The organism is Amycolatopsis thermoflava N1165 (genome assembly GCF_000473265.1).
GTDB classification, from domain to species: domain Bacteria; phylum Actinomycetota; class Actinomycetes; order Mycobacteriales; family Pseudonocardiaceae; genus Amycolatopsis_E; species Amycolatopsis_E thermoflava.
In genome coordinates this window covers 1070772-1183075 of record NZ_KI421511.1, presented here as the reverse complement: position 1 = coordinate 1183075, position 112304 = coordinate 1070772, and the positions used below count along the sequence as shown (strand labels likewise).

At 72.0% G+C, this 112304-nt stretch carries 107 protein-coding genes and 1 pseudogene (1 of these 108 only partly in view); 49 read left to right on the top strand and 59 right to left on the bottom strand.

Going from position 1 to position 112304, the window contains the following annotated elements; genetic code table 11:
- Positions 1–193 precede the first annotated feature (193 nt).
- Complete coding sequence (locus tag AMYTH_RS44115) at positions 194–1864, top strand: hydrogenase maturation protein (RefSeq protein WP_037322321.1); 1671 nt, start codon at positions 194–196, stop codon at positions 1862–1864.
- Positions 1865–1900: 36 nt separating this feature from the next.
- Here the strand turns inward: AMYTH_RS44115 and AMYTH_RS44110 are convergent, their stop codons facing one another.
- Positions 1901–2512, bottom strand: coding sequence for a 3,4-dihydroxy-2-butanone-4-phosphate synthase (locus AMYTH_RS44110; RefSeq protein ID WP_051362566.1), 612 nt, complete (start codon positions 2510–2512; stop codon positions 1901–1903).
- Positions 2509–3024 carry a flavin reductase family protein gene (locus AMYTH_RS0105805; RefSeq protein ID WP_051362565.1) on the bottom strand — a complete coding sequence of 172 codons (516 nt, stop codon included), beginning with the start codon at positions 3022–3024 and terminating at the stop codon, positions 2509–2511. The genes AMYTH_RS44110 and AMYTH_RS0105805 overlap by 4 nt, the downstream gene beginning before the upstream one ends.
- 197 nt (positions 3025–3221) lie before the next feature.
- Between AMYTH_RS0105805 and AMYTH_RS0105800 the strand changes: the two genes are divergently transcribed.
- From AMYTH_RS0105800 to AMYTH_RS0105775, 6 genes are read left to right on the top strand one after another with little or no spacing between them, the layout of a single operon-like run.
- A complete protein-coding gene (locus AMYTH_RS0105800) occupies positions 3222–4145 on the top strand; it encodes an alpha/beta fold hydrolase (RefSeq protein ID WP_027929495.1) in 924 nt (307 codons plus the stop codon).
- Positions 4142–4864: a Crp/Fnr family transcriptional regulator gene (locus tag AMYTH_RS0105795; protein WP_027929494.1), complete on the top strand. Its 723-nt coding sequence runs from the start codon at positions 4142–4144 to the stop codon at positions 4862–4864. Before AMYTH_RS0105800 ends, AMYTH_RS0105795 begins: the two co-directional genes overlap by 4 nt.
- On the top strand, positions 4861–5835 hold the full coding sequence (locus tag AMYTH_RS0105790; RefSeq protein WP_228684592.1) for an alpha/beta hydrolase: 975 nt from the start codon (positions 4861–4863) through the stop codon (positions 5833–5835). Before AMYTH_RS0105795 ends, AMYTH_RS0105790 begins: the two co-directional genes overlap by 4 nt.
- Positions 5828–7057 carry a CaiB/BaiF CoA transferase family protein gene (locus tag AMYTH_RS0105785; RefSeq protein ID WP_063630385.1) on the top strand — a complete coding sequence of 410 codons (1230 nt, stop codon included), beginning with the start codon at positions 5828–5830 and terminating at the stop codon, positions 7055–7057. Before AMYTH_RS0105790 ends, AMYTH_RS0105785 begins: the two co-directional genes overlap by 8 nt.
- 2 nt (positions 7058–7059) lie before the next feature.
- The gene (locus AMYTH_RS0105780; protein ID WP_027929491.1) at positions 7060–7713 is read left to right on the top strand and encodes an enoyl-CoA hydratase/isomerase family protein; all 654 of its coding nucleotides are present in this window, start codon (positions 7060–7062) and stop codon (positions 7711–7713) included.
- Positions 7714–7724: 11 nt separating this feature from the next.
- Complete coding sequence (locus AMYTH_RS0105775) at positions 7725–8528, top strand: SDR family oxidoreductase (protein ID WP_027929490.1); 804 nt, start codon at positions 7725–7727, stop codon at positions 8526–8528.
- 65 nt (positions 8529–8593) lie between these two features.
- Here the strand turns inward: AMYTH_RS0105775 and AMYTH_RS0105770 are convergent, their stop codons facing one another.
- The 14 genes from AMYTH_RS0105770 to AMYTH_RS0105705 form a co-directional block, all read right to left on the bottom strand.
- Entirely contained in the window at positions 8594–9388 is a 795-nt protein-coding gene (locus tag AMYTH_RS0105770; RefSeq protein WP_027929489.1) for an MBL fold metallo-hydrolase, read from the bottom strand.
- Between the two features lie 22 nt (positions 9389–9410).
- Positions 9411–11027 carry a long-chain-fatty-acid--CoA ligase gene (locus AMYTH_RS0105765; RefSeq protein WP_027929488.1) on the bottom strand — a complete coding sequence of 539 codons (1617 nt, stop codon included), beginning with the start codon at positions 11025–11027 and terminating at the stop codon, positions 9411–9413.
- A gap of 14 nt (positions 11028–11041) precedes the next feature.
- Complete coding sequence (locus AMYTH_RS0105760; RefSeq protein WP_027929487.1) at positions 11042–12019, bottom strand: NADPH:quinone reductase; 978 nt, start codon at positions 12017–12019, stop codon at positions 11042–11044.
- 19 nt (positions 12020–12038) lie between these two features.
- Positions 12039–13001 carry an NAD-dependent epimerase/dehydratase family protein gene (locus tag AMYTH_RS0105755; RefSeq protein WP_027929486.1) on the bottom strand — a complete coding sequence of 321 codons (963 nt, stop codon included), beginning with the start codon at positions 12999–13001 and terminating at the stop codon, positions 12039–12041.
- Positions 13002–13011: 10 nt separating this feature from the next.
- Positions 13012–13824 carry an SDR family NAD(P)-dependent oxidoreductase gene (locus tag AMYTH_RS0105750; protein ID WP_027929485.1) on the bottom strand — a complete coding sequence of 271 codons (813 nt, stop codon included), beginning with the start codon at positions 13822–13824 and terminating at the stop codon, positions 13012–13014.
- A 2-nt stretch (positions 13825–13826) separates the two neighbouring features.
- Positions 13827–15155, bottom strand: a complete 1329-nt coding sequence (locus AMYTH_RS44105) for an MFS transporter (RefSeq protein WP_228684590.1) — start codon at positions 15153–15155, stop codon at positions 13827–13829.
- 23 nt (positions 15156–15178) lie between these two features.
- Positions 15179–16372, bottom strand: coding sequence for an LLM class flavin-dependent oxidoreductase (locus AMYTH_RS0105740; protein ID WP_027929484.1), 1194 nt, complete (start codon positions 16370–16372; stop codon positions 15179–15181).
- A gap of 30 nt (positions 16373–16402) precedes the next feature.
- Entirely contained in the window at positions 16403–17194 is a 792-nt protein-coding gene (locus AMYTH_RS0105735) for an alpha/beta fold hydrolase (RefSeq protein WP_027929483.1), read from the bottom strand.
- Positions 17195–17295: 101 nt separating this feature from the next.
- On the bottom strand, positions 17296–18540 hold the full coding sequence (locus AMYTH_RS0105730) for an acyl-CoA dehydrogenase family protein (RefSeq protein WP_027929482.1): 1245 nt from the start codon (positions 18538–18540) through the stop codon (positions 17296–17298).
- Positions 18540–19544, bottom strand: a complete 1005-nt coding sequence (locus AMYTH_RS0105725) for a phosphotransferase family protein (RefSeq protein ID WP_027929481.1) — start codon at positions 19542–19544, stop codon at positions 18540–18542. The genes AMYTH_RS0105730 and AMYTH_RS0105725 overlap by 1 nt, the downstream gene beginning before the upstream one ends.
- Positions 19541–20314 carry an SDR family NAD(P)-dependent oxidoreductase gene (locus tag AMYTH_RS0105720; RefSeq protein WP_027929480.1) on the bottom strand — a complete coding sequence of 258 codons (774 nt, stop codon included), beginning with the start codon at positions 20312–20314 and terminating at the stop codon, positions 19541–19543. The genes AMYTH_RS0105725 and AMYTH_RS0105720 overlap by 4 nt, the downstream gene beginning before the upstream one ends.
- The gene (locus AMYTH_RS0105715; RefSeq protein WP_410468313.1) at positions 20311–21075 is read right to left on the bottom strand and encodes an SDR family oxidoreductase; all 765 of its coding nucleotides are present in this window, start codon (positions 21073–21075) and stop codon (positions 20311–20313) included. Before AMYTH_RS0105715 ends, AMYTH_RS0105720 begins: the two co-directional genes overlap by 4 nt.
- Complete coding sequence (locus tag AMYTH_RS44100) at positions 21072–21356, bottom strand: hypothetical protein (RefSeq protein ID WP_167344571.1); 285 nt, start codon at positions 21354–21356, stop codon at positions 21072–21074. The genes AMYTH_RS0105715 and AMYTH_RS44100 overlap by 4 nt, the downstream gene beginning before the upstream one ends.
- Positions 21357–22081: 725 nt before the next feature.
- A complete protein-coding gene (locus AMYTH_RS0105705) occupies positions 22082–22603 on the bottom strand; it encodes a MarR family winged helix-turn-helix transcriptional regulator (protein WP_228684588.1) in 522 nt (173 codons plus the stop codon).
- A 78-nt stretch (positions 22604–22681) separates the two neighbouring features.
- Here AMYTH_RS0105705 and AMYTH_RS0105700 point away from each other — a divergent pair, with 78 nt between their 5' ends.
- From AMYTH_RS0105700 to AMYTH_RS0105660, 9 genes are read left to right on the top strand one after another with little or no spacing between them, the layout of a single operon-like run.
- Entirely contained in the window at positions 22682–23170 is a 489-nt protein-coding gene (locus tag AMYTH_RS0105700) for a flavin reductase family protein (RefSeq protein ID WP_027929477.1), read from the top strand.
- A 35-nt stretch (positions 23171–23205) separates the two neighbouring features.
- Positions 23206–24492: an MFS transporter gene (locus tag AMYTH_RS0105695; protein WP_027929476.1), complete on the top strand. Its 1287-nt coding sequence runs from the start codon at positions 23206–23208 to the stop codon at positions 24490–24492.
- A complete protein-coding gene (locus AMYTH_RS0105690; RefSeq protein WP_027929475.1) occupies positions 24489–25484 on the top strand; it encodes an Ldh family oxidoreductase in 996 nt (331 codons plus the stop codon). The genes AMYTH_RS0105695 and AMYTH_RS0105690 overlap by 4 nt, the downstream gene beginning before the upstream one ends.
- Positions 25474–25932 carry a PaaI family thioesterase gene (locus tag AMYTH_RS0105685; RefSeq protein WP_037322317.1) on the top strand — a complete coding sequence of 153 codons (459 nt, stop codon included), beginning with the start codon at positions 25474–25476 and terminating at the stop codon, positions 25930–25932. Before AMYTH_RS0105690 ends, AMYTH_RS0105685 begins: the two co-directional genes overlap by 11 nt.
- 8 nt (positions 25933–25940) lie before the next feature.
- Positions 25941–26963, top strand: coding sequence for an LLM class flavin-dependent oxidoreductase (locus tag AMYTH_RS0105680; protein WP_027929473.1), 1023 nt, complete (start codon positions 25941–25943; stop codon positions 26961–26963).
- Complete coding sequence (locus tag AMYTH_RS0105675) at positions 26960–28582, top strand: AMP-binding protein (RefSeq protein WP_027929472.1); 1623 nt, start codon at positions 26960–26962, stop codon at positions 28580–28582. Before AMYTH_RS0105680 ends, AMYTH_RS0105675 begins: the two co-directional genes overlap by 4 nt.
- Complete coding sequence (locus tag AMYTH_RS0105670) at positions 28575–29504, top strand: beta/alpha barrel domain-containing protein (RefSeq protein WP_037322314.1); 930 nt, start codon at positions 28575–28577, stop codon at positions 29502–29504. The genes AMYTH_RS0105675 and AMYTH_RS0105670 overlap by 8 nt, the downstream gene beginning before the upstream one ends.
- 13 nt (positions 29505–29517) lie before the next feature.
- The gene (gene tcuA / locus AMYTH_RS0105665) at positions 29518–30963 is read left to right on the top strand and encodes an FAD-dependent tricarballylate dehydrogenase TcuA (protein WP_027929470.1); all 1446 of its coding nucleotides are present in this window, start codon (positions 29518–29520) and stop codon (positions 30961–30963) included.
- Complete coding sequence (locus AMYTH_RS0105660) at positions 30953–31567, top strand: NIPSNAP family protein (RefSeq protein WP_027929469.1); 615 nt, start codon at positions 30953–30955, stop codon at positions 31565–31567. Before tcuA ends, AMYTH_RS0105660 begins: the two co-directional genes overlap by 11 nt.
- Positions 31568–31583: 16 nt before the next feature.
- Here AMYTH_RS0105660 and AMYTH_RS0105655 read toward each other — a convergent pair whose 3' ends face one another.
- A complete protein-coding gene (locus tag AMYTH_RS0105655) occupies positions 31584–32531 on the bottom strand; it encodes an MBL fold metallo-hydrolase (RefSeq protein ID WP_027929468.1) in 948 nt (315 codons plus the stop codon).
- Between the two features lie 96 nt (positions 32532–32627).
- Between AMYTH_RS0105655 and AMYTH_RS0105650 the strand changes: the two genes are divergently transcribed.
- A complete protein-coding gene (locus AMYTH_RS0105650) occupies positions 32628–33521 on the top strand; it encodes an AraC family transcriptional regulator (RefSeq protein WP_027929467.1) in 894 nt (297 codons plus the stop codon).
- On the opposite strand, the gene AMYTH_RS48655 is transcribed toward AMYTH_RS0105650, so the two are convergent.
- The 6 genes from AMYTH_RS48655 to AMYTH_RS0105620 are packed head-to-tail and all read right to left on the bottom strand — an operon-like array spanning position 33491 to position 39667.
- On the bottom strand, positions 33491–33652 hold the full coding sequence (locus AMYTH_RS48655; RefSeq protein ID WP_157360541.1) for a hypothetical protein: 162 nt from the start codon (positions 33650–33652) through the stop codon (positions 33491–33493). The genes AMYTH_RS0105650 and AMYTH_RS48655 overlap by 31 nt on opposite strands.
- Positions 33653–33655: 3 nt before the next feature.
- Positions 33656–34798 carry a glycoside hydrolase family 88 protein gene (locus AMYTH_RS44095; RefSeq protein WP_051362563.1) on the bottom strand — a complete coding sequence of 381 codons (1143 nt, stop codon included), beginning with the start codon at positions 34796–34798 and terminating at the stop codon, positions 33656–33658.
- On the bottom strand, positions 34795–36012 hold the full coding sequence (locus AMYTH_RS44090; RefSeq protein WP_051362562.1) for a CaiB/BaiF CoA transferase family protein: 1218 nt from the start codon (positions 36010–36012) through the stop codon (positions 34795–34797). The genes AMYTH_RS44095 and AMYTH_RS44090 overlap by 4 nt, the downstream gene beginning before the upstream one ends.
- Complete coding sequence (locus AMYTH_RS0105630) at positions 36009–37151, bottom strand: acyl-CoA dehydrogenase family protein (RefSeq protein WP_037322312.1); 1143 nt, start codon at positions 37149–37151, stop codon at positions 36009–36011. The genes AMYTH_RS44090 and AMYTH_RS0105630 overlap by 4 nt, the downstream gene beginning before the upstream one ends.
- A 3-nt stretch (positions 37152–37154) precedes the next feature.
- Positions 37155–38324 (bottom strand): CaiB/BaiF CoA transferase family protein, encoded by a 1170-nt coding sequence (locus AMYTH_RS44085; protein WP_084022526.1) that lies wholly within the window; start codon positions 38322–38324, stop codon positions 37155–37157.
- Entirely contained in the window at positions 38321–39667 is a 1347-nt protein-coding gene (locus tag AMYTH_RS0105620; protein WP_228684586.1) for an MFS transporter, read from the bottom strand. Before AMYTH_RS0105620 ends, AMYTH_RS44085 begins: the two co-directional genes overlap by 4 nt.
- A 222-nt stretch (positions 39668–39889) precedes the next feature.
- Here AMYTH_RS0105620 and AMYTH_RS0105615 point away from each other — a divergent pair, with 222 nt between their 5' ends.
- Positions 39890–41065, top strand: a complete 1176-nt coding sequence (locus AMYTH_RS0105615) for a PucR family transcriptional regulator (RefSeq protein ID WP_027929464.1) — start codon at positions 39890–39892, stop codon at positions 41063–41065.
- A gap of 11 nt (positions 41066–41076) precedes the next feature.
- Here AMYTH_RS0105615 and AMYTH_RS0105610 read toward each other — a convergent pair whose 3' ends face one another.
- On the bottom strand, positions 41077–43446 hold the full coding sequence (locus tag AMYTH_RS0105610) for a bifunctional salicylyl-CoA 5-hydroxylase/oxidoreductase (protein ID WP_027929463.1): 2370 nt from the start codon (positions 43444–43446) through the stop codon (positions 41077–41079).
- Between the two features lie 10 nt (positions 43447–43456).
- Entirely contained in the window at positions 43457–45088 is a 1632-nt protein-coding gene (locus tag AMYTH_RS0105605; protein WP_027929462.1) for an AMP-binding protein, read from the bottom strand.
- Between the two features lie 74 nt (positions 45089–45162).
- Here AMYTH_RS0105605 and AMYTH_RS0105600 point away from each other — a divergent pair, with 74 nt between their 5' ends.
- Positions 45163–45996, top strand: coding sequence for a PaaX family transcriptional regulator (locus AMYTH_RS0105600; RefSeq protein ID WP_027929461.1), 834 nt, complete (start codon positions 45163–45165; stop codon positions 45994–45996).
- Between the two features lie 5 nt (positions 45997–46001).
- On the opposite strand, the gene AMYTH_RS0105595 is transcribed toward AMYTH_RS0105600, so the two are convergent.
- From AMYTH_RS0105595 to AMYTH_RS0105580, 4 genes are read right to left on the bottom strand one after another with little or no spacing between them, the layout of a single operon-like run.
- On the bottom strand, positions 46002–46394 hold the full coding sequence (locus AMYTH_RS0105595) for a RidA family protein (protein ID WP_017982595.1): 393 nt from the start codon (positions 46392–46394) through the stop codon (positions 46002–46004).
- A complete protein-coding gene (locus AMYTH_RS0105590; protein ID WP_027929460.1) occupies positions 46391–47137 on the bottom strand; it encodes an SDR family NAD(P)-dependent oxidoreductase in 747 nt (248 codons plus the stop codon). The genes AMYTH_RS0105595 and AMYTH_RS0105590 overlap by 4 nt, the downstream gene beginning before the upstream one ends.
- The gene (locus tag AMYTH_RS0105585; protein WP_027929459.1) at positions 47134–47964 is read right to left on the bottom strand and encodes an enoyl-CoA hydratase family protein; all 831 of its coding nucleotides are present in this window, start codon (positions 47962–47964) and stop codon (positions 47134–47136) included. Before AMYTH_RS0105585 ends, AMYTH_RS0105590 begins: the two co-directional genes overlap by 4 nt.
- Complete coding sequence (locus tag AMYTH_RS0105580) at positions 47961–49109, bottom strand: acyl-CoA dehydrogenase family protein (protein ID WP_027929458.1); 1149 nt, start codon at positions 49107–49109, stop codon at positions 47961–47963. Before AMYTH_RS0105580 ends, AMYTH_RS0105585 begins: the two co-directional genes overlap by 4 nt.
- Positions 49110–49226: 117 nt before the next feature.
- Between AMYTH_RS0105580 and AMYTH_RS0105575 the strand changes: the two genes are divergently transcribed.
- Positions 49227–50228, top strand: a complete 1002-nt coding sequence (locus AMYTH_RS0105575) for an RNA polymerase subunit sigma-70 (RefSeq protein ID WP_027929457.1) — start codon at positions 49227–49229, stop codon at positions 50226–50228.
- On the opposite strand, the gene AMYTH_RS0105570 is transcribed toward AMYTH_RS0105575, so the two are convergent.
- The 7 genes from AMYTH_RS0105570 to AMYTH_RS0105540 all read right to left on the bottom strand — a co-directional run bounded on the left by AMYTH_RS0105570 (position 50229) and on the right by AMYTH_RS0105540 (position 57904).
- On the bottom strand, positions 50229–50810 hold the full coding sequence (locus tag AMYTH_RS0105570) for a dihydrofolate reductase family protein (RefSeq protein ID WP_027929456.1): 582 nt from the start codon (positions 50808–50810) through the stop codon (positions 50229–50231).
- A 78-nt stretch (positions 50811–50888) separates the two neighbouring features.
- On the bottom strand, positions 50889–51296 hold the full coding sequence (locus AMYTH_RS0105565; RefSeq protein ID WP_027929455.1) for an aconitase X swivel domain-containing protein: 408 nt from the start codon (positions 51294–51296) through the stop codon (positions 50889–50891).
- Positions 51293–52570: an aconitase X gene (locus AMYTH_RS0105560; RefSeq protein ID WP_027929454.1), complete on the bottom strand. Its 1278-nt coding sequence runs from the start codon at positions 52568–52570 to the stop codon at positions 51293–51295. The genes AMYTH_RS0105565 and AMYTH_RS0105560 overlap by 4 nt, the downstream gene beginning before the upstream one ends.
- The gene (locus tag AMYTH_RS0105555; RefSeq protein WP_027929453.1) at positions 52567–53904 is read right to left on the bottom strand and encodes an MFS transporter; all 1338 of its coding nucleotides are present in this window, start codon (positions 53902–53904) and stop codon (positions 52567–52569) included. Before AMYTH_RS0105555 ends, AMYTH_RS0105560 begins: the two co-directional genes overlap by 4 nt.
- Before the next feature lie 23 nt (positions 53905–53927).
- Positions 53928–55574 (bottom strand): dihydroxy-acid dehydratase, encoded by a 1647-nt coding sequence (gene ilvD, locus AMYTH_RS0105550; protein ID WP_084022525.1) that lies wholly within the window; start codon positions 55572–55574, stop codon positions 53928–53930.
- A gap of 14 nt (positions 55575–55588) precedes the next feature.
- A complete protein-coding gene (locus tag AMYTH_RS0105545; protein WP_027929451.1) occupies positions 55589–56878 on the bottom strand; it encodes an FAD-dependent oxidoreductase in 1290 nt (429 codons plus the stop codon).
- A gap of 81 nt (positions 56879–56959) precedes the next feature.
- Complete coding sequence (locus AMYTH_RS0105540) at positions 56960–57904, bottom strand: LysR family transcriptional regulator (protein ID WP_027929450.1); 945 nt, start codon at positions 57902–57904, stop codon at positions 56960–56962.
- A 107-nt stretch (positions 57905–58011) separates the two neighbouring features.
- On the opposite strand from AMYTH_RS0105540, the gene AMYTH_RS0105535 reads away from it, so the two are divergent.
- Entirely contained in the window at positions 58012–58833 is an 822-nt protein-coding gene (locus AMYTH_RS0105535; RefSeq protein WP_027929449.1) for a helix-turn-helix domain-containing protein, read from the top strand.
- A 68-nt stretch (positions 58834–58901) separates the two neighbouring features.
- A complete protein-coding gene (locus tag AMYTH_RS0105530) occupies positions 58902–59483 on the top strand; it encodes a dihydrofolate reductase family protein (protein ID WP_027929448.1) in 582 nt (193 codons plus the stop codon).
- A gap of 7 nt (positions 59484–59490) precedes the next feature.
- Here AMYTH_RS0105530 and AMYTH_RS0105525 read toward each other — a convergent pair whose 3' ends face one another.
- The 6 genes from AMYTH_RS0105525 to AMYTH_RS0105500 all read right to left on the bottom strand — a co-directional run bounded on the left by AMYTH_RS0105525 (position 59491) and on the right by AMYTH_RS0105500 (position 66636).
- Positions 59491–60477, bottom strand: coding sequence for an L-threonylcarbamoyladenylate synthase (locus tag AMYTH_RS0105525; RefSeq protein WP_027929447.1), 987 nt, complete (start codon positions 60475–60477; stop codon positions 59491–59493).
- 161 nt (positions 60478–60638) lie between these two features.
- Positions 60639–61640, bottom strand: coding sequence for a lipoyl synthase (lipA, locus tag AMYTH_RS0105520; protein ID WP_027929446.1), 1002 nt, complete (start codon positions 61638–61640; stop codon positions 60639–60641).
- Between the two features lie 68 nt (positions 61641–61708).
- Entirely contained in the window at positions 61709–63106 is a 1398-nt protein-coding gene (gene lpdA / locus AMYTH_RS0105515; RefSeq protein WP_027929445.1) for a dihydrolipoyl dehydrogenase, read from the bottom strand.
- 10 nt (positions 63107–63116) lie between these two features.
- Complete coding sequence (locus tag AMYTH_RS0105510) at positions 63117–64622, bottom strand: 2-oxo acid dehydrogenase subunit E2 (RefSeq protein WP_027929444.1); 1506 nt, start codon at positions 64620–64622, stop codon at positions 63117–63119.
- A 2-nt stretch (positions 64623–64624) separates the two neighbouring features.
- Positions 64625–65656, bottom strand: coding sequence for an alpha-ketoacid dehydrogenase subunit beta (locus AMYTH_RS0105505; RefSeq protein WP_027929443.1), 1032 nt, complete (start codon positions 65654–65656; stop codon positions 64625–64627).
- Between the two features lie 14 nt (positions 65657–65670).
- Complete coding sequence (locus tag AMYTH_RS0105500; RefSeq protein WP_027929442.1) at positions 65671–66636, bottom strand: thiamine pyrophosphate-dependent dehydrogenase E1 component subunit alpha; 966 nt, start codon at positions 66634–66636, stop codon at positions 65671–65673.
- Positions 66637–66823: 187 nt separating this feature from the next.
- Here AMYTH_RS0105500 and AMYTH_RS0105495 point away from each other — a divergent pair, with 187 nt between their 5' ends.
- Positions 66824–68014, top strand: coding sequence for a helix-turn-helix domain-containing protein (locus AMYTH_RS0105495; RefSeq protein WP_027929441.1), 1191 nt, complete (start codon positions 66824–66826; stop codon positions 68012–68014).
- 59 nt (positions 68015–68073) lie between these two features.
- Here AMYTH_RS0105495 and AMYTH_RS0105490 read toward each other — a convergent pair whose 3' ends face one another.
- From AMYTH_RS0105490 to AMYTH_RS0105475, 4 genes are all read right to left on the bottom strand, one after another.
- Positions 68074–69684 carry a DUF11 domain-containing protein gene (locus AMYTH_RS0105490; RefSeq protein WP_027929440.1) on the bottom strand — a complete coding sequence of 537 codons (1611 nt, stop codon included), beginning with the start codon at positions 69682–69684 and terminating at the stop codon, positions 68074–68076.
- Positions 69685–69811: 127 nt separating this feature from the next.
- Positions 69812–70294, bottom strand: coding sequence for a hypothetical protein (locus AMYTH_RS0105485; RefSeq protein ID WP_027929439.1), 483 nt, complete (start codon positions 70292–70294; stop codon positions 69812–69814).
- Positions 70291–72615: a molybdopterin oxidoreductase family protein gene (locus tag AMYTH_RS0105480; RefSeq protein WP_027929438.1), complete on the bottom strand. Its 2325-nt coding sequence runs from the start codon at positions 72613–72615 to the stop codon at positions 70291–70293. Before AMYTH_RS0105480 ends, AMYTH_RS0105485 begins: the two co-directional genes overlap by 4 nt.
- A 55-nt stretch (positions 72616–72670) precedes the next feature.
- Complete coding sequence (locus tag AMYTH_RS0105475; RefSeq protein ID WP_027929437.1) at positions 72671–73138, bottom strand: MarR family winged helix-turn-helix transcriptional regulator; 468 nt, start codon at positions 73136–73138, stop codon at positions 72671–72673.
- Between the two features lie 113 nt (positions 73139–73251).
- Here AMYTH_RS0105475 and AMYTH_RS0105470 point away from each other — a divergent pair, with 113 nt between their 5' ends.
- The 13 genes from AMYTH_RS0105470 (at position 73252) to AMYTH_RS0105410 (ending at position 86842) form a co-directional block, all read left to right on the top strand.
- Positions 73252–74322, top strand: a complete 1071-nt coding sequence (locus AMYTH_RS0105470; protein ID WP_027929436.1) for a 2,3-butanediol dehydrogenase — start codon at positions 73252–73254, stop codon at positions 74320–74322.
- A 93-nt stretch (positions 74323–74415) separates the two neighbouring features.
- On the top strand, positions 74416–75933 hold the full coding sequence (locus tag AMYTH_RS0105465; protein ID WP_027929435.1) for a DHA2 family efflux MFS transporter permease subunit: 1518 nt from the start codon (positions 74416–74418) through the stop codon (positions 75931–75933).
- Positions 75934–76201: 268 nt separating this feature from the next.
- Positions 76202–76495, top strand: coding sequence for an MSMEG_0570 family nitrogen starvation response protein (locus AMYTH_RS0105460; protein ID WP_084022524.1), 294 nt, complete (start codon positions 76202–76204; stop codon positions 76493–76495).
- Entirely contained in the window at positions 76492–77814 is a 1323-nt protein-coding gene (locus AMYTH_RS0105455; protein ID WP_027929433.1) for an MSMEG_0569 family flavin-dependent oxidoreductase, read from the top strand. Before AMYTH_RS0105460 ends, AMYTH_RS0105455 begins: the two co-directional genes overlap by 4 nt.
- A complete protein-coding gene (locus AMYTH_RS0105450; RefSeq protein WP_027929432.1) occupies positions 77814–78632 on the top strand; it encodes an amidohydrolase family protein in 819 nt (272 codons plus the stop codon). The genes AMYTH_RS0105455 and AMYTH_RS0105450 overlap by 1 nt, the downstream gene beginning before the upstream one ends.
- Positions 78633–78673: 41 nt before the next feature.
- Positions 78674–79186 carry an MSMEG_0572/Sll0783 family nitrogen starvation response protein gene (locus tag AMYTH_RS0105445; RefSeq protein WP_017982569.1) on the top strand — a complete coding sequence of 171 codons (513 nt, stop codon included), beginning with the start codon at positions 78674–78676 and terminating at the stop codon, positions 79184–79186.
- A gap of 31 nt (positions 79187–79217) precedes the next feature.
- A complete protein-coding gene (locus AMYTH_RS0105440) occupies positions 79218–80279 on the top strand; it encodes an MSMEG_0568 family radical SAM protein (protein WP_228684584.1) in 1062 nt (353 codons plus the stop codon).
- Positions 80280–80283: 4 nt separating this feature from the next.
- On the top strand, positions 80284–81651 hold the full coding sequence (locus AMYTH_RS0105435) for an MSMEG_0567/sll0787 family protein (RefSeq protein ID WP_027929430.1): 1368 nt from the start codon (positions 80284–80286) through the stop codon (positions 81649–81651).
- Complete coding sequence (locus tag AMYTH_RS0105430) at positions 81648–82508, top strand: carbon-nitrogen hydrolase family protein (RefSeq protein WP_027929429.1); 861 nt, start codon at positions 81648–81650, stop codon at positions 82506–82508. The genes AMYTH_RS0105435 and AMYTH_RS0105430 overlap by 4 nt, the downstream gene beginning before the upstream one ends.
- A 4-nt stretch (positions 82509–82512) precedes the next feature.
- Positions 82513–83346, top strand: coding sequence for a carbon-nitrogen hydrolase family protein (locus tag AMYTH_RS0105425; protein ID WP_027929428.1), 834 nt, complete (start codon positions 82513–82515; stop codon positions 83344–83346).
- Positions 83343–84404, top strand: coding sequence for an MSMEG_0565 family glycosyltransferase (locus tag AMYTH_RS0105420; protein ID WP_027929427.1), 1062 nt, complete (start codon positions 83343–83345; stop codon positions 84402–84404). Before AMYTH_RS0105425 ends, AMYTH_RS0105420 begins: the two co-directional genes overlap by 4 nt.
- Positions 84405–84445: 41 nt before the next feature.
- Positions 84446–86155: an NAD(P)/FAD-dependent oxidoreductase gene (locus AMYTH_RS0105415; protein ID WP_027929426.1), complete on the top strand. Its 1710-nt coding sequence runs from the start codon at positions 84446–84448 to the stop codon at positions 86153–86155.
- Positions 86156–86410: 255 nt separating this feature from the next.
- A complete protein-coding gene (locus AMYTH_RS0105410; RefSeq protein ID WP_027929425.1) occupies positions 86411–86842 on the top strand; it encodes an ATP-binding protein in 432 nt (143 codons plus the stop codon).
- 238 nt (positions 86843–87080) lie between these two features.
- On the opposite strand, the gene AMYTH_RS0105405 is transcribed toward AMYTH_RS0105410, so the two are convergent.
- The gene (locus AMYTH_RS0105405) at positions 87081–87737 is read right to left on the bottom strand and encodes a FadR/GntR family transcriptional regulator (RefSeq protein WP_037322305.1); all 657 of its coding nucleotides are present in this window, start codon (positions 87735–87737) and stop codon (positions 87081–87083) included.
- Positions 87738–87870: 133 nt separating this feature from the next.
- Here AMYTH_RS0105405 and AMYTH_RS0105400 point away from each other — a divergent pair, with 133 nt between their 5' ends.
- Genes AMYTH_RS0105400 through AMYTH_RS46915 form a run of 4 tightly spaced genes read left to right on the top strand, consistent with a single transcriptional unit; the run spans position 87871 to position 91207 of the window.
- A complete protein-coding gene (locus tag AMYTH_RS0105400) occupies positions 87871–88755 on the top strand; it encodes a fumarylacetoacetate hydrolase family protein (protein WP_027929423.1) in 885 nt (294 codons plus the stop codon).
- An 11-nt stretch (positions 88756–88766) separates the two neighbouring features.
- Positions 88767–89528 carry an alpha/beta fold hydrolase gene (locus tag AMYTH_RS0105395; RefSeq protein ID WP_027929422.1) on the top strand — a complete coding sequence of 254 codons (762 nt, stop codon included), beginning with the start codon at positions 88767–88769 and terminating at the stop codon, positions 89526–89528.
- A gap of 29 nt (positions 89529–89557) precedes the next feature.
- The gene (locus AMYTH_RS0105390; protein ID WP_051362561.1) at positions 89558–90796 is read left to right on the top strand and encodes a metal-dependent hydrolase family protein; all 1239 of its coding nucleotides are present in this window, start codon (positions 89558–89560) and stop codon (positions 90794–90796) included.
- A gap of 60 nt (positions 90797–90856) precedes the next feature.
- Positions 90857–91207, top strand: coding sequence for a DUF1636 family protein (locus AMYTH_RS46915; protein WP_051362560.1), 351 nt, complete (start codon positions 90857–90859; stop codon positions 91205–91207).
- A 24-nt stretch (positions 91208–91231) separates the two neighbouring features.
- Here AMYTH_RS46915 and AMYTH_RS0105380 read toward each other — a convergent pair whose 3' ends face one another.
- A complete protein-coding gene (locus tag AMYTH_RS0105380) occupies positions 91232–92086 on the bottom strand; it encodes a LysR family transcriptional regulator (protein WP_027929420.1) in 855 nt (284 codons plus the stop codon).
- 70 nt (positions 92087–92156) lie between these two features.
- On the opposite strand from AMYTH_RS0105380, the gene AMYTH_RS0105375 reads away from it, so the two are divergent.
- Positions 92157–92474: a hypothetical protein gene (locus AMYTH_RS0105375; RefSeq protein WP_027929419.1), complete on the top strand. Its 318-nt coding sequence runs from the start codon at positions 92157–92159 to the stop codon at positions 92472–92474.
- Positions 92475–92654: 180 nt separating this feature from the next.
- On the opposite strand, the gene AMYTH_RS44075 is transcribed toward AMYTH_RS0105375, so the two are convergent.
- The 6 genes from AMYTH_RS44075 to AMYTH_RS0105345 all read right to left on the bottom strand — a co-directional run bounded on the left by AMYTH_RS44075 (position 92655) and on the right by AMYTH_RS0105345 (position 100434).
- Positions 92655–94040: an MFS transporter gene (locus AMYTH_RS44075; protein WP_037322303.1), complete on the bottom strand. Its 1386-nt coding sequence runs from the start codon at positions 94038–94040 to the stop codon at positions 92655–92657.
- A gap of 108 nt (positions 94041–94148) precedes the next feature.
- Positions 94149–94949, bottom strand: coding sequence for an enoyl-CoA hydratase/isomerase family protein (locus AMYTH_RS0105365; RefSeq protein WP_027929418.1), 801 nt, complete (start codon positions 94947–94949; stop codon positions 94149–94151).
- Complete coding sequence (locus AMYTH_RS0105360) at positions 94942–96114, bottom strand: CaiB/BaiF CoA transferase family protein (RefSeq protein WP_027929417.1); 1173 nt, start codon at positions 96112–96114, stop codon at positions 94942–94944. Before AMYTH_RS0105360 ends, AMYTH_RS0105365 begins: the two co-directional genes overlap by 8 nt.
- A gap of 175 nt (positions 96115–96289) precedes the next feature.
- A complete protein-coding gene (locus AMYTH_RS0105355) occupies positions 96290–97300 on the bottom strand; it encodes a LacI family DNA-binding transcriptional regulator (protein WP_027929416.1) in 1011 nt (336 codons plus the stop codon).
- Between the two features lie 387 nt (positions 97301–97687).
- The gene (locus AMYTH_RS0105350) at positions 97688–99154 is read right to left on the bottom strand and encodes a M81 family metallopeptidase (RefSeq protein WP_027929415.1); all 1467 of its coding nucleotides are present in this window, start codon (positions 99152–99154) and stop codon (positions 97688–97690) included.
- Positions 99151–100434 carry an MFS transporter gene (locus tag AMYTH_RS0105345; protein ID WP_051362559.1) on the bottom strand — a complete coding sequence of 428 codons (1284 nt, stop codon included), beginning with the start codon at positions 100432–100434 and terminating at the stop codon, positions 99151–99153. Before AMYTH_RS0105345 ends, AMYTH_RS0105350 begins: the two co-directional genes overlap by 4 nt.
- 97 nt (positions 100435–100531) lie before the next feature.
- Between AMYTH_RS0105345 and AMYTH_RS0105340 the strand changes: the two genes are divergently transcribed.
- A complete protein-coding gene (locus tag AMYTH_RS0105340; RefSeq protein WP_037323411.1) occupies positions 100532–101545 on the top strand; it encodes an Lrp/AsnC family transcriptional regulator in 1014 nt (337 codons plus the stop codon).
- Here AMYTH_RS0105340 and AMYTH_RS0105335 read toward each other — a convergent pair.
- The 3 genes from AMYTH_RS0105335 to AMYTH_RS0105325 are packed head-to-tail and all read right to left on the bottom strand — an operon-like array spanning position 101532 to position 105929.
- Positions 101532–102839 carry an MFS transporter gene (locus AMYTH_RS0105335; protein WP_027929412.1) on the bottom strand — a complete coding sequence of 436 codons (1308 nt, stop codon included), beginning with the start codon at positions 102837–102839 and terminating at the stop codon, positions 101532–101534. The genes AMYTH_RS0105340 and AMYTH_RS0105335 overlap by 14 nt on opposite strands.
- A 32-nt stretch (positions 102840–102871) precedes the next feature.
- Entirely contained in the window at positions 102872–104536 is a 1665-nt protein-coding gene (gene ilvD / locus AMYTH_RS0105330; protein WP_027929411.1) for a dihydroxy-acid dehydratase, read from the bottom strand.
- Positions 104537–104549: 13 nt separating this feature from the next.
- A complete protein-coding gene (locus tag AMYTH_RS0105325; protein WP_228684582.1) occupies positions 104550–105929 on the bottom strand; it encodes an FAD-dependent oxidoreductase in 1380 nt (459 codons plus the stop codon).
- 52 nt (positions 105930–105981) lie between these two features.
- Here AMYTH_RS0105325 and AMYTH_RS0105320 point away from each other — a divergent pair, with 52 nt between their 5' ends.
- The 4 genes and pseudogenes from AMYTH_RS0105320 (at position 105982) to AMYTH_RS50170 (ending at position 107457) form a co-directional block, all read left to right on the top strand.
- Entirely contained in the window at positions 105982–106620 is a 639-nt protein-coding gene (locus tag AMYTH_RS0105320; RefSeq protein WP_027929409.1) for a GntR family transcriptional regulator, read from the top strand.
- Positions 106621–106727: 107 nt separating this feature from the next.
- Positions 106728–106871: pseudogene (locus AMYTH_RS51165) on the top strand (DeoR family transcriptional regulator); the annotation flags it as partial.
- Between the two features lie 139 nt (positions 106872–107010).
- Positions 107011–107136, top strand: a complete 126-nt coding sequence (locus AMYTH_RS50810) for a hypothetical protein (RefSeq protein ID WP_267283878.1) — start codon at positions 107011–107013, stop codon at positions 107134–107136.
- On the top strand, positions 107137–107457 hold the full coding sequence (locus AMYTH_RS50170) for a hypothetical protein (RefSeq protein ID WP_027929408.1): 321 nt from the start codon (positions 107137–107139) through the stop codon (positions 107455–107457). It abuts the gene before it with no gap.
- Positions 107458–107931: 474 nt separating this feature from the next.
- Here AMYTH_RS50170 and AMYTH_RS0105300 read toward each other — a convergent pair whose 3' ends face one another.
- A complete protein-coding gene (locus tag AMYTH_RS0105300; protein ID WP_027929407.1) occupies positions 107932–108657 on the bottom strand; it encodes an SDR family oxidoreductase in 726 nt (241 codons plus the stop codon).
- A 79-nt stretch (positions 108658–108736) separates the two neighbouring features.
- On the opposite strand from AMYTH_RS0105300, the gene AMYTH_RS0105295 reads away from it, so the two are divergent.
- The 3 genes from AMYTH_RS0105295 (at position 108737) to AMYTH_RS0105285 (ending at position 110811) form a co-directional block, all read left to right on the top strand.
- Positions 108737–109309 carry a TetR/AcrR family transcriptional regulator gene (locus AMYTH_RS0105295; RefSeq protein WP_027929406.1) on the top strand — a complete coding sequence of 191 codons (573 nt, stop codon included), beginning with the start codon at positions 108737–108739 and terminating at the stop codon, positions 109307–109309.
- Positions 109310–109367: 58 nt separating this feature from the next.
- Entirely contained in the window at positions 109368–109976 is a 609-nt protein-coding gene (locus AMYTH_RS0105290) for a TetR/AcrR family transcriptional regulator (RefSeq protein ID WP_027929405.1), read from the top strand.
- 73 nt (positions 109977–110049) lie between these two features.
- A complete protein-coding gene (locus AMYTH_RS0105285; protein ID WP_027929404.1) occupies positions 110050–110811 on the top strand; it encodes an alpha/beta fold hydrolase in 762 nt (253 codons plus the stop codon).
- Here AMYTH_RS0105285 and AMYTH_RS0105280 read toward each other — a convergent pair.
- Positions 110808–112304: the 3' portion of an FAD-dependent monooxygenase gene (locus AMYTH_RS0105280; RefSeq protein ID WP_027929403.1), read on the bottom strand. It continues 18 nt past the right edge of the window; only the last 1497 of its 1515 coding nucleotides appear in the window; its start codon lies off the right edge, out of view; its stop codon occupies positions 110808–110810. The two genes, AMYTH_RS0105285 and AMYTH_RS0105280, sit on opposite strands and share 4 nt — an antisense overlap.

Sequence of the window (112304 nt, the reverse complement as noted above, 5' to 3'; positions counted from 1 at the left end):
GTGACCAGCGAGTTCGCCGACAGCTGCGCCCGAAGGTCCCGACCGCCCGGAGATCACCACCTAATGCAGTAACGCGGGGTGGCGATCTTGGCGACAGGAATTGCGCCGGTCAGCCGAACGCGTGTTCCCCGGTCGGCCGTACCGCGCCGCGGATCCGGCAGGTACCGTCGGGCGATTGACGAGCGGAGGCCCGGTGCGAATTCTCCTTCTGTGCTCGGCCTTCAACGGCCTGAGCCAGCGAGCGTGGACCACGCTCCGGGCCCGCGGTCACCACGTCACCGTGCACGTGGTGCACGACCCGGACACCATCCCCGGCGCGGCCGCGGCCGCCGAGCCGGACCTCATCGTCTGCCCGTTCCTGCGCCGGCGGGTGCCCGACGCGGTGTGGCGCGCCTACCGCACGATCATCATCCACCCCGGTCCCCCCGGCGACCGGGGCCCGTCGTCGCTGGACTGGGCGATCATGGACGGGGAGCGCCAGTGGGGCGTCACGGCCCTGCAGGCGACCGGGGACCTGGACGCCGGCCCGGTCTGGGGATCGCGGTCCTTCCCCATGCCCGCCGAGCCGCCACGCAAGAGCACCCTCTACAACGCCGAGGTCGCCGACGCCGCCGTGGACCTGATCGCCGAGGTGGTGACCAAGGCCGGCGACCCGGGGTTCGCGCCGCAGGACCACGACCAGGCCGGGCGGTCGCGGCCGCCCGTGCGCCAGCCGGACCGCGGTTTCTCCTGGGACGACGAGACCGGGCACGTCCTGCGCCGCATCCGCGCCGCGGACGGCCGCCCCGGCGTGCACACCACGCTGGCCGGCGTGCCGGTCGCGGTGTTCGACGCCCACCCCGGCACGGCCACGCCCGGCGAACCGGGGACGATCGCGGCGCGGCGCCACGGGGCGGTGCTCGTCCGCACCGGCGACGGCGCGGTGTGGGTGGGGCACGCCCGGCGCCTGTCTCCCGGCCCGCCGGTGAAACTGCCCGCCGCCACGGTTCTCGGGCGCGTCCTCGCGGGGGTGCCCGAGGTGCTGGAACCGTTGGCGGCCGAGCAGCCGCCGGGCCCGCGGGAGATCGCCTACCGGCGGCTGGACGACGTGGGCCTGCTGCGGTTCGACTTCTACAACGGCGCGATGTCCACCGCGCAGTGCCGACGGCTCACCGCGGCCGTGCGGTACGCCGCCGCCCAGGACACCCGGGTCCTGGTGCTGGCCGGCGGCGAGGTGTTCGCCAACGGCATCCACCTCGGCCTGATCGAGGCGCACCCGAACCCGGCGGCGGAGGCGTGGCGCAACATCACCGCGATCAACGACCTGTGCCGGGAGATCATCACCTGCACCGGGCAGGTCGTGGTGTCCGCGCTCGCCGGGGGCGCCGGCGCGGGTGGCGTGATGCTGGCGCTCGGCGCCGACGTCGTCCTCGCCCGGGACGGGATCGTGCTCAACCCGCATTACGAGACGATGGGCCTCTACGGCTCGGAGTACTGGACGTATGTGCTGCCGCGCCGGGTCGGCGAGGCGCAGTCGCGGCTGCTGACCAGCCGGTGCGAGCCGGTCAGCGCGGGCGAGGCGGCCGCGCTCGGCATGGTCGACGAGGTCCTGCCGGCCGACCGGGAACGCTTCCCCGGCGCGGTGCTGGAGCGCGCCGCCGAACTGGCCGCCGGGTCGGATGCGCTCCTGCAGCGCAAGCGCGCCGACCGGGAGGCCGACGAGCAGCGCCGGCCACTGGAGACCTACCGGGTGCGGGAACTCGCGGAGATGAGCCACGACATCTTCGAGGACCGGCACGGCTTCGCCGCGGCCAGACGCGCCTTCCTCCACCCGGCGGCCCCCGCACCGGCGGCCCGCCGCCCGGCGCTGCTCAGCGGCGGATGACTCGCCGGCCTCCCGGATACGCGGCGAAGCCGCTGGTCACGTCCGCAGCGACGCGGTGGCCAGCACGTCCGCGCCGCGGAGCGGGCCGGCGGCGTGGACGACGGCCAGGCCGGTGCGGGCGGCGAACTCGCGGGCTTCCCGCGGACCGGCGAGCAGGACGGGGTCACTGGAGCTGACGAGCGCGCAGCTCGCGACGACAGGGCGCAGTCCGGCTCGCGAGGCCAGCGCGAGGGCCGCGGGGAGCGTGCCGCCGGTCGGGTCCGCGGCAGCCCGCACGGGGATGACGTGCCCCGGGCGGGTGAAGTCGCGGGGCGTGCTCGTGGGCGCGGCCAGCAGGCTGATCGTGCGGGCCCGGTCGGCCGCGGAGATACCCGTCGTCGTCCCGTGCGCGGCGTCCACGGCGACGCAGTCGCGTTCCGGGGCGCCCCGGCTGCCGGGCGGGTACATCACGGGCAGGTCGAGCCGGTCGGCGTCGTCGTCGCTGAGCGCCACGCGGAGGAAGCCCGCGCCGTGGCGAACGAGGAAGGCCACCGCGTGGGCGGTGGCACGCTCGGCAGCGAGCACCAGCTCGGCACGCGGTCCGGGACCGCCGGCGGTGACCACGACGATCGGGCGGCCGAGCGCCAGCGCGCGCAGGGCGGTGCTCATCGGGTCTCCAGCGCGCGCACCGCGCTCAGGTGGAAGATCAGCGGGCCGAACCTGTCGTCGGTGCGCGCGCCCAGCACCTCGAACAGGACGATGTCGTGATCCCCGGCGGGCACGGTCCGGTGGACCCGGCAGTCCAGCCACAGCGGGGCGCCGGCGAGGAACACCGCACCCTCGGGCGACGCCTCCCAGGTGGCGTCGGCGAAACGGTCGACGCCGCGGGCGGCGAGGGCGGCGCTGAGCTCGGCGTGCTCGCCACCGAGCACGCTGATGCCGACCCGTCCGGCGGCGGCCAGCCGCGGCCACGTGGTGGAGCCGCGTCCGACGCAGACCGACACCAGGGCGGGTTCCAGCGACACCGAGGTGAACGAGCTGGCGGCCATGCCCACGGGCCCCTCTCGCCCGAGCGCGCACAGTGCGGTGACGCCGCTCGGGAACCGGGCGAACGCGTTCCGCAGCGCGCGCCTGCGCTCGGCCTGGTCCACGGACAACGGGGGAAGGAAGAGTGTTCTCACGTCAACTCCTCGAGCCGGGTCACAGCATGCTCTCCGCACGACGCGGCCCTGTCTGTGACCCACGTCCGGGCACCGGACCCGCGGTTGACGGACGCAAGTCACAGACACGATCGTCCTTCCTGGAAAGGATCGGTCGGGTCGCGGACCGAGACACGGCAGGAGGGCATCAAGGTGGATGCAACGACGCAGGAGAAGCCATGAACGCGGGCCGTTCCGTCGACACCGATGACGGTGTCCGGCTGCACGTGACCGACACCGGGAACGGCGTTCCGGTGCTCTTCCTCCACGAGTACGCGGGCGACCACCGGAGCTGGTCGCGGCAGGTGGCCGATCTCCAGGACGGCCACCGGTGCATCACCTACGCGGCGCGCGGCTACCCGCCCTCCGACGTCCCGGGAAGCCCGTCGGCCTACTCGTGGCAACGGGCCGTCGACGACGCCCTGACGGTGCTCGACGCGCTGGAGGTCGAGGCCGCCCACGTGGTGGGACTGTCCATGGGCGGCTACACCGCCGTCCAGCTCGCGCTGCGCCACCCCGGGCGGGTGCGCTCGGTCATGGCGGTCAGCGTCGGGTCCGGCTCCGACCCAGCCACCCGGCCGGCCTACCTCGCGGAGACCAGGATCGTCGCGGAGCAGCTCCGGTCGCGGGGAGCCGGGTTCGTCGGACGCAAGTTCGCCGAAGGCCCCAGCCGGGTGCAGCTCAAGCACCACAACGAGCCCGCGTGGCACGAGTTCGTCGAACAGTTCGCCGAACATTCCGTGGAAGGGCTGGCGCTCACCGTCCTCGAGATCCAGGGCCGCCGGCCGTCCCTGCACGACCTGGCCGGCGAGTTCCGGCGTTTCCCGGTCCCCCTCCTGGTCGTCAACGGTGACGAGGACGAGGCGTGCCTGTCCACCGGCTTGATGCTGAAGCGGACCGCGCCCGCGTGCGGCATGCTGGTGCTGCCCAACAGCGGGCACGTCCCCAACCTGGAGAACCCGCAGCAGTTCAACGACATCGCCCGCGGCTTCTTCCGGTCGGTCGACTCGGGCCGGTGGCCCCAACGGGACCCGCGGTCGCGCCTCACCTCGCAGTTCGGACTCGACCAGCTCGAGTCCGGGGAGCCGGTGAGAGTGGAATGAACCGCGACTGCGCACCGATCCCGCCCGCGGCGCTCCAGGCGTGGTCGAAGAGCTTCCTGGCCGGACAGGATCCGGAGATCCGCGACGCCCTCCTCTCGGACAGCCGCGTGGTGACCTACTCGGCGGGCACCGTCATCTGCCGCGGGAACTCCGACTACCGGGTGACACTCGTCCACAAGGGACGGATTCGCGCGAAGGTGACGTCCTGGGACGGGCGGGAGGTCACCACGCGGTACGCGACGGCCGGGCACTTCACCGCCCTGCCCGCGATGCTCACCGACGGCGCGCCGTCGTCGCTGGAAGCGGTGACGATGTGCGAGGTCTCGGTGCTGAACCCGAGCACCTTCCGCCGCCTCATGCGGACCCGGGCCGAACTCGCCTACCAGGTCGCCGTGTACCTGGCGGAGTCCACCTACGAAACCGTGGCCTACCTCGAGGACAACCTGTTCAATTCCGTCCAGCAGCGGCTGAGCCGGCACCTGCTCGAGATGGCCACCCCCACCGTGAACGGGCTGCTGGTGCAGACGGACCAAACCGATCTCGCGCACACCATCGGATCGGTGCGCGAGGTCGTCGCCCGCGCGCTCAAGAAGCTGGACGACATCGGGGCGATCCGCCGTTACCGGCGGCAGATCTGGATCGAGGACCCGGCGCTGCTGAGGTCGTTCGCGTCGACGGACCTGCGGGGCCGTCGCCTGCCCGAAGTGAGGGACAGTTGAGCCAGTACCGGATGGACGAGGAGCTGGTGCAGTCGATCGCCGCCCTGCCCGCGGTCGACCGCACCGACGTCGCGGAAGCCCGCCGGATCGTGTCGAGCCGGTACGCCGGGACCGGCTCGGTCGAGGGCGTGAGTGTGCACGAATGCTCCTGCACCGCCGCGGACGGGCACGTCATCGCGCTCCGCGTGTACCGGCCGTCCCGCCGCACGAGCAGTGGCGCGATCTACCACGTCCACGGCGGCGGATTCATCCTGGGTGATCCGGACATGAGTCACCTCCGGAACGCCGAACTCGCACGGGAAACCGGTGCGGTCGTCGTCGCCGTGGCCTACCGGCTGGCCCCGGAGTGGCCCTTCCCGACACCGTTGGACGATGTCTACAGTGGACTGCTCTGGCTGCGCGAACACACCGGCGAGCTGGGGATCGATCCCTCCCAGATCGTCCTGCACGGGGTGAGCGCGGGCGGCGCGCTCGCGGCCGCGGCCGCCCTGCTGGCCCGCGACCGGAACGGGCCACCGGTCCGCTTCCAGTTCCTCAAATCACCGGCGCTGGACGACCGGCTCCGGACGGCGAGCAGCAGGCGGTTCACCGACACGCCCGCGCTCACCCGCCGGGACGCCGAGCTTAGCTGGTCCGCCTACCTCGGCCGAGCGGCCGGCGCGGTGTCGCCCTACGCCGCGCCCGCCCGCGCCACGGACCTGACGAACCTGCCCCCGGCGTACGTCTCCGTCGCCGAGTTCGATCCGTTGCGCGACGAAGGAATCGACTTCGCGCGATCACTGCTGGCGGCCGGGGTGCCCGTCGAACTGCACCTGTTCCCCGGCACCTACCACGGCTCCGGGGCGGTACGGGAAGCGGCGGTGAGCCGGCGCGAGCTGTCCGAGGAGGTAGCGGTGCTGCGCACGGTCCTGGAACGGCCTGGACAACCAGCCGCACCGCGAGACGACGAGGGGAACCGGGCACATGTCTGAGGCGAGCGTGACGACGGGGCAGCACTTCCTCAGCGGCGTGCGGGTCCTCGACATCACCGGCGCACTGGCCGGCCCGTACTGCACCACCATCCTGTCCGACCTCGGCGCCGAGGTCATCAAGGTCGAGCCCGTGGACGGGGACTCGCTCCGGCGGCGTCTGGTCGGGCCGGAACAGCGCCCGCTGCCGTTCGACCTGATCCACCGCGACAAGCGCAGCTTCGCCGTCGACATCAAGACCGAGCGCGGGCAGAACCTGGTCCGGGCTCTGGCGCGCCGGTCGGACGTGCTGGTGGAGAACTTCCGGGTCGGCGCGCTCGCGCGGCAGGGACTGTCCTACGAGGACCTGAAGGACGACTGCCCGGACCTCGTGTACTGCTCGATCTCCGGCTTCGGCCAGTACGGGCCGATGCGGAGCGCGAAAGGCATCGACCTCGTCGCCCAGGCCTACGGCGGTCTCCTCAGCGTCACCGGAAGCACGAGTGGGGAGCTGGCGAAAGCGGGCTACCCCATCGGCGACCTCGGCACCGGAATGTGGGGCGCCATCGGCGTGCTGGCGGCGCTGCACCGCGTCCGCGCGGGGCTCGGCGGCTCCCACATCGACGTGTCCCTCGCGGACACGATCGCCGGATGGTCGTTGTGGGAGGTCGCCGATTTCGCCGGGACGGGCGAGCCACCGGGCCCACTGGGCACCGCGCACCGGCTCACCGCCCCGTACGAGGCGTTCACCTGCGGCGACGACGCGATGCTCGTGATCGGCGTGACCGAGCGCTCGTGGCGTGACTTCTGCGCGGTACTCGACCTCGATCTCTCCGGCGACGAGCGCTTCCACGGCGAGTACAACCGCTTCGTCCACCGCGAGCAGCTCGCCGGGCTGCTCCAGGCCCGGTTCCGGACGGCGCCGAGGGACCACTGGATCGAGCGGCTCCGCGAAGCGGGCGTCCCGTGCGGACCGGTCCACACGGTCCCCGAGATGCTGGACGATGCCCAGTACGCGGCCCGCGAGATGTTCCCCAGCGACGTCGAGCGGTTCGGGCACCGCCGCGTGGTGAACACGCCGCTCATCGCCGACGGCGCACCCCGCGCGCGGCGGAGAGCACCCGGGATCGGGCAGGACACGGTCGACCTGCTGACCGAGCTGGGCATCGGCGACCACGAGGTCCGGGCCCTCGTGCGAGACGGCGTGGTCGCCGCGGCGCCTGCCCCGGACGCGCAGGCCGGCTGAGGATGAGCGGTTCGACGCGTCTGGACATCGTGGACCGGGTCGCCCGGCTCACGATCAGCAGGCCCGAGAAGCGGAACGCGATGTCCGGCGACATGTGGCAGGCACTGCTCCGGCATGTCAAGACGATCGGAGAGACACCCGGAATCGTCGCCGTCGTGCTGCGGGGCTCCGGAGGGAGTTTCTCCGCGGGCGGGGACCTTGCCGAGTTGAGCTCGTCCGATCCGGACCACGTCGCTGCCTACCGGCAGCTGGCCGAGACCGCTGTCCTGGCGCTGACGGAGCTCGCAGCACCGAAGATCGCGGAGATCGACGGACCGTGTTTCGGCGCGGGCTGCAGCCTCGCGCTCGCCTGCGACGTCCGGATCTGTTCGCCCGCGGCGCACTTCCGGATACCCGCGCTCGGTCACGGCCTGACCTACGAGCCGGTTTTCGTGCGCCGCCTCGTGCAGGCGGTGGGCGCCGGCCCGGCGGGACTGCTGCTCTACGGCGGGGAACGCTGGAACGCCGACCAGGCCGCCGCCTACGGCCTGGTCGACAAGTGCGCGCCGGACCCGGCGGCCGCGGTCGGGCAGATCCTGACCTGGCTGCGCGGCGCGAATGTCGAAGACATCGTCTCGACGGCGATGTCCATCAGGACCGCCACGCGGTCCCGGTAGGGAAGGTCACCATGGATCTGCAGTTGAAGGGCGCCCGGGCGGTCGTCACGGGAGGATCCCGCGGGCTCGGGCTGGCCATCGCGCGCGGGCTCCTCGCCGAAGGTGCCCGGGTGGCGCTCGTCGCCAGGGACGCGCAGCGGCTCGGCGCCGCCGCGGACGGCCTCCGCTCCGGCGCGGCGGGAGCCGAGGTCCTCGCCGTCCCGGCGGACACCACCGACGACTCCTCGGTCCGGGCCATGGCCGAGCAGGTCGTGACCGCGTGGGACGGTGTCGACGTGCTGGTGAACGCCGCCGCCCAGCCGTCCTTCGCCTCCGCTCCCCCGCCGCTGGCCGATCTCAGCGACGGCGAGGTGCTGACGGACTTCGACACCAAGGTCCTCGGGTACCTCCGGTGCGCCCGCGCCCTCGCGCCGCACATGGCCCGGCAGGGGTGGGGACGGATCGTGAACATCTCCGGTCTGAACACCCGCCGCACCGGGTCCGTCTCCGGGACGATCCGCAACGTGGCGGTCGCCGCCCTCACCGCGAACCTCGCCGACGAGCTCGGCCCGCACGGTGTCGGGGTCACGGTCGTGCACCCGGGCCTGGTGGAGACCGAACGCACCCCACGGCTCGTGGCCGACCGGGCGGCGGCCGGCGGGCTCACCGAGGAACAGGTCCGCGCCCAGCTGGCCGCGACGACGAGCCTCCGACGTCTCGTCACCGCGGAGGAGGTCGCGGACGTGGTCGTGTTCCTGTGCTCGCCCAGGGCCGCCGCCGTGACGGGAGACGCGGTGTCCGTGGCGGGCGGCAACCGCGGCGCGGTGCACTACTAGACCGAGATCACGGCTGAGCTGCCGGCTGGTGGTGCCGCCCATGGCCGTGGGCGGCACCACCAGTACTACGCCCAGGAGAACCGGCGCAGTCCGTCGGCCGTGATCAGGCGGCCGAAGGACAGCTCCGGGAAGTGCGCGGGCGCGAACGGGTCGCCCGAAGCGGCCAGCTCGTCGGCGATCCGTTCGCGGATGGCGTTGGCCGCGGCCCGGTCCACGTCGAACATCCCTTCCCATTCCGGGTCGGTGAGCTCCCCGACCGTGTGCACCACGTCGCCGAGCAGGAGCGCGCGCTCGCCGGCGTCGCTCACGACGAAGACGGTCGAGCCCGGGGTGTGCCCCGGCGCCGGCCGCGCGAGCAGACCGGGCACCAGCTCGGTCTCCTCGTCGAACATCTCCAGCCGCCCCTCGATCGGGGCCAGGGTTTCCTGCAGCACGGGATCGGCCGTGGGTGCGGTCATGAAGTACGCCCAGTCCGCCTCGTGCACCCGGAACGTCGCGCGCGGGAACGTCACTTCACCGCGGACCGTGGCCCAGCCGACGTGATCCGGGTGCAGGTGCGTGAAGATCACGTCGGTGACGTCGTCGAGCGCGACCCCGGCGCGGCGCAGGTTCGCCGGCAGCCAGCCCGTCACGAACCCTTCGTGCACGAAGTCGTCACCCGCTCCGGCGTCGACCAGGATCGTCCGGTCCCCCAGCCGCACGAGGAACGCCCCGATGTCCATGTGGATCCGGCCGTGCTCGTCCAGCGGCTGGTGCGCACAGTCCCACCGCGCGTCCCGCCGGTGGGTCACGGTGTTCCCGATGGGCAACCGGGCGGTGCCGTCGAGGATCGGGACGATGTCGAGGTTTCCTACCTTCATCAGTTCCTTCCAGTCACTTCGGTCAGCCGCGGACGCGCAGGGCCTCCCCCGACCATTCCTGTTCGCGCAGTTCGTACTTCTGCACCTTCCCGGTGGAGGTCTTGGGCAGTCCGGCGACGATCTCGACCTCGCGCGGCGCCTTGTAGCGGGCGATGAGCGACCGCACGTGCGCGATCAGCTCGCTCTCCGAAGGGTTCCTCCCCGGCCGCGGCACCACGAACGCCTTGGGCCGCTCGCCCCACCGCTGATCCGGGACGCCGATCACGGCGACCTCGAGGACGTCTGGGTGCGCGGCGATGGCGTGCTCGACCTCGATGGTCGAGATGTTCTCGCCGCCGGAGATGATCACGTCCTTGGCCCGGTCCCGCAGCTCCACGTAGCCGTCCGGATGCATCACCCCGAGGTCCCCGGAGTGGAACCAGCCACCGGCGAACGCCCGTTCCGTGCCCTCGGGATCGTTGAAGTAGCCCTGCATCACGTTGTTGCCGCGCATGACGATCTCACCCATGGTCCGCCCGTCCCGGGGAACGTCGCGCAAGCGCTCGTCCACCACGCGGATCTCGTCCGCTTGCAGCATCCCGACACCCTGCCGGGCTCGCAGTTTCGCCCGGTCCTCCGACGCCAGGTCGTCCCACGCCCGCTGGTACTCGTTCACCGCGTACGGGCCGTAGGTTTCGGTCAAGCCGTACACGTGCACGATCCGGAAGCCCATCCGCTCCATCTGCAGGATCGTGGTGGGGCTCGGCGGCGCTCCCGCCGTGGTGACGACGAGCCGGTGGTCGAGCTGGTGGGCCGACTCGGCCCGCATGATCGTGGTGACGACCGTGGGCGCCCCGTTGAGGTGGGTGACCCGGTGGCGGTCGATGAGCTCCCACACCCGGTCCCCGCGCACCTCGCGCAGGCAGATCTGGGTCCCGCCCGCCGCGACCAGCGCCCACGTCGTGCACCAGCCGTTGCAGTGGAACATCGGCAGCGTCCACAGGTAGACGCTGTCCGCGTCGTGTCCGGAGTGGAAGATCTCGCCGAACGAGTTCAGGTACGCGCCGCGGTGGGTGTAGACCACGCCCTTGGGCCGTCCCGTGGTGCCCGAGGTGTAGTTGATGGAGATCGCCGCTCGCTCGTCGTCGACCGCCCACACCAGCTCTCCTCCATCGCCGGCGGCGCCGGCGAGGAGGTCGGCGAACGCGACCGCGCCGGGGACCTCGACGGTCGCCCCGGGGCCGAGCGGGTCGGCCGCCACGGCGATCGTCCGCACCGTGTCCAGCGACCCGGCGATCGGCGCGATCGTGGCCGCGTACTCGGCGTCGACGACGAGCACGGTCGCGCCGGAGTGATCGAGGATGTAGCGGACCTCCTCGGGCGCCAGCCGGGTGTTGATCGCGACCAGCACCGCACCGGCCAGCGGCACGGCGAAGTGGGCGGCCAGCATCTCCGGCACGTTGGGCATCAGGTAGGCGACGCGGTCGCCCGGCCGCACCCCGGCGGCGCGCAGCATCCGCGCCCGCTGCTCCACGCGCGCAGCGAACTCCCGGTAGGTCCAGGCCTCGTCGCCGTGCACGACGGCGACCTTGCCGGCGTGGACGTTCGCCGACCGCCGCAGGAACGACAGCGGCGTCAGCTGGGTGATCCCGGTGTTCATCCGTGTGCTCCCCTTCAGTGCTCGCCCACGCGCAGGACGACTTTCCCCGTCGGCGCCTGCTCGGCCACCTCGTGCGCCCGCACCACCTCGTCCAGGCCGTGCGGCAGCACCGGCAGAGCGGACAGCGCGCCGTGCGCGAGCGCGTCGGAAGTCCACCGGATCGCGGCGGCCAGCCGCTCCGGGGACACCCCGTAGAGCAACACGAACTCCAGCGTCGTGTTCGCCTTCATGAACTCGCCCACGGGCAGGGACAGCTCCCCCTCCGCGGCGTAGACGGCGATGGCGCCGGGGGCGCCGAGCACGGCCATGTCCAGCTTCAGGTTCGCCCCGAGCGCGACCTCGACGATGCGGTCGACGGGCCCGGCGAAGTCACGGATGCGCCTGGCCGCGTCCGCGTCGGTGTAGCGGACGACGAAGTCGGCTCCGGCCTTTTCCGCCAGTGCGCGCTTCTCGTCGGAGCTCGCCGTGGCCACCACCCGCGCGCCGGCGTGCTTGGCCAGCTCGATGGCGAAATGCCCCACCGCGCCCGCTCCCCCGGCGACGAGGACCGTGCGCCCCGCCAGCGCCGCGGGATTCCCGCCCAGGCAGTGCGCGGCGGTCAGCGCCGGAACCCCGAGGCACGCCCCGAGGTCGTCGGATGCGCCGTCGGGCAACGGCACCGCCCGCTCCGCGGGGACGACCGCGAACTCGGCCGCCGTCCCGTAGCGGTTGTGGAACGCCGCCAGGTACAGCCACACCCGCTCCCCCACTTGGAGGCCGGTGACGCCGTCGCCCACCGCGTCCACGACACCGGCGCCGTCGTGGTGCGGCACCTGGAACCAGTCGGGGGTCCGCCCCGCGAATCCCGCCCTGGTCTTCCAGTCGGTGGGGTTGACACCCGAGGTGGCGATCCGGACCCGGACCTGGCCGGGACCGGGCTCGGGCACCTCGATCTCGACGACTTCGAGCACCTCGGCGGCGCGACCAGGACGGCGGTAGACCGCTGCTCTCATGCCCGCACCGCCTGTTCGCTCACGCGAGCCGGGTTCGAACGAGCTCGTAGTAGTGCCGGATCGCACGGTCCGGGTCGTAGCGGGGTTGCCATCCAAACTCCTCTTCCATCCGGGTTCCGTCCAGCGCCATGTAGTAGCTGTCCGGCATCTGCATGGGATTCAGCCCGGGCCCCACGTCGAGCGCCGCGCCGGGGATGACGCGGCGGATCGCGTCCGCGAAGTCGTGCATCGACACCGCAGGCCCACCGGCCACGTTGTAGGCCTGGTGGCGCAGCGGCCCGGGCGCCAGCGCGACACACGCGATGGCGTCGGCGACGTCGAGGACGTAGACGAGGCCGTCCCGCTCGTCCCCGCCCTGCTCGATCGTGAACCCGCGGCCCGAGGCCGGCAGCTCGACCATCGAGCTGTAGGTGTTGATCGGGCCGGCGTGCCGTTGCAGCCTGCCCGGACCGAAGATCGTGGCGAACCGCAGGCTGACGCACTCCACGTCGGAGTTGCGCCCGTACCACGCCACCACGTTCTCCGCGGCCGCCTTCGTGATCCCGTACATGCCGGTCGGCCGCAGCTCATCGTCTTCGCGCACGGACTCGTAGGTGGGAAACCCGCGCTTGCCCGTCGCGGGCGCGTACACCGCCTTCGAGCTGGTGTAGACGACGCGGCGCGCACCCGCCGCCACCGCGGCGGCGCACACCGTGGCAGTGCCGCCGACGTTCACCGCGATCGCGGTGTGCGGATCCCGTTCGCAGTCGACGAAAGCCGCGAGATGGATGACGCAGTCGGGCCGCAGCCGCAGGGCGGCGCCGGTGAAGCCCTCCGCGTCGCGGATGTCGCCGACGACGAGCTCGACCCGGTCCGCCACGTCCTCGATCAGCGACGTGTCGTCCCGGCTTTCGAACACGGCCACCTCGTGGCCGCGGCCCAGCAGCTCCCGGACCACCCAGGCGCCGTTGACGCCCAGCCCGCCCGTCACCAGGACACGCATGCCGACTCCTTCACTGTGCGGCCAGGCGCCGGAACGACGGGACCATGGGCGCGTAGGCGGACATGCCGCCGTCCACGACGAGCACCTGCCCGTTGATGAACGACGACTCCGGTGAGGCCAGGAACAGGGCGGCCATCGCGACGTCGTCCGGCCTGCCCAGTCGCGGCGTCGCGACGTGATCCAGCAGCACCTCGGTCTGCGCCGCGGAGAACATCTTCTCGGTCGCGGGCGAGACGATGTGGCCAGGCGCCAGGACGTTGCACCGGATTCCCTGCTTGCCGTACTCGACGGCCAGCGACTTCGACAGCCCGATCACGCCGGCCTTCGCGGTCGCGTAGGCCGGGCGGCCTTCGAGGGAAAGCCAGGCGGCCAGGGAAGAAGCGTTGGTGATGCTGCCCCCTCCCGCGCGGACCATGTGCGGCAGGACGTGTTTGGCGGTCAGGACGCAGCCCAGCAGGTCCACGCGCAGCTGCCCCAGCCACACCGACAGGTCGGCCTCGGCGACGAAGACGTCCTCGGCCACCAGACTCCGTTCGGAGGCGTAGTTCTGGAGCACGTCCACCCCGCCGAAGCGCTCCACCGCGAACTCGACGGCACCGGCGACCTGGTCCTCGTCCGAGACGTCCGCGGCGAACGGCTCGGCGACACCACCCTCCTCCCGGATCCGGTCCACCGTCACCGACGCCTTGGACTTGTCCACGTCCACGACGAGGACCTTCGCGCCTTCCCGGGCGAACACCTCCGCCGTCGCCGCTCCGATACCCGAACCCGCACCCGTCACCAGCGCTGACTTGCCCGTCAGCCGCCCCGCGGCAGACCCCATGCTCAACTCCTCCCGCGCGCCCGGCGATCCACCGACGCGATCACGACGACCAAGGTGACGACGCCCGCCGCGACCATGTACCAGGCCGGCGACGTCTTGTTCCCCGAAAGCTCGATCAGCAGGGTCGCCACGAACGGCGCGGTACCGGCGAAGATCGCCGAACCGAAGCCGTAGGCGATCCCGAACCCGGACGCCCTGACCTTCGTCGGGAACAGCTCCGCGAACAGCGCCGGGATGGCGCCGCCGAACGCGGCGACCGGGACCCACAGGACGAGCTGTCCCACCAGCGCCGGGCCGAACCCCGTCAGGCCGATGATGAGCAGACTCGGGTAGGGCAGGACCACCGCCAGTACGCACGCGAAGACCAGGACCGGCTTCCTGCCGTAGGTGTCCGAGAGGCGCCCGAACGCGACCACCAGGAAGATCCCGACGGTGGTGGCGATGATGACCGTGGTCAGCGCCTGCACCGCGGACAGTCCCACGACGCTGCGGATGTAGGTGAGCGCGAACACCTGGACCGTGGACGAGGCGATGTTGAAGCCGACGCAGATCCCGATCACGATCAGGAACGCCCGCCAGTGCTGGGTGAACAACGTGCGCAGTGGGCTGCGTTCCTGGGCGTTGCCCGCCTTGATCTCCTCGAACTCCGGCGACTCCGCGATGCGGTAGCGCAGGTAGAGGCCGATGACCAGCAGCGGGAACCCCAGCAGGAACGGGATCCGCCAGCCCCAGCTGTCGAGCTCGCCCGGGGACAGCGACACCGTCATGATCAGGACCACGACGGCGCCGAGCACGCTGCCGAGCGTCGAGGAGAAGAAGGCGAAGGACCCGTACAGCCCACGCCGGTGCGGGGGCGCGTGCTCGACGAGGAAGCTGGCCGACGTCCCGAACTCCCCGCCCACCGACAACCCCTGGAGCAGCCGCGCGACGCACAGGAGCACCGGTGCGACGATCCCCGCCTGCGGATACGTCGGCATGACGCCGATGAGCACGGTGGTCACGCCCATGATCAGCACCGCGATCGCCAGGGACACCTTGCGCCCGCGCCGGTCCGCGAGCCGCCCGAACACGACGGCGCCCACCGGCCGCATGACGAAGCCGACCGCGAACAACGCCAACGTGGACAGGATCGCGGCGAGCGGCTCACCCGAGGGGAAGAACAGCTTCGAGATGACCGGTGTCAGTGACGCGAAAATCGCGAAATCGTAGAACTCGAGAGCGTTTCCCGAGCCGGCGGCGACGATCGACCGGCGCGCGACAGGAGCGCGCCGCGGCGTTCCCGTTCCCGGGGAAACCCGGTCTTCCGAATCCAGTGGGGATGGTTGGGACATCGTTGTCCTCCGATAGGCAGCAGTTACCCTACATTCGACTGAACGGCGAGTCCGCCCGTCACGCGGTCGACCAAGGGCGCGACACCCTCGGCGAAGTTGGCGATCCCCCGGACCGTGTCCTCGTGCCCGAGGTGACCGGCCTGGCCCATGAGCAGCAGGTGCCCGAACCCGCCCACGTGCTCGTAGAAGCGCTCGATCTGCCCGGCGACGGTGGCGGCGCTGCCGGCGAACACGATTCCGCGTTCGATGAGCTCGGCGAGCGACATCGCGGTCACGTCGGGGATCGGCGAGGACGCCGGGGAACCGGGCGTCGACGTCAGCGGCCCGCGCAGGCCCACGGCCCGGACGTGGTAGGGCAGGTATCCCGGCGGGTAGGCGAACTGCTTGGCCACCTTGTTGCTGTGCAGGTACCAGAGCAGTTTCCGGGCCCCTTCGAAGCCCTCCTCGTCGGTCCGTCCGGTGTAGACCAGCGCCGCGTAACCGAACATCTCGTCGCCGGGCACGGGCTTGCCCGTCGCGGCGCAGTGGTCGCGGTAGGCCTGGAACACCGCCCTGGTCCCGTCGAGTCCCGACAGGAAGGTGCCGACCCGGTAGCCGTGGTCGGCGATCCTCGGCACGCTGGCCGGGTTCACCGCGGTGACCCACACGGGCGGGGCGGGCTGTTGGTGGGGCCTCGGCCAGATGTTCACCTGGCGGTGGTGGAAGAACTCGCCCTCCCAGTTGAACGGTCCGTCGTGGGTGGACCACGCCCGCGTGATGAGCTCGACCGCCTCCCACATGCGCTCGGACATCCGCACCGGCCGGGAATTGGTGGCAGCGACCTCGTACTGCACGCCCCGCACGAATCCGACCTCGAGACGGCCGTGGCTGAGCAGGTCCAGCAGGGCCATTTCCTCGGCGATGCGCACGGGGTCGGTGCGGTTCGCGACGGGGTTGCCCAGAATCAGGATCCGCGCGTTGGTGGTGAGCCGCGCGAGTGCGCCGGCGATCACGGGAGCGGCGGAGTTCATGCACGTCGCGGTGGAATGGTGTTCGTTGACCATCACGTTCAGCCCGCATTCGTCCGCGACCTGCCACTCGCGGAGGTAGCGGTCCCACAGGTCCGCCGCGCGAGCGGGGTCGATGACGCCGTTGGGCAGGGTGACCCGCACCGATTCATAGGTCTCGGGGTCCGGCAGATACGGGTAGGCCGCCTCGCTGAAATGCCAGTACTGCACGGGGAACGCTCCCTTTCTGGTTGGTGGGGGTCAGGCGGCGGAGATCAGCTCGGCGATCTCCGCCGGGCATTCCACCTGTGCGCGGTGCCCGGCCCGGTCGAGGCACTCGAAACGTGCGCCGGGGATCCGCGCGGCCAGCCCGCGTCCGTAGCCGGGCGCGACGATGCCGTCCTGCCCGCCCCAGATCACCAGGGACGGCACGCGGATCCGCCACAGCCAGTGGCGCAGCCGCGGGTTGTGCAGGTAGGGCTCCCAGCCGTACAACGCGAGAGCCTCTTCGTTGCGCGCCACCTCGAGGACGTCCTCGTCCCGCGCGTGCGCGAGGTCGCCCAGCGCGAAGCTCGTGTCCGCGTAGAGGCGCTTGTCCAGCTCGGGCCGCGGCGTGGCGAAGAGGTCGGCGATCTCCCGGTCGAGCGGCCCGCCGAGCTTGACCCCCACCGAGTCGACGAGCACGAGACGAGAGATTCGCGCGCAGCTCCGCACCGCCATCTCCATGGCGACCCAGCCGCCGAACTGGAGACCGACGACGGTGACGTCGGTCAGCCCGGACCGGTCGAGCCAGTCGAGGTAGAGGTAGGCGAGGTCGTCGACGGAGGTGCACCAGTCCGGCCGGGGCGAACGGCCGAAGCCCGGGTGGCTCGGCGCGACCACGGAGTAGTCCTTCGCGAGCGCCGCCACGAACGCGGCGTTCTCCTCGGCCCGCTCGGCGCCGGGCAGGACCAGGGCGACCCGGCTGCCGTTGCCCGCGCGGCGAGCGTCGAGGTGCACGCCGGCTCCGAACTCGACGCCGGCTTCGGCGCTGACAAGATCGAGCGTCTGCACAATGCCTCCCAACAATGCCCTCAACAGGGCCTGGTGATTGCAGCCTGCCGCCCGGCGGCGGCGAAGACTGTGACCTGGGTCCGGAACTTCCGCCGGGGTCCCTACCGCTGCGCCGGCTCCGGTCGCCGGGCCGCGGCGGCCCTGCGCAGTTCGCGGCGGGCGAGGGCGTCCTTGTGGACCTCGTCCGGACCGTCGACGAACCGGAGCATGCGGGCGAGGGCGTAGCCGTAGGCGAGCGGGAAGTCCTGCGACAACCCACCCCCGCCGTGCAGCTGGATCGCCTTGTCGAGCACCCACTGGACGGTCACCGGGGTCGCGATCTTGATCGCCTGGATCTCGGTGTGCGCGGCCTTGTTGCCCCGCGTGTCCATCAGCCAGGCCGCCTTGAGGGTGAGCAGGCGCAGCTGCTCGATCCGGACGCGGGACTCGGCGATCCAGTCGCGGACGACGCCCTGGCCGGACAACGGCTTGCCGAACGCGACGCGCTCCTCCGCCCTGGCGCACATCAGTTCGAGCGCGCGTTCGGCCACCCCGATGGCGCGCATGCAGTGGTGGATGCGGCCAGGGCCGAGCCGGGCTTGCGCGATCGCGAAGCCGTCGCCTTCGCCGCCGACGAGGTTCGTGGCGGGCACGCGGACGTCGTCGAACCGCAGTTCGGCGTGTCCGCCGTGTTCGTGGTCGTCGTAGCCCAGGACGCGCATCGCCCGTGTCACGCGGACGCCGGGCGTGTCCCGCGGAACGAGGATCATGGACTGCCGGCGGTGCCGCTCGGCGTGCGGATCGGTCTTGCCCATGACGACGAAGATCGCGGCGTTCGGGTTCATCGCCCCGGTGATCCACCACTTGCGCCCGTTGATCACGTAGTGGTCGCCGTCGCGCTCGATGCGGGTGGCGATGTTGGTGGCGTCGGAAGACGCGACATCGGGTTCGGTCATCGCGAACGACGACCGGATCCGTCCGGACAGCAGCGGTTCCAGCCACTGGCGTTTCTGAGCGTCGGTGCCGAACTGCGACAGCAGCTCCATGTTGCCGGTGTCCGGTGCGGCGCAGTTGAGCGCGGCGGGCGCCAGGTGCGGGCTCCGACCGGTGATCTCGGCCAGCGGCGCGTACTGCTGGTTGGTGAGACCGGCGCCGTCCGCCCCCGGGAGGAACAGGTTCCACAGCCCGCGCTCGCGCGCCTCCGCCCGCAGTTCGGACAGCACGGGCGCGGAGTCCCACGCCCATGGATCGTCCAGCTCGGACAGTTGCCGTTCGAACACCGGCTCCGCCGGGTGCACGTGCGTCTCCATGAACTCCAGGAGCCGCCCGCGCAGGTCCTCGGTGCGATCGTCGTAGGCGAAGTGCATCAGCCGTCCTCCTTCAGGGCAGCCAGCCCGATGTCCAGCAGGGGCTCGGTCAGCGCGCCGATCCCGTCGAACCCGGCACCCACGGTCTGCCCGTGCAGGTGCCTGTGGCGGATCCCCTCGACGATCGCCGCCAGCTTGTAGCAGGCGAGCCCGAGGTGGAAGCCGAAGTGCGCGGGGTCGCGGCCGCTGCGCGAGCGGTACCGGCTGCGCACCTCGTCCTCGGTGAGATGTCCCGGCGCCGACGCGGCGTCGGTGACGAGGTGCCCGCCGGGGAGCCGGCTCAGTTTCTGGTAGGCGATCAGCAGCGCGAGGTCGGTCAGTGGATCGCCGAGGGTGGCCATCTCCCAGTCGATCACGGCCGTCAGGCGATCGGCGGAGTCGACGAGCACGTTGTCGAGGCGGTAGTCGCCGTGCACGATGCCGGGCCGGGACTGGGCCGGGACGTTCGACGCCAGCCGGGAGCGCAGTTCCTCGGCCGCCGGCAGGTCGCCGCTGCCGGCTGCCGCCAGTTGCGCGCTCCAGCGCCGCACCTGCCGGTCCAGGAACCCCTCGGCGCGACCGAAGTCCGCCAGCCCCACCTCGGCCGGGTCGACGTCGTGCAGTGCCACCAGCGTGTCGACGAGGCGAAGCGAGATCCGGCGGACCCGGTCCGGCCCGAGCCGCGCCAGCTGCGCCGCCCTCCGGAACGGGGTCCCGTCGACCTTCTCCATGAGGTAGAAGGGCGCTCCGATCACCGAGTCGTCCGTGCACAGCGCGTACATCGCGGGCACCGGCACGCCGGTGCCCGCCAGCGCGGCCATGACCCGGTACTCGCGCGCCACGTCGTGCGCCGTGGCGAGCACGGGCCCGACCGGCGGTCTGCGCAGCACCCAGACACGCTCGCCGTCACCGACCTCGTAGGTCAGGTTCGACCGGCCGCCCGCGATGAGGCGCGCCGACAGCGTCCGCTCGGCCACGAGCCACTCGGCCAGCCGTGTCAGATCCAGGCCCGGAAGGTGGCTCACCGGGCCGCCTGTTCCAGGTGCCGCTGCAGCTTGTTCATCCCGCCGAGCCAGCGGTCGGTGTCGGCGGCGCGGTGCCGGTAGTGGTCCGCCGCTTCGGGGTGCGGGAGGATCAGGAAACGGTCGTCGTGCAGCGCCTGCCACGTCACCTCGGCCACGTCCTCGGGAGTCACCGCGCCGCCGGCCAGCACCGACCGCATCGGCCCGCTGGCGGCGAGCATGCCGGTGCGCACCCCCTGGGGACAGATCGCCTGGACCACGATCCCGCGGTGCCGGTAGGTCGCGGACAGCCATTCGGCGAAGGCGACCACGGCGTGTTTGCTCACCGAGTAGGTCGCGGTGCCGAGCGCGGTCAGCAGCCCCGCGGCGGACGCGGTCACCACGAACCGCCCGCGACCGCGCTCCAGCCACTCGGGGACCAGCAGCCGGGCGGCGCGGACGTGAGCCATCGTGTTGACCTCCCAGCTCGCCGCCCAAGCCGCTTCGCTGGCGTCCAGCCCGTAGCCGCGGACGACGCCGGCGTTGGCGAACCAGGCGTCGACCTGGCCCAGGTGATCGCGCGCGGCCGAGACGAGGGCCACGGCCCCGGCCACGGACGCGGCGTCGCCGGGCACGGCGAGCGCGCCGATCTCCGCGGCCGCCGCCTCCGTCGCGACGGGATCCAGGTCGTTCACCACGACGCGCGCGCCCCCGGCGGCCAGCCGCGCGGCCAGCGCCTTGCCGATCCCGCCCGCGGCGCCGGTGACGACGACGCCCTCACCCGCGACCGTCATGCGGTCACCCCGGCCAGGGTCACGCCGCCGTCGACGACGAGCAGGTGGCCGGTGAGCAACGACGCGTCCGCGGACAGCAGGAACGCGACGGCCCCGCCGATGTCGTCCGGCTCGCCCAGGCGCTTGAGCGGGTAGGCCGCGGCCAGCTGCTCCTCCCGGCCCTCGTACAGGGCCGCGGCGAACTTCGTCTTCACCACCGCGGGCGCGACCGCGTTCACCCGGATCCGCGGGCCCAGCTCGACGGCCAGCAACCTGGTCATCGCGACGAGCATGGCCTTGCTGGCGCCGTAGAAGCCGACGCCCGGCGCCGGGGAGATCGCCGAGTGGGACGCGACGTTCACGACCGCTCCGCCGTGCTCGCCCATCCACGCGCGGTGCGCGTGCTGGACCCAGGACAACGCGGCGATGCAGTTGACCTCGACGACCTTGCGGGCCACTGCGAGGTCGAGCTCGACCATCGGCCCGTACCACGGGTTGACGCCGGCGTTGTTCACCAGCATGTCGAGGCTGCCGAACCGTTCCACGGCCTGACCGACCGTCTCCGCCTGGTGCGCGGTGTCGTCGGCCTTACCGGCCACGGCGAGCGCCACCTCCGGGCCCCCGAGGCGAGCGACGGCCTCCTCCAGCGCCTCCTTCTTGCGCGCGGTGATCACCACCCGCGCTCCGTCCGCGACCAGTCGTTCGGCGATGGCGAACCCGATGCCGCGGCTGGCCCCGGTGACGATCGCGGTCCTGCCGTCGAACTTCCCCGGCACGGTCACCGCCCCCACTCGACGTGCGCCCGGACCCGGCCACCGTCGGCGCTGACCCAGCCCTGGCGTGCGGCGTGGTCGAGCATGCGGGTGAACCCGTCGTGCCAGTCCTGATCGCGATCACCAGCGGCGGAGCGCAACCAGGAGACGTCGAGCCAGACGTGATCGCCGGCGACCTCGCCCGCGCCGGCGGCACCCAGTGCCCGCGACAGGAGCCCCCACCGAGGCGACTCCGCCGCGGCGCGGACCGACAGCGCGCTCAGATCCTCGGCCCTGCACACCTGTGGCACCGCTGGTCCACCGTCGGGTACGTACACCACCATCTCCGCTCACCCTCGCCGTTCCGGTCCAGTTCCGTGAGCAGGAGTCTGGTGTCCCACCGGGCCGGTGACTGTGACCTGGATCCGTGAGTTGGCGCAGGACAAACCGGACGGGACGGCGTGGTTTCCGCTCCGGCCGGAATGGAGATCCCGGACGGTAGGCTCACCGATCGTGTGACAGAGCGTCGAGCGGTGGAGCTGGGTGGCCGGCATCCCGCGGCTCCGCAGATCAAACTCGCCAGCAGCCACCCCGGCGTGCCGGACAGCCCGATGTCCTCCGCGAAGTCCAGCACCCCCTCAGCGGAGCGATCGCGACGTTCGCCCTGGCAGTCGCCGTCGGCGGCGGCTCGATCAGCTACCTCGGCGCCGAAGCCTGCGATCCGGTCGAGCTGACGAACCCGTTCTACGGGCGGCCGGTCCGGCTGGCCGGCTGGGACGTCCTGTCCCCCGGCCTGGGCGTCGTCGCCGATCTGAGCGCCGGATGGTCGCCGTGATCGGCTGCTGAGCCCGCACGCCGTCGTGCGTGGCCGAGCGATGCCGGGGGAACCGCCGAGCGCGACAAGCACTCACGATGCTTGGATCGCCGGCCGGCTCCGCCCGTTCGTCGGCGCGATGCGCTTCCGCGTCATTCCCTGGCAGCGCCCGCCTGCCGGCCGGCGCCGGACCTTGCCGCGTCGCACGTAGCTGCGCTGTGCTCACTTCTCGGCGCGTTCCATGTCCTTCAGTTCGCCCTCGACGACGACCGCCGCTTTGCGGAGCTGCCGGTCGGCGGCGACGATGTCCTCCCGGCCGAGCACGGAGTTCAGCGTCTCGCTGATCTTGAGCACCTCCGTGCCCATCTCCTCCAGCGCGGCGCGGCCGGCGTCGGTGACCGCGAGCGACAGGGCGCGCTCGCTCTCCGGGTGGGCGCTGCGCGCGACGAACCCGCGGTTCTCCAACTGCGAGACGATCCTGGTCATCGTCTGCGGCCGCGCGTAACAACGCCGGGCCAGCTGGGCGAGGGTCAGGTTCGGGCGGTTGGCCAGGATCCGCAGCGCCGAATAGCTCGACAGCGTCATGTTCCACGGCCGCAGCCGGGCGTTGCCGATCCGGGTCACGGCGCGCTCGAACCGGAACGCCGCGTCGATCAGCGACGAGGCCTCGTCCATGTCGGTCACGGCCCGGGCGGGCGCGCGACCGTCGTCGAACGGGTCGATGTAGGGCAGCTGACCGGTCACCCCTGCAGCGTAGTGGTCGAGCGCGAACAAGGCGTAAGCATGCTTGCGTTCGTCTACGCACGCTTATATGGTCTAAGCATGCTTACATTCCCGATCGACCCGGCGCGGCTCCGGTCCGTCCTGGGTCACTTCCCCAGCGGCGTCGCGGCGATCACCGCGCTGGACGGCGACGGGCGCCCGGTGGGCATGGCGGTCTCGTCCTTCACCTCGGTCTCGCTGTCCCCGCCACTGGTGGCGTTCCTGCCCGCCAAGACCTCCTCGACGTTCCCCCGCATCGCCGAGCGCGGCACGTTCTGCGTCAACGTGCTCGCCGCCGATCAGGAGGACGTGTGCCGCGCGCTCGCCACTCCCGGCGGGGACAAGTTCGCCGGCCTGTCGTGGCGGCCCGGAGCGCACGGCGATCCCGTGCTCGACGGCGTCGCCGCCTGGATCGCCTGCACCATCCAGTCCGTCCACGACGCGGGCGACCACCACATCGTGCTCGGCCGTGTCGACGACCTCGCCGCGGACACCGCCGCGGCGCCACTGTTGTTCTTCCGCAGCCGCTACCACCACCTCGCGGCCTGACACCCCGCACACCCACCTCAACGGAGAGGCTTGTCATGACCACACCTGCGACGGTCAGGCGCACCACACTCGCGGCGTCGGTCGGGAACACGGTGGAGACCTACGACTACGCGGTCTACGGCTTCCTCGCCACCGTGCTGGCCACCGTCTTCTTCCCGGCCGCGAGCCCCGGCACGGCGCTGCTGTCGTCGTTCGCCGTGTTCGGCTCGGCCTTCCTCGCCCGGCCCGCCGGCGCACTGGTCTTCGGGCCGCTGGCCGACCGGCTGGGCAGACGCCCCGCGCTGGTGGCGTCGCTGCTGCTGATGGCCGTGGCCAGCACGCTCATCGGGGTCCTGCCCACCACCGCGGTCGTCGGGATCGCCGCGCCGATCCTGCTGGTGCTGCTGCGGTTCGCGCAGGGCCTCGCCGCGGGCGGCGAGTTCACCACCGCGATCATCTACGTCGCCGAGTTCGCCCCGCCGCACCGCCGCGGCGCGTTGTCCAGCCGGGTGCAGGTCGGCAGCCTCGCGGGTTTCCTGCTGGGCGCGGTCGTCGTGCTGTCGCTGAGCACCGCGCTCAGCCGCGAGCAGATGCTCGAGTGGGGCTGGCGGGTCCCGTTCCTCCTGGCTCTGCCCATCGGCGTCATCGGGCTCTACCTGCGCAGCCGCTTCGGCGAAACACCGGAATTCCTGGCCACGCGCGGCCGGCCGGCCACAGCGCCGTCCTCCCGCCAGTGGTCCCGGGTCTTCCTGCTCATCGGCGTGTCCGTGCTGCACATCGTCGGGATCTACATGGTCTACACCTACGTGCAGAGCTACCTGATCCAGCTGCGCCTGTCCCCCGCCACGGCGACCGCGGTGATCGCGTTCGCGTTGCTCGCCGGCGTGTTCCTGGTGGCCGCGGGCGGCCGGGCCGCGGACCGGCTGGGCAAGTCCCGCGCGCTGCTCGTGGCCTCGGTCGCCGTGCTGGTGGTGACCTATCCCCTGTTCGCCGTCCTCGCCACCGCACCGCCGCTGTGGCTGGCCGTGCTCTGCACGCTGCTGCTGTCGGCGGGACCGGCGTTCTACTCCGGCGCCGCACCGATCGCCTACGTGCAGCTCGTCCCGGTGCGGATGCGCGGCAGCGTCGTCGGCCTCACCTACAACGTCGCGGTCGCCGTCCTGGGCGGCTCGGCGGTCTTCATCTGCCAGGCCCTGGTCGAGCTGACCGGTGACCGGCGCTCCCCCGCCTACCTGCTGCTGGCCGCGGCGGCGGTCAGCGCGATCGCCGCACTCGCACTGGCCCGTTCACACGAGCCGGAGCCCGCCCCCATCGCCGAACTCGCCACGGAGGCCGGTTCATGACCACCCTGTCCCTGTCCGAGGCCCGCACCCTCGTGACCGCTGTGATGACCCGCGCCCGGCACTCCCCCGCCGACGCCGGGATCATCGCCGACCACCTGCTCGACTGCGAGCTGCGTGGGCTGGCCTTCGGCGGCCTGGCCCGCGCACTGTCCATCGTGGAGCGCATCAGGGCCACCCCGGCGCCGCCGCGGCCCATGCGGGTGGTGGCCGAGACGCCGGTGTCGGCCACTGTGGACGCCGGCGACCAGGTGGGCTACCTCGCCGGGATGCGCGCCGTCGAACTCGCGATGGACAAAGCGCGAGCCCACGGCATCGCCGTCGTCGGCGCCCGCAACACCTGGTACACCGGCATGTTCTCCTACTACCTCGAAAAGGCCGCCGACGCCGGGTTCGCCGGCATGATCGCGGGCAGCGGGCCCGCCGTGGTCGCCCCGCACGGCGGCACCGAGGGCCGCTTCGGCACCAACCCGATCGCGTTCGGGTTCCCCGCCGAACCGAGCCCGGTCATCTGGGACATCGGCACCTCCGCCGTCATGCACGGCGAGGTGGTGCTCAAGGCCCGGCTCGGGGAGAAACTCGACCCCGGCCAGGCCTACGACTCCGGTGGCCTGCCCACCCTCGACCCGCAAGCGGCGCTGGCGGGTGCGCTGGGCGTGTGGGGCGGGCACAAGGGCTCCGGCCTGGCGCTGGTCGTCCAGCTGCTTGGCATGATGACCGGCGCGGCCGCCGCACCGCCCGGGATCTCGGACTGCGGGTTCTTCGTCCTGCTCATCGACCCCGGTTCCCTCACCGACGCCGCCGGCTACCGCCGCCGGGTCACCGAGTACGCCGCCTCGATCAGGGCGACCAGGCCCGTCACGGGCGGCGACCCGGTCCGGGTGCCCTTCGACCGGTCCGTGGCCCGCCGCGCCGAAACACTGCGGCGCGGCGCGATCGACGTGCCCGGCACCGTGGTCGCCGCCCTGCGAAGGGAGGCCGGGCATGCCGGATGACCCCGACGCCTTCGCGATCTCCCCGTCGGCCTCCGGCCGCCTGCTGTGCGGCGGCTGCGCCGCCGAGGACCGGTGCCGACTGGGCATCGACGCCGTCGACGCGACCCGCTTCGACGTCGTCTGCCCCGCGCACTGGCAGGGCGGGCCGGGAGTGGCGCACGGCGGCTGGACGGCCGCGGTGTTCGACGAAGTGCTCAACCTGGCCGCCCTGTCCACCGAGCCCCGCCTGGTGACCAAGTCCCTGACCGTGTCCTACCTGCGTCCAGTCCCGGTCGAGCGCCCACTGCTGGTCACCGCGCAGATCGACCACCACGCCGGCCGGGACTGGACGGTCTCGGCGCGGATGTCCCTCGCCGGGACACCGCTGGCCACCGCGCACGCCGAACTGCGCACCCGCCGCCCCGATCACTACGCCCGCCACGAAGCGTGGCTGGCCTCGCACAACTAGGAGGAACGATGGTGGAATTCTTCACCGGGCTGCAGCCCCTCGAAACCGGCGAAACCGACCCGGACCGGATGCTCGCCCGGGTCCGCGAGCTGGACCGCTCCGCGGTCGTCGACCGCGTCCTCGTCGGCTACTCCTCGACCTGGCCGCACAACCACGCCACCGCGCCGTTCGCCCTCGCCGCCAGCGAGAAGTTCGCGCCGATCGTCGCGCACCGGCCCGGGGTCATGCCGCCGGTGGCCGCCGCCCGCTACTTCGCCACGCTCGACGTGCTGGCCCGCGGCCGGCTCGCGATCAACGTCGTCGTCGGCGGGTCGGACAAGGACCTCCGGCGCGAATCCGACGCCCTGCCCAAGAGCGAGCGCTACCGCCGCGCCACCGAGTACCTCGACGTGGTGCGCCGCACCTGGACCTCCGCCGAGCCGTTCGACCACCACGGCGAGTACTACACGGCCGAGGCGGTGAAGATCCTGACCAAACCCGTGCAGGGGCAGGTCCCGATCTTCATGGGCGGCGAGAGCGACGACGCCGTCGAGTTCGGCGCCCGCCACGCCGACCTGTACATGCTGTGGGGCGAACCGTTCGCGGGCACCAAGGAACGCATCGACCGGGTCCGGGAGGCGGCCGCGCGCCACGACCGCGACATGCGGTTCTCGCTGAGCCTGCGGTTGTTCCTCGGCGACACCGACGACGACGCCTGGGCCCTGGCCCGCTCCGTGGAACGACAGATCGCCGAGGCGTCCGGCAAGTTCCTGCGCTCGTCCTCGGCCGACACCTCGGTGGGCCGCCAGCGGGCGCTCGCGCTGACCGAGGAGGAACTGCACGACGACTGCTTCTGGACCGGGCTGACGAAACTGCTGGGTGGTTTCGCCAACTCGCAGGCGCTGGTCGGCACCGAGGAGCGCATCCTGAACACCTTGGGCACCTACCGCGACCTCGGCATCGGCGCGTTCCTCGTGACGACGGGCGCCGAGGCGAGCTGGGACCCGGCCCTGGAGGACTTCCTGGCCCGGGCCAAGAAGGAGCTGGCATGACCGGAACACTCGCGCGCGGCAGCTCGGCGGAACTGGCCGACACCACGGTCGGCGCGCTCGTCGCCGAGCGCGCCCGGGCCCATCCCGGCCGGACCGCGCTGGTGTGCGGGGACACCGAGCTGACCTACGCCGAGCTGGACGAGACGGTGACGAGGGTGGCCCGCGGTCTGGTCGCGCTCGGCGCCGCGCCGGGCGAGTCGGTCGGCATTCTCCTGCCCAACCGCGCCGAGTACGTGCTCACGTGGCTGGGCGCGGCACGCGCCGGACTGGTCGAGGTCCCGGTCAACACCGCCTACAAGGGACAGTTCCTGGACCACGCGCTGCGCGGCACGGACGTGCGGATCCTGGTCACCGAGGCGGCTCTGCTCGAACTGGTCGCCGACCTGCCGGAACCGCCCGGCACGCTGGACACCGTCGTCCTGGTCGACGCCGCCGCGCCGCGCCGCGTGCCGCCCGGGGTGCGGGTGCTGACCTGGAGCGACCTGCTCGACGGTGGTGATCCGGCCGTCCCGCTCCCCCGCGTCGGCCCGGCCGATCCGGTGGCCATCATGCTGACCTCCGGCACCACCGGGCGCAGCAAGGGTGTCGTGATGCCGCACCGGATGCAGGTGGTGGCCGGGCGGGAGTGCGCCGAGCAGATGGGCACCACGCCGGACGAGCGCCTTTACACCTGCCTGCCGCTGTTCCACGGCGCCGCGCAGGTGAACATCACCATGCACGGCCTGCACGCCGGGGCGACGGTGGTGATCGGGCGGCGGTTCAGCGCGAGCCGGTTCTGGGAGGAGCTGCGCGCGCACCGGATCACCCAGTTCAACGCGCTCGGCTCGATCCTGCCGATGCTGCTCGCGCAGCCACCGTCGCCGCGGGACCGCGACCACGAGGCGCGCAAGGTCTTCGCCGCGCCCGCGCCGCCGCAGGTGCTGCACCCGTTCGAGGAGCGGTTCGGGGTGCACGTGGTGGAGGGCTACGGGCTGACCGAAATCAAGAACGTCCTCTACAACCCGTTGCGGGAGCGCAAGGTCGGCTCGATCGGGCTGCCGACCGCGTCGTCCGTCGTGGAGGTGCACGACGAGACCGGCCGGCCCGCCGCGCCCGGCCAGGCCGGGGAGATCGTGTACCGGCCGCGCGAGCCGCACGTGATGTTCTCCGGCTACCACCGCGATCCGGAAGCGACGCTCGCGACGATGCGGGACCTGTGGTGGCACACCGGCGACCTCGGCTACCGCGACGAGGAGGGCTACTTCTACTTCATCGACCGCAAGAAGGACGCGTTGCGCCGCCGCGGGGAGAACATTTCCTCGCACGAGGTCGAGTCGGTGCTGCTCGCCTTCCCCGGCGTGGTCGCCGCGGCCGCGGTCGGCACCCCCTCCGAGCTGGGCGAGGACGAGGTGCTGGCGGTGGTGCAGCCGGAGCCGGGGCAACGCCTGGACCTGGCCGGGTTGTTCGCGCACTGCGACCGGTCCATGCCGCACTTCATGGTGCCCCGCTACTACCGGGTGGTCGACCGGCTGCCGGTCACCCCGACCGGCAAGGTGCGCAAGGCCGACCTGCGCGACCACGGCCACCGCGACGCCTGGGACGCCCACGCCGCCGGGCTGACCCCCACCCGCCATGCCTGAGCCCGGCGTGCTCATCCGCGAGATCTCACCGCGGCTGACCTTCCAGGACCACCTCGTGCCCACGGACGTGAAGATCGAGCTGGTGCGGCGGCTGACCGAGGCCGGGGTGCGCGCGTTCGAGCTGTCCTCCTTCGTGCGGCCGGATCTCGTCCCCGGTCTCGCCGACGCCGGCGAGGTGTTCGCGCAGGCACGCCGGAGCGGGCTCACACTCGGCTGCTGCGTGGGCAACACGCGCGGCCTGGCCCGCGCGATCGAGGCCGGCGCGGACAGCGCGGCGTTCCTGCTGTCGGCCGACGAGGAGTTCGCCCGCGCCAACACCGGACGCTCCACTTCGGACTCGCTGGCCGAGCTGGAGCGGATGGCCGCCTTCGCCGACGGCCACGACATCGAGCTCGCCACCTACGTCATCTTCGCCTGGGGCGGCCCGACCGGGCCCGCGCGCGGCGCGGACGACCTCGGCCTGCTGGCCCGGCGGCTGCTCGACATCGGGGTGGACCGGTGGATCCTCGCCGACTCCGCCGGTTACGCGGCGCCGCCGCAGATCCGCGAGGTCGTCTCCGCCGCGCTCGCGCATGTGCCGGCCGACAACCTGACGGTGCAGATCCACGACGACCGCGGGATGGGCCTGGCCGCCCTGCTCCCGCTGGTCGAACTCGGCGTCCGCCGCATCGACACCGCGCTCGCAGGCAGCGGCGGGCATCCCGCGGTCCCCGGCGGCCGCGGCGGCGGGCTGTGCACGGAGGACGCGGTCCAGCTGCTCGAACTGTCCGGTGTGACCACCGGGATCGACCTGCCGCGGCTGATCGGCACGGCCAACTGGCTGGTCGGCGAGATCGGCGTGCGCGGCCGCGGTTTCGTCCGGCACACCGGCGCGGTGCCGCGTGCCGGTGAGTCCGCCGCACCACTCTCCTTCACCTGGTGACCGAGGAGGACCAGTGACGAATGTCGTTGTCGCCGGAGCCGGCCTGTCCGGGCTGTCCGCCGCGATCGCCGCGCGCGAGGCCGGCGCGCGGGTCGTGCTGCTGGAGAAGGGCGGCCGCCAGGACGTCGGCGGGAACGCCGCCTTCTCCGGAGGGCTGTTCCTGTTCCGCTACGACGGCCCGGACGACCTCACATCCATCACGACGGACGTCGAGCCCGGGCTGGAACACGACCGGATCGAGGCCCCGCCCTACACCGCCGAGGCCTACACCGCCGAACTCATGGCGATGAGCGGTGGCCGCGCGGACCCGGCGCTGGTCGGCGCGCTCGCGCAGCGGTCCCTGGACACCGTGCGCTGGCTGGCCGGCCGGGGCGTGCGGTTCGTGTTCAACCGGACGCTCGGCGCGCAGGTGCGCGACGGCGTGCTGCACGTGCCACCCGGGCAGGTCCTGACCTGCGCCGGTGCGGGGATGTCCCGCGGGTTCGCCGTGATCGAGCCGCTGCTGCGGCACGCCGAGCACATCGGCGTCGAGATCCGCTGGTCCACGCCGCTCGCCGGCCTCGTCCGGGAGAACGGCCGGGTGACGGGCGCGGTGACCGGCGCGGGTGTGGTGCCCGGTGCCGTGGTGGTCGCCACCGGCGGGTTCCAGGCCTCCCCCGAGCTCCGCCTGCGCCACCTGGGGCCGGACTGGGCGACCACGCGGCTACGCGGCACCCGGCTGGCCACCGGGGACGGGATCACCGCCGCGATCCAAGCGGGTGCGACGCCCGCGGGTGACTGGTCGCGCTGTCATTCGGCCGCGGTCGACCCGTCCCAGCCCTCACCCGGCAGTAGCGCCGCGCCGCCACCGTTCCCGCTGCACGGGTTCTGGCTCGGCGTGCTCGTCAACACCGACGGCGAACGGTTCGTCGACGAGGGGCCCGGACCGTGGGTGCGGAACTACTCGAAGATGGGTGCGGCGATCAGGCGGCAGCCCGGGAGCGAGGCGTTCGAGATCTTCGACCAGCGGACCGCGGCGCGGGTGGCCGACGAGTTCGCCGGGGCGGCCGTGCCGGTCACCGCGCCCACCCTGCCCGCCCTCGCCGAGCGCATCGCGGTGCCCCCCGACCGGCTGGCACGCACCGTCGAGGAGTTCAACCGCGCCTGCCGCGACGGGCGCACCGTTGGTCTCGCCCCGCGCAAATCCCAGTGGGCCACGCCGCTGGACACACCACCGTTCGTCGCCTACCACGCCGTCACCGGCCTGACCTTCACCTTCGGCGGGGTGGGCATCGACCCGGACGGGCGGGCGCTCGACGCCGGCGGCGCACCGGTGCCCGGGCTGTACGCGGCCGGTGAAGCCACCGGGGGGTTGTTCTCCGGCGACTACCCGGGCGGGGCGGCCCTGATGCGCGCCGCGGTCTTCGGCCGGGCGGCCGGGCACACCGCGGCGACGGAGAGGATCGACGATGCTGTATGAGCTGACCGAGCTGGCGCTCGAACTCCGCGCGGTGCCGGAGGCGCTGCCGGCGCTGGAGTCCTACACCACGGACAGCGCCGCGGGCGGGACGCTGCTGGGCTGCTGGGAGACCGAGCACGGCGTCATCGTCGGCCGGTTGCTGCTGCTGCGGGAGTTCGCCGACGCCGGGGCCCTCGCCGCCGAACGGCAGCGGATCCTCACCAGCTCCGACCCGTTCGGCATCGGCGAGCACCTGGAATCGTTCCGCGTCTGCAGCTATGCGCCGTTCCCGTTCCTGCCGCCCGTGCGGACCGGACAGTTCGGCGGCGTCTACGAGTTCCGCACCTACCGGCTCAAGGTCGGCGGCCTCGGCCCCACGATGGCAGGCTGGGAGGCGGCCCTGCCCGAGCGGTCGAAGCTCTACCCGCTCACCACGGCGATGTACGCCCTCGACGGCGCACCCCGCATCACCCACATCTGGCCGTTCCCCAGCCTCGACGAGCGGCTGGCCATCCGCCGCGAGTCCTACGAACGCGGGATCTGGCCACCGGAGAACGGCCCGGAGAACATCGCCCACGCCACGTCGACCGTCGCGATCCCCGTGCCGTTCTCCCCGCTGCGGTGACGCCACTCCGATGTGGTCACCGGCGCACGTCGGCTGGTGGGCGGTCCGCCTCGTCGGCGCCGATCCAACGGTCGATGCGGAACCGGTTGCCGTCGCGCTTCACCTCGGCCGCTCCGGCGCCCGCGAAGTGCGCGGGGATCACGATCTCCACCTCGTCCGCGGCTTGTTCGAGCAGGCGCCTGCGGGTCGCGGCCGCCTGCTCGCGGTCCTCGCAGAAGCAACTGTTGCAGGTCGGCTCCAGAATCTGCACGGGGCTGTGCAGGATGTCGCCGACGAAGACGGCCTTGTCGCCGCCGGAACGCACGCGCAGCACGGAGGATCCCGGGGTGTGCCCGGGCGCCGGTTCCAGGGTGAGGTTGCCGTCCACCCGGTAGCTGTCCTCCCACAGCGTGGCGCGGCCGAGCACCGGCGCGATGCTGTCGGCGTAGACGAGGAGACTTCCCTTCCGCCGCAGGCGTTCGTAGTCGTCTCGGGGCGCCGGGCGGCGTCCGGCGTTCTCGGGCGCGAAGTAGCGCGCGTCGACGGCCGGGATGAGGTAGGTCGCGTTCGGGAACGTCGCCTCCCAGCCTCGGGCGCCGCCGAGGGTGTTCCAGCCGACATGGTCGTAGTGGATGTGGGTGTTGACGACGACGTCCACGTCGTCCGGCCGGACGCCGGCGGCGGCGAGGCGGTCGAGGAAATCGGTGTCGAGGTGGTCGAACAGCGGGATCTGCGGCCGGTCGCGGCCGTTGCCCACCCCGGTGTCCACGAGCACGGTCTTTCCCTCGCTGCGCAGGACCCAGGTCTGCACCGCGCCGCGGTAGGCGCCGGTGTCCGGGTTCCAGTGATCGGGCGCCAGCCAGGACTCGTTGTCCCGCCAGATCTCCGGGGCGCTGTCGGGGATGATGAAGCGGGCCGGTGCGATCTCGCCGGTCCATTCGGGCACTTTCGTCACTTCGACCGCGCCGATGGTGAAATCAGCCATGAGCCCAGGCTAGGCACCGCGGGTGAGCCAGTGAATGATCGATCGGCGCAGTTGCATACGCGTCCGGCCCAGTGCGTGAGCGATAGAGTCGACGGTGTGGATCTGCTCAGCGACATCATCGGGGTGATGCGCACCGGACGGCCCGCGGCGAACCGGATGCGGGTGGGTCTCCCGTGGTCGTACCGGTTCGCGCCGTACGAGGGCGCGGGTTTCCACGTACTCGTGCGCGGGTCCGGCTGGCTGCTGATGCAGGGCCGCGACCCGGTTCAGCTCGGCCCCGGGGACGTCGTGCTCCTGCCCGCCGGTGACGGGCACGTGCTGTCCGGCTCGCGCGACGGGGCCGGCGCCGTGCCGTTCGAACACGCCGTGGCGGATCCGTCGGGCAGCGTCGAGTTCCTCTGCGGCAAGTACCGGCTGGACCGGCGGCACACCCACCCGCTGCTGGCCGCGCTTCCGGACCTCGTGCACCTGCCCGCGCGCGTCGGCGACCACAGCCACCTGCGCGGGGCGCTGGACCTCCTGGCCGCCGAGACGACCACCCGGCGTCCGGGGCGGGACGCCGCGCTGGCCGGCCTGCTCGATCTCCTGCTCGTCTACCTGATCCGCGCCTGGTTCGACGATCACGGCCACCTCGGCTGGCCGCGGGCGCTCCGCGATCCCGCCATCACCACGGTCCTCGAAGCGATGCACCGCACCCCCGGCAGGCCGTGGCGGATCGAGGACCTGGCCGCGGAGGCGGGCCTGTCCCGCACCACGCTCACCCGGAAGTTCACGGATCTGGTCGGGCAGGCCCCGATGACCTACCTGACGCACTGGCGGATGACGCTCGCGGCCCGGCTGCTGCGGGAAACCGACCTGGGGCTGGCGTCCATCGCGCAGCGCGTCGGGTATGCCTCGCCGTTCGCGTTCTCGCACGCGTTCAAGCGTGAATTCGGGGTCGCACCAGGGCATTACCGCGCTTACTCGTCCAGTTCGCCGGGGAGCGGGTAGCCCGCGGCGCACCCGGCCCGCGATGCCCGCGGCGAGGTCACCACCCCGGTGCGGGTGTTCCCGGCCACCCGCACCGTGATCTCCCGGCCGTCGTCCATCCCCTCGATCAGCACCACCAGAACCTCGGCCATGGCTCAGACCGCCAGGGGGTCGAGGTCCCCGTCGAGCACGGCGAGGGCTTCGGTGAAGTAGTAGTCGCCCCAGACCAGCTCGTCCGCCGTGGCCAGTCCCAGGAGCTTGTTGTAACAGCCGGTGGTCAGCACGGCGATCTCCCCGGGCAGGCCGGGTACCGGACGCAGGTACCCGGTGACCAGCGCGTCGACCGTGCGACGCGCCAGGTCCCGGTACTTCCGGCCGCCCCTCAGCAGCGCGGCGAGCTTGAGCAGCGCGGCCGCCGCGATGGCGGTCGCCGAGGTGTCCTTGAAGGTGTGCGGGACGGCCGGGTCGTCGAAGTCCCAGAAGGTGACCAGGTCCTCCGGCACATGCGCCGCCCACCAGTCGGCGACGGTCACCGCGGTGTCGAGGAATTCCGGGTGCCCCGGCAACCAGTGCGCCGACATCGTGAACGCGAGCATGGCCCACGCCTGGGCGCGCGCCCAGGTGCTCGACGGCGAGTGGCCCTTGTGGCTGTACCGCCGCACGAGCTGCCCGGTCACCGGATCGACCGTGCCGGACTGGCACACCGAACCGTCGTCGCGCACGCAGATCTCGATGTGCCGTCGGGCGTGCGCGACCGCAGCGTCGCGCATCCGGTGGTCACCGGTGCGGTCGGCGACCGCGGAGAGCAACGCCGACACGGCACCGACCGCGTCGATGCTGGTCTCGGCGTCCCCGACGCTGTGCGCCTCCTCGGCTGCCGTGCCCAGGGGCATGATTCCCGCGGCGGGATTGAACGAGCCGGCCAGCCCCCGCGCTCCCCGCTCGGCGCGTTCCCACGCGGCCCCGTCGCCGAGCAGGTGACCGCCGAGCGCGGCACCGTAGTGGAACAGGAAGCCGCGGAAGATGGTCGGCGAGTGCTCCCGCCCGTCGAGACGGGCCGAGTACGCGCGGGCGGCTTCCCGGTGGCGGCCGCCCCGGCGGGCGGCCAGCCAGAGCTGGCCGACGAAGTGCCCGCCGGTCCAGTCCCCGTCCGGGGTGGTCGTCCACTCCCCCGTGCGGACGTCGGCGTGGTGCGGCAACCCGGGCAGGCCGGCGTCGACCGTCTGGTCCACCCGTGCCTGCATGCGGGCGCGGGCGGCCGCGAACGTTGCGGCCTCGGTGTGCGATCCGGCGGTCATCGGTGAACCTCCTCGTGCTCGACGTGGCCGGGGCGGACGGCGCCCTGGCTCGCGAGTTCCGCGATCCGGTCCGGCCGGTATCCGAGTTCGCCCAGGACTTCCGCGGTGTGCTCCCCCAGCCGCGGGACCGCCCGGCGCACGTCCGCGCGGCTCCGGGACAGGCGCACCGGGAAGCCCACGACGCGAGCCCGGTCCTGGCCCGGGACCTCGACGTCGACCAGGAGCTCGTTGACGGCGAGCTGCGGGTGCCGCAGCGCCTCGGCGAGCGTGAGCTGCGGGGCGCACAGCAGGTCGGCCGCCTCGAAGCGCTCCAGTGCCTCCGCCGTGCTGAGCCGGGCGACGACCGGGGCGATGATCTGATTGGCGATGTCCTTGTTCCTCGCCTGCAGCTCGGTCGTGGCGAGGTCGGCACGCAGGCTGAGGTCCGGGATGTCCAGGGCATCGCAGATCAGCCGGACCGCGTTGTCCCGGAACAGGCCGAGGACGGTGACCACGCCGTCAGTCGTGGGGAAGGTGCCGCCGTACCACTGGGTGACCCAGTTCAGCGTGTGCGCGTACATCGTGTGCGCCGCCGCTTCGAGCATCTGCATCGCCACGGCCGTGTCGAGCAGGTTCACGCTCACCTCCTGCCCGAGCCCGCTGCGCTCCCGCTCCAGCAGAGCGGCGAGGATGCCCTGCACCAGCCCCATGCCCGAGGCGTAGTCCACCTGGGCGGTGGGGTTGAGGTAGGACGCCAGTTCCCGGTTCCCCACCGCCCTGGCGAGGCCGCTCACGGTCTGGGCCAGCATGTCCTGCCCCGGTTTGTGCGCCAGGGGCCCGGTGGCGCCGAACCCGGATGCGCTGCCGTAGACCAGCCGCGGGTACCGCGGCGCCAGGTCCGCATAGGACAGTCCGAGCCGGCGGATCGCGTGCGGCCGGTAGTTGTGCACCAGCACGTCCGCCTCGGCGAGGAGCCGGTGCAGGACGTCCATCCCGCCGGGCGTCTTCAGGTCGAGGGCGATGCTGCGCTTGTTGCGGTTGAGCGCCACGAAGTACGACGACACCCGGCCGTGCGCCACGGCCTCCCGGTCGAGCGTGCGCATCGCGTCCCCGCGTTCGCCCCGTTCGATCTTCACGACGTCGGCACCGAGGTCGCCGAGGGTCTGGCCGGCGAGCGGTCCCTGCATGATCTCGCAGAGCTCCACGACGCGGACGCCCTCGAGTGCGCGGCTCATGCGGCGCCCACCCCGGCGTAGGCGGCCTTGGCGATGAGCGTTCGCTGGATCTGGTTGGTGCCCTCGTAGATCTGCGTGATCTTCGCGTCCCGCATCATCCGTTCGACGGGGTAGTCGCGGATGTAGCCGTAGCCGCCGAAGAGCTGGACGGCGTCGGTGGTGACGGACATGGCGTTGTCGCTGCACAGCAGCTTCGCCATGGCCGCACGGGCGCGCGCGTCCGGGTGACCGGCCTCGATCAGCGCCACGGCCTCGTAGAGCAGGGCACGGGCGGAGGCGAGCCGCACGGCCATGTCGGCGACCATGCCGCGGACCATCTGGAACCGCGACACGGATTGGCCGAACTGCGACCGTTCCGAGGTGTAGGCGAGGGCGGCGTCGAACGCCCCCTGCGCGACGCCCAGCGCCTGCGCCGCGATCAGCGCCCGGCTGCCGTTGAGTTCCGCCATGATGTAGCGGTATCCCTGGGTGGGGTCGCCGACGACCCGGACGTCGGGGACGACGCAGTCGTCGAGCACGAGGTCGGCGGTCGGGCTGCCGCGCAGGCCCATCTTGCGTTCGTGCGGCCCGAAGGACAGGCCCGGGTCGTCGCGGTGCACGATGAACACACCGTGGCTGCTCTCGCCGGTGCGGGCCAGCACCGCGAACCAGGTGCCCCAGGGCGCGTTGCTGATGAAGCGCTTGAGACCGGTGAGGCGCCAGCCCCCGTCGACCTTGGTGGCGGTGGTGGTGAGGCCGGCGACATCGGATCCCGCGGTCGGTTCGGTGAGGCACCAGCCCGCGCCGGCCTGCCCGCTCGCCACCTGCGGCACGACGAGCTTCTGCAGTTCCTCCGAGCCGTGGGACAGGATCGTGCAGGTGCCCGCCCAGTTCACCAGGAGCACGTGCGAGGTGGTCATGCAGGCCGCGGCGATCTCCTCGATCGCGATGACCTGCGACAGCAGATCGGCTCCGGAGCCGCCGAGGTGCTCGGGGTGCGCGAGACCGGCCAGGTCGGCCTCGACGATCGCCTGCCACGCCTCCTCCGGGAACCGCTCCTTCTCGTCGACGTCCGCGGCGTGGGGCGCGATCCGCTCCGTGGCGAGCTTGCGCACGATCGCCCGGAAATCGGCGTGGACATCGGTCTCGATGGTGCTCATGTCTCAGGAATTCCTCTCCGTGTGCGGGTGGGGCCGGGTGATCGGGGGCCAGCTCAGGTCCCCGGCCGCGGCGTCGTGCGGGGCCACGACCCGTGCGGCGTCGTCCGGGGTGAGCCCGAACGACGCGAGCACCGCGGCGGTCTCCCCGGGGGCCGGCGCGCCGCCGGGTGCGGCGGGAGTGCGGGAAAACCGTGGTACGGCGGGCACCCGGTCCAGCGCGAAGTCCGGGTGACGGGCGGTCAGGTGCGGGTGCGTCGCCAGTTCCCCCGGCTCGAGCACGGGAGTGACGCACGCGTCGCTGCCGGCGAAGTGCGCGGCCCAGGTGTCGCGGTCCTTGCCGCGGAAGACCGCCTCCAGCGTGCGGGTGAGCTCGGGGAACCGGGCGGGGTCGAGGTGGTCCGGCACGTCGTCGCCGAGGCCGAGTTCGCTCCACAGTGCCGCGAAGAACCGCGGTTCGAGCGCGCCCACCGCGACGTAGCGCCCGTCGGCGCATTCGTAGGTGCGGTAGGCGGGCATGGTGCCGGTGAGCGCACCGGCCCCGCGCCGGGGCAGGGTCGGTGTGCCCCAGTCGGCGAACGGCATGGCCATCATCGACAGCACGCCGTCGACCATGGCGGCGTCGACGTGCTGGCCGACGCCGGAGCGTTCCCGCTCGTGCAGCGCGGCGAGGATGCCGAACGCGGCCAGCAGGCCTCCCCCGCCGAAGTCGGCCAGGAGGTTCAGCGGCGGGGTGGGCGGGGCGCCCGTGGCACCGAACGTGCCCAGGGCACCGGCGATGGCGAGGTAGTTGATGTCGTGCCCGGCCCGCTGCGCGAGCGGGCCGTCCTGGCCGTAGCCGGTCAGGCTGCACGAGACCAGTCGCGGGTTGATCCGGCTCAGCCGCTCGTGGTCGGCCCCGAGCCGGGCGGCGACGCCCGGGCGGAAACTCTCGAGGAGAACGTCGGCGTGTTCGACCATGCGGTCCAGCAGCGAGCGCCCCTGCGGGGTCTTCAGGTCCAGCTCGATCGCGTGCTTGCCGCGACGCAGCACCGGAATGGGGGCACCGGTCCGGCCGCCGCCGACCATCACCACGTCCGCGCCGAGGTCGGCGAGCAGCATGCTGCAGTAGGGCCCCGGGGCGAGACGGCTCAGGTCGAGGACGCGGATGCCCGCCAGGGCCTGGGAGCTGGTCATAGGGTTCGCTCCAGCTTCGGCGAGGCGGCGAGACGGCGATCGCGGGCTCCGGATGCGCGGAGCGCGACGGTGCTGAGCAGGCTCAGCACGCCCAGCACGCCGAGCAGGACGCCGACGGCGAGTACGCCGTGCGCGGCGGCCAGCGCGGCCGCGACCAGTGGCGCGATGGCACCGCCGAGGATTCCGCCGAGGTTGTAGGCGATCCCGGCGCCGGTGTAGCGGTAGGCCGTCTGGAACAGCTCGGGCAGGTAGGCGCCCACCGGGCCGTAGGCGATGCCGTAGAGCCCCATCATCGCCGCGAGGGTCACCGCGAAGGCGACGCCGGAGCCGCCGGTCAGCCAGGCGAACAACACGACGACGGCCGGGATCGTCAACGCGTAGCCGACGATGATCGTGCGCCTGCGGCCGAACCGATCGGACAGCACGCCGGCCGCCACGGTCGTGATCGCCAGCGCGATGCTCGCCACGATGCCCAGCCCCAGCACGGTGGCCCGGGTAAGGCCAGCCCCCGACCGCGAGGTGCCGAACGAGGTGAGGTAGGCGGTGGCCACGTAGAACAACGCGAACAGGATCGTCAGCACACCGCCGCCGAGCAGCACTTCCCGCCACTGCGCCCGGAACACCGCCCGCAGCGGCAGCACTTCCGGCGTCCCCGAGGCTTCGAGTTCCGCCAGGTGTTCGCGGAACGCCGGGGTTTCGGTGACCGCCAGCCGGACGTACAGTCCGATGAGGACGAGCACGGCGCTGGCCAGGAACGGGATCCGCCAGCCGTAGGAGAGGAACGCGGGGCTGCCCGAGCCGACGGCCAGATCGACGACCAGGAACGTAGCGCTGGCCAGCGCGAAGCCGAACGCCGGGCCGAGCTGTGGAAAGACCGCGTACAGCCCGCGTTTCCCAGGTGGGGCGTTCTCCGCGGCGAGCAACGTGGCGCCGGCCCACTCGCCGCCGACGGCGAAACCCTGCAGGAAACGCAGCACCGTCAACAGGATCGGCCCGGCGGCGCCGATGACCCCGGCCGGCGGCAGCAGCCCGATGACCATGGTCGCCACGCCCATCAGCAGCAGCGTGGCGACGAGGGTGTTCTTGCGCCCGAGCCGGTCCCCGAAGTGCCCGCACACCACCGCGCCGAGCGGCCGCGCGACGAAAGCGACGCCGAGGGTCGCCAGTGACGCGACGGTCCCGGCCGCCGAACCGAGCGCGGGGAAGAACACCGTCGGGAAGACCAGCGCCGCCGCGGTCCCGTAGATGAAGAAGTCGTAGAACTCGATGGTCGTGCCGGCACAGCTCGCCATGGCCACACGGACCAGCGTCGTGCTCGGCACCTGCGTCGGTTGGTCGCTCACGGCGCTCATCTCCTTTGATGAGGTCGTGGTTGTGCACCACGACAATGGGTGTTGCCGAAGCGGGATCAGCAATGGCGTCCCGGTCGCCTCGAAAACCGCCGCACATGCGGCCTGGCTGCTACTTTAGGTGCGACACTCGGGCACGAACCATGTCTGACCCACTGACGCACGAGCCCGTTGATTGTGCCGTCGCACAACAGGCTGCTCGGGAAGGAAGGTCCGATGAGGGAGTCCGCGGGCATAGCCGGCACCTTCGACGATCTCGCGCGGCTGCTGCGCGACAACGCCGACCGGCTGGCCGGGGAGATCATCACCGAAATCGTCGAGAAGGTGCCGACCTATGCGGCCGTCCCCCGCGCGTCGCTGCACCGGTCGTTGCGGCAGCACATCGAGACCGCGTCCCGCTCGTTGACCGACGGGCAGGTCCCCGAGCAGGTTCAGGACGTCTCGGTGGCCGCGGAACGGGCCCGCGCCGGAATCCCGATCGAACACGTCCTGCTCGCCATCCGGCTGTCCTTCCAGGCGCTGCGGGAGTTCGTGATCCGCGCGGCGACCGGCCTGGGCGTCGAACCCGCGATACAGCTGGAGGGCGTCCGCATCCTGTGGGAGGTGAACGACCTCGTCAGCCGCGAGTACGCGGTGGCGCACCGCGACGAGGACCTCGACATGGCGCGCACCGCGGAGACCCGTCGCGTCGAGTTCGTGCGCCGTCTGCTCCGGGATGGACTCGCCACGCCCGACATGGGACTCCACGCGGCTTCGTTCGGACTCGTCGCCACCGCCCGCTACCGCGCGTTCCGGGCCCGGCCCGGCACCGGGGAATCGGCCGCGCAGCTGCTGCAGGCGATCCTGCGCTGGGGCACCACGCACCGGCTGGCGCCGTTCGGCGCGGTCGTGGAGGGCGAGGCGGTCGGCATTCTCACCGGGGAAGGCCTGCCCGGGGAGGGCCCGACGGTCGGCGTCGGGCCTGCCGTCGAACTGACCCAGATCCCCGAATCCCATCGGGTCGCGGGCCAGATGATCGAGGTCGGTCTCGAGTTCGGCCGCACCGGACCGCAAACGCTGGAGAACCTCTCGCTGCGGGTGGCGGTCGCGTCCGAGCACGGGGTCGGCGACCACCTGGTCGACCGGATCCTCGGACCCCTGCTCGCACAGGGCGAGTTCGGGCAGGAACTCGTGTCCTCCCTCGACGCGTTCCTCGCCGCCGGCATGAACACCGCGGCGGCGGCCAAGGCGCTGGTGATCCACCCGAACACGGTGCGGTACCGGATCAACCAGGCGAAACACCTGTCCGGCCGGAAGCTGGAATCGGCCCAGGACATCAGCGAGGTGTGGTGGGCGCTCCGGCGGCACGAATGGAAATCGCGCGCCCGGCGACTACGCGACAGCGGCGGCTGACCTCCGGCGCCTCACCCCCGTCCAGGCCGCCACCTGCGGTGCGCCGTGCCCGGTTCGCCGTGGCGGATGAGTTCCAGTCGTGGCTTCGGGCCTTCCGTGCGGCCGGTTCGCGGGCGGCGGGAGCCGGCCCGCCACGGGAGCGGCCAATCCGCGCCCGGGCCGGTGAACTCCTGTTCCGCGGCCGCGTGCAGGGTCCAGTTCGGGTCGTAGAGGTGGGCGCGGCCGAGCAGGCACAGGTCCGCGCGGCCGGCGAGCAGGATCGAGTTCACGTCGTCGTGCGAGGAGATCGCGCCCACGGCCATCGTGGCGACGCCGGTGCGGTTGCGGATCCGGTCGGCGAACGGGGTCTGGTAGGACCGGCCGAACGCGGGTTTCTCGTCGGGGTGGACCTGGCCGGTGGAGACGTCCACGAGATCCACACCGGCCTCGGCGAAGGCGGCCGCGATCTCCACCGCGTCGTCGGCCGTGATCCCGTCGTCGCACCAGTCCGTGGCCGAAATCCGCACGCTCATCGGGCGGTCGGACGGCCACACCTCCCGCATCGACGCGAACACCTCCAGCGGGAACCGCAACCGCGCCCGCAGGGAACCGCCATAGCGATCCGTGCGCCGGTTGGTCAGCGGCGAGATGAACGACGACAGCAGATACCCGTGCGCGCAGTGCAGTTCCAGCAGGTCGAACCCGGCTTCGACGGCGCGCGCGGCCGCGTCGGTGAACTGCTGCCGGATCTCCCCCAGGTCCCGCACGGTCAGTTCCCGCGGCACCTGGTTCACCCCGGGCCGGTACGGCAGCGGCGAAGGCGCGACGACCGGCCAGTTGCCCTCCGGCAGCGGCTGGTCGATCCCCTCCCACATCAGCCGCGTGGAGCCCTTGCGGCCGGAGTGCCCGATCTGGATGCCGATCTTCGCCGTGGTCTCGGTGTGCACGAAATCGGTGATCCGCCGCCACGCCCGGGTCTGCTCGGCGGTGTAGATCCCGGTGCAGCCGGGGGTGATGCGGCCGGTGGCGGACACGCACACCATCTCCGTCATCACCAGGCCCGCGCCGCCGAGCGCCTTGCCGCCGAGGTGGACGAGGTGGAAATCCCCGGGCAGGCCGTCGGTCGCCCGGTACATGTCCATCGGGGACACCACGACCCGGTTCTTCAGCTCCAGCCCGCGCACCCGCAGCGGCTGGAACATCGGCGGCCGCACGTCGCCGTCACCGTTGCCGCGCCGCTGCTCGTGCCGGGCGAACCACTCGTCGACCCGCTCGACGAACTCCGGGTCGCGCACGCGCAGGTTGTCGTAGGTGACCCGGCGGCTGCGGGTCATGATGTTGAAGGCGAACTGCACCGGCTCCTGGTGCACGTACTGCCCCAGGTTCTCGAACCACTCCAGGCTGGCCTGCGCGGCGCGCTGGGTCGACTCGACCACCGGCCGCCGTTCGGCTTCGTAGGCGGCCAGCGCCCGCTCGACGTCCGGTTGTTCGTGCAGCGCCGCGGCGAGCGCGAGGGCGTCCTCCATGGCGAGCTTGGTGCCGGAGCCGATCGAGAAGTGCGCGGTGTGCGCGGCGTCGCCGAGCAGGATGATGTTGCCGTGGCGCCACCGCTGGTTGCGCACGGTGGTGAAGTTGATCCAGCGGGAGTTGTTCGCCAGCAGCTGGGCGTCGCCGAGCACGTCGGCGAACAGTTCCCGCACCAGCGCGATCGACTTCTCGTCGGAATCGCCGGGCGCGAACTCGCGGTCGGCGAAGGCCCTGAACCCGGCGCGCTGCCACACCTCGTCCGCCATCTCCACGATGAACGTGCTGCCGGTGGCGTCGAACGGGTAGCCGTGGATCTGCATGACCCCGTACGGGGTGTCGACGATGTAGAACTTGAACGCGTCGAACACCTTGTCCGTGCCGAGCCACATGTAGGCGCAGCGGCGGGACTCCAGCGACGGGCCGAACACCGCGGCGTGACGGGCACGCACCGCGGAATTCACCCCGTCGGCGGCGACCACGAGGTCGTAGTCCGCGGCGAGCCGGTCGACGTCCGGGGCGAGCGTGCGGAAGTGCAGCCGCACACCGAGGTCGGCGCACCGGTGCTGGAGGATCTGCAGCAGCCGTTTCCGGCTCATCGCGGCGAACCCGTGCCCGCCGCTGGTGAGCACCTCGCCGCGGTAGTGGACGTCGATGTCGTCCCAGCGGGCGAACTCGCGCTCCATCTGCCGGTAGATCGACTCGTCGGCGTGCTCGATGCCGCCGAGCGTCTCGTCGGAGAACACCACACCGAAGCCGAACGTGTCGTCGGCGGCGTTGCGTTCCCAGACGTCGATCTCGTCGCCGGGGCTCAGCTGCTGGGCGAGCGCGGCGAAGTACAGCCCGCCCGGGCCACCGCCGACGACCGCGATCCGCATCCTCGTCTCCTCACCGGGCCTGCGCTGCGCGCTGCCGCAGCTTGAACCGCTGGAGCTTCCCGGTCGCGCTGCGCGGCAGGCTGTCCACGAACTCCACGGCCCGCGGGTACTTGAACGGGGCGATGCGCTGCTTGACGAACGCCTGGAGCTCGCCCACCAGATCCGCGTCGCCCGCGACGCCCGGTTGCAGGACCACGAACGCCTTGACGATCTGCCCGCGTTCCTCGTCCGGCGCGCCGACCACCCCGCATTCCTGCACGGCGTCGTGCGCGAGCAGCGCTTCCTCGACCTCCGGGCCGGCGATGTTGTAGCCGGCGGAGACGATCATGTCGTCGTTGCGCGCCAGGTAGTGGAAATAGCCCTCGGAATCGGCGACGAACGTGTCGCCGGTGATGTTCCAGCCGTTCTGCACGTAGGCGGCCTGCCGGTCGTCGGCGAGGTAGCGGCAGCCGGTAGGGCCCTTCACGGCGAGACGGCCGGGTGTGCCGGGTGGCAGCGGCTCGCCGTGGTCGTCGAGGATGGCGGCCCGGTAGCCGGGGACGGCGCGGCCGGTGGCGCCCGGCCGGATGTCGTCGTCGGCGGCGGAGACGAAGATGTGCAGCATTTCGGTGGAGCCGATGCCGTCGATGAGCGCCAGTCCGGTCGCCTCGTGCACGGCCCGCCAGGTCGACTCCGGCAGGTGCTCCCCCGCCGACACCGCGCGGCGCAACCGGCCCAGCGCCTGGACCCGGCCGGAGCGCAGCATGGAGCGGTAGGCCGTCGGGGCGGTGAAGCAGACGGTGACCTCGTGGGCCTCGATCGCGTCCGCGAGCTGGTCCGGTGTCGCCTTTTCGATCAGGAGTGTGGCCGCGCCGGCGCGCAGCGGGAAGACGAGCAGCCCGCCGAGGCCGAAGGTGAAGGCCAGCGGTGGCGTCCCGGTGAACAGGTCGTCCGGGCGCGGCTTGAGGACGTGCCGGGAGAACGTGTCGGCGATCGCGAGGATGTCGCGGTGGAAGTGCATGGTGGCCTTCGGCCGTCCGGTGGTGCCCGAGGTGAAGGCCAGCAGGGCGACGTCGTCGGCCGCGGTGTCGACGGCGGTGAACTCGGCCGGCGCGCCCCGGGTGCGCGCGTCCAGATCGTCCGGGGCCGCCGAACCGTAGGTGACCACGGGCGCGCCGCCCAGGTCCGCCGCGAGCAGTTCGCCGGTGAAGCGCGCGTCGCACAGGGCGAGGCCGACCTGGCTGATCTCGGCGATGGTGGTGAGCTCGGCCGAGCGGAGCAGGGGCATGGTGGGCACGGCCACCGCGCCGGCCTTCATCACGGCGAGCCAGCACGCGGCCAGCGCGGGGGTGTTCGGGCCGCGCAGCAGCACGCGCTGTCCGGGCACGACGCCAAGTTGCTCGGTGAGCACCCACGCGGTGCGGTTCACCTGGTGCCGCAGCTCGCCGTAGGTCCAGGCCCGGCCGTCCGTGGTGAGCAGGCACCTGCGGTCCGGCCCGTGCTCGGCGATCACCGCGTCGAGCAGTTCGGCCCCGCAGTTCAGCCGTTGCGGGTAGGGCAGGTCGAGGAGGAGTTCGGGCCACAACCGCGCCGGCGGGAGGTGGTCCCGGCAGAAGGTGTCGACATGAGCGGAGGGGCTGAGCCCCGGACCCACGGTGGTCATACGCCAAGTATTCTCTCTTCGTGACGACAGTCAAGCAATCGTCAGAAAGCGGGGCACCCGATAAGCTGCGCCGCGTGCCCACCGATCCCGAGGACCGCGCGCCGAAACCACGCGCGCTGATCGTCACCGTCTACGGCCTCTACGCCCGGGAGGCGGGCGGCTGGATGAGCGTCGCCTCGCTCATCCAGTTGCTGGCGCAGTGCGGGGTGGACGAGCCCTCGGTGCGCTCGTCGATCTTCCGCCTCAAGCGCCGGGGACTGCTGACCGCGGCGAAGGTCGGCGGGGTCGCCGGATACGAACTGTCCGACACCGCACGGGAAATCCTCGACGAAGGCGACCGCCGCATCTTCGAACGCCGCCGCGCCAGCGCCGACGAAGGCTGGCTGATGGTGGTGTTCAGCGTGCCGGAGTCCGAACGCGACAAACGCCACCAGCTGCGCTCCCGGCTGTCCTGGCTCGGGTTCGGGACCGTGTCGGCCGGGGTGTGGATCGCCCCGGCGCACCTGCTCGACGAGACCCGCGAAACCCTGGCCCGGCAAGGGCTGCAGGGCTACGTCGAGCTGTTCCGGGCCGATCACGCGGGCTTCGCCGCGACCGCGGACCGCGTGCGCGACTGGTGGGACCTGGACCGCCTGCACGAGCTCTACGACGCGTTCCTGACCCAGCACGGGCCGGTCCTGGCCGGTTACCGGCGGCGCCGCCGCATCGACGGCGCCCGCGCGTTCGCCGACTACGTCAGCGCGCTCACCGACTGGCGCCGCCTGCCCTACCTGGAACCCGGGCTGCCGCTCGACGTGCTGCCGCCGGACTGGATCGGCATCCGGGCGGCGGACACCTTCTTCGAGCTGCGGCGCAGGCTGGCCGGTCCCGCGCACGACTACGTCGAATCGCTGCGCGCGGCGGCCTGACCGGCTCACACGACGGCGAAACCCTGCACCTCCACCAGCGCCTCGGCATCCCACAACCGGGACACCCCGATCGCCGCCATGGCCGGGTAGTCGGTGCCGGCCAGGCGCCGCCACACCTCGCCGATCTCGCGGGCGTGCGCCCGGTAGCCGGCCAGATCGGTGGCGTAGACGGTGAGGCTGACCAGCCGGTCCGGCGCGCCACCGGCGGCGCGGAGCGCGCCGAGCAGGTTCGACAGCGCGCGTTCGAACTGCTCGACCACGGTGCCGCCGACGATCCGGCCATCGGCGTCGAGTGCGGTCTGCCCGGCCAGGAACACCGTGGTGCCGGTCGCGACCACCGCGTGGGAGAACCCCCGCGGCGGCGCCAGCTCCGGCGGATTCACCCGCTGCACGCTCACTGCACCGCACCTCCGTCCACCTGGATCGCCTGCCCGGTCACCGCGCCGGACCGCACGCAGAACCACACCGCCTCGGCCACCTCCTCCGGCTGGATCAGCCGGCCGATCGGCTGCTTGCGCGCCAAGGTCTCGCGCGCTTCCTCGGCGCTGCGCCCGGTCGTGGCCACGATGGTGGCGATCGTCTGCTCCGTCATCGGCGTGTCCACGTAGCCGGGGCAGACGGCGTTCACCGTCACGCCGGTGCGGGCCAGCTCCGCCGCCGCGGCGCGCACCAGGCCCAGCACGCCGTGCTTGCTGGCGGTGTAGGCGGCGATGTAGGGCTCGCCGATCCGCGCGGCCGTGGACGCCATGACGACGATCCGCCCCCACCCCGCCGCGCGCATCGACGGCACCGACCGGCGCACGAACCGGAACGGCGCGGTCAGGTTGAGGTCCAGCATCCGCTGCCAGTCGGCGTCGGTGGTGCGCTCCAGGCGGGCGGAATGGCCCGCGCCGGCGTTGGCGACGAGGATCTCCACCGGACCCCATCGCTGTTCGATCTCGTGGTGGACGCGGTCGGCGGCGTCCGGGTCGGTGACGTCCGCGGGGATCACGTGCACCGGCCCGGCGCACCCGGCGGCGGTTTCGTCGAGCTGCTCGCGGTTGCGCGCCACCAGCGCGACCCGGCAGCCTTCGGCGCTGAGCCGCCGCGCGATCGCGCGACCGATGCCACGGCCGGCACCCGTCACGAGCGCGACCCTCACCGCCCCTCCCAGCGCGGCTGGCGGCGTTCGGTGAAGGCGGCGTGGAACTCGGCGTGGTCGCGGGTGGTCATCAGCAGGGCCTGGGTCATCGCGTCCAGTTCCATCGACGCCGAGATCGACATGTCCAGCTCGGCGGTTAGCAGCGACTTGGTCTGCGCGAGCGCCAGCGCCGGGCCGTCGGCCAGCCTGCGGGCCAGTTCGGTGACCGTGGCGTCCAGGTCGGCGTCGGCGACCAGCCGCGACACCAGGCCGTAGCGGTCGGCGGTCTCGGCGTCGATCGTGTCGCCGAGCATCAGCAGTTCGGTGGCCCGGCCCAGGCCGACCACGCGCGGCAGCAGGTAGGCCGCGCCCATGTCCCCACCGGACAACCCGACCTTGGTGAACAGGAACGCGAACCGCCCGGAGGTGCTCACGACGCGGAAGTCGGAGGCGAGTGCGACGACGGCGCCGGCTCCGGCCGCGATGCCGTGGACGGCGGTGATGATCGGGATCGGGCACTCCCGCATGGCCCGGATCACCGCGCCGGTCATCTTGGTGAACCGCATCAGGTCGCGTGGTTCCATCTTGATCAGCTCGCCGATGATCTCCTCGACGTCGCCGCCGCCGCAGAAACCCCGGCCCTCGCCGCGGATCACCAGCACCCGCACGTCCTGGTGGTGCGGCAGCTCGGCGAGCAGGTCGCGCAGGTCGGCGTAGCTTTCGAAGGTCAGCGGGTTGAGCTTCTCCGGCCGGTCCAGCGTCACCGTCGCCACCCCGTCGGCCTTGCCGAACCGGAAGTGCCGCCAGTCCTCGGTGAGCCGCGGCGAGGCGTGGAAGCGGTAGGTCATCGGGTGTACTCCCTGCCGATCAGGTTGCGCGCGATGATGGAACGCTGGACCTCGGAGGCGCCTTCGTAGATGCGCAGCGCCCGGACGTCGCGGTAGAGGTGTTCGAGCGGGTGCCCGTGCCGCAGGGCGGCCGCGCCGTGCAGCTGCACGCAGCCGTCGACGATCCGCTGCGCCGCCTCGGTGGCGTACAGCTTCGCCATGGCCGACCGCCGGGACTGCTGCTCCGGCTCGCCGCCGTCGTCGTAGGCGGCGGCCGCGGCGTAGACGAGCAGGCGGGCCGCTTCGAGTTCGGTGGCCAGGTCGGCGATGCGGTGCGCCACGGCCTGCTGGCTCGCCAGCGGCGCGCCGTACACCTGGCGCTCGCGGACGTGGGTGACGGTCGCGTCGAGCGCCGCCTGCGCCATTCCCACCGCGAACGCGCCGACGCTGGGCCGGAACAGGTCCAGCGTGCGCATGGCGACGGCGAACCCGCGGTCGACCTCGCCGAGCACGGCGCCCGCGGGAACCCGGACGCCGTCGAACACCAGACGGCCGATCGGGTGCGGCGACAGCATGTCCAGCGGCTCGCCGGACAATCCCGCGCTGTCACCGGGGACGGCGAAGGCGGTGACCCCGCGCGCGCCGGCGTCGGGGGTGGTGCGGGCGAACACCGTGTAGATGTCGGCGTCGGGAGCGTTGGAAATCCACAGCTTTTCGCCGGTGAGCACCCAGCCATCGCCGTCGCGCTCGGCGCGCAGCTGCAGGGCCGCGGCGTCCGACCCCGCGCCGGCTTCGGTCAGCGCGAACGCGGCGACGGCCTCCCCGGAGATCACCGCGGGGATCCAGCGGGCCCGCAGCTCGGCCGAGCCGGACTGCAGGATCGGGTAGCTGCCCAGCCCCTGCAGGGCCAGCGCGGTCTCCGCCTCGGTGCTGATCTGGGCGATCGTCTCCCGCAGCAGGCACAACTGCACCGCGGCCGCGTCCGAGGGCTCGGCGCCCCCGCCGAACAGTCCCCGGAGCAACCCCAGCTCCCCCAGGGTGCGGACGAGCTCCCGGTCCACCCGCCCGGTTCCACGCGGGGCGAGCTTCCCGGTGGCGGCGTCGCGCACCCAGCGCTGGTACTCCCGCTGCTCGTCGCTGAGCCGGAACGCGGCAACCCCGGACATGCTCCGAGACTAGCGCACTGGTGACGCTCGTCAAGGATGCGCAACACTCCCGGCCGATCAGAAATCCTCCGCCACGTCGTCAGTTCTGGTGACCCCCTCGTGGAAGGATTGACGACCATGACCGACGCTCGACCGCCCGGCGCCGACGAGGCCACATTCATCGCCGCGGCTCGTTCCGGCGATCCGGCGCGGTTCGCGCTCATCACCGAGCGCCACCGGCGTGAGCTGCTGGTGCACTGCTACCGGATGCTCGCCAACTACGAGGACGCCCAGGACCTGACCCAGGAGACGTTCCTGCGCGCGTGGCACAAGCGGGAGTCGTTCCAGGGCCACGCCACGCCGCGGACCTGGCTGTACCGGATCGCGACGAACGCCTGCCTCGACTTCCTGGACAAGCGCGACAACCGCACACCCGTGCCGTCCGGGCTGCCCGACTCCGAGCTGCCCTACCTGCAGCCCTACCCCGACCGGATGCTGCCCGAGGACCCGCAGGACGCGGCGGTGGCGCGGGAGACGATCGAGCTGGCGTTCATCGTCGCCGTCCAGCACCTGCCGCCGCGGCAGCGGGCGGTGTTCATCCTGCGCGACGTCCTCGGCTGGCCGGCGCCGAAGACCGCCGAGGCCCTCGACCTGACCGTCGCCTCGGTGACCAGCGCACTGCAACGCGCCCGCGTGACCATGCGCACGCAGCTGCCCGGCCGCCGCCTCGACTGGCGCAGCCCCGCCACCCACGAGCTCTCCAGCGACGAACGCGGCGTGGTCCAGTCCTACATCGACGCCCACCAGCGCAACGACCTCGACGCGCTGACGTCCCTGCTGCGCGACGACCTGCGCTTCGCGATGCTCCCCGACCCGGGCACCGTGACCACGACAGCCAAGGACGCGGTGGACGGCTGGATCTCCGGCGGACTCTTCCAGCCCGGCCACGACGACTGGCGCGGCATCGCCACGACCGTCAACCGCATGCCCGCCGCCGCGCTCTACCTGCGCACCCCCGGCCACCCGGAACACCGGCTCTTCGCCATCGCGCTCCTGCACATCGTCGACGGCACGATCGCCGAGCTCACCGGATTCGACGCCACCGGCACACCCTGGCTGGACCTGCCCCCGGCCCTGTGATCACCTCGTCTCGTACCGGGTCAGCACCACACCGCCGGGAAACGTCCGGGTCTCCACCAGGCGCAGGTTCACCCAGCTGTCCAGCGCGGCGAAGAACGGCGTGCCGCCGCCGACCAGCACCGGATGAGTGACCAGCACGTACTCGTCGATCAGCCCGGCCCGCATGGCCGCCCCGGCCAGGGTCGCGCCGCCGACGTCCATCGGGCCGGCGTCCGCGGCCTTGAGCCGGGTGATCTCGGTGACCGCGTCCCCGGTGACCAGGCGGGTGTTCCAGCCGACCTGGTCGATCGTCGAGGAGAACACCACCTTCGGCATGTCCCGCCAGCGGCGGGCGAACTCGATCACCGCCGGTGTGGCCCCGGGCTGCTCGTCGGCGGTCGGCCAGTGGGAACTCATCTCCTCCCACAGCTTGCGCCCGTACAGCGACAGGCCCGTCGCCGCCACCCGGTCGGACCACCACTGGAACAGCTCGTCGCCCGGCGACGAGTCCGGTCCCTCACCCCCGCTCCAGCCCAGGTCGCCGCCCGGCGCGGCGATGTAGCCGTCCACGGTCACGTTCATGGCAAAGGTCAGTTTCGGCATCGCGCCAGCCTCCCGTGAGTCTCACCGGTACAGACGGACACGGCGCGGAAACCTCATCGGTGCGCAGGCGGCCTGCCCTCACCCCCGCGTGATCTCCACGATCCCGCGGTCCGCGTCGAGGCGAAGGTGGTCGCCGGTGCGGATCACCGCGACCGGGTCCTGGTCGAGGTCGCTCAGCGTGGGGACCCGGGTGACGACGGCGCCCAGCGCGGCCTTCGTCGTGGTCACCGTGAAGATCATGCCCAGCGGGGCGGTGCCCAGCAGCCGGGTGGACTGGAAGAAACCCGACCAGCCGGACGACCCCTTCGCGCCGGGGAAGACCAGGATCTTCCCGGTGAAGCACACCCCGCACAGCTCGTGCCTGCGCTCGGTGATCGTGCCGGTGGCCGGGTCGATGCCGCCCCAGCCGGAGATCGTCTCGTGCGACACCAGCGCCTCGCCCTCGACCACGCCGGGCACGACCGTGCGTCCACGCAACGTGATCATCGCAGCCCTCCCCGCCAGCGCCCGGTGACCGCCGCGTCCACGCAGTCCTCCAGCGACCCGAACCACGCCTCGACGCCCAGGATCGCGGGCAGGTAGTGGGCCTGCTTGGCCGAGTCGGTGGCGAACACCTTCGTGCCCGGCGGCGCCACCCGCGACATCGCCGGGCACGAGTCGGCCAGCAGCTTGCCGCCCGCCTTCTCGATCACGGCGGTGTAGCCGCTGCGGTCGGCCACCGCCTTGAGCGCCCGCGGCGCCATGATCCACAGCTGGGTGCCCGAGTGCAGGCGCTTGCCGTCCAGGGCCCGCGCCGCGGCGCGGATCTGGTCGATCGAGGCGTGCGGACAGCCCAGCAGCACGAAGTCGACGTCGGTGGACCGGCCCTGGTCGTTCAACTTCTCGTAGATCGCCCGCCGTTCGCGGGGACCGTAGACGACGGCGTCGGGGACGGGGCCGTCGAAGGCCGCTTCGACGGTCGGCGCCTCCGGGGTGATCCCGGGGAGGTGGTAGAGCTCCACGCCACCGGAGGATGCCGCCGCCGCGCCGAAGTGCTTGAGGTCGACCAGATCCGGACGCGTGAACTCGCCCGTGACCACCGGTCGCTGGTCCTGCACCAGCTCCCCGGCGAAGTACCCGAGCATGCCCCAGTCGAGGAAGTCGCGCACCCCGGATTCGACGCGGATGTGGTGGGTGCCGAACCGGTTCTCCGCGAGGTGGTTGCCCCAGCACGGGATCTTCCCGGTCAGCGACGCCGCGCCGGTGGACGTGCCGCCCTCGCAGTTGGTCCGGGCGCCCAGCACCGAGTTGCAGTACACCACCGCGGAGGATTCCATCCACGCGCAGTGCTCGCCGCGCACCGGCAGGTTGCCCACCTGGTAGGGCGTGCAGGTGGCCAGGATGTTCACACCCCGGCGGCCGTAGAAGGCCTCGGCGTCGCTCTGCAGCTCCACGAACTCCTTCGGATACGGCACCACGCCGGCCGAGTCCGGCCCGAAACCCTGCTGCAGCTGGCAGGTCGGCACCCGCATGTCCGGGATCTCGATGGCGTCGTCGCAGTCGAGGTTGAGCACGGCGAACGCCTTGTGCCAGCCGCCCTCGGCCACCAGCTTCGCCTTCAGCGGCGAGGGCTGGGTGCTGGTACCAGCCACGTTGCGGGTGTCGCACAGCCGCTGAGCGCCCAGCGCGTCGCCGTACCGGATGAGCAGGTCCATGGCGGCCGCGACGGCCGGGCCCTCGGCGCCGTCGCGCATGGCCTTCTCCTCGTCGGTGAGGATCACCGGACCACCTCGCTCGCGACGACGGGCGCGTGCTGCCCCACCGGGTTCGTCTCCGGCCCGCGGCGCACCGCCGCGAACATCAGCAGGCCGCCGAACACGATCAGCACGATCGGGGTGAACTCGTACGGCATGATCGCGGACAACGCGAGCAGCCACACGGTGTAGAGGCCGGGCAGGATCAGGCCGAACATGTAACCGATCCCGTACCCGCTGGCCCGCACCGAGGCGGGGAACCGCTCGTTGAGGTAGACCAGGATGACGCCCAGCGGCGCCGACGGCAGCACCTTCGCCACCACCGCGATGAGCGCGATCAACCACACCGGAGCGCCCGCCCGGGCGGCGACGACCAGCAGCGCGAACGCGCCGCCGACCACGAACGCCAGCACCAGCGCCCACCGCATCAGCAGCGCACGCCGCCCGAACCGCTGCCCGGCCGCGGCCAGCACCATGATCAGCACGATCGAGCAGACCGACCCGATGATCTCCACGGCCGACGACAGCCGCGGGCTCTGGTCGAGCACCTGCACGAGCAGCGTCGGCAGGAACGACACCGACATCTGGGTGGCGAACCAGTAGCCGCAGGTGAACAGGAACACGCTGAAGATCAGCGCCCGGTGCGCGGTGAACAGCTCGACCACCGGCTGACGGGCGCCCTGGCGGGCGGTGCGCGCGGAGTCGTCCTCGACGACGTGGCGGTAGTGCATCAGGTACGCCACCCCGAGCGCGAAGCCGAGGAAGAACGGGATCCGCCAGCCCCAGGAGAGGAAACCGCTGTGCGGGAGCACGTCGAGCATGCCGAGCAGGAGCGTGTTGATCACCAGGAACGAAGCGGGGGCGCCGACGCCGATGAGACCGCCCACGCGACCGCGACGGCCGGGTGGCGCCTGTTCCAGCGCGAGCGGGATCGGCGCGGCGTACCCGCCGGCGAGGAAGATCCCGCCGATCAGCCGGAGCGCCGCGAACACGGCGATCGCGCCGTAGCCCCAGGACCCGTAGCCGGGCAGCAGGCCGATCAGCAGGGTGACGATGGTGAAACCCCAGCCGCTGATCATGGTGACCGGCTTGCGGCCGATGCGGTCGGAGAGGTTGCCGAAGATCACGCTGCCGATCGGGCGGCCGACCAGCCCGACCGTGAACAGCAGGGTGGTGAACGTGGCGCGCACCGACGCGGGCAGGTCGGGCGGCATGAAGTAGGCCATCGCGGCGGGCAGGACCAGCGCGGGCAGGTACACGTCGAAGCTGTCGACGAACATCGAGAACGCCCCGCCGCGGGCGGACCGTCGCTGGTCGGCTTCGCCGATGGCGGTGGACGGGGGAACTTCGGGCAGCGCCATTGCGGCCTCCTGTCGGGGTGAGGTCAGGGACGGAGCACGGCGCCGTCGTCGAGGGGACGCACGGTCCGGCGGTAGACGGACAGCCAGCCGGTCTCCTCGTGGTCCTGGGCCGGCTGGGGGTTTCGGGTGGCGAGTTCGGCCGGGGCGACCCGCAGGTCGCAGACCCGGCGGGGCAGGTCGATGTGGACGGTGTCGCCGTCGCGGGCGAGCGCGAGCGGCCCGCCGTCGGCGGCCTCGGGGCGCACCTCGCCGACCACGATGCCGCGGTTGACCAGGCCGGAGAGCTGGCCGTCGGTGACGACCGCGACCCGGCCGGTGAGCCCGGCGCGGTCGAGCGCGAACACGATCTGCGACGCCATGCCCATGCCGGGGCGGCCACGCGGGCCCAGCCCGCGGACGATCACGACGTCGCCGGGCGCGATCCGCCCATCGGCGAGCGCGGCCACGGCGTCCTCCTGCGACTCGAAGCAGCGGGCGGGGCCGGTGAAGGCGGCCGGCCGCTCGTCGCCGACGGCGAGCTTGACGATGCCGCCGGAAGGGGCGAGAGAGCCGCGCAGGACCACGATCAGCGGCTGGCCGGTGAACGGCCGGTCGCGAGGACGGATGACCTCCGGATCGGCCACGGTGACCGGGGCCAGGTTCTCACCCACGGTGGCGCCGGTCGCGGTCACCGGCGACGGGTCGATCAGGTCGCCGAGCGCGCGCATCACCGCTGCCGCGCCGCCCGCGGCCTCGAACTGCTCGATCGTGTGCGGGCCGTTCGGCCGGACGGCGGACAGGACCGGTGTGGCAGGGCCGAGCTCGGCGTACAGGCCGAGGACGTCGACGTCCACTTCGGACTCGGCCGCGATGGCCTGGAGGTGCTTGACGGTGTTGATCGACGCGCCGACCGACAGGGCCACCCGGACCGCGTTGTGGAAGGCCGCTTCGGTGAGGACGGCGCGCGGGCGCAGGTCCTCACCGACCATCTCGACGATCCGGGCGGCGGCGTCGTCGGCGGCGGCCCACATCGCGGGCGAATTCGCCGCCACCGGGGTGGTCCCGGGCAGCGCCATGCCGAGGGCCTCGGCGACGATGTGCATCGAGTTCGCGGTGCCCATGCCCGGGCACACCCCGGGCCCGCCGACGGCGACGTCGCTCATCTCGGTCAGCTCGTCCACTGTGGACGAGCCGCAGGCGTGCAGGAACACCTCCTCGATGTCGCAGTGCCCGCCGCGGAAGCACCCGCTGGGCTGGTAGCCGCACGCCACGAGCAGGGTGGGGATGTCCAGCCGCCCGGCGGCCATCAGCTGCGCCGGAGCGGTCTTGTCGCAGCTGGCCAGGCAGATCATGCCGTCCAGCTGGGCGCCCTCGACGGCGACCTCGATGTCGTTGACGATGAGATCGCGGGCGGACAGGATGTAGCCGCCGCCGTGGCCCGCGGAGTGGATGAAGTCGCTCGGCGCGGTCGTGCGCACCTCGAAGGCGAGACCGCCCGCCGCGGCGATGCCCTTCTTGATCCGCGCGGCGATCTCGTCCAGGTGGCTGAAACAGATGGCCAGGTCCGACGAGGAGTTGACCACCGCGATCTTGGGTTTGCGGAGGTCGTCGTCGGTGAGGCCGAGCGCGCGCCACTGGGCGCGCCGGGTCGCCCAGCGCACCGTGCCGGGCGGGAAGTCGCTGCGTACCAAGGGTTCTGTCCTCCTCAGCCGTCGAGGTTGGCGGACAACCGGGCGGCGAGATCGCCGTGGTCGATGTCGTGCACGCTGTCCTTGCCCGCGAGGTCCAGCGCGTGCGCGGCCGCCATGCCCATCGCCCCGCACGGGCCCATCACCCGGATGCTCGACAGGGCGGCCGCGTCGCCGTCGACGCAGCGGCCGGCGACCAGGACGTTGTGCGCCTCCGGCGGCGTCATCGCGCGCAGCGGCACGTAGTGCACGTGGTCCGGCCCGAACGTCTCCCACACGTAGCCCTCCGGGCTGTCGTGCAGCTCGACCGGCCACGCGGTGCGCGCGACCGCGTCGGGAAAGCGCTTCCCGGACCGCACCTCGTCCAGCGTCAGCTGGTGGGCGCCCTGCGCCCAGCGGGTCTGACGCCGCCCGGGGAACCCGTAGGCCCGCACCCGGGCCCGGCCGAACGCTTCCGGGAACTCGGTGCGCAGGAACGCCACGACCCGGTCGGCCTGCGCCTTGCCGTCGAGCTGGGCACGCGCGGCGGCGATCGGGTCCAGCGGCGCCTCGATGTGGGTCATGTTGAGCACGGCGGTGCCCCGGCCGGGGAAGTAGAACGCGAGCCCGTCGTGGCGGCGCAGGCCGTACTCCGCCGCCTTGGCGCCGACCCGCTCGGCCAGCACGTCCGGGTCCGGCGTGCCGTCCTCGTCCACGTGCTCGACGACCAGCTGCTGGGAGCCGTAGATCTCGCGCTCCGGCAGCCGGCACGGCAGCCCCGCCTCCCACACCAGGGAGGCGTCGCCGCTGGCGTCGACGAAGCCGACCGCGCCGACCTCGACCGTGCCGTACCGGGTCGCGAAGGTGACCGACTCGATCCGTTCCCCGTCACGGACCACCCCGGTGATCGAGGCGCCGGTGATCACCTGGATGCCGTGCTCGCGCACCGTGTTCTCCACCCACCGGCCCAGCGCGACCTCGTCGTAGCCGACGGTGATCGTGTGCCGGCGGTTGTAGAACAGGTCGCCCGTGGCGTCCAGGTCGCGGAAGATGTCGTCGAAGATCCCGTGGGTCAGCTGGCGGTAGCCGGGCGCGTTGCCGAACACCCCGCAGAACAGGCCGATCAGCGAGTTGACCATCTGGCCGCCGAGCACCGGCAGCGCGTCGACGAGGACCACCGAGCGCCCCAGGCGGGCGGATTCGACGGCGGCGGACAGGCCGGCGATCCCGGCGCCGACCACGCAGACGTCGGCGGTGACGTGGTGCGTGGCGGGCCCGGGGGGTTTGCGGACCGTGTGGACCTTGAGCTCGGTGAGGGGGTGCGGCATGGATCACACGCTAAGCGGGTGCGCCGGGCGGCCGGAAATAGAAGATCGTGCTGCGCGGGCATAAACAGCGCTGATGGTGGTTCAGATGCCGGCGGCCAGCGACACCAGGACCTCGCGGAACCAGCGGTGCGCGGGGTCGCCGTCGTAGTCGGTGTGCCACCAGAACCGCTCCACGATCGGTTCCGGATCGCCGGGGCACGGCAGGACCCGCAGACCGAGCCGGGGCGCGACGCGCCGGGCGAGCCGTTCCTGCAGCAGCGCCACCCGGTCGGTGCCGGCCACGAAGTGCGGGACCGCCTGGTAGCTCTCCACCCGCACGCGAATGCGCGGCTGGATGCCGAACAACACCAGCTGGCGGCTCATCGGCGCGGCCGGGGCGAACCCGCGGTCGGGCTGGAACGGCGCCACCCAGGTCATCTCCGCCAGCTGCGCCAGGCTCAGCTCGTCGCCCGTGACGTGCGGGTTCGCGGCGTCGACGACGCACACCCACCGCTCGGTGAACAGCTCCACCGACCGCACATCGGGCAGGTCGAACCGGCTGGCCGGGGGCGCGACCAGGCCGTCGATCAGGCGGATCGTGCCCCCGATGTCCCTGGCGAACGCCTCGCGGACCAGCCGGACGTGCAGCTGCACACCGGGCGCCTGCTCGGCCAGGAGCGCGGACAGCCGGGAGCCCAGCACCTCGATCGTGTAGTCGGCCATGAACACCGTGAACTCGCGGCCGGAGACGCCCGGGTCGAAGTCGTGGCCGGTGCCGAAGAGCCGTTCGGTGGCGCCGCAGATCGCCTCGACCTGGTCGGTCAGCTGCGCGGCCAGCGGGGACAGCACGTAGCCGTTGCCGCTGCGCACCAGCAGGTCGTCGTCGAAGTGGCGGCGCAACCGCGCCAGCGACGCGCTCACCGCGGGCTGCGTCACGCCGAGGCGCGCCGCCGCGCGGGTGACGTTGCGTTCGCGCAGGAGCTCGCGCAGCACCACGAGCAGGTTGAGGTCCAGGTTGACCAGATGGACGGCGGAGGCCCTTGCCACCGCGGGACTATAAATCGGACTGTTTGCCCCGGCAAGCTCCGGCGGAGCGCGGCTGTACCAACGCGGCGCGCGTTCGCGATGCTGTGGACGTGGAGTACGTGTCCCGAGTGCCGCGGCCACCGCTGGACGGGCTGATCGACGACCTCTACTACCTGGCGGGCGAGCCGCCGTACGCCCGGCTGACGCTGCCGCCGGCGCCGTCGGCGCTGCTCATCGTCAACCTCGGGGCGCCGTTCCGCATCCGCGCCGGCACCGACATCGAGACGGCCTCGTACGCCGACGGCTGCGTGGTCACCATGTCCACCCGCGCGCTGGAGTTCGGCTATCCACCCCGGACCTCGTCCGTCGGCGTGCACTTCAAGCCGTGGGGGCTGGCGCCGTTCCTGCCGATGCCCGCGGCCGAGCTGTGCGACCGGCCGGTGACGGTGGAGCAGGTGTGGGGCCGGCCCGCCGTCGCCGAGCTGCAGGACCGGCTGGCCACCGCGGACGGACCGCAGGAGATGCTGACGCTGCTCGAGGACGAGTTGAGGCGACGGCTGCGCGAGACCACCGGCCTGGGGCTGGTCCGCCACACGAGCAGTGTCATCGCGGCGGCAGGCGGGGCGGTGGCGATCGGCGACCTGACCGTGGCGGCCGGTGTCAGCAGCACCCATCTGGCGCACCGGTTCAAGCAGCTCGTCGGCGTCACGCCGAAGCGGCTGGCCCGCACCCACCGCCTCCTCGCCACCGTGTTCGCGATCGACCCCGCCGGACCGGTCGACTGGGGCGGCCTCGCCGCCGCCGCGGGCTACTTCGACCAGGCCCGCTTCGGCCACGAACTGCGGGAGTTCACCGGGCTCACGCCGACCCGGTACCTCGAAGTCCGGCGGCGGTTCCTGCGCGAACACCCCGGCCACGCGCTGGAGGGCTGGCCGCTGCCCGCCGATTGATTTCTTACAAGAGCCGCGGCCGACGACCCGCTAGTTTCCGGGGCACCCAAGCAGAGGAGGAGAGTCCCGTGGGCAAGGTGGTCATGTACAGCTCGGTGTCGGTGGACGGCTTCATCGCGGACGACAACGACCAGCCAGGGCCGCTGTTCGACTGGCTGACCAGCGGAGACGTCCCGTTGGACGACAGCGGGGCGGTGAAGGTGTCGCAGACGTCCTACGACTACACGCGGGCGTACTGGGACCAGATCGGGGTGACCATCGCCGGCCGCCACGTCTTCGACCTCACCGACGGCTGGGACGGCAAGCCCCCGGGCGGGATCGACCACGTGGTCGTCGTGACGCACCGGCCGCCGCCCGAGGGCTGGGACCCCGGGGCGCCGTTCCACTTCGTCGACGGCGTCGAGGCGGCCGTCGCCAAGGCGCAGGAGCTCGCGGGCGACCGGCTGGTCGAGGTCGCCGCCGGTGACGTCGGCGGCCAGGTGCTCGCCGCGGGCCTGGTCGACGAGGTGCGCATGGACGTCGTCCCCGTGGTGTTCGGGTCCGGCAAGCGCTACTTCGGGTCGGTCGACGCGCAGCACCTGCTGGAGGACCCGGAGGTGGTCATCCAGGGCAACCGGGTACTGCACCTGCGCTACCCGGTGCGCCGCTGACCGCGCGTCATTCCGCGTCGCGGGGCCCGGCGGCGCGGCGCAGCCGGTTGGCGATCGCGAGTCCGAGCCCCTCCTCGGGCGGCAGGGACGCCACGACGAGGTCGCAGCCCCGCTGGTCGAACTCGCGCAGGAACCCGTAGAGGCTGCGCGCGTAGTCGGCCATCGAGCCGGGGACCGGCACCACCGCGTGCACCGCCGCGGGACCGTCGCCGGACGAAGGAGGCAGCAGGACACCCACCTTGTGCCCCTGCTCCTGGGCGAGCTCCGCTTCGACGACGACCTTCTCCGGCTCGACCAGCACGACCCGCGCCTCCGGCGCGTAGTGCGAGGGGTGCTGGCCCGGCACCCGGACGTGGCTCGTCGACGGGACCGCGACGGGCCGCCCCAGCACCGCTTCGAGGTCCTCGCGCGTCACCCCACCGGGCCGCAGGACGCTCGGGGTGTCGCCCGTGACGTCGACGATGGTCGACTCCACACCGACGTCACACGGGCCGCCGTCCAGCACGAAGTCGACCACGTCGCCGAGTTCGGCCCGCACGTGCTCGGCTGTCGTGGGACTGACGGAGCCGAACCGGTTGGCGGAGGGGGCCACGACCCCGCCGCCGAACGCCGCGAGCAGCGCGAGCGCGACGGGATGGCCGGGCACCCGCACGGCGACGGTCTCCAGGCCGCCGGTCGCTTCCAGCGGCACCCGGGGCGCGCGCCGCAGCACCAGCGTCAGCGGCCCCGGCCAGAAGTGCTCGGCCAGCAGCCGCGCCGTCGCGGGCACCTCCTCGACCCACTCCCCCAGCAGCTCCGCACCGCCGATGTGCACGATGAGCGGATGCGACGGCGGGCGCCCCTTCGCCTGGAACACCCGCGTCACGGCGGCCGCGTCCTCGGCGTTGGCGCCCAGGCCGTAGACTGTCTCGGTGGGAAGGGCCACCAACCGCCCGGCGCGCAGCAGGCCGGCCGCCTTGTCGATGTCGTAGGTACTCGCCGTCACGGGCGCCATCCTCCCACCGGCCCGCTCACCCCTCGCGGCCCCGGCCCCTCCTGACGGTTCCCCGGCCGATGGTGCGCGCGTGCTGCTCGACGGCGGCGCAGTCGGAAGGCAGCCTCCGATCCTGGCAGTGTGCGCCCGCCAACCCAGCGGTCCGGCCGGCGATAGGACTTTCAGCGGGTGAGGAGGCTGCTGGCTTCCTGGGCGGCGGGTCCGGCTTCGGCCAGGTGCGCCAGGTTGGCGGGCAGTTCCTCGCCGCGGTGGCGCTTGGTCTGGGCGTAGAGGCGGCCGGCGCGGTAGGAGGAGCGGACCAGCGGCCCGGCCATCACCCCGGCGAACCCGAGGGCCTCGGCGACCTTGGCGTGCTCGACGAACTCCTCCGGCTTGACCCAGCGGTCCACCGGGTGGTGCCGCACCGACGGGCGCAGGTACTGGGTGATGGTCAGGATTTCGCAGCCGGCGTCGACCAGGTCGCGCATCGCGGGCTCGACCTCCTCGGGGGTTTCCCCCATACCCAGGATCAGGTTCGACTTGGTGACCAGCCCGGCCTCGCGGGCGCGGGTGATGACCTCCAGCGACCGGGCGTAGCGGAAGCCGGGGCGGATGCGCTTGAAGATCCGCGGCACGGTCTCCACGTTGTGCGCCAGCACCTCCGGCGCGGAGCCGAACACCTCGGCCAGCTGCTCGGGGTCGGCGTTGAAGTCCGGGATCAGCAGCTCCACCCCGGTGCCCGGGTTGAGCGCGTGGATCTGGCGGACGGTCTCGGCGTACAGCCACGCCCCGCCGTCGTCGAGGTCGTCGCGGGCGACCCCGGTGACCGTCGAGTAGCGCAGGCCCATTGCCTGCACGCTCTCCGCGACCCGGCGCGGCTCCTCCCGGTCCAGCGCCGCCGGCTTGCCGGTGTCGATCTGGCAGAAGTCGCAGCGGCGGGTGCACTGGTCACCACCGATGAGGAAGGTCGCCTCGCGGTCCTCCCAGCACTCGTAGATGTTGGGACAGCCCGCCTCCTCACAGACCGTGTGCAGGCCCTCCCGCCGCACCAGGCCCTTGAGCTCGGTGAACTCCGGCCCCATCTTCGCGCGGGTCTTGATCCAGGACGGCTTCTTCTCGATCGGCGTTTCACTGTTGCGGACCTCGAGCCGCAGCAGCTTCCGACCTTCAGGCACAACAGTCACCTCCGGGACGTGGCGGTTCTCCTGCCGCGCCGGAGCCGGGTCGCGGCGCGGCAGGAGAACCGGGCTGGTCAGCTGTTGAGCGAGCGCCCCAGACCGGCCAGGACCGATTCGTGCATCGCTTCGGAGAGCGTCGGGTGGGCGAACACGACTTCGGCGAGGTCCTCCGTGGTCGCCTCGAGGGACTGGGCGATCCCGAACCCCTGGATCTGCTCGGTCACCTCCGGGCCCACCATGTGCGCGCCGAGCAGTTCACCGGTGTCGGCGTCGAACACGGTCTTGACGAACCCGTCGCCCTCGCCGATCGCCAGCGCCTTGCCCGAGGCGGTGTAGTCGAACCTGCCGACCCGCAGGCGCCGCCCGGTGGCGCGCGCCTGCTCCTCGGTCAGGCCCAGGTGCGCGACCTGCGGCCGCGCGTACGTGCAGGCCGGCACGCGCCGCCGGTCGAGTGGCCGGACGTGCTCGACGCCGGCCAGCTTCTCGACGCACAGCACGCCTTCGTGACTGGCCTTGTGGGCCAGGCACGGCGCGCCCGCGACGTCACCGATCGCGTAGACGCCGAACGCGGTGGTCCGGCACCACTCGTCGGTGCGGACGAACCCGCGCTCGACCTCGACCCCGGCCTCCTCGAGCCCGAGGTCCTCGACGTTGCCCTGGATGCCCGCGGCGACCAGGACCCGTTCGGTGGTGATCTTCTCCGCCGACCCGTCGGACAGGGTCAGGGTCGTGGTGACCGCGTCGATCCCGGCGTCCACACCGGACACCGACGCTCCCTGGTGGACAGCGATGCCGCGGTCCGTGAACCGCTTGCGGACGTGCTCGGCGACCGTGGCGTCCTCGGCCGGCATGATGCGCGGCATCGCCTCGACGAGCGTCACCGCGGTCCCCAGGTCGCGGTAGAGGCTGGCGAACTCCACGCCGATCGCGCCGGACCCGACGACCAGCAGCGACTCCGGCAGTGACGGCGGCGTCAGCGCCTGGAAGTAGGTCCAGACGCGCTCGCCGTCGGGCGCCACCCCGGGGATCGAGCGCGGCCGGGCTCCGGTCGCGAGGATCGTGTGGTCCGCCCGGTAGCGGGTGCGCGCACCGTCCGCGGCGACGTCGATCTCGCCCCGGCCCGCCAGGCGGGCCGTGCCCGTGATCACCTCCACACCGTTCTTCTTCAGCAGGTAGCCGATCCCGTTCGACAAGCGTTCCGACACCGAGCGGCTGAACTTCACCAGCCCGGCCATGTCGAAGGTGACCCCGGCGGCGCGGAACCCGAGCGGCTCGAGGTTGGCCAGGGTGTGCGCGACGTCCGCCCCATGCAGCATCGCCTTGGTCGGGATGCACCCCCAGTTCAGGCAGATCCCGCCGAGCCGGTCGCGCTCGACTACCGCGGTGCGCAGCCCCAGCTGGGCCGCGCGGATCGCGGCGACGTAACCGCCCGGGCCACTGCCGACGACGAGGACGTCGTACTTCTCGCTCATGGCAGTCCTCCTAGACGAGCATCAGGGCGGGCGACTCGACGAGACGCTTGAGCTCCCGCAGGAACTCCGCGCCCAGCGCGCCGTCGATCACGCGGTGGTCGCAGGACAACGTCGCGGTCAGCAGCGTGCGCACGACCACCTCCCCGCCTGCGACGACCGGGCACGGCCGTCCGGCGCCGACGGCGAGGATCGCGCCCTGCGGCGGGTTGATGATCGCGTCGAACTCCGTCACCCCGTACATGCCCAGGTTGGAGATCGTGAAGGTGCCGCCCTGGAACTCCTCGGGCCGCAGCCTGCCGGTCTTGGCCTTGGTGACCAGGCTGTGCACCTCGGCCGAGATCTCGGCGAGCGATTTGCCCTCCGCCGCCCGGACGATCGGGGTGACCAGGCCGCCGGGGAGCGCGACGGCGACCGAGATGTCGGCCGCGGAGTGCCGGAGCACCGCCTGCGCGCTCTCGTCGAACTGCACGTTGACGTCGGGCACCCGCCGCAGCGCCGCCGCGCAGGCCTTGATCAGGAAGTCGTTGACCGACAGCTTCACCTTCGGCACGGTCGCGTTGATCCGCTCGCGCAACGCCAGCAGCTCGTCGATCTCCAGGTCGACGCTCACCCGGAAGTGCGGCGCGGTCTGCTTCGAGGCCTGCAGGCGCCGCCCGATCTCCTTGCGCATCGGCGACAACGGCACGGTTTCGACCCGCGCGCCGCTCTCGGCGGGAGCCGCGGGAACCTCGGGCGCGGCTGTCAGGCCGAACCTGCGCTCGGCCTCCCGCACATCCGCCTCGCACACCCGGCCGCGGGAGCCGGTGGCGCGGCAGTCGTACAGGTTGATGCCCAGCCGCGCGGCCAGACGGCGGGCCACCGGGGTGGCGGGCACCGCGCTGTCGTCCTGGCTGGAGCGTCCCGGCACGGTGGGGCGGGGCGGTGCGGGCGCGGGCGCGACCCGTCCACCGGCCGCGCCGACCGCGGCGTGGACGTCGGCGACCGAGATCCGGCCATCGCGGCCGCTGCCCGGCACCTTCGCCAGGTCGATCCCCAGCTCCCGGCCGAGGCGGCGGGCGCGGGGGGTGGCGAAGACGTCCTCGCCGATCCGTCCCCGCAACTCCGGCGGCACGACCGTGTCCCCCGCCGGGCCCGGTTCCGGGGCGGCGGGACGCGCCGGCACCGGATCGGCGAGGCTCGCACCGTCACCGTTGGCCGCGACCGGCGCGGTATCCCCCTGCGCGCCGGTCCCGTGCCGGGCGAGGAAACGCTCGATCTCGTCGTCACTCACGCTCTCCGGAGCCGACACCGCGATCGGCGCGCCGACCGGCAGGGTCTGGCCAGGCCGCGCGAGGACGCGCCGGAGCACGCCGTCGAACGGCGCCTCCATCTCGTTGGTGATCTTGCTCGTCTCGACCTCGCACAGCAGGTCGCCCTTGCGGAAGCCGGCCCCCTCCGCCAGCCGCCACGCGGTCACGGTGCCTTCCTCCATGGACAGGCCCCACTTCGGGATCTCGATCAGCTTGATGTCGCTCATGATCAGACCGCCAGCGTCTTGCGAACAGCGGCTTCGATCCGCGCCGCGCTCGGCAGCCACGCCTGCTCCAGCGCCGGCGAGAACGGCACCGGCGTGTGCGGTGGGGTGACCAGCTCGATGGGCGCGCGCAGCGACCCGAACGCCTTGGTCGAGATCAACGCCGCGAGGTCGTGCCCGAAACCGCAGCGGGCGGCGGATTCGTCGACGATCACGACCCGTCCGGTGGAGGCCACCGATTCCAGCACGCCTTCCTCGTCCAGCGGGGACACCGTGCGCGGGTCGACCACCTCGACGGAGATGCCTTCGGCGGCGAGCTTGTCGGCGGCTTCGTTGGCCCGGTTCACCATGGCCGACAAGGCGATCACGGTGACGTCGTCACCTTCGCGGGTGTAGTTGGCGACGCCGAACGGGAGGGTGTAGGCCTCGTCGGGCACCTCGGCCTTCTGGTCGTAGAGCGTCTTGTGCTCGCAGAACACGACCGGGTCGTCGTCCCGGATCGCCTGGATCAGCAACCCCTTGGCGTCGTAGGCGTTGGACGGCGCGACCACCTTCAGGCCCGGTACCGCGGCGAACACGTTGTACGGGGACAGCGAGTGCTGGGCGGCGGCGGAGAACCCGGCGCCGATCATGCCGCGCACCACCATCGGGGTGCGGGCCTTGCCACCGAACATGTACCGGAACTTCGCGGCCTGGTTGTAGAGCGCGTCGTAACAGACCCCGAAGAAGTCCATGAACATCAGCTCGGCGACCGGGCGCAGCCCGGTGAGCGCGGCCCCTGCCGCCATCCCGATAATGGCCGACTCGGTGATCGGGGTGTCGATCACCCGGTCGGACCCGAACTCGGTCCACAGGCCCTTGGTGACGCCCAGCACGCCGCCGAACGCCTCGATCTTCTTGGTCTCCAGGTCGGGGTTGGTGCCGGCCTGACCGCCGCGGAGGTCCTCACCGATCTGCACCACCGTGGCGTCGCGCGCCATCTCCTGAGCGAGAGCGTCCTTGATCGCCTCGCGGTACGTCTTCTTCGACGTGGCCATGGGATTTCCCTTTCTCAGTACGAGACGTAGACGTCGGTCAGCAGGTTCTCCGCCGGCGGGTACGCGGCCGCGCGGGCCTTCGCCACCGCCGCGTCGACGCGGGCGCGCGACTCCTCGTCGATCGCGTCGAACTCGGCCGCCTTCACCTTCCTGGCGTCCACCCGGCTGCGGAAGATCCGCAGCGGGTCCTGGGTGGCGCGCAGCTCCGCGACCTGCTCGGGCGTCCGGTACAGCTGCGCGTCCCCCTCGAAGTGGCCGAACCACCGGTGCGCCTGCGCCTCGATGGTCGTCGGGCCGCCACCGGTGCGCGCCCGTTCGACGGCCTCCCGCGCCGCGTCGTGCACGGCGAAGAAGTCCGTGCCGTCCACGGTGACCGCGGGCATGCCGAAGGACGCCGCGCGCGCCGCGATGTCGGGAGCGCCCACCGCGTAGTCGGTGCCGGTGGCCTCGCCGTAGCCGTTGTTCTCGATGACGAAGACGATCGGGAGCTTCAGGACGACGGCCATGTTCATGGCCTCGAACACGGTGCCCTGGTTGGACCCGCCGTCGCCGGTGAACGAGGCGGCCACCCCGCCGTTGCCGAGCGTCTTGGCGCTGAGCGCGGCTCCGATCGCGAGCGAGGGCGCGCCGCCGACGATCGCGTTGGCCCCCAGCATGCCGACGGAGAGGTCGGCGATGTGCATCGATCCGCCCTTGCCGTGGCACAGACCGGCGTCCTTGCCGAAGATCTCCGCCATCATGCCGTCGATGTCGCAGCCCTTCGCGATGCAGTGGCCGTGCCCGCGGTGGGTCGATCCGATGTAGTCGGTCGGGGCGAGGTTCTCGCAGACGCCGACCGCGATGGCCTCCTGACCGGAGTAGAGGTGGATGAACCCCGGGATGTCGCCGGTGGCGTTCTCCTCGTGGAGGCGGTCTTCGAACGCGCGGATCTCGGACATCCTCCGATAGGCACGCAACAGTGCCTGCCTGTTCAGGGACATGGCGCTCCTCAGCTGGTCGGGTCGGTGTGAACGCCGACCGTAGGAGCGCCCGCGGCCGCGGGACCAGCGTTGCAGGGGGTTGCGGTGCGGGAACGGGGCGTGCAACTCCCTGCAACCCTTGCCGCCCGGGCCGCCGGCGCGGTTCCCTGCTCGGAGCTGGGATCACCGACGCGACCGGCAGGGAGCCATGCGCCACCACCCGTTCACCGCCGACCCGCGGCAGTACGCGCGGAACGTGGCCCGGGCACAGGACCTCGTCCTGGCCGGGGGCCGGCCGGGCACCGCGCCCCGCCCGGTCATCTCGCAGTCCTGGCTTCGCGTCAGCCGCCAGGGTGTCGATCCGGACCGGGCCGCCGTGGATCCCGTGTCCCCCGGCGACCTGGAGGAGCGCCGCGCCGGCTGCGGCCTGACCAGGAAGGCGGTGCGGACGCTGCGGGACGGGCTGGTGCCGCTCGCCGGGGACACCGGGCACATCGTGGTGATCGTCGACGCCGACGGGCTGGTCCTGTGGCGTGAAGGGCATCCCGGCGTGGCCCGGCGGGCCGACCGGCTGGGTTTCGTGGACGGCGCCTGCTGGGCGGAGAACACCGTCGGTACCAACGCCATCGGCACCGCGCTCGTCGAGCGGCGCCCGATCCAGGTGCACTCGACCGAGCACTACGCGCGCAACCACCACGAATGGTCCTGCGCGGCCGCGCCGATCCGCGACCCCCGGGACGGCACGCTGCTCGGCGCGGTCGACATCAGCGGACCGGTCTCGACCGCGCACCCCGCGATCCTCGCGCTCGTCACCGCGCTCGCGGGCCTGGCCGAAGCGAGCCTGCGGGAAGACCACCGCTGCGCCCTCGACCGGCTCCGCGCCACGGCCGCGCCGCTGCTGCCGAAGGTCGCCGGACCGGCTTTGGTGCTGGACCGGTCCGGCTGGGTGGCCGCCGCCAAAGGGCTGCCGCCGGTCGACCGCGTCCCGCTCCCCCACACCCTGAACACCGACCGGATCTGGCTGCCCGCGCTGGGACACTGCACCGTCGAGCTCCTGCCCGACGGCGTCCTCGTCCGGCCGGTGGACGACGAACGCCCCGCCGTCGCACGGGTCGTGCTCGACCCGTGCGACGGCGGTCGTCCCAGCCTCGTCGTGGAGGGTGAGACGGGCAGCTGGACGCACCGCCTGTCCCCGCGCCACTGGGACATCCTGCTCGAACTCGCACGCCACCGGGCCGGGCTCACCGCCACCGAACTCGCGGCCCGCCTGTTCGGCGACCCCTCCCGCACCGTCACCGTCCGCGCCGAGCTGTCCCGGCTGCGCAAGCGACTCCCCGACCTGCTCGACCACCGCCCGTACCGGTTCCGGGACGCAGTGGACGTCGTCATCCGCGACTAGCGCGGCTCAGCCGGCCAGCACCTGCGGCGACAGCTGCTTCAGCATCGCGTCGGTCCACTTCAGCCAGCGCGGCGTGGGGCGGATGGCGGGCGGCTCACCGGATGTGAGCCGCCCGCCTTGCTGATCGCTCCGGTCAGGCGTTGCTGCGGCGCCGCTTGAGGGCGTAGCCGCCAGAGTGCGAGTACACCACCGGCGACGGCCAGCGACACCATCGGCACCACATCGGTCGTGACCTCGTTGGAGGTGTCGTTGGTCGGGTCGGTGTCGATCTCGTTGGACTTGACGACCGCGGTGTTGTAGAGCGTCTTCACGCTGCCGTCGGCGATGCCGGAAACCTCGATCACCGCACTGTCACCCGCGGCGAGTTCACCGCCGGTGCAGGTGAGGTCCAGGCCACTGACGGTGCAGCCCGGGGTGGTCGTGGTGATGCCGGTCAGGCCGGCGGGCAACCGGTCGCTGACGGTGTAGCCGGTCGAGTTCCCGGGGCCGTGGTTGGTGACGATCAACCGGTAGGTGACGAGGTCGCCGGGCGCGGCGGTGGCCGGGCCCTCCTTGGCGAGGCTCAGGTCCGTCTTCTGCCCGGTGTTGGTCAGGGTGCAGGAGATGTCGTCACCCGGCTGCGGGGAGACCTGCACGCTGGTGCCGGTGCCCGACGGGAGCGGAGTCGTGCTGCCCGCGGTGGCGTTGGTGCAGGCCCAGGACTGGTCGTAGTTGCCGACCGGGCCGGTCTCGCCGAGCGTGTAGCCCTGGCCGGCCGCGCGCGGCAGGACGGTCAGCGCGCCGGTGGTGGCGGTGTTCGACAACCCGGTGCCGGCCGTGCCCACGGTCGTGCCCTCCGGCGAGGTCACCGAGATGTCGAACGAGTCGTTCGCCTGGCGTCGGTCGGTGACCTGCTTGTTCAGCGTCAGCTTCGAGGTCTGCACCGCGAACGCGACGGCCTCGATGCCCGCGTTCGACCGCAGGGTCTGGGAGAAGGTGGTCGCGCCGACCGAGTTGACCACGAGCGTGCCCCAGGTCGTGTTGGCTCCCCCGGTGCCCGTGCAGGTCACGGTGTTGGTGCCGAAACCGGTGGCGGTGCTTGCCTGGCAGCCCTGCGTTCCGGGAACCGAGGCGACCTGGTTGATCGGCTGGTTCGAATTCCAGGTGATGCTTTCGGCCCCGGTGTTCTCGGCGTCGGCGCCCACCAGCGCGTAACCACTCACGCGCGCGCCGCCCGAGTCCGTGACCACGATGTCGCGCAGGGTCAGCGTGTTGGCGCCGCTGACCCTGGTGTACAGCGCGGGCTTGCCCGGGATGTTCTTGTAGACCCTGTTGCCCATGGCCGACGCCGTGCCGTTGGTTGGCACGGCGAAGGCGGCCACCGGCACCGCCGGGCCGCCAGCGGGCCGGTTCACGATGTTGAACGTCATCGTGTAGCCGCCGGGCAGGGTGACTTTCATGTTCTGGCCCGCGGCGGAGCTGGCCTGGGTGTTGTTGTAGGCGCTCATGTCGAGCCAGCACAGGGTGGAAGCACTGGGCCCGCCGGTGCCGTAGCCACAGCCGACCGACGCATCCGCGGCCGAAGCCGGGGACGCGCCACCAACCATGGTCAGTGCCGCCAGCCCAGCGGCCGACAGCGCACCGCCGACGCGGGCGACGGCACGCCTCAGCGTGTTTGATTCCTGCGACATCCGTTTCTCCATCAGTCGATGTCACCGGTCGGTGACCAATGGAGACGGAATCCCACGGCGAGATCTGACGCGGGTAGTCAGCCCGGGGGACCCCCGCGCCGGGCAATAGCCGGCTAGCTCTGGCGGCTCAACCGGCCAGCACCTGCGGGGACAGCTGCTTGAGCATCGCGTTGGTCCACTTCAGCTGGCGCAGCGTATGCGGGTGGCAGCGGCTCGCCAGGGCCTGCAGGTCGTCGTCCTTGATGGCCTGCGCTCCCTGCGCCAGCAGTTCCCAGTCCAGCGACACCCCGGCACACGCGCGGTGCAACCGGCGCAGGTCGGCCAGCAACAGCACCCCCGGCTCGGGCCGCGTGCTCAGCATCTCGCTCACCGCGGTGCGCACCGGCGCGAGCGGGCCCGACCGCTCGGCGACCTCGGCGCCCAGGTCCAGGCCGTAGGGGCGGCCGGCGTCGGCCAGCGCCCGGACGTGGTCGCGGGACCAGCGGGCCAGATCGCGGGCCACGTGGTGGATCTCGGGCTCGGCGTGGTGCCGGTCGGACACCTTGAGCAGGTCACGCACCAGCGCCTTCTCGGCCCGGTGCAGTTCCCGCAGGGCGAGGGCGATCTTCATCGGGCCCCCTCCGCGCGGCGGATCGCGGCCGCCGCGGTCTTGAACAGCGGCTGCTTGGACACCGGGTCCCAGTCGGTGATCGTGAGCTCGTTGGCCGCCCGGTGCCGTCCGGACTGGTCGCCGGTGTCCCAGTAGCCGTAGTGGAACGGCAGGAACAGCACCCCGTCCCGGATGCCGCGGATCCGCACCCGGGCGCGGACCGCGCCACGTGGTGTGGTGATCTCGGCGAGGTCCCCTTCGGACAGATCGTGCGCCTTCGCGTCCTGTTCGGACATCTCGACCCACACCTCGGGAGCCGCGTCGCGCAGTTGCGGCACCCGGCCGGTCTTGGTGCGGGTGTGGAACTGGTAGATCGTCCGCCCGGTGATCAACGCGAACGGGTGCTCCGCGGACGGCATCTCGTGCGGCGGCACGTACTCCGCCGCCTTGAGCATGGCCTTGCCGTCCGGGTTGAACGCGTGGTACTCGTTCTGGTCGGCGGGCGCGCCGGTGACCAGGTCGCGCCCGTAGTCCTCGCAGTAGCCGGGCTGGGCGAAGAACTTCCCGTCGGCGTAGAGCCGTTCGGTGCCGTCGGGGTGTTCGGCGTCGCACGGCCACTGGATCGCGCGCTCACGCAGCTTGCCGTAGCTGAGCCCGCTGTAGTCGCACGGCCGTCCGGCGCTGGCTCGCTTCCACGCCTCGAACGCCGTCTCCGCGTCGTGCCAGGACGGGAACGGCTGCCCGTCGCGGTCGCGGAAGTCCATGCGCCGGGCGTAGTCGAGGAAGATGTCCAGGTCCGGCCGCGCCTGCCCGGGCGGGTCGACGGCCTTCTCCGACAGGTGCACGGTGCGGTCGGCGTTGGTGAACACGCCCGTCTTCTCGCCCCACATCGCCGCGGGCAGCACCACGTCGGCCAGCTCGGCGGTCTCGGTCAGGAACGCGTCCTGGACCACGAGGAACAACCGGTCCTGGGACAGGATGGACCGGATGCGCGCGAGGTCGGGCAGCGACACCGCGGGGTTGGTGGCCGACACCCACAGCAGGCGCAGGCTGCCGTTCTCGGCGTAGCGGAAGATCTGCATCGCGTGCGTCGGCGGGGCGTAGTGCGGGATCTGCTTCACCTCGAGGTTCCACAGGTCCGCCAGTTCGGCGACGTGCGCGTCGTTGGCCCAGTTGCGGAACCCGGTGAGGTCGCCGTCGGCGCCGCATTCGCGGGTGTTCTCGGCCGTGGGCTGCCCGTTCATCTGCAGGACCCCGCACCCGGGGCGGCCGAGCATGCCGCGGACCAGGTTGATGTTGTTCACCTGCACGGCCGCGGCGGTGGCCTGGTGGGACTGGTAGAAGCCCTGCAGCACGGTGGACAGCAGCCGCTGTGCGCCGCCCAGCAGAGCCGCGGCCTCCCGGATGCGCGCGGCCGGGACTCGGCAGATCTCGGCCGCGCGTTCGGGCGGGTAGTCCGCGACGAGCGCGGCGAGCTGGTCGAAGCCCACGGTGCACCGGTCCACGTAGTCGTGGTCGACCCAGTCGCGGGCGATGATCTCGTGCAGCAACGCGTTCATCAGGGCCAGGTTCGTGCCCGGCAGGGGCGCCAGGTGCACGGTGGCCGCCCGCGCGACCGGGGTGTCCCGCGGGTCGACGCACAACAGCGACGGCGGGTTCGGGCCGGCGAGCCGGTCGAGCATCCGGCTCCACAGCACGCTCTGCGTCTCGGCGACGTTGTGGCCGTAGAGGGCGATGACGTCGGCGTGGTCGACGTCGGTGTAGGAGCCGGGCTGACCGTCGCAGCCGAAGGTCTCCTTGAGCGCGGCGGCCGCGGTCGCGGTGCACAGGCGGGTGTTGCCGTCGAGGTGGTTGGTGCCGATGGCGCCGTGCGCGATCGCGGCGAGCGTGTAGTACTCCTCGCAGAAGAGCTGGCCGCTGGTGTAGAAGCCGATCGAGCTGGGGCCGCGCTCGTCCAGCAGGGCCCGGCTGCGGTCGGCGACCAGGCCCATCGCCTCGTCCCAGCTCGCCTCGACGAGCCGCCCGTCCCGGCGGACCAGCGGGGTGGTGAGCCGGTCCGGCGAGGCGTTGGCCTGCCAGCCGTAGAGGTCCTTCGGGTCGACGCGGCCGCGGTTGACCCGGTCTTCGGCGCGGCCGCGGACGCCGACGAGGCGGCCGTCCTTGACGGCCAGTTCGAGGCCGTCGCCGTTGGAGTGCAGGACCGCCGCCGTCGGGACCCACCGGTCGACGTCGTCCTCGGTCAGGCCGTCGGCGAGCTGGGAATCGACCCGCACGGGCCACGACTGTCCCGGTCCGTAGGGCGTGCGGGCGCCCCACGGATCGGCGATCGCGTCTCGTCGCACCCGGCCCGGGTACCCGCTCCCCCGGCGGGAAAACCACGTTGGTTGCGCAGCGCAATCATCGGGCGGTGTCGGCGCCGGGGTGGAGGGCGGCCTCGGCGGCGTCGGCGAACGCGCCGAACACGCGCGCCAGCTGCTCCCGCGCCCGGGGTTCCATCCGGTCGAGCACGTCGGCCAGGACGGACCTGCGGTCGTGGTCGACGCGGTCGACCAGCCTGCGTCCACGTGCCGTCGGCGCGAGCAGGATCTCCCGCCTGTTCAACGGGTTCGCGGCGCGTTGCAGCAGCTTGGCCGCCTCCAGGCGGTCACAGGCGCGGGTCACCGACGACGGGTTCAGGCCCAGCTCGACGGCCACCCGCCGCATCGTGACCGGGGTGCGCTCGGCGACCACGCGCAGTGCCCGGAACTGCGTCAAGGTCAGCCCCGCGGTCCCCCGCTCGACCGTCGCGTCGGCGATGCCGACCATCGACCGCAGCACGGCGAGGGCGGCGTCCGTCTCCGTCGTCACCGCGTTCGTTTGCGTCACGCAATCACCGTACGGGACGTTTGCCCGGCGGGCGGTGCAACTCGTTGCAACCCTGGCCGCGCCGTCGCCGCCACGTCACCCTCGACCACACGGTTCGGCGACGAGGAGGTCCCATGAAAGCCGCACGGTTCCACGGTCCCGGCGACATCCGGATCGACGAGGTGCCCGACCCGAGGGTGGGGCCAGGACAGGTGGAGGTCTCGGTCGACTGGTGCGGCATCTGCGGCACCGACCTGCACGAATACCTGGAGGGCCCGATCTTCATCCCGCCGGCCGGCTCACCGCACCCGCTCACCGGGGTCGGGCTGCCCGTGGTGATGGGCCACGAGTTCGCGGGCGTGGTGTCCGCGGTCGGGCCGGGCGTCAACGGCATCGCCGAAGGCGACCGCGTCGCCGTCGAGCCCTACCACGTGTGCGGCAAGTGCGCCGCCTGCCAGGCCGGGCGCTACAACATCTGCCGGAACCTCGGCTTCATCGGCCTGTCCGGCAACGAAGGCGGCTTCGCCGAACGGTGCGTGGTCGACCAGCGCTGGATCCACCAGCTCGGCGACCTGCCCACCGACATCGGCGCCCTGGTCGAACCACTGGCGGTGGGCTACCACGCGGTGCGGCTGTCCGGGATCCCCGAGGGCGGCACCGCGGCCGTGTACGGCGCGGGCCCGATCGGTCTCGTCACCGCCGCCGCGCTCAAGGCCCGCGGCGCCGGCCGGGTGATCGTGGTGGAACCGGCCGCCGCCCGCAAGGCGAAGGCCGGACCCGCGGGCGCGGACGTCGTCATCGACCCCACGACCGACGACGCGACCGAGGCGATCCGGGACCTGACCGACGGCGCGGGGGCCGACGTGGCGTTCGAATGCGCCGGCATCGACGCGGTCCTGGCGTCGGCGATCTCGTCGGTGCGCCCCGGCGGGACCGTGGTCAACGTCGCGATCTGGGGCCACGTGCCGCGGGTGGCGGTCAACGACCTGGTGATGAGCGAGATCAACCTGGTCGGCTCGCTGGCCTACTGCGGCGACCACGCAGGCACCATCGCGCTGCTGCGCGAGGGCAAGGTCGACGCGTCGCAGTTCATCACCGGCCGGATCACCCTCGACGACCTGGTCGACGGCGGGTTCCGGGAGCTGATCGACAACAAGGAGGACAACGTCAAGATCCTCGTCTCACCCCGGGAGCAGCTCGCCTGATGTAGCGGGCGGAAACCGCTTCGCACGCGGGCCGGTGCGGGCGTAGCTTGGAGCTTCGTCGCGGACCGTCCGGACCAGCATGCGGGAGCCGTCATGGATCCCTCCACCACCGCGCGTGCGGAGAAGCTCGATCGCGAGGTCGTCGTCACCGGGCTCGTGGTCGTGTGCGGGCTCATCATGGTCGTGTTCGACACCACGATCGTCAACGTCGCGCTGGGGACCGTGAGCCGCCAGCTCGGCGCGAACCTGTCCACGGCCCAGTGGATCGTGACCGGGTACCTGCTGGCGGTGGGGCTGGTCATCCCGCTCACCGGGTGGGCCGTGGACCGGTTCGGGACCAAACCGGTGTGGATCTTGTCGGTGGTGTTGTTCGCCGCGGGTTCGGCCCTGTGCGCGAGCGCCTGGTCGATCGAGAGCCTGATCGCGTTCCGCGTCGTGCAGGGTCTCGGTGGCGGCATGCTCCTGCCGGGCGGGCAGACGATCATCACGCGGGCCGCCGGGCCGGCGCGGCTGGGGCGGGCGATGGCGATCCTCGGGGTGCCGATGCTGCTCGGGCCGGTCTTCGGCCCGGTGCTCGGCGGCCTGCTGGTCGAGTACACCAGCTGGCACTGGATCTTCCTCGTCAACGTGCCGGTGGCGGCGTGCGCGGTCGCGCTGGCGGTGTGGAAGCTGCCCGGGGGCGGCGAGGCGGAGCACCCCGGCCGGATCGACGTGCGCGGTCTCGTCCTGCTGTCCGGGAGCCTCGTCGTCCTGCTCTACGGCCTGTCGCGGGCCAGCTCCCAGGGCGGTTTCGGGCACTGGAGCGTGCTCGCCTGGCTCATCGCCGGTGGCGCCGGACTCGCGCTGTACACGTGGCACAGCCTTGCCCGGGGGCCCGCCTCGCTGATCGACGTGCGGCTGTTCACCGACCGGTACTTCACCGCCGGCACGGTGACGATCTTCCTCGTGGCCGTCGCGCTGTTCGGCGGCCTGCTCCTGCTGCCGCTGTACTACCAGACCGTGCGGGGTGAAGGTGCCCTGGCCGCGGGCCTGCTGCTCGCCCCGCAGGGACTCGGCGCGATGGTGGCGATGCCGCTCGCCGGCAGGCTGACCGACCGGGTCGGGGCGGGCTTCGTCGTGCCGGTGGGCATCGTGCTCGCGCTGCTCGGGACCGCGCCGCTGGGCATGCTCGGGACCGGCACCTCGTACGGGTGGCTGAGCGCGGTGCTGTTCGTGCGTGGCCTGGGGCTGGGTTCGGTGATGATGCCGACGTTCGCCGCCGCGTACGCGCAGCTCGACCCGCGCGCCGTGTCCCGTGCCGCGCCGACGCTGTCGGCGATCCAGCAGATCGGGGCGTCGCTGGGCAGCGCGCTGCTCGTGACCGCGCTGACCCAGCACCTCACCGGCGAACTCACCGCGCGCGGCATCCCCGCGGTCGGCGCCGGGGCGAACCAGATCACCTCGATGCCGCCCGCCGTGAGGGCGACGGTGGCCCCGATCCTGGCCGAGTCGTTCGGTTTCGCGTTCTGGGTGGCGTTCGGCATGACCGCGGCGCTGATCGTCCCCGCGCTCCTGCTGCCCCGCCACCCCCGGCGAAGCGTGAGCGCAAGCCCGATGGCGCCCGGCGCCTGAACCGCCCCCGTTCGCCGCTGCCCACCATCGGCTTGGCCCGGCGTGGTCCGTGACCGCCGCTCCCCCGCACCCAGGCGGCCAGCCATTCCGGACTCGGCACCCCAGGCCTACTCGCTCCCCCACGCCAGACAGGACTCACCCCCCGGCACAACGGCAAACGGCACCTGCGAAACCCGTTGGCAACAAAAGCCTGGTTCCGAAACGAGCCGGTGTTCCGGATGCAACGCCCCCGACATCGCGGGCCGGTGAACTACTCCCATCGCCGCAGATGGGGAGGAAACCCGTGCCGGAGATTGTCTTTCGCGTTCGTTGGCCCGACGCCTCCGTTCAGCAATGCTACTCGCCCTCCACGGTCGTGGAGGAGTTCTTCGTCCCCGGGGACAGCTACCCGGTCGCCGAGTTCGTCGACCGCAGCCGCACCGCGCTGAACCAGGCCTCGGAACGCGTGCGCCGCATCTACGGGTTCGGCTGCGCGCAGGCCGCGGCCCAGCTGGCCGACATCGAAGCCCGCGCGAAGTCGTTCGACGACGGCCGGGTCGTGGTCGAGGGGTTCGAGCGATGAACGGCCACCACACGGTCGTCGTGGTCGGCGGCGGTCAGGCCGGCCTGTCGGCGAGCCACTGCCTGTCCGCCCGCGGCATCGACCACGTCGTGCTGGAGCGCGACACCGCGGGCCACGAGTGGGCCGACCGCCGCTGGGACTCGTTCTGCCTGGTCACCCCGAACTGGCAGTGCCGCCTGCCCGGGTTCCCCTACCCCGGCGACGATCCCGACGGGTTCATGGTGCGCGACGAGATCGTCGCCTACCTGCGCGCCTACCGGAACGCCTTCGACTTCCCGCTCATCGAAGGGATCGAGGCGACCCGGCTGCGCCGCACCGGACGCGGGTTCCAGGTGTCCACAGTGTCCACATCGGAGGGTGAGCTCACCGCCGACCACGTCGTGCTCGCCACCGGCCCGTACCAGGTGCCGCTGATCCCGCGGATGGCCGAACGGCTGCCCTCGGACGTGGTGCAGGTCCACTCCGCGGACTACCGCAACCCCGAACAACTACCGCCGGGTGAGGTGCTCGTCGTCGGCACCGGCCAGTCCGGCTGCCAGATCGCCGAAGACCTGCACCTGGCCGGCCGCCGCGTGCACCTGGCCGTGGGCAGCGCGCCGCGCGTGGCCCGCCGCTACCGGGGCCGCGACGTCGTGGCCTGGCTGGACGACATGGGCTACTACCGGCGCGGCATCGACGAGTTCGCCGACGCCGACGCCGTCCGCTTCCGCGCCAACCACTACGTCACCGGCCGCGACGGCGGACGCGACATCGACCTGCGCGCCTTCGCCCGCGACGGCATGCGACTCTACGGCCGGCTCACCGGAATCAACGGCGGGCGGCTGACCTTCGCCCAGGACCTGAGCCACAACCTCGACGCCGCCGACGCCGTCTCCGAAGGCATCAAGGACTCCATCGACACCTGGATCACCGCCCACGCCATCGACGCGCCCCACGAGGACCGGTACGTCCCGGTGTGGCAGCCGGACACCGAACCGTCCGAACTGGACCTCCACACCAGCGGAATCACCTCCGTCGTGTGGAGCACCGGCTTCGGCCGCGACCACCGCTGGATCGAGGTGCCGGTGTTCGACGGCCGCGGCTACCCCACCCACGAGCGCGGCGTCACCAGCTGCCCCGGCCTGTACTTCATCGGCCTGCCCTGGCAGCACACCTGGGGCTCGGGCCGGTTCTGCGGCGTCGCCGACGACGCGGAGTACCTGGCCGCGCACATCGCCTCCACCAGCCGCCGCACCGACGGGCTGCACTGGATCGCGGGCACCCCGGAGAGCACCTACCCGGCCGACGAGTACTGGACCGCGCCCCGGACGGTGGCCTGATGCCCGTCAACGACGCGCACCGCCACCTCGGCGTGCTGCCCGCCTACCCGTTCTACGGTGGACCCGCCGTGCACCCGGACCTGGGCGCCCGCGCCACCATCGACGAGCTGATCGCCGACCTCGACGCCGAAGGCACCGAGCGCGCCCTGGTCATCCCCAACTACGGGGTGCCCGACCCGGAAATCGCCTTTTCCTTCAACGAACTCTGCGTCGAAGCGGCCCAGCGGGACGACCGGATCCGCGCCGGGCTGTGGGTGTCCCCGCTGGACCGCGACGCCGACCGCACGGCGAAGGCCCTGAGCCTGGCCGCCGAGCCGGGTGTCCGGGCGCTGAAGCTGAGCTTCCTGCTCGGCGGCCGCCCCACCGACCCGGCCTGCCGCCCCGGCCTGGACCGGATCTTCGCCACCGCCCGCGAGCACGACCTGGTCGTCCACGTGCACACCTCGCCCGGCGCGGCCTCCGACATCGACGAGGTCGGCACGCTGGTCGAGCACTACGGCGACGACGTCAAGGTGCACCTGGTGCACTTCGGCGGCGGCATGAGCGGCCACATCAAGCTCGTGGGCAGCCGGTTCTTCGACTGGATCGCGGCGGGCAAGCAGGTCTACACCGACCTGTCCTGGGCGATCGGCTTCGCGCCGCGCTGGCTGGCCGCCGAGGTCGACCGCCGCGGCATCGGCGGCGACCGGATCCTCTTCGCCAGCGACGAGCCGTGGGGCGACCAGGCCGGCGAGTACGCCCGGTTGGCCACCGCGGCCGGTGACGGCGAACTCGCGGACCTGGTGTTCCGCGGCACCTTCGACAAGCTCTACGGGTGATCCGCACCCGTGGCAACCCCGCAACAACAAGGAGATTCATCGTGTCCGAGCTGACCGAGACCGAGCAGCAGAGCCTCAACGAGATCCCGCACCCGTCGCTGCCGGAGGGCTCCAGCATCTACGGCGGCACCAAGGTGTTCCCGGACTACCAGGCCGAGCCCGGCCAGTCGTACTTCACGCTCGTGCACGGCATCGCGCACGAGTCGTCGGTGAGTTTCGTGGCGATCCTGCAGGCCACCCGCGCGCTGCGCAAGGGCTTCGAGTCCGCCATCTACTTCTACGGGCCCGGCTCGATGAACGCCATGGCCACCCGCGGTTTCCCGACCACCGGCAACTCCGCCTTCCCCGGCGAGCACAACATCAACGACCAGCTCAAGACGTTCATCAAGGAGGGCGGCAAGGTCTACTGCTGCCGCTTCGGCCTGTCCCTGCACGGGTTGCGGGAGGAGGACCTGATCGAGGGCGTCATCCCGACGCACCCGCTGGACGTGCAGGACGCGCTCATCCACTACGCCCGCAAGGGGGCGATCATCAACTCGACCTACATGTGGTGACCCCGGGCTGACGGAAGAGGAGGCAGTGCGCGTGAAGACCGACAACCTGGACGCCCGGACCGACCTCGCGGTGCACGGGGTGCGCTGGGACGCGCCCGTGCGGCGCAGCAAGGGCGCCGGCCCGAGCGACGACGGGCACCTCGTCGTCGACGGTGCGAACGCGGCGCTGCCGCTGAACCCGGACAGCCCCTACACCCTGCGCGACGGCCGCGTCTACAAAGGACGGATCGACCTCGGGATCACCGTGGAACCGGTGTCCCGCCCGAAGTTCTACGACCTGACCACCGCGGACGGCGTGCCGTACCGCAAGATCGCGCTGCTGCACGGGCGGGACGTGCTCGCCACGACCGTCGTGCAGACGTGCATCCGCTACGCCGAGGATCAGCGCTGCCGGTTCTGCACCATCGAGGAATCGCTCAAGGCCGGGGACACCGTCGCGGCGAAGACCCCGGCGCAGCTGGCCGAGGTCGCCGAGGCCGCGGTCCGGCTCGACGGGGTGCGGCAGATGGTGATGACCACCGGCACCACGGCGGGCCCGGACCGCGGCGCCCGGCACCTCGTCCGCTGCGTCAAGGCGGTCCTCAATGCGGTCCCGGGCCTGCCGGTGCAGGTGCAGATCGAACCGCCCGGCGAACTGTCCGTGATCGCCGACCTGCGCGCGGCGGGCGCGACCTCGATCGGCATCCACGTGGAGTCGCTGGACGACGAGGTCCGGCGACGGTGGATGCCGGGCAAGGGGTCGGTGCCGCTGGCCGAGTACGAGGCCGCGTGGGACGAGGCGGTGCGGGTGTTCGGCCGCAACAAGGTCTCCACCTACCTGCTGATCGGCCTCGGCGAGGACCCGGACGAACTGGTCGACGGCGCGGCGCGGCTGATCGAGCGGGGCGTGTACCCGTTCGTGGTGCCGATGCGGCCGATGGCCGGCACCCTCGCGCGGCGGGACGGCGTGCCCGGCCCGCCCGCGTCGCTGGTGCGCGACGTGAGCGAGCGGGTCGCGAAGTTGTTGCGGGAGGCGGACATGCGCGGCGCGGACCAGGAAGCCGGGTGCGCGGCCTGCGGGGCGTGTGGCGTGCTGAGCGCGGCGGGTGCCTGACGTGATGCCCGACGTGCTGGCCCTGCTGGGCGACTCGGCGACGCTGGCCCGCCGTCCCGCCTTCCACGTCGAACCGGCCGACGCGGCCGCGGTGCGCGCCTACCACGCCCTGCGCACCGAGGTGTTCGTGCACGAGCAAGGGTTGTTCGAGGGGCACGACCTCGACGACCGCGACGACGACCCGCGCACCGTCGTCCTCGTCGCCCGCGACCGGGAGGGCACGGTCATCGGCGGTGTCCGGCTCGGCCCGGCCACCGCCGAGGACATCGGCTGGTGGCTCGGCGGGCGGCTGGTGGTGCACCCCGCGTGCCGGGGCCGGGTCGGCCCGGCACTGGTGCGAGCCGCGTGCGCCCACGCCGAGAACGCTGGGGTGCTGCGGTTCGAAGCCACCGTGCAGGCCCGCAACGAGGGCCTGTTCACCCGGCTGGGCTGGGACCGAGTCCGGCCGGTGACGGTCGCCGGGACGCCGCACGTGCTGATGCGATACCCGATCGGCCGCATCGCCGCGCTGGCCCGGGCGACCAAGAGCGACCTCGGGCCGCTGCTGTCCGGGCTGACCGGCGTGCCCGGTTTCGTCGGCGACGACGGGGTTCCGGTGCCCGGCAGCGATGTCGTGGCGGCGTGCGACGCGATCCTGCCATCCATGGTGGAGCGCGACCCGGACTGGGCCGGCTGGTGCTCGGTGCTGGTCAACGTCAACGACCTCGCCGCGATGGGCGCCGAACCGGTCGGGCTGCTGGACGCGCTCGGCGCGCGGGACGCGTCGTTCGCCAGCCGCGTGCTCGGCGGGCTGCGCCGGGCGAGCCAGGCCTACGGCGTGCCCGTGCTCGGCGGGCACACGCAACTCGGGGTGCCCGCCTCGCTCGCCGTGACCGCCTTGGGGCGGACGGACTCCCCGGTGCCCGGCGGTGGTGGACGGCCCGGCCAGCAGGTGCGGCTCACCGCCGACCTCGGCGGACGGTGGCGGCCCGGATACGCCGGACGGCAGTGGGATTCCACGACCTCCCGGCGCACACCGGAACTGCGCGCCATGCTGACCGCCGTCGCCCGGGCACGGCCCGCGGCGGCCAAGGACGTGTCGATGGCGGGCATCGCCGGAACGCTCGGCATGCTCGCCGAGGCCAGCGGCTGCGGCGCCGTCCTCGACGTGGCCGCCGTGCCGCGGCCCCGCGGCACGAGCATCGGCGACTGGCTCACCTGCTTCCCCGGCTTCGCGATGCTCACCACCGGGCCGGCAGAGCTGGACGCCGGACCGGCGGTGAGCGCCGGGTGCGGTGAGCTGGTGGCCGGGCGCGGCGTCGCGCTGCGCTGGCCGGACGGAGAACAGACCCAGGCCATCGCGGCCGGGGTGACCGGATTGGGGACCTCATGAGCACCCTGCGGATGGCCGCGGTCGCGGCGCCCTTCGACCGCGACCTGGAGCGCGATTTCGACCGCATCGCCGCCCTGATCGCCACCGCCCGCGCGGACGGCGTCGGCCTGCTCGCCCTGCCCGAGGCCTGCCTCGGCGGCTACCTGGCCAACCTCGACGGCGGAGCCGACGGGCCACCACCCCTGGACGTCGACGGCCCCGAGATCAAGCGGCTGGCCGCGCTCGCCGGGGACATGGTGGTGACCGCGGGCTACTGCGAGCACGCCGAAGGACGGCTCTACAACAGCGTCGTCTGCGTGACCGGTGACGGCGTGCTGGGCAACCACCGCAAGGTGCACCAACCGCTGTCGGAGGACGCCACCTACCGCGCCGGCGACGGGTTCGCCGCGTTCGACACGCCGGTCGGGCGGCTGGGCATGCTCATCTGCTACGACAAGGCGTTCCCCGAGTCCGCGCGCAGCCTCGCCCTGGACGGCGCCGAGATCGGCGTGTGCGTCTCGGCGTGGCCGGGCAGCCGCACCAACCCCGCCGCGGACCTCGCGCAGGACCGGTGGAAACGCCGCTTCGACCTGTTCGACCAGGCGCGAGCGCTGGAGAACCAGATCGTGTGGCTGTCGGCCAACCAGTCCGGCGCGTTCGGCGACCTGCGGTTCGTCGCCAGCGCCAAGGTCGTCGACCCGGGCGGCGAGATCCTGGCCGGCACCGGAGTCGCCGAAGGCATCGCCGTCGCCGAACTCGACGTGCGGCAGGCGCTGGAGACCGCGCGCCGGTCGATGGGCCACCTGCGGGACCGGCGGCCGGCGGCCTACCCGGCGCTGGCCGGCGGCGAGGAGGAACTCGCCGCGGCGCGATACTGACGCGATGGGGACCATCCGCATCGGAGCCGTGGCCGCGCACTTCGGCCGCGACCTCGACTTCGACCTGCAGCGCATCGCCACGCTCATCGAGCACGCCCGCTCCTCGGGGGTGGCGCTGCTGGTGCTGCCCGACGCCGCGCTCGGCGGGTACCTCGCCGACCTGCGCCACCCGGACCCCGGCGCGCTACCACCCGCGCTCGCCCCGGACGATGTGCACCTGCGCAAGATCGCCGCGCTCGCCGCGGACATGGTGGTGTGCGTCGGGTACTGCGAGGCCGACGGCGAGCAGCGCTACAACGCGGCGGTGTGCGTCACCGGCGACGGCGTGCTCGGCAGGCATCGCAAGGTGCACCAGCCGCCCGGCGAGGTCGCCGCCTACTCGGCAGGCACCTCCTTCGCCGCGTTCGACTCGCCGGTGGGGCGGCTCGGCATGCTCATCGACTACGACAAGACGTTCCCCGAATCGGCGCGCAGCCTCGCCCTCGACGGCGCCGAGATCCTGGCCTGCCTGTCGGCGTGGCCCACCAGCATCACCAACCGCGCGCCCCGCATGTCGCAGGACCGGCAGGCCCGGTTGTTCGACCTCTACGACCAGGCGCGCGCGGCGGAGAACCAGGTGGTGCTGGCCTCGTCGAACCAGACCGGCGCGATGGGCGGGATGCGCTTCCTGGGCCAGGCCAAGGTGGTCGGGCCGGGCGGCGACATCCTGGCCCGCACCTGGAGCAAGGCCGGCATCGCGATCGCCGAGGTCGACGTCGCCGGCGAGGTCGCCACCGCGCGGCGGGTGCTGCACCACCTGGCCGAGCGCAAACCCGACGCCTACTGGAGCCGCACGTGAGGATCGCCCTGCTCAGCTACTCGACGAAGCCGCGCGGCGGGGTCGTGCACACTCTGGCCCTGGCCGAGGCGCTGGCCGCCGAGGGCGCGGAGGTGACCGTGTGGTCGCTGGGCCGCGGTGGGGACAGCGGGTTCTTCCGCCCGGTCGACCCGGCGGTGAGCGTGCGGATCGTGCCGTTCCCGGAGGTCGAGGGCGAGGGCGTCGGGCCGCGGATCCTGCGCTCGATCGAGGTGCTGCGCGCGGCGTTCGACCCGGGCGGCTACGACATCGTGCACGCCCAGGACTGCATCAGCGCCAACGCGGTCGAGCGGGTCGTGCGCACGGTGCACCACATCGACCATTTCACCACGCCGGAACTGGCCGCCTGCCACGAACGCGCGATCCGCCGCCCGTACGCGCACGTCTGCGTGTCCGCCGCGGTGGCCGGGGAGCTGCGCGAGGGCTGGGGCGTCGAGGCGACGGTGATCCCGAACGGCGTCGACTACGAGCGGTTCGCCAGTGCCGCGCCGGATCCCGCGTGGTCGGGTCGTTTCGTGCTGTCGGTGGGCGGGATCGAGCCACGCAAGGGTTCGCTGGACCTGCTGGAGGCCTACGCGCTGCTACGCGAGACCGACCCGGACGTGCGGCTGGTGATCGCGGGCGGCGAGACCCTGTTCGACTACCGCGACTACCGGACGGCGTGGGAGAAGCGGGCCGCCGAGCTGGGCGTGGAGCCGGTGGTGCTGGGCCCGGTCGCGCACGACGCGCTGCCGTCCCTGGTCGCCGCGGCGGACGTGTTCGCCTTCCCCTCGACCAAAGAGGGCTTCGGCCTCGCCGCGATGGAGGCGCTGGCCGCCGGAGTTCCGGTGGTCACCCGCGAGCTGCCCGTGCTGCGCGAAGTGTTCGACGGCGCCGCCCGGTTCGCCACCGACCCCGCCGGGCTGGCCGACCAGATGCGAGCCGCGCTGGCTGACCCGGAGCGCCTGCGGGAAGCCGGCCGTCAGCTGGCAGCGTCCTACAGCTGGGGCGCCGCGGCGCGGGCGCACCTGACGCTGTACCGGGGGCTGCTGGCGGAGTGAGGCCGTTTCCAGGCGGCCAACAAGCGGTTACAGTCGTCGGCATGTCCGGCGCAGTGCTCGTCGCCGTCGACGGGGATGCGGACGTACTCGGGGATGTCGAGCGGGAGCTGCGGGAGCGCTACGCCCGGCACTACCGGATCGTGTGCCTGTCCTCGCCCCAGAAGGCGCTGACTGTCCTCGAGGAACTCGCCGGCGCGGGCGATGAGGTCGCGCTCGTCCTCGCCGGCCAGTGGCTGCCCGGGATGACCGGCAGCGAGCTGCTGGACCGCACCCGCCGCCTCCACCCGCACGCGAAACGCGGGCTGCTCATCGCGTGGGGCGACTGGGGCGACCGCGAAACCGGCGAAGCGATCTACACCTCGATCGCCCGCGGGCTCATCGACCACTACGTCCTGCGGCCGATGGCCACCCCGGACGAGGCGTTCCACCAAGCGATCTCGAGTTCGCTGCTGGACTGGGCCGAGTCGCGGCGGACCTCGCCCTACACCATCCACGTCATCGGGGAGACCTGGTCCGGCCGGGCCTACGAGCTGCGCCAGGCCCTCGGCCGCTGCGCGATCCCGCACTCGTTCTGCCTGGCCGACTCCGACGAGGGCCGCGCACGCCTGGCCACGGTGGGCGACGGGATCCGGCTGCCGGTCGTCCTCTTCCCCGACGGCACCGTCCTCACCGACCCGAGCAACACCGAGCTGGCGTTGGCCTCAGGCTCGCCGGTGAGCCCCGAGCGGATGGAGTTCGACCTGGTCATCGTCGGGGCCGGGCCGGCCGGGCTGTCCGCGGCCGTGTACGGCGCGTCGGAGGGGTTCAGCACGCTGGTCGTCGACGAGGGCGGGCTCGGCGGCCAGGCGACCTCCAGCTCGCTGATCCGCAACTACCTCGGGTTCCCCCGGGGCGTCAGCGGCCGGCGCCTCGCCCAGCAGGCCTACGACCAGGCGTGGGTCTTCGGCGCGAAGTTCGCGTTCATGCGGCAGGCCCGCGCTGTGGAGCGCGCGGGCGGCGAGCTGTTCGTCACCCTGTCCGGCGACGCCCGGGTGCGGACCCGCGCGGTCCTCCTGGCCACCGGCGCGAGCTACCACCAGCTCGGAGTGCCTGCGCTGGAAGCCCTCAGCGGCGCCGGGGTCTTCTACGGCCCGCCGTCCTCGGAAGCGCCCGCCATGACCGGCCGCGACGTGTACGTCCTTGGTGGCGGCAACTCGGCCGGCCAGGCCGCCCTGTACCTCGCCCGCTACGCCCGCAGCGTCACGCTCGTGGTCCGCGCCTCTTCGCTGGAAGCCGGCATGTCGCAGTACCTGACCCGCGAGATCGCGGCGACCCCCGGGCTGGAGGTCCGCACCGGAACCGAGATCGTGGGCGGCGGCGGTGACGGACGGCTGGACCACCTCGTGCTCCGCGACCGCGTGACCGGCGACGAGGAAACCACCGGCGCGGACGGGCTGTTCATCATGATCGGGGCCCGGCCGCATACCCGCTGGCTGCCACCCGAGATCGACCGGGACGACCAGGGCTTCGTCCTCACCGGATCCGACCTCCGCGACGGCACCTGGCCACTGCAGCGCAACCCGCTGCTCCTCGAAACGAGCATGCCCGGCGTCTTCGCCGCCGGCGACGCCCGGCACGGCTCGGTGAAACGCGTGGCCTCCGCCGTCGGCGAGGGCTCGGTGGCGATCCAGCTCCTGCACCGGCTCTTCGCGGCGAACGCCCAGCAGCCCCGCGGACGCGCGAAGGAAACTCGCCCCGCACCGGCGACCTGACCCGGGTCCAGGAGCCTCCAGCGTCGGGCCGACCGTCACCACGCCGTGGTTGACGAGGAAGATCGCCGTGGCCTCGCCGAGATGAGGTCGGCGGTGTGCTCGAACCGCGGGCACGGCGGGCGGCACGAAGAAGTTCGCGGCGTGGCTGCCAGTAACGTCCGCTCGACCCGAACCCCCCGCTTGAGTTGCGGTTTTGGCGGTCGGTCAGCAGGGTAGACGCGAACGACCGCCTTGAGCAGACAGGGCGGAGTGGGGATGACGACGCGACCGATGACTGCCGAGCCGCCGCTGACGTTGGACCTCGAACCGGATACAGTGCCGCCCCTCGTGGCGGTACGGCAGTGGGCGGCGAGAGCGTTGTCCGATCTCGGCGAGGACCACCTGGTCGCGGTGCAACTGGTGGCCACAGAGCTGCTGAGCAACGCCTACGAGCATGCTGGTGGTGCGCACCAGCTGCGGCTCCGGCGGCTCCGCGAGCCGTGCCGGACCGTGATCGAGGTGGACGACAGCAGCGACGAGCAACCCACGGTTGTGAGGGAGCATGACCCGCGGGTGGCCGGCGGGCGCGGCCTGGCGATGGTGGACAAGCTGAGCAGTGCATGGGGCAGCCGGCCCCGCTCAGGCGGCGGCAAGACGGTATGGGGCACGATCGACTGCACCGTCTACCCCTGGGACCGCTGCCTCTGAACGCCGGAAACAGCAGGTCGTGGCTACCCGCAAGGAAAGCCGCGTTGAACGGCGTGTCCGACTGCCCCACGCGCGTCGGCCGCGGACACCAACGCCAGACCCCGGCCCGGCGCGGCGAGGCCGGAACTCATGAGTGAGCGACGGCTCCATCGGTGATCAGGTGCTTGCGAACCGCACCACCGCTCGCGCTGAGAGAACTGCCTGCCCGTGACCCTCGCCGCCTGCTCGTCCCGAACGGTCAGCCGCGGCCGAGCAGGGTGTCGCTGACGTGCTGGAGGTGGGCGCGCATCGCGTCGGCGGCGCCGTCGGGATCGCGGTCGCGGAGGGCTTCCACGATGTCGCTGTGCTCGCGGTGGTAGCAGCGGCGCAGTTCGGGCGTCGAGGTGCGGCGTTTGAGGCTTCCCCACACCGGCAGCGAGCGCGCGGTGTTCATGACGTCGAACATCGTCATCAGCAGGCCGTTGTGCGCCGCCACGGCGATGGAACGGTGCAGCAGCGCGTCGGAGCGTTCGAAACCCTCGAAGTCCTCCGCCGCGCCACCGGCGTCCAGGACCTCACCGATGCGGGCGAGGTCGGCCTGGGTGGCCACCCGGGCGGCGACCATGGCGACCTGCGGCTCCAGCAACTGCCGGACCTGCATGATCTCGGCGGGGCTGGTGTCCGACGGCGCGTCGGCGGCCGCGGTCACGGCGTCGGTGAGGAAGGTCCCCCGCCCGACGTGCCGGCTCACCAAGCCGTCGCGTTCGAGCGCTTCCAGCGCGCGCCGGACCGCGCTGCGCGGGGCCGACAGCCGCGCCACCAGGTCCCGTTCGGTCGGCAGTTTCGCACCGGGGCCCAGCGTGCCGTCCCGGGCGCCTTCCGCGACCAGGGCACGCAGGGACTGCTCCACCGTCATGGACCGACCTTACCACCGCCTGACCAATTGAGACCAATGAGCCAAGGACAAACTCGCAGTCGACAGCCTCCGTCGAAGCCCGTATGGTCTGACGCCAGCAATATTGGTTTCGATTGGTTCAGATTGGTCACACATGAAGCTGGTGACGTTCACCTCGGCGGGAACGGACCGGGTCGGCGTGGTGGACACCGCGTCCGGCCTGGTCCACGACGTCAGCGGGGTTCTGCCCGACGGCGCCGGAGTGCTCGAAGTCGTGGAGAACTGGGACGAACTCGGGCCCGTCCTGGCCCGGCAGGCCTCCGAGCAACCGGGAACGCCGCTGGACTCGGTGCGGCTGCGCGCGCCGATCCCGGCGCCCCGCCGCAACGTGTTCTGCGTCGGGAAGAACTACCGGGAACACGTCGCGGAGTTCGGCCGCAGCGGGTACGACACGCCGGGCCGCTCCGAGGCGCTGCCCGACAAACCCATCCTGTTCTCCAAGACCACCACGTCGGTGACCGGCCCCTACGACGACGTCCAATCGCACCCCGGGGTCACGTCCGAACTGGACTACGAGGGTGAGCTCGCGGTCATCATCGGCCGGGGCGGCCGCGGCATCAGCCGGGAGCGAGCCTTCGAGCACGTGTGGGGATACACCATCGTCAACGACGTCACCGCGCGGGATCTGCAGCGCGATCACAAACAGTGGCTGCTGGGCAAGTCGCTGGACACGCACTGCCCGATGGGCCCGTACGCCGTCAGCGCCGACGAGGTCCCCGACGTCACCGCGCTGGAGCTGGAGACCACGGTCAACGGCGAGAACCGCCAGCTGGCGCTGGTCAAGGACCTGATCTTCGACATCCCGGACCTGATCGCCACCCTGTCGGCGGGCATCACGCTGCTGCCCGGCGACATCATCGCCACCGGCACCCCGGCCGGGGTCGGCATCGGGTTCGAGCCGCCGAAGTTCCTGTCCCGCGGGGACGTCGTCGAGGTCGCCATCACCGGCCTCGGTGTCCTGCGCAACCGGATCGTGTGAGGGAGACCGACATGAACGTCAATGGTGCGAACCTGGCCGTCGAGGTCGACGGCGACGGCCCCGCGGTGCTGATGGTGCACGGCCTGGGCGGCACGACCAACCTCTACCAGGTCCAGGCCGCCGCCCTGGCCGAACGCTTCCGGGTGATCCGCGTCGACTCCGCCGGCGCGGGACGTTCCGGCCTGCGGGACGGCATCAGCATCACCACGCACGCCCACGACCTCGCCGCCGTCCTCGACGCGCTCGGCGTCGAAACGGCCGCGGTCGTGGGCCATTCGATGGGCACGCTGGTCGCGCGCGAACTCGCCTCCCGGTACCCCGCGAAGGTGTCCGCACTCGCGCTGCTCGGCGCGGTCGCCGAACCCGCCGAAGCCGGACGGCAAGCCCAGCGGGACCGGGCGGCCACCCTGCGCGCCCAGGGCACCGCGGCCGTGGCGCCCGGCGTCGTCGCCAACGCCCTGTCCGAGGCGACCCGCCGGGACAAGCCCGAGGTGGCCGCGTTTGTGCGCGAGCTGGTCATGCGTCAGGACCCGGAAGGCTACGCCCGCAACTGCGAGGCGCTGGCCGGGGCGGAAGATCCGGGGCCGGTGCCCGCGCACCTCCCCCTGCTCCTGGTCACCGGCGCCGACGACAAGGTCGGTCCTCCCGCCGTCAGCGAGAACCTGGCCGCCGCGCACGGCAACGCCACACTCGAGGTCCTGCCCGGCGTGGGCCACTGGACGCCGCTGGAAGCCGCCCGCGACACCACCGCACTCCTGCAGAAGTTCCTCTGATCCCAACCCCTCAACGACGAGGAGAGCCCATGTCCATCCCGGCGAACAAGACCCTGTTCCGCGACGTGTCCATTCTGGACTCCACCGGCGCCGAGCCCTACCGGGGAGACGTCCTGGTCGACCACGACCGCATCGTCTCCGTCGGCGCGACCGCGCCGGGCGCCGCGGACGGCGCCCGGGTGATCGAGGGCCGCGGCCGCACGCTGATGTCCGGCCTGTGCGACGCGCACACCCACTTCACCTGGAACAACAGCGGCGACCTCGACGGCCTGGCCGCCCTGCCGGTCGAGGAGCACCTGCTTTTCGCGGTCGAGTCCGCCCGCTCCTACATCGACTCCGGCTACACCATGTGCCTCGGCGCCGCCTCCGCCAAGGACCGCCTCGACGTGGTCTGCCGCGACGCCATCAACGCCGGCCGCATCCCCGGCCCCCGCTACCTGGCCAACGGGCCGGAGATCGCCGTCACCGGGGGCGAACTGGTCAAGGGCATCACCTGGTTCGCCGACGGCCCCGAAGAGATGCGCAAGGCGGTGCGCCGTCTGATCGAGATCGGCGTCGACCAGATCAAGCTGTCCATGACCGGCGAGGAGATCACCGGCACCCAGCGCGCCGAGGACACCTACATGTCCGACGAGGAGGTCGCCGCGGCGGTCACCGAAGCGCACCGGCGCGGCAAGCGGGTCTGCGCCCACGCGCGCAGCGCCGAAAGCGTCAAGATGTGCGTGCGGCACGGCGTCGACATCGTCTACCACGCCAGCTTCACCGACGAAGAAGGCATGGATCTGCTGGAGTCGGCCAAGGACTGGATCTTCGTCGCACCGGGCGTGAACTGGCTGGTGGCCACCCTCTACGAGGCCGCCGACTTCGGCTACCCCCAGGAAGCCGCCGAAGCCGCCGGCTACAAGCGCGAACTGGAGATGGCCACCGCCGCGATGATCGAGATGCACAAGCGCGGCATCCGCGTCCTGCCCGGTGGGGACTACGGCTTCGCCTGGACGCCGCACGGCACCTACGCCCGCGACCTGCAGCACTTCGTCGAACGCTTCGAATACACCCCGATGGAGGCGATCCTGGCCGCCACCGCGCTCGGCGGGGAGATCATGCTGCGCCCGCACGAGCTCGGCAAGGTCCAGCCCGGCTACCTCGCCGATCTGCTCCTCGTCGACGGCGACCCGCTCGCCGACATCACCGTCCTGCAGGACCACGACAAGCTGCACTACATCATGAAGGACGGCAAGTTCCACAAGGAAACCCCCGACCAGCGGTGATCACCCCGTCGGCCGCCCGGCACCGCGCCGGGCGGCCGTTACCGTGCCCCGAGGAACACGATGCCCCTGCTCGTCTGCCGCACCTGCCCCCGCTACGACACCCACCGCACCGGCCAGTTCGGCCACGCGCTGCTCGCCGCGCTCGCCACACACCCCGGCGCGGACGGGATCACCGTCCGAAGTGTCCAGTGCCTCGGCGGCTGCCCCCGCGACGGGGTGGTCGCCGTGGACGGCCCCGGCAAGACCCGGGTCCGCTTCGCCGGCCTGACGCCCGGGGACGCCGAGGCGATCCTGGAAGCAGCACGCGCCCACGACGCCTCCCCCAGCGGCGACCCCGCCGACTGGGTGGTGCCCGGGGGCCTCGAAACCCGGATCAGCTCCGTCACGGTCAAACGCGCACCACGCGCCTGAGCCGGGCCCGGATCTGCCGGCAACCTAGCGCGCCTGGCGGCGCTCGCCCGCGGCGGCGAGCGCCGCCGCCACGAACGAGGCGACGAGCGGACGGCGGTCCAGCTCCGCCCAGGCGAGGACGATTCGGCTGGCGGGAGCGTCGCCGACCGGGACGCACACGATTCCCGGCGGCACGGGTTCCACCAGCGAGCGCGGAAGCACCGCGATCGTGCGGCCGAGCACGATCATCTGGATCATCTGCGGCACGTCCACCAGCTCCGGCCCCGTCCCGCCGCCGGGCACGCCTTTCCACCGCGGCATCGTTTCGTGCTCGAGGTCGGCCAGCCGCACCTCCTCGCGCGCGGCCAGCCGGTGATCGGCGGGGAGGATCGCAACCCGGTCCTCGACGTGGAGCGCCTCGTACGCCAGCCCCGTGAGATCGTCGAACGGCGCGTACAGCAGCGCCAGGTCGGCCCGGCCGTCGCGCACGTAGTCCGCGCGGTCGGTGGTACCACCGAACAGGATGTCGACCCGGCGTGCGTCGGGCAGCTGGGCGTATGCGGTGAGAATTCCCGACAGCAGGTTCGCGTCGCCGCCCGGTTTGATCACGAGCCGCAGATGCGCGTCGGCGTCACCAGCCTGTCGCGCCTGCTGCACCGCGACGCTCATCGCGTTCAGCGCATGGCGGCCGTGGTACAGCAAGGCCTCCCCCGCCGCCGTGAGCGAGACGCGCCTGCTCGAACGCACGAACAGCTGCACCCCGAGCCGCTCCTCGACGCGTCGGATCGCTTTCGACAGCGCCGGCTGAGCGATCGACAGGCGCACCGCCGCACGGCCGAAATGCAGCTCCTCCGCGACCGCGACGAAGTAGGCCAGCTCGCGCGCTTCGACCTCGATCATGCCTCCAGGTTATCGCTGGATGGCGAACCGGTCTTGGACTCCGCACGGCCGCCGCTGCTTGAATCGGTTCGTGCTCAACCACACCATGATTGTCTCCTTCGCCCAGCCCATCCCCGACGCCGAGCTGGATCAATACCTGAAAGACATCGAAAACCTGATGCTGGGCTCCGGACGCGTCCAGACCTTCTCGGCCCGGCGCCACATCCGCGTGCCCGCCGACGACCACAGCCCCGTCTTCGTCGCCAGCGCGATCATCCAGCTCGGAGTCGCCGACCTCGACGCGCTCAACGCGGTCTTCACGGTGCCCGGCACCGAGGAGCTCATCCAGCGCTGGCAGTCGCGGCATCCCTACCAGGTCGTCTGGATCAACCACGAGGCCCTGTCGTGACCGACTTCGCGGGGAAGGCCGGACTGGTCACCGGCGCCGCGGTCTGGCTCTGCTCCACACAGGCCTCCTACGTGCTGCCAGCCACTTCCGGCACTCCATCCGGCCGGTGCTCGACAACGGCCACTCCAGGGGGTGCCCCGGACCGGCTGGCCCGGGGCACCCACACTCCGCGAGCCGCTGTCACCCAGCCTCGCCGGGCTTCGTGGAGGCCGGCACGCCGCAGCCCGCGCCTGCGCCCGGGCTCTCGACCGGGCTGTCCAATGCGGACAAGGACATACCCTTCGTCTCACGGGTCGCGACCACCGCGATGGTCGAGATGATCGCGGCGACCGCCAGGTACAGCGCGATCGGGATCGACGAGCCGAAGCTCTTGAGCAGCGTCGCGGTGATGAACGGCGCCAGGGAGCCCGCGAAGATCGACGTCGTCTGGTAGCCGAGTGACACACCTGCGTAGCGCATCCGCGTCGGGAACAGCTCGGCCATCATCGCCGGCTGCGGGGCGTACATCAGGCCGTGCACGGCGACCCCCAGGACCAGCGCCAGCACGATCAGCACCGGGGATCCGGTGTCCATCAGCGGGAACCCGGCGAAACCCCATCCGATCATGGCGACCGAACCGGCGAGGAACACCGGACGGCGTCCCCACCGGTCCGCGAGGTGGCCGAACAACGGGACCAGCATCATGTGCGCGAGGTGCGCGAACACCAGGAGCAACAGGATGTCGGTCGTGCTGCTGCCCACCCGCAGCGCCAGGTACGTGATCGAGAACGTCACCACCACCTGGTACAGGATGTTCTCGCCGACCCGCGCGCCCATCGCCACGAGGACACCGCGCGGGTACTGCCGCACCACCTCGATGATCGAAGTCCGCTCGTTCGCCCGCGCCTGCGCCTTCTCCAGCGACTCCAGGAAGATCGGAGCCTCCTCCACCTGCGTGCGGATGTAGTAACCGATCAGCACGATGACCGCCGAGGCCCAGAACGCGGTGCGCCAGCCCCAGGACAGGAACTGCTCCGGTGAGAGCGCTCCCGACAGTCCGAGCAGGACCACCGTCGCGACCAGGTTGCCGATCGGCAGCCCGGCCTGGGGCCAGCTGGACCAGAACGCCCGGCTGCGGTCCGGGCTGTGCTCCCCCACCAGCAACACCGCGCCACCCCACTCGCCGCCGAGGGCGAAGCCCTGTACGAACCGCAGGAGCACCAGGATCATCGGCGCCCAGTACCCGATCGAAGCGAAGGCTGGAACACAGCCGATCGCGAACGTCGCCGCCCCGACCAGCAACAGGCTCAGCTGCAGGAGCTTCTTCCTGCCGAGACGGTCACCGAAGTGCCCGAAGACGATCCCGCCGAGCGGGCGCGCGACGAAGCCCACCGCGTAGATGAGCAGAGCGTTGATCACACCGTCGAGCGGCTGGTCGGACCGAGGGAAGAACAACGCGCCGAAAACGAGCGCCGAGGACGCCGAATAGAGCAGGAACTCGTACCACTCGGCGACTGTGCCGGCCATCGAAGCCGCCACGACCTTGCGCAGCCCGCTCGGCGGCGGGCTCGCTTGCTGTGCTCGCATGGATGACTCCTTTGTCGATGAGAAATGCACAACCGGTTGTGCAGTGCGGGTAGAACTGTCGGCGCGCGTCACCGTCCGTGGACGCGCGGTCAGAAGTGGTGTGGCGGATCAGCGACCGCGGAAGTGAGGCGGTCGCTTGTGGACGAACGCCGCGATCCCTTCCCTGCCGTCCGCCGACTCGAACAGGGCGGACAGCTTCGCCCTCTCCAGCTGGAAACCCGCGCCGACCGACGCTTGCGCCGCGGCCGGCACGGCGGCGGTGACCGCCTCGCGGATCGCGGCGACGGCCAGTGGCGCCTGTTCGGCGAGGGTGGTGGCGATCTGGGCCGCCCGGGCCGCGAGTTCGCCCTGGGCGCAGCGGTGGGTGACGATGCCCGCCGCCTCGGCCGCCTCCGCGTCGAGGCGCTCGCCGGACATCACCAGCCACTTGGCGCGGTTGGGGCCGACGTGCCAGGTCAGCCGCTGCGTACCGCCCCACCCCGGGAGTAGCCCGAGGGAGACCTCGGGCAGGCCGAACGTCGCCTCGTCCGCCGCGACCACGACATCGCAGCTGAGCACCAGTTCGAACCCGCCTCCGAGCGCGAGCCCGTTCACCGCGGCCACGACGGGGACCGCGCATTTCGCGATCCGGTCGCACAACTCGTTGCACCGCTGGGTGAAGGCGTCGAACGACACGCGGTCCGCGTCGGCGTAGAACGCGATGTCGGCACCGGCGGCGAAGGCCTTGCCCGCCCCGGTCAGCACGATCGCGCGAATGGCGGGATCGCCCTCCAGTTCGGTGAGCGCGTTTTCGAGCGCGTCCACGACGGCGGCGTTGATCGCGTTGTACTTCTCCGGCCGGTTGATCGTGACGACCGCGATGGGTGCGGACCGCTCGACCAGCACCGGGCACGGCGCCGTGTCAGCCATGGACCGCACCGCCTTCCATCAGGCGGGCGATTTCCCCAGCGGAGTACCCGAGTTCGGCGAGGACCTCCCCGGTGTGCTCCCCGAGCGCCGGGGGCAGGCGGCGGATTCCCGGGCGCTGCCCACCGTAACGGATCGGGTGGGCGAGGACCTGGACCGGACCCGCCGACGGGTGATCGAAGGACAGGAACGTCTCGTTGTGGCACACCTGCGGATCGGCCATCACGTCGTCATAGCTGTTGACCGGGGCGTGCCAGATACCGAACTCGGCGAAGCGCTCGGTCCAGTACCTCGTGGTCTTCCGGGAGAGCAGTTCGGCGATACGCGCGTTGATCTCCTCGCGCATCGCGTACTCGGCGTCGGGTTCGACCCCGCGGAACCACGGTTCCTCCAGCACCTTGCTCAGGGCGTCGGTGCTGGTCAGGGAGATCGTGAGGTGCCCGTCGGCCGTGGCGAACACGCCGTAGGGCGCCTTGTAGAACGGCGAGGAGATCCCGCTCGCGCTCCGCTGCCCGCGGAAGCCGTTCAGGTGGTACGACAACGGTTCGATCTGCAGGTCCAGCGCGGCGTTGAGGAGGTTGCTCTCCACCCTGGTGCCTTCGCCGGTGCGCTCACGGCCGTGCAGGGCGGCGAGGATGCCCAGTGCGCCGAGCACGGCACCGTGCTGGTCGACCAGCGAGGCGCCCACCGGGGTCGGCGGCCCGGACGCCGAGCCGGTCGCCGACGCGAGCCCGGACAACGACTGGATGAGCACGTCCTGCCCGGGGCGATCCTTGTACGGGCCGTCGGACCCGTAACCCGACAGCGAGCAGTAGACCAGCCGGGGGTTGGTCCGGCGCAGCTCTTCGTAGCCGAGCCCCAGCCGGTCCATCACGCCCGGACGGAAACTCTCGATGAGCACGTCGGCGCCGTCGATCAGCCGGCGCAGCACCGCTTTCCCGTCCTCGTTCTTCAAGTCGACCGCCATGCTGCGCACGTTGCGGTTGCCGAGCAAGAAGAACACCGACACACCCTCGACGTAGGCGTCCGGGCCGGACCAGCCGCGCTCGAAGGCACCCTGCGGCGGTTCGACCTTCACGACGTCCGCGCCGAGGTCGGCCAGGATCTGCGTCGCCGAAGGGCCTTGCAGGAAATGGGTGAAACTGACGATCTTGATTCCGGAAAGCATTGTCGCCCTCGTCCTGTCAACGAGGAGCCTCAGCCGACGCGCATCGGCAAGGGATCGCGGTTGTCGGCAGGGGCAGCTGCGAAACGATCCCAGGGCTCCGAACGGAAATGTCCGGGCTCGAGTGAAGTGCCACAGTGGACACTGCCGACGATGGTAAGCGGCGGCCGCCTCCCGGTCAAGGGACCGGCCGCGTCGACTCCCGGACGATCAGCTCCGGCGCCGGCTCCTCGACCACGACGTCGCCGAGTCGTTGTCCCGCAAGGTGGTCGAGCAGCATTCCACACGCGCGGCGCCCCAGGGCGCGCAGCGGCATCCGCACGGTGGTGAGGGCGGGCGCCCAGGTTTCGGCAACCCAGGTGTCGTTGATCGCGACGACCGACAGGTCCTCGGGCACCCGGACACCCAGGCGGCTCAGCGCCGACAACGCCCCGATTCCGGCGTTGACACTCGAGACCACCAGCGCGGTCGGCCGCGTTTTCCGCTGCATCATCCTGGTGACGGCCGCGGCGCCACCAGGAGCCTCCCAGCCGGAGCGCTCGACCCATGACGGACGCACCCGGAGTCCCGCCGCGCGCATGGTCTCGATGAAACCGCGGTGACGACGGACGGCGGTGTCGTGGTCGGCCACACCGGCGAGGTGACCGATGCGTTCGTGACCGAGGTCGATCAGGTGCTGGGTCGCCGTCGCGGCCCCGCGGACGTCGTCGAGAACGACCGAGCCCGCGCGCCCGGCCAGCTTGGAGTTGATCAGCACCACCGGCGGATCCCCGGCGAGCACCTCACGCAGGCGCTGGTCGTCGAAATCCTCACGCCGTTGCAGGAGAACCCCGTCCACCCGGCCTTCGGCGACCAGCCGGCGCAACTGGTCGCGGCCGGCCGGCGGCGGGTCGATCTGACCCAGCAGCACCGACATGCCCGCCTCGCCCGCCCGGTCCTGCACGCCCGCCAGCATCTCGGCGAACACGGCGTTGTTCACGTCCGGGACGATCAGGCCCACGGCGCCCGACTTGGCGAACCGCAACGCCCGCGACCGGTGATTGGGCACGTACTGGAGCTCTTCGGCGACCGCGCGCACCCGACGGCGGGTCTCCTCGCTCATCCGGGTCCTGAAGTCACCCGTCAGAGCACGCGAAGCCACCGCCTTGGACACCCCCGCCGCCTCGGCGACCTCCCGCAACGTGGCCATGGGCTGGAGCATATCGCGATCGGACACCTCCGGCACAACCGGTTGCGCCGGTGCACAACCGGTTGTGCACCGGGCGTCCGCCGTGTTTTACTGCCTCCGGGTTCGAGTGAGCACCATCGATGTCGGCGAGGCCACCGATCCGGCGGGCAGCCGGTCGCCCGGGCCTCGTCCACGGAAGCCAGGAAAGGCTGATCGGCCATGAACTAGGAACGCCCTGTGCGCACCGGGGTCATACTCTGCGGCTGGGGCCGTTGCTCCCAGCCGAGTGCACGTTGCCGGGGAGGTGCCGCCGCCGGGGCGCGGCGGCACCGAGGGACCGCCGAGAGCCAGGGCACTCCCCTGCTGAGGGCGCGCACCTGCGCCGACCGTCCCGGGACCCGGAGACGGTCACGAATCTCGCTGAGGTCCGCGATCCGCCGCCCGCCCGGCGGGAGTGATCCGCACCTGTGGCGGCAGCTTCGTCCACACCAGATCCGCTGGATCGGCGGCCATCACCCCGGGGGCCTTCGCGACCAGGATGTGGGCGGCCATCGGGGCGAAGTCGCCGCGGAAGTGGACGGAGCTCTTGACCACGACGATCCGCTGGCGCTCGGGCTCGATCCCGACCATCCGGAACAGGTTGCGGTCGAACACCTGCGTCCGTCCGGTCGTGACGCCGATCCGCACAGAACCGTAGCGCAAGCACGCCGAGGGGCCGAGGTCGACGGCGTTGCCATGCATCATCGGGCCGTCGAAGCGGCAGCGGCCGTCCGACAGGTGCTCCACCGTGAACCGGCCGTGCACGGGGATGTCACCGGGCACGGCCGGTTCCCCGCCGAGCGGCACGGTGATCGTCGCGCCGACCCCGGCCGCGTGAGCGGCGGCGGCCACCTCCGGGTCGGTGAACAGGCCGATCGCCGCGGGGCCGGTGTCCGCGGCGAGCAACGCCTTGAGCAGCCCGGTGGTCCGCGCGGTCCCGCCCGCCCCGGGGTTGTCCTGGGTGTCGGCGATGACGACCGGCCCGTCGGCGCTGAGCCGGATCGCCTCGGCGACCGCCTGCCGGGCGTCGGGCAGCGCGATCGCCCAGTCCGCTTCGCGGCTCGTGACCTGCTCGTGGACCCGGTCGACCTCCTCGACCACCCCGTCGCCGCCGTAGCCGAACACCACCGGCCCGCAATCGGGGATGTCCGCGGCGGGGAACCCCGCGGCGAAGGACATCCCCTCGGCCAGTCCACGGTAGACGGTCGAGGCCGGCTCCAGATCGGTGCAGCCGGCGTTGATCGGGATGAGGAACGGCACCCGCCGCCACACCGGCCGGAGTCGCTCACCGGCGGTCCGCCGCGCGAGGAGCCCCGCCGCGCGAGCGCCGGTCTCCGCCATGTCGACGTGCGGATAGGTGCGGTAGGCGACCAGGGCGTCCGCCATCGTGAACATCTCCTCGGACAGGTTCGCGTGCAGGTCCAGGCTCGCCACGACGGGCACGTCGTCGCCGACGACCGCGCGCAGACGGCGCAACAGCTCACCCTCACCGTCGTCGTGGTGCTCGGTGACCATCGCGCCGTGCAGATCCAGGTACACCGCGTCCGGCCGCGCGGAGCGGGCCGCGCCGAGGATCTCCCCGGTGATGCGCTCGTAGGCGTCGGCGGTCACCGGCCCGGACGGCGACGCGGCCGCCCAGATCACCGGCAGCACGGTCACGTCCCGCATCGCGCGCAGGAAACCGCCGATCGGCAGGTTCACGTTCGCCAGCCGCAGCACGTCCTCGCCACGGCACAGCGCCGGGAACCCCTCCCCGTTCAGGAAGTTGGCGTAACCGGCGGGAGTGACGGCGAACGTGTTGGTCTCGTGCTGGAAACCAGCGGCCAGGATCTTCATCGTGCCTCGTTCCGCAGTGTGGTGAACAGAATGAGCAGCCCCCCGGCCAGCAGCAGGGCGACCATTGACAGCAGACCCGCCTCAGTGCTCCCGGTGGCCTGTTTGACGTAACCGATCAACGTGGGGCTGAAGAAACCGCCGAGCAGCCCGATGCTGTTGATCAGGGCGATGCCGCCCGCCGCGGCGGTGCCGGTCAGGTACGCCGACGGGATCGCCCAGAAAACCGTGTACGAGCCCCACATCGCGGCCGTGGCGATGACGATCGCGAGCATCGAGACCGCGAACGACTGGGCGGTGAGCGCCGCTACCGCCAGCCCGGCGGCAGAGACCAGCGCCGGGACCGCGCTGTGCAGGCGGCGTTCCCCGCGGCGGTCCGAGCGGCGGGACAGCCAGAACATCGCGACCAGCGAGCACGCATACGGCACCGCAGTCCAGAGTCCGATCTCGACGGTACTGGCGAGACCGTTCTCCCGCAGGATGGTCGGCAACCAGAAGCTCACCGCGTACAGGCCGCTGATCAGGCAGAAGTAGCCGACGGCCAGAGCGTAGACCTTCGGATCGGTGAGCACTCGCCGGAAACTGTGCTGGCGAAGGGTTTCCGGACCTGTCACGTCCGCGGCGATCCGGGCCTTCTCCGCCGGGGTGAGCCAGCGGGCTTCGGCGGGCCCGTCGGGCAGCACCTTCCACACCACGAACGCCAGGACCACGCACGGCAGGCCCTCGACGAGGAACATCCACTGCCACCCGGCGAGCCCGAACCCGCCGTCGAACGCGGTGAGCACGAGCGACGACAGCGGCCCGCCGATCATCGAGCCGAGCGGCCCCGGGATCATCAGCACCGACATCGCCGCCGCCATCCGCGCCGGCGGGTACCAGTAGGTCAGGTAGAAGATGATCCCGGGCGCGAACCCGGCCTCGAACACGCCGAGCAGGAACCGCAGCACGTAGAAGCTGGTGCTGTCGTGCACGAACAGCATCGAGGCCGAGGTCAGGCCCCACAGCAGCATGATGCGGAACACCGTCTTGCGGGTGCCGATCCGCTGCAGCAGCAGGTTGCTCGGCACCTCGAAGAGCACGTAGCCGAGGAAGAAGATTCCGGCCGCCAGTCCGTAGACCGACTCGCTGATCCCGACGTCGGTGGTCATCTGCAGCTTGGCGAAGCCGATGTTCACGCGGTCGAGGTAGGCGAAGACGTAGCACACCACGAGCAACGGCAGGATCCGGCGGCCGACCTTGCGGTACAGCGCGTCCGGGACGACTTCGCCGGAGATGTCGACCATGGTCACTCCCTGGTCCGGTGATTTCCGATTACACTCCAGAAGAACCCGGAGTTCCTCGGAAAATCGACGGATACTGACGGTGGAGGCGCGCCGGACGATGGATAGTGACACCCAGCTGCTGAACGAGACCGATCTGGCGCTGGTGGACGCGCTCCAGGTCAACCCGCGGGCCAGCTGGACGAGCCTCGCCGAAGCGCTGGACCTCGCGCCGGTCACGCTGGCGCGGCGCTGGCAGCACTTGGTGGAGTCCGGCTCGGCCTGGGTCACGGTGGCGCTGAGCAACAGTGCGATGCGCGGCGCGCTGCTGGAATTGACGTGCCGTCCGGGGACGGCGGAGCGCGTCGCACTGGCTCTCGCCGAGCTGCCGAACGTCTCGACGGTCGGAGTCACCACCGGCGAGTTCGGGGTGTTCGCGCTGGTGCTGGCACCGACCCTGCCCGCCATCGCCGAGGTTCTGGTGCGCACGTTGCCGATGCCGCCGGACGTCGTGAACGCCCGCTCGTACGTCTACAGTGGACTTTTCGGCGGGGTGGTGTGGCGGCTCGGCGTGATGAACCGCGCCCAGACCGAGCTGGTCCGCGAGCCCGCCGGGCCGGCACCGGAACAGATCCGTCCGTTCGGCCCGGCCGACCGCGCGCTCTTCCTCGCGCTGGGGCACGACGGGCGGCGCCCGTACACGGAGCTGGCCGCGGAGCTGGGCACGTCGCCGCAGGCGGTCAAGCGCCGGCTCGACCGCCTGCGGCGGCACGGCGACATCACGTTCCGGTGCGACGTCGCCCGCCCGCTCGCGGGGTGGGAGTCCATGGCACTGCTGTGGCTGGCGGTGCCGGACCTCCACGTGCGCGAGACGGGCCGCAGGCTGGGCGCCTGGCCCGAGACCCGGCATTGCGCCGCGGTCCCCGGTCCGGCGAATCTCTCCCTGATCGTGAGCCTGCGGTCGCTGGACCACCTCGGAAAGCTGCTCACCCGGATCGCGGTGGACTGCCCCGAGGCGGCCGTGGTGGACCGCAGGATCGTGCTGCGGCAGGTCAAGGTGCACGGCCGGATCGTCGACGAGCTGGGCCGCAGCACCCGCGTCGTCCCCGTCGATCCCTGGGCTACCCCGTCGTGACCGTCGAGCGCGTGCCGGCGGACTCGATGTCGCGGCGCCGGGTTTCGGGGCCCACGGCGAGCGCGACGAGGGTGAGCACCGTCAGCACCCCCAGGTACACCGCGACCGGCCACCAGTGGCCGGACCAGGCGAGCAGCGCGGTCGCGATCAGCGGCAGGAACCCGCCCGCCAGCACCGAACCGATCTCGCGGGCGAACGCGAACCCGGCGAGCCTGGTCCTGGTCTCGAACAGCTCCGCGAACCACGCCGCCTGCGGCGCCAGCATGGCCGGGTAGCAAATGCCCAGTCCCACCACGAACCCTACGACGACGGCCACCGGCTCGCGGGTTTCCAGCAGGAGGAAGAACGGCAGGGTCCACAGCGCCGACGCGACCGCGCCGGCCGCGTAGACGGGCCGCCGTCCCCACCGGTCGGACAGCCAGGCGAACAGCGGCACCCCGCCCACCTGGACGGCCGAGGCGATGATCACCGCGGTCAGCCCGAGCGAGTCGGACAGGCCCAGCTGCTTGGTCAGGAACGCGACCGCGAACACGGGGAACAGGTAGGCGAAGCCGTTTTCGGCGAACCGGGCACCGATGACGACCAGGAAGCTCTTCGGCTGGTACCGCAGCGCGGCGAACAGTCCCGTCTTGGTCTCCTCGGCCTGCTTCGCGTTCCTGAACGCGGGAGTCTCGTCCACGCCGCTGCGGATGAAATAGCCGATCGCGAGCATGACGATCCCCAGCAGGAACGGCACTCGCCAGCCCCACTGGCGGAACTGTTCGTCGGGCAGCAGCAGGAACAGCTGGTAGATCCCTGTCGCGAGCAGGGTGGCGAGCGCGAACCCGGCCGGGGCCCACGCACCGGCCAGCCCGCGTCGCCGCTGGTCGCCGTGCTCGACCGACAACACGACGGCGCCGGCGTACTCGCCTCCGGCGCCGAAGCCTTGCACGAGCCGCAACAGGATCAGCAGGACCGGCGCCCACGCGCCGATCTGGTCGTAGGTGGGCAGCACACCGATCAGCGCGGTCGCGACGCCCATCAGCACGATCGTCAGCACCAGCATCGTCTTGCGGCCGAGCCGGTCGCCGAGGTTGCCCAGCACGATGCCGCCCAGCGGCCGGACCAGGAATCCGACGGCGTAGGTGGCGAAAGTGGCCAGTGTCCCCGCGACCGGGCTGATCGCGGGAAAGAACAGCTTGTTCAGGATCAGCGCGGCGGCCGTGCCGTAGATCAGGAAGTCGTACCACTCGAGCGTGGTGCCGACGAGGGCGGCGATACCGGCTCTACGGGAGTGCCGTCGGGATTCGGTCATGAAAGCCAGCTCCTTCGGTGGCCGGGGAAAGGTCAGTGGCGGGCGGGACGGCGCAGGACCGCGCCCCGCTGGATCGGGCCGACGAGTGCCGCGTACTGGCCGAGCCAGCCGCGTTCGCTGCCGGGATCACCGGCGGTGACGGGCTTCCCGTCGCGTATCGGCTCCGCGTCGATCAGCCGTGCGTCGAGGTCGATCGAGATGGCGTCCCCGTCCTCGACTCCGGCGAGCGGCCCGCCGTCGGCGGCTTCGGGCATCACCTGTCCCACGACGAGCCCGTGGTTGAGCCCGGACAGTTCGCCGTCGGTCACCACGGCCACCTGGCCGCCGAGGCCGGCACCGTTGAGCGCGGCCACGAAACTCGCGGCGAACACCGTGCCCGGGCCGCCCCTCGGGCCCATCCCGCGCAGCACGATCACGTGTCCCGGCTTGATCTCTCCCTGGCCCAGCGCGGCGATGGCCTCGTCCTCACCCGCGAAGACCCTGGCCGGCCCGCGGAACTGCCGCCGTGCCGCACCCACCCCGGCGACCTTGACGATCGCACCGTCCGGCGCCAGCGATCCACGCAGGATCAGCAGGCCCGGCTCGTCGGCCACGGGTTCGTCCAGCGGGTGCACCACGTCGCCGTCCGGTCCGGCCACGTCGGCGATCAGCTCGGCCACGGTGCTGCCGGACACTGTCAGCGCGCCGGTGTGCAACCGCGGTGCCAGCGCACGCAGGACGGCGCGAACCCCGCCGACCCGGTCGAGGTCCCACACCTGGTGTGTCCCGTTGGGACGGATGGCGGCGAGTTGTTTGGCACCGCGGCCCTTCTCCTCGAACAACGCGACGACGTCGAGGTCGAGGTCGGCCTCCGCGGCCACGGCGGCGAGGTGCCGGACGCAGTTGACCGAGCCCCCCAGTGCCAGCGCCACCTCGACCGCGTTCTCGATGGCGTCGCGTGTGAGCACCTGGCGGGCGGTGAGCCCTTCCCGGACCAGCTCGACGGCACGCCGTCCCGCGGCCGCGGTCCGGTCGAGCATCGCCGCGGAGTTCGCACGCGTGGGCGCAGAGCCGGGCATCGTCATGCCCAGGGCCTCGGCGAGCACGTGCATCGTGTTCGCCGTCGCCAGTCCCGCGCACACTCCCGGCCCCTCGATCGCCCGGTCGGCCATCGCGCCGAGCTCGTCCACGCTCAGCTTCCCGGAGGCGACGGCGCCCACCGATTCGTACACCGAGTCGATGTCCACCGAACAGCCGGAGAACGTCCCTCCGCGCTGGTAGCCACCGATGACGACGACCGAGGGCAGGTCGAGCCGCGCGGCGGCCATCAAGTGGGCCGGGGTCGTCTTGTCGCAGCTCGCCAACAACACCATGCCGTCGAGCTGCGCACCCTCGACGGCGGCTTCGACGTCGTTGACGATCAGGTCACGGGTCGGCATCAGGTAACGCGCTTTGCGGCCCGCGCTGGTGACGAAATCGGACGGCGCGGTCGTCCGGATCTCCAGCGGCAGCCCACCCGCCTCGCGGACGGCGTCGGCGACCACTCCCGCCACGTCGTCGAGGTGCGCGAAGCACACCGACAGCTTCGACGAGGTGTTGACGACCGCGATCTTGGGCTTGCGCTGGTCCTCGGCACTGATGCCCATCGCGCTCCACTGCGCGCGGCGCACGGCCCAGCGGGTGGTGCCGGGCTCGAAGTTGCTCCGCAGCTGTTCCATGGTGTTTCTCCAGTCAGGAAAGGGAAAGGGCGCTTCCGCCGGCGGCCATCGCCGACCGGATCTCGCGGCCGTCGAGTCCGCGGTAGGGCAGGTCCTTGTCCAGCGACATCACGGTCGCCACCGCGGCCGCGTGGCCGTATTCGAAGCACTGCGCGGTGACCCGCGCCGAGGCGAGTGCCTCGTGCTCGGCGCTGAGGCAGCGGCCCGCGACGATGACGCCCTCGCCGCGTTCGGGCACGAGCGCGCCGTAGGGCACCTCGTAGTAGTCGTCGAGCAACCAGGTCAGTTTGGGCCGGTCACCGGCGTGCAGCTCGATCGGCCATGGCACCCGGCAGATCCCGTCCTCGCGCTTGCGTGCCGCGAGGACGTCCTCGTTGGACAACCGTTCGATCCCGGCGATCGTGCGGGTCTGCCGGATCCCGGCCTCGATCCCCGTGTCCACGACGAACGCGTTCTCACAACCGGGGATCCGATCAATCAGGAACCGCGCGTAGGACCGGACCTGCCGCCGACCCAGTATTTCGGCTTCGGTGAAGTCGGCGGGGTCGATCACGTTGAGCATCCGGCCGTCGCGGCCGGCCAACCGGGTCGCGTTGACCAGCAGCTCGCCGGGCCTGGGAGTGGTGAAGATCCAGATCTTCTGCCGCGGCAGGTCCAGCCCGGCGCCTCGCGCCCGGAGGATCTCCTCGGTCACGTACGGCGGGCAGATGGTGTCCTCGCCGTAGAACTCCAGGAACCGCTCGACGTCGACGTTGCCGAGGCGGAAGAACATGGTCGGGTTCTGGATCGCGCCGTTGTCGCCGAAGGTGTAGCGGTGCCCGGCGCGGGCGACCACAGCCGCGTCGCCCGATGCGTCGATCGTCCTGGCAGCGAGCACCACGGCCCGGCCGGCGTTCGACTCGACCACCACTCCGCGGTGGGTGTCGCCGTCAAGGACGACGGCGGCGACGGCCGTGTGGTAGAGCACCGTGACGCCCGCGCCTTCGAGGAGGTCGTCCGCGACCTCGCGCCACACGAGCGGATCGTGCGCGACGGTCCAGGTCTTGCCGTAGACCTGCGGCGCGGTGAGGCCGCCCCGGGCGGCCAGCTCCCCGCGGAACCGCTCGGTGAACCCCGCGACGACCTGCCTCGGCTCCCGGTCGGCATCCGAGGCCAGGTACATGCCGCAGATCGTGCCGGACATCCCGGCGACCGCCGCGCCGCCGGCGAAGCCGTACTTCTCCACGACGAGCACCGACTTACCCGCCTCGGCCGCGACCACCGCCGCCGCGACCCCGGCCGCACCGGCCCCGACGACGAGCACGTCGACCTCGGCCAGCACTTCGAGTCCCCGGTCGACCGGACCACCGGTCAGCGACCAGGCCGATATATTGGTCATGTACCGGTTGTACATCGCGCGTCGCGGTATTGTCCAGGCCCAGCGGTGGAACGAGGAGGAGGCACCCGTGGCGAACAAGGCCGACCAGGCCTACGACGTGCTGGAACGCATGATCACGTTCCAGGAACTCCCGCCTGGTTCGCTGCTGTCGGAGGCCCGGCTGATGGAACGCACCGGGCTCGGCCGCACGCCGGTGCGCGAGGCGCTGCAACGGCTCGCACGCGAACGCATGGTGGAGATCCACCCTAGCCAGGGCGTGTTCGTCGCCCCGACGTCGATCGAGGCGCAACTCAAGGTGCTCGAGCTACGCCGTTCCATGGAGGAGCTCGCGGTGCGCCTCGCCGCCCACCGGGCCACGACGGAGCAGCGTGAGCGCATCCTGGCGCTCGCCGAGGTGCTCAGCCAGTTCGACGGCGACGATCCCAGGCGGTTCGGGGAGCTGCTGAAGTCGACCCACACCCTGATCGTCGAGGCCGCGCACAACGAGTACCTGTCGGTGGCGATGGCCCCGCTGCAGGGGCTCTCGCGCCGGTTCTGGTTCGCCCACCTGCGAAACCCGAAGGCGGAACTGGCCGAAGCGGCCGACCTCCACGGGGACATCCTCCGCGCCATCTGCCACGGCGATCAGGCCAAGGCCTCCGAGGCGTCCCTCAAGCTGAACGACTACCTGACCGACTTCACCTACCGGACGCTGCGGGACCAGTGAGTGGCTCCGTCGTGCAGCACTGGGTGTGCCGGACCACTTTCGGACACCGCTCAACGCCTCTGACGCACCGGCGCTCTGTCGATGCTCGCTGACGAACGCCGCCTCAGCTGCTGGAGGAGATAGCCACCTCCGGCCGCGTCGTGCCTTCGGAAATGGCAGCCCGACTGGGGGGCAGTGAGGTCACGATCCGGGGCGACCCCGACGAGCTCGAACGGCGGGGGCGGGTCAAGCGAACCCGGGGCGGCGCCGTCGCACCCGAAACGCACGCGTCCATCGTCTCGTTCGACGCCCGCATGTCCCTCAACCGCGATGCCAAGCGGCGCATCGCGCAATCGGCGGCCGCCTCCCCGGAAATCCGACCAGGCGGTCATCTTCGACACCGGTTCGACCGTGCACTCCCTGGCCCTGCACATGCCGGACCATGTCACGAACCTGCGGGCCACATACCCCGGACTCGGCATCGCCCAGCACCTGCTGACTGTCGAAGGGGTGCGCACCTTCCTCATGGGCGGCTGAGTGGACGAAGCCCTGGCGGAGACCATCGGCACGCCTCGCGATCAGGGCATCAGCGACCTGCGTGTCCACACGCTCTTCCTCGGCGCCATATCGTCGAAGGTGCTCCCGCTGGACAAGGTCGAGGTGATCATCACCGACTCCGGTATCGACAAGAGCCTGCGGGAGCGGCTCGTTGCCGAGGTCAGCGTGATCGTCCAGGAGAGGCGGCACGACGATGCCGGTGGCCGGCCTCGTCACGGACGGAGCAGCACCTTCCGGCCGGTGCGGGCAACCCTGGCCGCAGGACGCCCGAGGTCTCGTCGAGAGCGACCACGTCGCTGATCAGCGGAGCGGGTCGCAGGACCCCCGTTCACCCGGCACGATCCGGGCGGCCAGGGTGGCCGCGGCCATACGCCGGTGGGACTCCGGCACGCGGCCAGCAACGCCGCTGCTGTCGTTACTCGCCAGACTGGTCATCGGCCGCTGTCGGCGCGGTCGCCCGCTGTTCGCCTCGTCACGACTGCTGCTGCCTGCGCGGGGAGGCGTTGATTCCCGCAGCCAGCACGATGGTGACCAGTCCCAGCGCCCCGGCCGTCCGAGCGGGGCTGGCATAGCCGAGTCGGTGGGGGCGAAGCTGCCCGTCGCGGTGTGTGCGGGCAGGATCAGGCCGCTGACGGCGCTGCCGAGAGAAGCCGACCGAGCGCACGACCTGGTTGACGCTCATCGCGGCCGCCGACGCTGGATCGACCTGCCGGCCCCGTGGCCGCCGGGCTGGTGCCGGCACCAGTCCGGCGGTCGTCCACTCTGGACCCCGGGTCAGGACACCAGCGCTGCCAGCTGCTCATCCAGCCAGGGATAGAGCTCCTCGGCCTTCGTGCTCAGCCGGGACTTCAGCTCGCGCGTCGGCTCGTCGGCCAGTACCTCGAGCGCGCCGTTGGCGACTCCGTCGTAGGCCTGGGCGACGACGCTCGCGGCGGTGACCTTCGGGACGTCCCACCCGGCCGTCATCGGGGTGTCGATCATGCCGACGAGCAGGCCGATCACCTGGGTGCCCTGCCCGCGCAACTGCACCCGCAGCGCGTTGGTCGCCGACCACATCGCCGCCTTCGAGGCCGCGTATCCGGTCGGGATGCTGAACCAGGACGCCGCGGACAGGATGTTCAGCAGGGTTCCGCCGCCGTTGGCGCCGAGCACCGGCGCGAAGGCGTTCGCGACGCGGAGCGTGCCGAAGAAGTTCGTTTCGAAGATCCGGCGCAGCTCGTCCTCCGGCCCGGAGATGGAGTCGCCGTCCGGCGCGATTCCGGCGTTGTTGATCACCAGGTCGACGTCGGGGGCGGACGCGACGGCGCGGGCCACGGCGGCGGCGTCGGTGATGTCGAGGGCCAGCGGTTGGACGCGGGAATCGTCCCAGTTCTTCGGCTTGCGCGCCGCGGCATAGACCTTGCTCGCGCCGCGTTCGAGCGCCTGGGCCACGAACTGTTCGCCGAGCCCGCCGTTCGCGCCCGTCACGAGCACCGTCCGACCCTGGAGTGACTGGTTCACCTATACTCCTTCATCAAGTGGGGAGTGTCCCCGAATTCAGTATGCGGGGACACTCCCCACTTCCGCAAGGAGGGATGTCATGGCTGACGGCGCGAAGGCGCGGCCACTGCGGGCCGACGCCCGGCGAAACCGCGACGCGATCCTGCTCGCGGCACGCGAGACGTTCGAAACCGAGGGCGTCCTCGCCTCGCTCGACGGCATCGCGCTGAAAGCGGGAGTGGGCAACGCCACGCTCTACCGGAACTTCCCGACGCGGGACGACCTGCTCGCCGCCGTCATGCAGACCAGCATCGAGGACGCCCTGGCCGAATCCGGTGAACTGGCCCGCACCGCCTCCCCACGCGAAGCGCTCGCCGAATGGCTGGCGCGGCTGACCTGGCAGCTGCGCATCTGGCACGACCTGCCCTCCTGCGTCGCCACCGCGCACAGCGACCCGGCCTCACCGATGACCCACGCGTGCAACCCCCTGCTCGACCGGACACGCGAACTCCTCGACGCGGCGAAGTCCGCCGGCGACGCCGTCGAGGGCCTCACCGCGGAGGAGCTCTACGAGCTGGTCGTGACGCTGTCCTGGGGTGTCGACCGCTTCGGGGACGACGAGCAGACCGCACGCAAGCGAGTCCGGATCGCCACCGCGGGCGTCTTCACCTAGTGGCCGAGGTGACCGTGACACACTTCGTCGACCACGAGGTTTGCCAAGGGGATGACGCATGACCGATCGGCCGGCCCGGCGCACGCAGGAGCAACGACGCGCGGAGACCATCCGTCGCGTGCTGGACGCGGCGACGGAGCTCATCGCGCGCAGCGGGTCCCGGGCCGTCACGCTCGCCGAGGTCGGGGAAGCCGCCGGGTACAGCCGCGGCATCGTCTACCACCACTTCGGCAGCAGGGAACGGCTGCTGGAGTCCGTCGTCGACGAGGCGCAGCGGTTCGACGTCCCCGAATACCAGGGCGACGGCCTGGACCACCTGGTGCTGATCATCGAGGCATACCTGCGCAACGTCGTGCGGCGGACACCGTCGGCGCGCGCGTTCCTGCAACTGTGGGGTGAGGCGATCGCGGCCGACCCCGTGCTGGCTCCGCTGTTCGCCCGCCGGGACGCCGACTTCCGGCAGCTACTGGCGAACGTGGTCCGCCAGGGCGTCGCCGATGGGTCCATCCGGTCCGACGCGGACCCGGCCGCGGCCGCCGTGCTGATCGTCGCACTGGTCCGCGGGACAGGGCTGCAACTCATCGCCCAGCCTCCGGTTCGCAACGTCACGGCCATCATCCGGGAAGCGACGCGCTCGGTACGCGCGGCCTTCGCTGTCACGCCCTAACTTCCGGCAGTGGTCTCCGGCGCCGGCCGCTGCTACAGTTACTTGCATACGTACACGCAAGTTAGGAGTGACCATGCCTGCTCCCCTGGTGCTCGTGCACGGCAATCCGGAGAGCCCCGGCGTGTGGGGACCGCTGATCGCCGCGCTCGGCCGGGACGACGCGGTGACGCTGTCCCCACCCGGCTTCGGGATGCCTGCCTCGAACGGCTTCTCCGCCACCGTCGAGGGCTATCGCGAGTGGCTCGCCGCGCGGCTGGAGCAGTTCCGGGAACCCGTCGATCTCGTCGGCCACGACTGGGGTGGCGCGCACGTCGCCCAGATCGCGATGACCCGCCCGGAGCTGATCCGCAGTTGGGCGTCGGACGCGCTCGGCCTGTTCGCCTCGGACTACGTCTGGCACGCGCGGGCCCAGGTGTGGCAACAGGAAGGGGCGGGCGAAGCCTCGGTGAAGGAAATTTTCGGCGGCACGCTGGCGCAGCGACTGGAGGTGGTCAACGCGCTCGGGATGACCGGTCCGGTCGCGGACCGCGTGGCCGCCGGGATGGACGACGACATGGGGCGGGCGGTGCTGTCGCTCCTGCGGTCGGCCGCCCAGCCGGTGATGGCCGAAGCGGGCCGCGGCCTCGCGAACGCCCGGCAGCGCCCCGGCCTGGCCCTGATCGCCCTCGCGGACGTCGACCAGGCCAGTGGAACGCCCGCACAGCACCGGTTCGCGGCCGAAGCCGCCGGCGCGGAGATCGCCGAACTCGCCGATGTCGGGCACTGGTGGCCGGTGACGCACCCGCAGCCGGTCGCACGCGCCCTGACGGATTTCTGGTCCCGTTTGGACGGTTAGGGCGGCCATCGCCGCGTCGTTGCAGTACCAGCCGGAGCATCCAGCCAACGGGTCAGCGTGGTTTCCAGGCCGTCGGTGTCACCCGCATCCGACGCCCACGCCACGAAACCGTCCGGACGTACCAGCAAACCGCTCAGGCCGCTGCCCTCCGCGCTGCCCCGCACCAACTTCAGACGCGTTCCATACGCCTTCGCCAGGACGGCGAGCTCGTCGTTCCCGGCGAAGTCGGCCAGCAGTGCCTGTCCCCCGCGGGCGTGGTCGGCCAGCAGGCTGCCGTCGTCCAGCTGGAGCTTCGGCATCAGCGCGCCGACCAGCGGGTGGCCGCCCCCCAGGTCGTAGCGCTGCCCCAGACCGGAGATCCGCTTCGCGTAGAGCGTCGCGCCATCCCGGGTGCCGAGGAAATCGGTGACCACGGCCCGGAGCGCGCTGCTGTAGCCATCACCGCGCATCGCGGCGACCTGCGCGCGCGTCCAGTCGAGCACGTCGGCACCGATCGGGTGCCGTTCGCTGACGTAGGTGTCGAGCAGACGCTCCGGCGCCCAGCCCCGCACGGTGGCGGCGAGCTTCCACCCCAGGTTGACCGCGTCGCCGAGCCCCAGGTTCAGGCCCTGGCCGCTGAAGGGCGAATGCACGTGGGCGGCGTCCCCGCACAGCAGGACGCGGCCACGCCGGTAGGTGCTCGCCTGCCGCGCGTGGTCGGTGAAGCGGGTGCCGCCGTCGGCGACGTCGGTCACGTGCACGTCCAGGCCGCTGACCCGCCGCAGGCTGGCGTCCATTTCGGACGCGGTGACCGGGGCTTCCCGGTCCACCGGTGGTCCGTCCAGCTCGACAGTGCGAATCCAGCCCGGCCTCGGCCCGTAGACGTAGAGCCCGGTGGTCGTGTACTGCCACCCCTGCCCCAGCAGCTCCGCCCCATGCACGGTGCCGGTCGCCTGGCGGACCGTGATCGTCGGGTCCGTGCCGGGGAAGTCGAAGCCAGCCTGGCGCCGAACCAGGCTTCGACCGCCGTCGCAGCCGACGAGCCACGCCGCACGCAGGTCGCCGCCACCGCGCAGGTGAACGGTGACACCGTCGTCGTCCGCGTCGAATCCGGTCACGTCGGCGCCACGCCGGATCTCGACGCCCAGCTCCGCCGCGCGCCGGCCAAGGACCCGTTCCACCTCGACCTGCTCGACCGGGAGGTACCAGCCGGGGCCGCGCCCGCGCAGCAGCGGGTCCTGCTCGTCGACAGCGGCCGCCGGGACCTGGATCCCGCCGAAGTGCCCGGCGAAGGGCGCCCGGTTCCGCTCCCCCTGGAACGGCAGCGGCCCGCGTGCCGCTTCGATCGCCGGGAGCAGCCCGCGGCGCTCGAAGATCTCCGCGGAGGCCGTGTTGATCCCCGCGGCCTTGGGCGCGGTGTCCGGCTCGGAACGCCGTTCGACCACCACGACCCGGATCCCCGCCAGTCCCAGTTCCGTGGCCAGCATCAGGCCGACCGGCCCGGCGCCCACCAC

Coding starts and splice junctions, on each gene's coding strand:
- AMYTH_RS0105400 (WP_027929423.1), top strand. CDS start 87,871: ATGAAGCTGGTGACGTTCACCTCGGCGGGAACGGACCGGGTCGGCGTG.
- AMYTH_RS0105765 (WP_027929488.1), bottom strand. CDS start 11,027: ATGAACACCGGGATCACCCAGCTGACGCCGCTGTCGTTCCTGCGGCGG.
- AMYTH_RS0105575 (WP_027929457.1), top strand. CDS start 49,227: ATGACCGACGCTCGACCGCCCGGCGCCGACGAGGCCACATTCATCGCC.
- AMYTH_RS0105525 (WP_027929447.1), bottom strand. CDS start 60,477: ATGGCGCCCGTGACGGCGAGTACCTACGACATCGACAAGGCGGCCGGC.
- AMYTH_RS44095 (WP_051362563.1), bottom strand. CDS start 34,798: ATGACCGCCGGATCGCACACCGAGGCCGCAACGTTCGCGGCCGCCCGC.
- AMYTH_RS0105800 (WP_027929495.1), top strand. CDS start 3,222: ATGAACGCGGGCCGTTCCGTCGACACCGATGACGGTGTCCGGCTGCAC.
- AMYTH_RS0105365 (WP_027929418.1), bottom strand. CDS start 94,949: ATGGCTGACACGGCGCCGTGCCCGGTGCTGGTCGAGCGGTCCGCACCC.
- AMYTH_RS0105430 (WP_027929429.1), top strand. CDS start 81,648: ATGAGCACCCTGCGGATGGCCGCGGTCGCGGCGCCCTTCGACCGCGAC.
- AMYTH_RS0105690 (WP_027929475.1), top strand. CDS start 24,489: ATGACCACCCTGTCCCTGTCCGAGGCCCGCACCCTCGTGACCGCTGTG.
- AMYTH_RS0105795 (WP_027929494.1), top strand. CDS start 4,142: ATGAACCGCGACTGCGCACCGATCCCGCCCGCGGCGCTCCAGGCGTGG.
- AMYTH_RS44085 (WP_084022526.1), bottom strand. CDS start 38,324: ATGACCAGCTCCCAGGCCCTGGCGGGCATCCGCGTCCTCGACCTGAGC.
- AMYTH_RS0105785 (WP_063630385.1), top strand. CDS start 5,828: ATGTCTGAGGCGAGCGTGACGACGGGGCAGCACTTCCTCAGCGGCGTG.
- AMYTH_RS0105425 (WP_027929428.1), top strand. CDS start 82,513: ATGGGGACCATCCGCATCGGAGCCGTGGCCGCGCACTTCGGCCGCGAC.
- AMYTH_RS0105510 (WP_027929444.1), bottom strand. CDS start 64,622: ATGAGCGACATCAAGCTGATCGAGATCCCGAAGTGGGGCCTGTCCATG.
- AMYTH_RS46915 (WP_051362560.1), top strand. CDS start 90,857: ATGCCCCTGCTCGTCTGCCGCACCTGCCCCCGCTACGACACCCACCGC.
- AMYTH_RS0105450 (WP_027929432.1), top strand. CDS start 77,814: ATGCCCGTCAACGACGCGCACCGCCACCTCGGCGTGCTGCCCGCCTAC.
- AMYTH_RS0105555 (WP_027929453.1), bottom strand. CDS start 53,904: ATGGCGCTGCCCGAAGTTCCCCCGTCCACCGCCATCGGCGAAGCCGAC.
- AMYTH_RS0105675 (WP_027929472.1), top strand. CDS start 26,960: ATGACCGGAACACTCGCGCGCGGCAGCTCGGCGGAACTGGCCGACACC.
- AMYTH_RS0105670 (WP_037322314.1), top strand. CDS start 28,575: ATGCCTGAGCCCGGCGTGCTCATCCGCGAGATCTCACCGCGGCTGACC.
- AMYTH_RS0105730 (WP_027929482.1), bottom strand. CDS start 18,540: ATGCACTTCGCCTACGACGATCGCACCGAGGACCTGCGCGGGCGGCTC.
- AMYTH_RS0105355 (WP_027929416.1), bottom strand. CDS start 97,300: ATGGCCACGTTGCGGGAGGTCGCCGAGGCGGCGGGGGTGTCCAAGGCG.
- AMYTH_RS0105700 (WP_027929477.1), top strand. CDS start 22,682: ATGCTTACATTCCCGATCGACCCGGCGCGGCTCCGGTCCGTCCTGGGT.
- AMYTH_RS0105500 (WP_027929442.1), bottom strand. CDS start 66,636: ATGTCCCTGAACAGGCAGGCACTGTTGCGTGCCTATCGGAGGATGTCC.
- AMYTH_RS0105325 (WP_228684582.1), bottom strand. CDS start 105,929: ATGTACAACCGGTACATGACCAATATATCGGCCTGGTCGCTGACCGGT.
- AMYTH_RS0105410 (WP_027929425.1), top strand. CDS start 86,411: ATGACGACGCGACCGATGACTGCCGAGCCGCCGCTGACGTTGGACCTC.
- AMYTH_RS0105660 (WP_027929469.1), top strand. CDS start 30,953: ATGCTGTATGAGCTGACCGAGCTGGCGCTCGAACTCCGCGCGGTGCCG.
- ilvD (WP_027929411.1), bottom strand. CDS start 104,536: ATGGAACAGCTGCGGAGCAACTTCGAGCCCGGCACCACCCGCTGGGCC.
- AMYTH_RS0105470 (WP_027929436.1), top strand. CDS start 73,252: ATGAAAGCCGCACGGTTCCACGGTCCCGGCGACATCCGGATCGACGAG.
- AMYTH_RS0105580 (WP_027929458.1), bottom strand. CDS start 49,109: ATGTCCGGGGTTGCCGCGTTCCGGCTCAGCGACGAGCAGCGGGAGTAC.
- AMYTH_RS0105390 (WP_051362561.1), top strand. CDS start 89,558: ATGTCCATCCCGGCGAACAAGACCCTGTTCCGCGACGTGTCCATTCTG.
- AMYTH_RS0105760 (WP_027929487.1), bottom strand. CDS start 12,019: ATGAGAGCAGCGGTCTACCGCCGTCCTGGTCGCGCCGCCGAGGTGCTC.
- AMYTH_RS0105695 (WP_027929476.1), top strand. CDS start 23,206: ATGACCACACCTGCGACGGTCAGGCGCACCACACTCGCGGCGTCGGTC.
- AMYTH_RS0105685 (WP_037322317.1), top strand. CDS start 25,474: ATGCCGGATGACCCCGACGCCTTCGCGATCTCCCCGTCGGCCTCCGGC.
- AMYTH_RS0105340 (WP_037323411.1), top strand. CDS start 100,532: ATGGATAGTGACACCCAGCTGCTGAACGAGACCGATCTGGCGCTGGTG.
- AMYTH_RS0105545 (WP_027929451.1), bottom strand. CDS start 56,878: ATGCCGCACCCCCTCACCGAGCTCAAGGTCCACACGGTCCGCAAACCC.
- AMYTH_RS0105780 (WP_027929491.1), top strand. CDS start 7,060: ATGAGCGGTTCGACGCGTCTGGACATCGTGGACCGGGTCGCCCGGCTC.
- AMYTH_RS0105775 (WP_027929490.1), top strand. CDS start 7,725: ATGGATCTGCAGTTGAAGGGCGCCCGGGCGGTCGTCACGGGAGGATCC.
- AMYTH_RS44090 (WP_051362562.1), bottom strand. CDS start 36,012: ATGAGCCGCGCACTCGAGGGCGTCCGCGTCGTGGAGCTCTGCGAGATC.
- AMYTH_RS0105750 (WP_027929485.1), bottom strand. CDS start 13,824: ATGGGGTCTGCCGCGGGGCGGCTGACGGGCAAGTCAGCGCTGGTGACG.
- AMYTH_RS0105680 (WP_027929473.1), top strand. CDS start 25,941: ATGGTGGAATTCTTCACCGGGCTGCAGCCCCTCGAAACCGGCGAAACC.
- AMYTH_RS0105455 (WP_027929433.1), top strand. CDS start 76,492: ATGAACGGCCACCACACGGTCGTCGTGGTCGGCGGCGGTCAGGCCGGC.
- AMYTH_RS0105435 (WP_027929430.1), top strand. CDS start 80,284: ATGCCCGACGTGCTGGCCCTGCTGGGCGACTCGGCGACGCTGGCCCGC.
- AMYTH_RS0105415 (WP_027929426.1), top strand. CDS start 84,446: ATGTCCGGCGCAGTGCTCGTCGCCGTCGACGGGGATGCGGACGTACTC.
- AMYTH_RS0105350 (WP_027929415.1), bottom strand. CDS start 99,154: ATGAAGATCCTGGCCGCTGGTTTCCAGCACGAGACCAACACGTTCGCC.
- AMYTH_RS0105485 (WP_027929439.1), bottom strand. CDS start 70,294: ATGAAGATCGCCCTCGCCCTGCGGGAACTGCACCGGGCCGAGAAGGCG.
- AMYTH_RS0105335 (WP_027929412.1), bottom strand. CDS start 102,839: ATGACCGAATCCCGACGGCACTCCCGTAGAGCCGGTATCGCCGCCCTC.
- AMYTH_RS0105345 (WP_051362559.1), bottom strand. CDS start 100,434: ATGGTCGACATCTCCGGCGAAGTCGTCCCGGACGCGCTGTACCGCAAG.
- AMYTH_RS0105615 (WP_027929464.1), top strand. CDS start 39,890: ATGAGGGAGTCCGCGGGCATAGCCGGCACCTTCGACGATCTCGCGCGG.
- AMYTH_RS0105295 (WP_027929406.1), top strand. CDS start 108,737: ATGGCTGACGGCGCGAAGGCGCGGCCACTGCGGGCCGACGCCCGGCGA.
- AMYTH_RS0105290 (WP_027929405.1), top strand. CDS start 109,368: ATGACCGATCGGCCGGCCCGGCGCACGCAGGAGCAACGACGCGCGGAG.
- AMYTH_RS44105 (WP_228684590.1), bottom strand. CDS start 15,155: ATGTCCCAACCATCCCCACTGGATTCGGAAGACCGGGTTTCCCCGGGA.
- AMYTH_RS0105720 (WP_027929480.1), bottom strand. CDS start 20,314: ATGACGGTCGCGGGTGAGGGCGTCGTCGTCACCGGCGCCGCGGGCGGG.
- AMYTH_RS0105360 (WP_027929417.1), bottom strand. CDS start 96,114: ATGCTTTCCGGAATCAAGATCGTCAGTTTCACCCATTTCCTGCAAGGC.
- AMYTH_RS0105605 (WP_027929462.1), bottom strand. CDS start 45,088: ATGACCACCGTGGGTCCGGGGCTCAGCCCCTCCGCTCATGTCGACACC.
- AMYTH_RS0105490 (WP_027929440.1), bottom strand. CDS start 69,684: ATGTCGCAGGAATCAAACACGCTGAGGCGTGCCGTCGCCCGCGTCGGC.
- AMYTH_RS48655 (WP_157360541.1), bottom strand. CDS start 33,652: ATGGCCGAGGTTCTGGTGGTGCTGATCGAGGGGATGGACGACGGCCGG.
- AMYTH_RS44075 (WP_037322303.1), bottom strand. CDS start 94,040: ATGCGAGCACAGCAAGCGAGCCCGCCGCCGAGCGGGCTGCGCAAGGTC.
- AMYTH_RS0105460 (WP_084022524.1), top strand. CDS start 76,202: ATGGGGAGGAAACCCGTGCCGGAGATTGTCTTTCGCGTTCGTTGGCCC.
- AMYTH_RS44110 (WP_051362566.1), bottom strand. CDS start 2,512: ATGAGCACCGCCCTGCGCGCGCTGGCGCTCGGCCGCCCGATCGTCGTG.
- lpdA (WP_027929445.1), bottom strand. CDS start 63,106: ATGAGCGAGAAGTACGACGTCCTCGTCGTCGGCAGTGGCCCGGGCGGT.
- AMYTH_RS0105505 (WP_027929443.1), bottom strand. CDS start 65,656: ATGGCCACGTCGAAGAAGACGTACCGCGAGGCGATCAAGGACGCTCTC.
- AMYTH_RS0105610 (WP_027929463.1), bottom strand. CDS start 43,446: ATGCGGATCGCGGTCGTCGGCGGTGGCCCGGGCGGGCTGTACTTCGCC.
- AMYTH_RS0105655 (WP_027929468.1), bottom strand. CDS start 32,531: ATGGCTGATTTCACCATCGGCGCGGTCGAAGTGACGAAAGTGCCCGAA.
- AMYTH_RS0105285 (WP_027929404.1), top strand. CDS start 110,050: ATGCCTGCTCCCCTGGTGCTCGTGCACGGCAATCCGGAGAGCCCCGGC.
- AMYTH_RS0105405 (WP_037322305.1), bottom strand. CDS start 87,737: ATGACGGTGGAGCAGTCCCTGCGTGCCCTGGTCGCGGAAGGCGCCCGG.
- AMYTH_RS0105380 (WP_027929420.1), bottom strand. CDS start 92,086: ATGATCGAGGTCGAAGCGCGCGAGCTGGCCTACTTCGTCGCGGTCGCG.
- AMYTH_RS0105565 (WP_027929455.1), bottom strand. CDS start 51,296: ATGATCACGTTGCGTGGACGCACGGTCGTGCCCGGCGTGGTCGAGGGC.
- AMYTH_RS0105465 (WP_027929435.1), top strand. CDS start 74,416: ATGGATCCCTCCACCACCGCGCGTGCGGAGAAGCTCGATCGCGAGGTC.
- AMYTH_RS0105585 (WP_027929459.1), bottom strand. CDS start 47,964: ATGACCTACCGCTTCCACGCCTCGCCGCGGCTCACCGAGGACTGGCGG.
- AMYTH_RS0105755 (WP_027929486.1), bottom strand. CDS start 13,001: ATGCGTGTCCTGGTGACGGGCGGGCTGGGCGTCAACGGCGCCTGGGTG.
- AMYTH_RS0105570 (WP_027929456.1), bottom strand. CDS start 50,810: ATGCCGAAACTGACCTTTGCCATGAACGTGACCGTGGACGGCTACATC.
- AMYTH_RS0105495 (WP_027929441.1), top strand. CDS start 66,824: ATGCGCCACCACCCGTTCACCGCCGACCCGCGGCAGTACGCGCGGAAC.
- AMYTH_RS0105770 (WP_027929489.1), bottom strand. CDS start 9,388: ATGAAGGTAGGAAACCTCGACATCGTCCCGATCCTCGACGGCACCGCC.
- AMYTH_RS0105395 (WP_027929422.1), top strand. CDS start 88,767: ATGAACGTCAATGGTGCGAACCTGGCCGTCGAGGTCGACGGCGACGGC.
- AMYTH_RS0105630 (WP_037322312.1), bottom strand. CDS start 37,151: ATGAGCACCATCGAGACCGATGTCCACGCCGATTTCCGGGCGATCGTG.